General features: G+C 71.3%; 100 protein-coding genes, 1 tRNA gene and 1 pseudogene (2 of these 102 running past the window's edge). 64 read left to right on the top strand and 38 right to left on the bottom strand.

The genetic code is table 11. The annotated features are described in order from the left end of the window. Together ACQPWZ_RS09295 and ACQPWZ_RS09290 are read left to right on the top strand one after the other, a co-directional pair. A protein-coding gene (locus ACQPWZ_RS09295; protein WP_433571092.1) for an ABC transporter permease crosses the window boundary here: on the top strand, positions 1–525 show its 3' portion. It extends 306 nt beyond the left edge of the window; the window shows 525 of its 831 coding nt (coding positions 307–831); its start codon lies off the left edge, out of view; its stop codon occupies positions 523–525. Between the two features lie 34 nt (positions 526–559). Further along, positions 560–1,303, top strand: coding sequence for a hypothetical protein (locus ACQPWZ_RS09290; RefSeq protein WP_433571091.1), 744 nt, complete (start codon positions 560–562; stop codon positions 1,301–1,303). 280 nt (positions 1,304–1,583) lie between these two features. Here ACQPWZ_RS09290 and ybaK read toward each other — a convergent pair whose 3' ends face one another. From ybaK to ACQPWZ_RS09270, 4 genes are all read right to left on the bottom strand, one after another. Then, positions 1,584–2,078: a Cys-tRNA(Pro) deacylase gene (gene ybaK, locus ACQPWZ_RS09285; RefSeq protein WP_383245463.1), complete on the bottom strand. Its 495-nt coding sequence runs from the start codon at positions 2,076–2,078 to the stop codon at positions 1,584–1,586. Between the two features lie 16 nt (positions 2,079–2,094). Next, positions 2,095–2,835 (bottom strand): LON peptidase substrate-binding domain-containing protein, encoded by a 741-nt coding sequence (locus ACQPWZ_RS09280; RefSeq protein WP_433571090.1) that lies wholly within the window; start codon positions 2,833–2,835, stop codon positions 2,095–2,097. An 11-nt stretch (positions 2,836–2,846) separates the two neighbouring features. Continuing rightward, positions 2,847–3,869, bottom strand: a complete 1,023-nt coding sequence (locus tag ACQPWZ_RS09275; protein WP_340472583.1) for a hypothetical protein — start codon at positions 3,867–3,869, stop codon at positions 2,847–2,849. A gap of 102 nt (positions 3,870–3,971) precedes the next feature. Continuing rightward, entirely contained in the window at positions 3,972–5,573 is a 1,602-nt protein-coding gene (locus tag ACQPWZ_RS09270; protein ID WP_433571089.1) for an oxidoreductase, read from the bottom strand. A 149-nt stretch (positions 5,574–5,722) separates the two neighbouring features. Between ACQPWZ_RS09270 and hisD the strand changes: the two genes are divergently transcribed. From hisD to ACQPWZ_RS09215, 11 genes and pseudogenes are all read left to right on the top strand, one after another. Then, positions 5,723–7,072, top strand: a complete 1,350-nt coding sequence (gene hisD, locus ACQPWZ_RS09265) for a histidinol dehydrogenase (protein ID WP_356699239.1) — start codon at positions 5,723–5,725, stop codon at positions 7,070–7,072. After that, positions 7,069–8,190 carry a histidinol-phosphate transaminase gene (locus tag ACQPWZ_RS09260; protein WP_433571088.1) on the top strand — a complete coding sequence of 374 codons (1,122 nt, stop codon included), beginning with the start codon at positions 7,069–7,071 and terminating at the stop codon, positions 8,188–8,190. The genes hisD and ACQPWZ_RS09260 overlap by 4 nt, the downstream gene beginning before the upstream one ends. Beyond that, entirely contained in the window at positions 8,187–8,780 is a 594-nt protein-coding gene (gene hisB / locus ACQPWZ_RS09255; RefSeq protein WP_313946901.1) for an imidazoleglycerol-phosphate dehydratase HisB, read from the top strand. The genes ACQPWZ_RS09260 and hisB overlap by 4 nt, the downstream gene beginning before the upstream one ends. Further along, positions 8,777–8,944 carry a hypothetical protein gene (locus tag ACQPWZ_RS09250; RefSeq protein ID WP_340472579.1) on the top strand — a complete coding sequence of 56 codons (168 nt, stop codon included), beginning with the start codon at positions 8,777–8,779 and terminating at the stop codon, positions 8,942–8,944. Before hisB ends, ACQPWZ_RS09250 begins: the two co-directional genes overlap by 4 nt. Beyond that, positions 8,941–9,582 carry an imidazole glycerol phosphate synthase subunit HisH gene (gene hisH / locus ACQPWZ_RS09245; RefSeq protein WP_340472578.1) on the top strand — a complete coding sequence of 214 codons (642 nt, stop codon included), beginning with the start codon at positions 8,941–8,943 and terminating at the stop codon, positions 9,580–9,582. The genes ACQPWZ_RS09250 and hisH overlap by 4 nt, the downstream gene beginning before the upstream one ends. Then, on the top strand, positions 9,582–10,307 hold the full coding sequence (priA, locus tag ACQPWZ_RS09240) for a bifunctional 1-(5-phosphoribosyl)-5-((5-phosphoribosylamino)methylideneamino)imidazole-4-carboxamide isomerase/phosphoribosylanthranilate isomerase PriA (RefSeq protein WP_313946904.1): 726 nt from the start codon (positions 9,582–9,584) through the stop codon (positions 10,305–10,307). The genes hisH and priA overlap by 1 nt, the downstream gene beginning before the upstream one ends. Further along, positions 10,304–10,702 carry a RidA family protein gene (locus tag ACQPWZ_RS09235; RefSeq protein ID WP_340472577.1) on the top strand — a complete coding sequence of 133 codons (399 nt, stop codon included), beginning with the start codon at positions 10,304–10,306 and terminating at the stop codon, positions 10,700–10,702. The genes priA and ACQPWZ_RS09235 overlap by 4 nt, the downstream gene beginning before the upstream one ends. Beyond that, positions 10,699–11,454 carry an imidazole glycerol phosphate synthase subunit HisF gene (gene hisF, locus ACQPWZ_RS09230; RefSeq protein ID WP_340472576.1) on the top strand — a complete coding sequence of 252 codons (756 nt, stop codon included), beginning with the start codon at positions 10,699–10,701 and terminating at the stop codon, positions 11,452–11,454. Before ACQPWZ_RS09235 ends, hisF begins: the two co-directional genes overlap by 4 nt. 131 nt (positions 11,455–11,585) lie before the next feature. Further along, positions 11,586–12,791 (top strand): cytochrome P450 family protein, encoded by a 1,206-nt coding sequence (locus ACQPWZ_RS09225; protein WP_405568825.1) that lies wholly within the window; start codon positions 11,586–11,588, stop codon positions 12,789–12,791. Between the two features lie 93 nt (positions 12,792–12,884). Continuing rightward, the gene (locus tag ACQPWZ_RS09220; protein ID WP_405568823.1) at positions 12,885–13,472 is read left to right on the top strand and encodes a helix-turn-helix domain-containing protein; all 588 of its coding nucleotides are present in this window, start codon (positions 12,885–12,887) and stop codon (positions 13,470–13,472) included. A gap of 43 nt (positions 13,473–13,515) precedes the next feature. Then, positions 13,516–14,770 (top strand): annotated as a pseudogene (locus ACQPWZ_RS09215) (MFS transporter). 75 nt (positions 14,771–14,845) lie between these two features. On the opposite strand, the gene ACQPWZ_RS09210 reads toward ACQPWZ_RS09215, so the two are convergent. Further along, positions 14,846–15,481 carry a TIGR03085 family metal-binding protein gene (locus tag ACQPWZ_RS09210; RefSeq protein ID WP_340472574.1) on the bottom strand — a complete coding sequence of 212 codons (636 nt, stop codon included), beginning with the start codon at positions 15,479–15,481 and terminating at the stop codon, positions 14,846–14,848. An 84-nt stretch (positions 15,482–15,565) separates the two neighbouring features. Here ACQPWZ_RS09210 and hisI point away from each other — a divergent pair, with 84 nt between their 5' ends. The 11 genes from hisI (at position 15,566) to lgt (ending at position 24,616) form a co-directional block, all read left to right on the top strand. Next, entirely contained in the window at positions 15,566–15,931 is a 366-nt protein-coding gene (gene hisI / locus ACQPWZ_RS09205) for a phosphoribosyl-AMP cyclohydrolase (RefSeq protein ID WP_313946911.1), read from the top strand. A gap of 11 nt (positions 15,932–15,942) precedes the next feature. Further along, positions 15,943–17,469: an anthranilate synthase component I gene (locus tag ACQPWZ_RS09200; RefSeq protein WP_433571087.1), complete on the top strand. Its 1,527-nt coding sequence runs from the start codon at positions 15,943–15,945 to the stop codon at positions 17,467–17,469. A gap of 6 nt (positions 17,470–17,475) precedes the next feature. Then, a complete protein-coding gene (locus tag ACQPWZ_RS09195; protein WP_433571086.1) occupies positions 17,476–18,129 on the top strand; it encodes a TIGR02234 family membrane protein in 654 nt (217 codons plus the stop codon). 133 nt (positions 18,130–18,262) lie between these two features. Beyond that, a complete protein-coding gene (locus ACQPWZ_RS09190) occupies positions 18,263–18,538 on the top strand; it encodes an HGxxPAAW family protein (protein WP_340472571.1) in 276 nt (91 codons plus the stop codon). A 92-nt stretch (positions 18,539–18,630) separates the two neighbouring features. After that, positions 18,631–19,068 (top strand): DUF2752 domain-containing protein, encoded by a 438-nt coding sequence (locus tag ACQPWZ_RS09185; RefSeq protein ID WP_433571085.1) that lies wholly within the window; start codon positions 18,631–18,633, stop codon positions 19,066–19,068. A 145-nt stretch (positions 19,069–19,213) separates the two neighbouring features. Continuing rightward, positions 19,214–20,023, top strand: coding sequence for an indole-3-glycerol phosphate synthase TrpC (gene trpC, locus ACQPWZ_RS09180; protein WP_340472569.1), 810 nt, complete (start codon positions 19,214–19,216; stop codon positions 20,021–20,023). 8 nt (positions 20,024–20,031) lie between these two features. Next, complete coding sequence (trpM, locus tag ACQPWZ_RS09175) at positions 20,032–20,289, top strand: tryptophan biosynthesis modulator TrpM (RefSeq protein ID WP_405568813.1); 258 nt, start codon at positions 20,032–20,034, stop codon at positions 20,287–20,289. 214 nt (positions 20,290–20,503) lie between these two features. Next, positions 20,504–21,802, top strand: a complete 1,299-nt coding sequence (gene trpB / locus ACQPWZ_RS09170) for a tryptophan synthase subunit beta (protein ID WP_433571084.1) — start codon at positions 20,504–20,506, stop codon at positions 21,800–21,802. Further along, on the top strand, positions 21,799–22,623 hold the full coding sequence (gene trpA / locus ACQPWZ_RS09165; protein ID WP_433571083.1) for a tryptophan synthase subunit alpha: 825 nt from the start codon (positions 21,799–21,801) through the stop codon (positions 22,621–22,623). Before trpB ends, trpA begins: the two co-directional genes overlap by 4 nt. Positions 22,624–22,711: 88 nt before the next feature. Continuing rightward, the gene (locus ACQPWZ_RS09160; protein ID WP_340472566.1) at positions 22,712–23,545 is read left to right on the top strand and encodes a DsbA family protein; all 834 of its coding nucleotides are present in this window, start codon (positions 22,712–22,714) and stop codon (positions 23,543–23,545) included. A 99-nt stretch (positions 23,546–23,644) separates the two neighbouring features. Further along, positions 23,645–24,616, top strand: coding sequence for a prolipoprotein diacylglyceryl transferase (lgt, locus tag ACQPWZ_RS09155; RefSeq protein WP_340472565.1), 972 nt, complete (start codon positions 23,645–23,647; stop codon positions 24,614–24,616). Positions 24,617–24,711: 95 nt separating this feature from the next. Here the strand turns inward: lgt and ACQPWZ_RS09150 are convergent, their stop codons facing one another. The 7 genes from ACQPWZ_RS09150 to ACQPWZ_RS09120 are packed head-to-tail and all read right to left on the bottom strand — an operon-like array spanning position 24,712 to position 32,927. Continuing rightward, complete coding sequence (locus tag ACQPWZ_RS09150; protein WP_383244242.1) at positions 24,712–25,509, bottom strand: HpcH/HpaI aldolase/citrate lyase family protein; 798 nt, start codon at positions 25,507–25,509, stop codon at positions 24,712–24,714. Next, entirely contained in the window at positions 25,506–26,714 is a 1,209-nt protein-coding gene (locus ACQPWZ_RS09145; RefSeq protein WP_433571082.1) for a CaiB/BaiF CoA transferase family protein, read from the bottom strand. The genes ACQPWZ_RS09150 and ACQPWZ_RS09145 overlap by 4 nt, the downstream gene beginning before the upstream one ends. Next, positions 26,711–27,598: a ribokinase gene (gene rbsK, locus ACQPWZ_RS09140; protein ID WP_433571081.1), complete on the bottom strand. Its 888-nt coding sequence runs from the start codon at positions 27,596–27,598 to the stop codon at positions 26,711–26,713. Before rbsK ends, ACQPWZ_RS09145 begins: the two co-directional genes overlap by 4 nt. Further along, positions 27,595–29,109, bottom strand: coding sequence for an ADP-ribosylglycohydrolase family protein (locus tag ACQPWZ_RS09135; RefSeq protein WP_433571080.1), 1,515 nt, complete (start codon positions 29,107–29,109; stop codon positions 27,595–27,597). Before ACQPWZ_RS09135 ends, rbsK begins: the two co-directional genes overlap by 4 nt. After that, the gene (locus ACQPWZ_RS09130) at positions 29,106–30,269 is read right to left on the bottom strand and encodes an ADP-ribosylglycohydrolase family protein (protein WP_433571079.1); all 1,164 of its coding nucleotides are present in this window, start codon (positions 30,267–30,269) and stop codon (positions 29,106–29,108) included. The genes ACQPWZ_RS09135 and ACQPWZ_RS09130 overlap by 4 nt, the downstream gene beginning before the upstream one ends. Beyond that, positions 30,235–31,863 carry an ADP-ribosylglycohydrolase family protein gene (locus ACQPWZ_RS09125; RefSeq protein ID WP_433571078.1) on the bottom strand — a complete coding sequence of 543 codons (1,629 nt, stop codon included), beginning with the start codon at positions 31,861–31,863 and terminating at the stop codon, positions 30,235–30,237. The genes ACQPWZ_RS09130 and ACQPWZ_RS09125 overlap by 35 nt, the downstream gene beginning before the upstream one ends. Then, the gene (locus ACQPWZ_RS09120; RefSeq protein ID WP_405568807.1) at positions 31,863–32,927 is read right to left on the bottom strand and encodes an ADP-ribosylglycohydrolase family protein; all 1,065 of its coding nucleotides are present in this window, start codon (positions 32,925–32,927) and stop codon (positions 31,863–31,865) included. Before ACQPWZ_RS09120 ends, ACQPWZ_RS09125 begins: the two co-directional genes overlap by 1 nt. A 223-nt stretch (positions 32,928–33,150) precedes the next feature. Between ACQPWZ_RS09120 and ACQPWZ_RS09115 the strand changes: the two genes are divergently transcribed. From ACQPWZ_RS09115 to ACQPWZ_RS09090, 6 genes are all read left to right on the top strand, one after another. After that, positions 33,151–33,879, top strand: coding sequence for a VIT1/CCC1 transporter family protein (locus ACQPWZ_RS09115; protein ID WP_313946927.1), 729 nt, complete (start codon positions 33,151–33,153; stop codon positions 33,877–33,879). 595 nt (positions 33,880–34,474) lie between these two features. Further along, the gene (gene gltB / locus ACQPWZ_RS09110) at positions 34,475–39,049 is read left to right on the top strand and encodes a glutamate synthase large subunit (protein WP_356699270.1); all 4,575 of its coding nucleotides are present in this window, start codon (positions 34,475–34,477) and stop codon (positions 39,047–39,049) included. Beyond that, on the top strand, positions 39,042–40,502 hold the full coding sequence (locus tag ACQPWZ_RS09105; RefSeq protein WP_340472556.1) for a glutamate synthase subunit beta: 1,461 nt from the start codon (positions 39,042–39,044) through the stop codon (positions 40,500–40,502). The genes gltB and ACQPWZ_RS09105 overlap by 8 nt, the downstream gene beginning before the upstream one ends. Before the next feature lie 238 nt (positions 40,503–40,740). Then, positions 40,741–41,481 carry a vWA domain-containing protein gene (locus ACQPWZ_RS09100; protein ID WP_340472555.1) on the top strand — a complete coding sequence of 247 codons (741 nt, stop codon included), beginning with the start codon at positions 40,741–40,743 and terminating at the stop codon, positions 41,479–41,481. Then, positions 41,478–42,038, top strand: coding sequence for a HutD/Ves family protein (locus tag ACQPWZ_RS09095; RefSeq protein WP_383242244.1), 561 nt, complete (start codon positions 41,478–41,480; stop codon positions 42,036–42,038). Before ACQPWZ_RS09100 ends, ACQPWZ_RS09095 begins: the two co-directional genes overlap by 4 nt. Before the next feature lie 76 nt (positions 42,039–42,114). Next, the gene (locus tag ACQPWZ_RS09090; RefSeq protein ID WP_356699274.1) at positions 42,115–42,588 is read left to right on the top strand and encodes a pyridoxamine 5'-phosphate oxidase family protein; all 474 of its coding nucleotides are present in this window, start codon (positions 42,115–42,117) and stop codon (positions 42,586–42,588) included. A gap of 3 nt (positions 42,589–42,591) precedes the next feature. Here the strand turns inward: ACQPWZ_RS09090 and ACQPWZ_RS09085 are convergent, their stop codons facing one another. Beyond that, positions 42,592–43,599, bottom strand: coding sequence for an acyl-CoA dehydrogenase family protein (locus ACQPWZ_RS09085; protein ID WP_433571077.1), 1,008 nt, complete (start codon positions 43,597–43,599; stop codon positions 42,592–42,594). Then, positions 43,599–44,738 carry an acyl-CoA dehydrogenase family protein gene (locus ACQPWZ_RS09080; RefSeq protein WP_433571076.1) on the bottom strand — a complete coding sequence of 380 codons (1,140 nt, stop codon included), beginning with the start codon at positions 44,736–44,738 and terminating at the stop codon, positions 43,599–43,601. The genes ACQPWZ_RS09085 and ACQPWZ_RS09080 overlap by 1 nt, the downstream gene beginning before the upstream one ends. Before the next feature lie 46 nt (positions 44,739–44,784). Here ACQPWZ_RS09080 and ACQPWZ_RS09075 point away from each other — a divergent pair, with 46 nt between their 5' ends. From ACQPWZ_RS09075 to ACQPWZ_RS09050, 6 genes are all read left to right on the top strand, one after another. Next, positions 44,785–45,573 (top strand): SDR family oxidoreductase, encoded by a 789-nt coding sequence (locus ACQPWZ_RS09075; RefSeq protein WP_433571075.1) that lies wholly within the window; start codon positions 44,785–44,787, stop codon positions 45,571–45,573. Between the two features lie 28 nt (positions 45,574–45,601). After that, positions 45,602–46,213, top strand: a complete 612-nt coding sequence (locus tag ACQPWZ_RS09070; protein ID WP_327684788.1) for a TetR/AcrR family transcriptional regulator — start codon at positions 45,602–45,604, stop codon at positions 46,211–46,213. A 17-nt stretch (positions 46,214–46,230) separates the two neighbouring features. Beyond that, complete coding sequence (locus tag ACQPWZ_RS09065) at positions 46,231–47,388, top strand: acetyl-CoA C-acetyltransferase (RefSeq protein WP_405568794.1); 1,158 nt, start codon at positions 46,231–46,233, stop codon at positions 47,386–47,388. A gap of 178 nt (positions 47,389–47,566) precedes the next feature. After that, positions 47,567–48,064, top strand: a complete 498-nt coding sequence (locus tag ACQPWZ_RS09060; RefSeq protein ID WP_433571074.1) for a polyketide cyclase — start codon at positions 47,567–47,569, stop codon at positions 48,062–48,064. Between the two features lie 229 nt (positions 48,065–48,293). Then, positions 48,294–48,497 (top strand): cold-shock protein, encoded by a 204-nt coding sequence (locus ACQPWZ_RS09055; protein WP_037915390.1) that lies wholly within the window; start codon positions 48,294–48,296, stop codon positions 48,495–48,497. Between the two features lie 96 nt (positions 48,498–48,593). Continuing rightward, positions 48,594–50,258, top strand: coding sequence for a DEAD/DEAH box helicase (locus ACQPWZ_RS09050; protein ID WP_340472547.1), 1,665 nt, complete (start codon positions 48,594–48,596; stop codon positions 50,256–50,258). 10 nt (positions 50,259–50,268) lie between these two features. Here the strand turns inward: ACQPWZ_RS09050 and ACQPWZ_RS09045 are convergent, their stop codons facing one another. From ACQPWZ_RS09045 to ACQPWZ_RS09030, 4 genes are read right to left on the bottom strand one after another with little or no spacing between them, the layout of a single operon-like run. Further along, positions 50,269–51,324: an NAD(P)H-dependent flavin oxidoreductase gene (locus ACQPWZ_RS09045; protein WP_383242748.1), complete on the bottom strand. Its 1,056-nt coding sequence runs from the start codon at positions 51,322–51,324 to the stop codon at positions 50,269–50,271. Positions 51,325–51,335: 11 nt separating this feature from the next. Then, positions 51,336–52,079: a CoA-transferase subunit beta gene (locus tag ACQPWZ_RS09040; protein ID WP_340472546.1), complete on the bottom strand. Its 744-nt coding sequence runs from the start codon at positions 52,077–52,079 to the stop codon at positions 51,336–51,338. Next, positions 52,076–52,927 (bottom strand): CoA transferase subunit A, encoded by an 852-nt coding sequence (locus tag ACQPWZ_RS09035; RefSeq protein WP_340472545.1) that lies wholly within the window; start codon positions 52,925–52,927, stop codon positions 52,076–52,078. The genes ACQPWZ_RS09040 and ACQPWZ_RS09035 overlap by 4 nt, the downstream gene beginning before the upstream one ends. Then, on the bottom strand, positions 52,924–53,673 hold the full coding sequence (locus ACQPWZ_RS09030) for an enoyl-CoA hydratase family protein (RefSeq protein WP_433571073.1): 750 nt from the start codon (positions 53,671–53,673) through the stop codon (positions 52,924–52,926). The genes ACQPWZ_RS09035 and ACQPWZ_RS09030 overlap by 4 nt, the downstream gene beginning before the upstream one ends. A gap of 56 nt (positions 53,674–53,729) precedes the next feature. On the opposite strand from ACQPWZ_RS09030, the gene ACQPWZ_RS09025 reads away from it, so the two are divergent. The 4 genes from ACQPWZ_RS09025 to ACQPWZ_RS09010 all read left to right on the top strand — a co-directional run bounded on the left by ACQPWZ_RS09025 (position 53,730) and on the right by ACQPWZ_RS09010 (position 56,330). Beyond that, positions 53,730–54,512, top strand: coding sequence for an SDR family oxidoreductase (locus tag ACQPWZ_RS09025; protein WP_433571072.1), 783 nt, complete (start codon positions 53,730–53,732; stop codon positions 54,510–54,512). Beyond that, positions 54,509–55,390 (top strand): SDR family oxidoreductase, encoded by an 882-nt coding sequence (locus ACQPWZ_RS09020; RefSeq protein ID WP_433571071.1) that lies wholly within the window; start codon positions 54,509–54,511, stop codon positions 55,388–55,390. Before ACQPWZ_RS09025 ends, ACQPWZ_RS09020 begins: the two co-directional genes overlap by 4 nt. Positions 55,391–55,508: 118 nt before the next feature. Then, positions 55,509–55,925 carry a ribonuclease domain-containing protein gene (locus ACQPWZ_RS09015; protein ID WP_433571070.1) on the top strand — a complete coding sequence of 139 codons (417 nt, stop codon included), beginning with the start codon at positions 55,509–55,511 and terminating at the stop codon, positions 55,923–55,925. An 18-nt stretch (positions 55,926–55,943) separates the two neighbouring features. Next, positions 55,944–56,330, top strand: a complete 387-nt coding sequence (locus ACQPWZ_RS09010; RefSeq protein WP_340472540.1) for a barstar family protein — start codon at positions 55,944–55,946, stop codon at positions 56,328–56,330. 106 nt (positions 56,331–56,436) lie between these two features. Here ACQPWZ_RS09010 and ACQPWZ_RS09005 read toward each other — a convergent pair whose 3' ends face one another. From ACQPWZ_RS09005 to ACQPWZ_RS08995, 3 genes are read right to left on the bottom strand one after another with little or no spacing between them, the layout of a single operon-like run. After that, the gene (locus ACQPWZ_RS09005) at positions 56,437–57,429 is read right to left on the bottom strand and encodes a HEAT repeat domain-containing protein (protein ID WP_433571069.1); all 993 of its coding nucleotides are present in this window, start codon (positions 57,427–57,429) and stop codon (positions 56,437–56,439) included. Continuing rightward, complete coding sequence (locus ACQPWZ_RS09000; RefSeq protein ID WP_433571068.1) at positions 57,426–58,064, bottom strand: ankyrin repeat domain-containing protein; 639 nt, start codon at positions 58,062–58,064, stop codon at positions 57,426–57,428. Before ACQPWZ_RS09000 ends, ACQPWZ_RS09005 begins: the two co-directional genes overlap by 4 nt. Before the next feature lie 23 nt (positions 58,065–58,087). Next, positions 58,088–58,990 (bottom strand): hypothetical protein, encoded by a 903-nt coding sequence (locus tag ACQPWZ_RS08995; protein WP_433573792.1) that lies wholly within the window; start codon positions 58,988–58,990, stop codon positions 58,088–58,090. Positions 58,991–59,231: 241 nt separating this feature from the next. On the opposite strand from ACQPWZ_RS08995, the gene ACQPWZ_RS08990 reads away from it, so the two are divergent. The 3 genes from ACQPWZ_RS08990 (at position 59,232) to ACQPWZ_RS08980 (ending at position 68,060) form a co-directional block, all read left to right on the top strand. Further along, positions 59,232–59,984, top strand: coding sequence for a S1 family peptidase (locus ACQPWZ_RS08990; RefSeq protein WP_340472538.1), 753 nt, complete (start codon positions 59,232–59,234; stop codon positions 59,982–59,984). A 179-nt stretch (positions 59,985–60,163) separates the two neighbouring features. Continuing rightward, on the top strand, positions 60,164–63,286 hold the full coding sequence (locus tag ACQPWZ_RS08985; protein WP_433571067.1) for an endo-alpha-N-acetylgalactosaminidase family protein: 3,123 nt from the start codon (positions 60,164–60,166) through the stop codon (positions 63,284–63,286). 43 nt (positions 63,287–63,329) lie between these two features. Beyond that, on the top strand, positions 63,330–68,060 hold the full coding sequence (locus ACQPWZ_RS08980) for a HEAT repeat domain-containing protein (RefSeq protein ID WP_433571066.1): 4,731 nt from the start codon (positions 63,330–63,332) through the stop codon (positions 68,058–68,060). Here ACQPWZ_RS08980 and ACQPWZ_RS08975 read toward each other — a convergent pair. Further along, positions 68,047–69,795 (bottom strand): glycoside hydrolase family 35 protein, encoded by a 1,749-nt coding sequence (locus ACQPWZ_RS08975; protein ID WP_433571065.1) that lies wholly within the window; start codon positions 69,793–69,795, stop codon positions 68,047–68,049. The genes ACQPWZ_RS08980 and ACQPWZ_RS08975 overlap by 14 nt on opposite strands. A 133-nt stretch (positions 69,796–69,928) precedes the next feature. Between ACQPWZ_RS08975 and ACQPWZ_RS08970 the strand changes: the two genes are divergently transcribed. From ACQPWZ_RS08970 to ACQPWZ_RS08950, 5 genes are all read left to right on the top strand, one after another. Beyond that, positions 69,929–70,807: a helix-turn-helix domain-containing protein gene (locus ACQPWZ_RS08970; RefSeq protein WP_356699304.1), complete on the top strand. Its 879-nt coding sequence runs from the start codon at positions 69,929–69,931 to the stop codon at positions 70,805–70,807. A gap of 20 nt (positions 70,808–70,827) precedes the next feature. Further along, positions 70,828–71,154: a chorismate mutase gene (locus ACQPWZ_RS08965; RefSeq protein ID WP_313949049.1), complete on the top strand. Its 327-nt coding sequence runs from the start codon at positions 70,828–70,830 to the stop codon at positions 71,152–71,154. Positions 71,155–71,288: 134 nt separating this feature from the next. Continuing rightward, positions 71,289–73,778 carry an aminopeptidase N gene (pepN, locus tag ACQPWZ_RS08960; protein ID WP_433571064.1) on the top strand — a complete coding sequence of 830 codons (2,490 nt, stop codon included), beginning with the start codon at positions 71,289–71,291 and terminating at the stop codon, positions 73,776–73,778. A 963-nt stretch (positions 73,779–74,741) separates the two neighbouring features. Then, positions 74,742–76,115 (top strand): pyridoxal phosphate-dependent decarboxylase family protein, encoded by a 1,374-nt coding sequence (locus ACQPWZ_RS08955; RefSeq protein ID WP_433571063.1) that lies wholly within the window; start codon positions 74,742–74,744, stop codon positions 76,113–76,115. Further along, positions 76,112–77,554: a lysine N(6)-hydroxylase/L-ornithine N(5)-oxygenase family protein gene (locus ACQPWZ_RS08950; protein WP_340472531.1), complete on the top strand. Its 1,443-nt coding sequence runs from the start codon at positions 76,112–76,114 to the stop codon at positions 77,552–77,554. Before ACQPWZ_RS08955 ends, ACQPWZ_RS08950 begins: the two co-directional genes overlap by 4 nt. A gap of 22 nt (positions 77,555–77,576) precedes the next feature. Here the strand turns inward: ACQPWZ_RS08950 and ACQPWZ_RS08945 are convergent, their stop codons facing one another. Continuing rightward, positions 77,577–79,376 carry a bifunctional metallophosphatase/5'-nucleotidase gene (locus tag ACQPWZ_RS08945; RefSeq protein WP_433571062.1) on the bottom strand — a complete coding sequence of 600 codons (1,800 nt, stop codon included), beginning with the start codon at positions 79,374–79,376 and terminating at the stop codon, positions 77,577–77,579. A gap of 175 nt (positions 79,377–79,551) precedes the next feature. Here ACQPWZ_RS08945 and ACQPWZ_RS08940 point away from each other — a divergent pair, with 175 nt between their 5' ends. Beyond that, positions 79,552–80,265: an SIMPL domain-containing protein gene (locus ACQPWZ_RS08940; RefSeq protein WP_340477798.1), complete on the top strand. Its 714-nt coding sequence runs from the start codon at positions 79,552–79,554 to the stop codon at positions 80,263–80,265. 145 nt (positions 80,266–80,410) lie between these two features. Beyond that, positions 80,411–81,844 carry a pyruvate kinase gene (gene pyk / locus ACQPWZ_RS08935; protein WP_356699315.1) on the top strand — a complete coding sequence of 478 codons (1,434 nt, stop codon included), beginning with the start codon at positions 80,411–80,413 and terminating at the stop codon, positions 81,842–81,844. Positions 81,845–81,873: 29 nt separating this feature from the next. On the opposite strand, the gene ACQPWZ_RS08930 is transcribed toward pyk, so the two are convergent. Further along, positions 81,874–82,644 carry a transcriptional regulator gene (locus ACQPWZ_RS08930; protein WP_433571061.1) on the bottom strand — a complete coding sequence of 257 codons (771 nt, stop codon included), beginning with the start codon at positions 82,642–82,644 and terminating at the stop codon, positions 81,874–81,876. A gap of 110 nt (positions 82,645–82,754) precedes the next feature. After that, positions 82,755–82,827: transfer RNA gene (locus ACQPWZ_RS08925), tRNA-Leu, on the bottom strand. Between the two features lie 99 nt (positions 82,828–82,926). Here ACQPWZ_RS08925 and ACQPWZ_RS08920 point away from each other — a divergent pair. Next, the gene (locus ACQPWZ_RS08920) at positions 82,927–83,580 is read left to right on the top strand and encodes an ANTAR domain-containing response regulator (RefSeq protein WP_383241756.1); all 654 of its coding nucleotides are present in this window, start codon (positions 82,927–82,929) and stop codon (positions 83,578–83,580) included. A 104-nt stretch (positions 83,581–83,684) separates the two neighbouring features. Here ACQPWZ_RS08920 and ACQPWZ_RS08915 read toward each other — a convergent pair whose 3' ends face one another. From ACQPWZ_RS08915 to ACQPWZ_RS08890, 6 genes are all read right to left on the bottom strand, one after another. After that, positions 83,685–84,401 (bottom strand): ABC transporter ATP-binding protein, encoded by a 717-nt coding sequence (locus tag ACQPWZ_RS08915; protein ID WP_340472527.1) that lies wholly within the window; start codon positions 84,399–84,401, stop codon positions 83,685–83,687. Next, the gene (locus tag ACQPWZ_RS08910; RefSeq protein ID WP_356699643.1) at positions 84,398–85,288 is read right to left on the bottom strand and encodes an ABC transporter ATP-binding protein; all 891 of its coding nucleotides are present in this window, start codon (positions 85,286–85,288) and stop codon (positions 84,398–84,400) included. Before ACQPWZ_RS08910 ends, ACQPWZ_RS08915 begins: the two co-directional genes overlap by 4 nt. A 5-nt stretch (positions 85,289–85,293) precedes the next feature. Next, positions 85,294–87,030, bottom strand: a complete 1,737-nt coding sequence (locus ACQPWZ_RS08905) for a branched-chain amino acid ABC transporter permease (protein WP_433573791.1) — start codon at positions 87,028–87,030, stop codon at positions 85,294–85,296. 5 nt (positions 87,031–87,035) lie between these two features. After that, a complete protein-coding gene (locus ACQPWZ_RS08900) occupies positions 87,036–87,968 on the bottom strand; it encodes a branched-chain amino acid ABC transporter permease (protein WP_340472526.1) in 933 nt (310 codons plus the stop codon). A 101-nt stretch (positions 87,969–88,069) separates the two neighbouring features. After that, positions 88,070–89,299 carry a branched-chain amino acid ABC transporter substrate-binding protein gene (locus ACQPWZ_RS08895; protein ID WP_340472525.1) on the bottom strand — a complete coding sequence of 410 codons (1,230 nt, stop codon included), beginning with the start codon at positions 89,297–89,299 and terminating at the stop codon, positions 88,070–88,072. A gap of 869 nt (positions 89,300–90,168) precedes the next feature. Next, positions 90,169–90,567 (bottom strand): hypothetical protein, encoded by a 399-nt coding sequence (locus ACQPWZ_RS08890; RefSeq protein ID WP_433571060.1) that lies wholly within the window; start codon positions 90,565–90,567, stop codon positions 90,169–90,171. 186 nt (positions 90,568–90,753) lie between these two features. Between ACQPWZ_RS08890 and ACQPWZ_RS08885 the strand changes: the two genes are divergently transcribed. The 4 genes from ACQPWZ_RS08885 (at position 90,754) to ACQPWZ_RS08870 (ending at position 93,973) form a co-directional block, all read left to right on the top strand. Continuing rightward, entirely contained in the window at positions 90,754–90,948 is a 195-nt protein-coding gene (locus ACQPWZ_RS08885; RefSeq protein WP_340472523.1) for a hypothetical protein, read from the top strand. Between the two features lie 70 nt (positions 90,949–91,018). Next, positions 91,019–91,588, top strand: coding sequence for a MauE/DoxX family redox-associated membrane protein (locus ACQPWZ_RS08880; RefSeq protein ID WP_433571059.1), 570 nt, complete (start codon positions 91,019–91,021; stop codon positions 91,586–91,588). 10 nt (positions 91,589–91,598) lie between these two features. Then, the gene (locus ACQPWZ_RS08875) at positions 91,599–92,102 is read left to right on the top strand and encodes a hypothetical protein (RefSeq protein ID WP_433571058.1); all 504 of its coding nucleotides are present in this window, start codon (positions 91,599–91,601) and stop codon (positions 92,100–92,102) included. Between the two features lie 2 nt (positions 92,103–92,104). Beyond that, positions 92,105–93,973 (top strand): ABC transporter ATP-binding protein, encoded by a 1,869-nt coding sequence (locus ACQPWZ_RS08870; RefSeq protein ID WP_433571057.1) that lies wholly within the window; start codon positions 92,105–92,107, stop codon positions 93,971–93,973. 18 nt (positions 93,974–93,991) lie between these two features. On the opposite strand, the gene ACQPWZ_RS08865 is transcribed toward ACQPWZ_RS08870, so the two are convergent. The 4 genes from ACQPWZ_RS08865 to ACQPWZ_RS08850 all read right to left on the bottom strand — a co-directional run bounded on the left by ACQPWZ_RS08865 (position 93,992) and on the right by ACQPWZ_RS08850 (position 99,887). After that, on the bottom strand, positions 93,992–95,902 hold the full coding sequence (locus ACQPWZ_RS08865) for a BTAD domain-containing putative transcriptional regulator (RefSeq protein ID WP_433571056.1): 1,911 nt from the start codon (positions 95,900–95,902) through the stop codon (positions 93,992–93,994). Next, positions 95,899–96,354: a S26 family signal peptidase gene (locus tag ACQPWZ_RS08860; protein WP_433571055.1), complete on the bottom strand. Its 456-nt coding sequence runs from the start codon at positions 96,352–96,354 to the stop codon at positions 95,899–95,901. The genes ACQPWZ_RS08865 and ACQPWZ_RS08860 overlap by 4 nt, the downstream gene beginning before the upstream one ends. Before the next feature lie 673 nt (positions 96,355–97,027). After that, entirely contained in the window at positions 97,028–97,513 is a 486-nt protein-coding gene (locus ACQPWZ_RS08855; protein WP_340472517.1) for a PaaI family thioesterase, read from the bottom strand. Between the two features lie 100 nt (positions 97,514–97,613). Further along, positions 97,614–99,887: an FdhF/YdeP family oxidoreductase gene (locus ACQPWZ_RS08850; protein ID WP_433571054.1), complete on the bottom strand. Its 2,274-nt coding sequence runs from the start codon at positions 99,885–99,887 to the stop codon at positions 97,614–97,616. Positions 99,888–100,088: 201 nt separating this feature from the next. Here ACQPWZ_RS08850 and polA point away from each other — a divergent pair, with 201 nt between their 5' ends. Continuing rightward, positions 100,089–102,743, top strand: coding sequence for a DNA polymerase I (polA, locus tag ACQPWZ_RS08845; protein WP_433573790.1), 2,655 nt, complete (start codon positions 100,089–100,091; stop codon positions 102,741–102,743). Positions 102,744–102,858: 115 nt separating this feature from the next. Here the strand turns inward: polA and ACQPWZ_RS08840 are convergent, their stop codons facing one another. Then, entirely contained in the window at positions 102,859–103,677 is an 819-nt protein-coding gene (locus ACQPWZ_RS08840) for a DUF4184 family protein (protein ID WP_433571053.1), read from the bottom strand. Between the two features lie 199 nt (positions 103,678–103,876). Here ACQPWZ_RS08840 and ACQPWZ_RS08835 point away from each other — a divergent pair, with 199 nt between their 5' ends. The 3 genes from ACQPWZ_RS08835 (at position 103,877) to ACQPWZ_RS08825 (ending at position 106,906) form a co-directional block, all read left to right on the top strand. Continuing rightward, entirely contained in the window at positions 103,877–105,607 is a 1,731-nt protein-coding gene (locus tag ACQPWZ_RS08835) for a lytic transglycosylase domain-containing protein (RefSeq protein ID WP_433571052.1), read from the top strand. Positions 105,608–105,765: 158 nt separating this feature from the next. Continuing rightward, entirely contained in the window at positions 105,766–105,903 is a 138-nt protein-coding gene (locus tag ACQPWZ_RS08830) for an SPW_0924 family protein (RefSeq protein ID WP_313946971.1), read from the top strand. A 13-nt stretch (positions 105,904–105,916) separates the two neighbouring features. After that, complete coding sequence (locus tag ACQPWZ_RS08825; RefSeq protein WP_433571051.1) at positions 105,917–106,906, top strand: DUF3068 domain-containing protein; 990 nt, start codon at positions 105,917–105,919, stop codon at positions 106,904–106,906. Positions 106,907–106,912: 6 nt separating this feature from the next. Here ACQPWZ_RS08825 and hrpB read toward each other — a convergent pair whose 3' ends face one another. Both hrpB and ACQPWZ_RS08815 read right to left on the bottom strand, forming a co-directional pair. Then, positions 106,913–109,456, bottom strand: a complete 2,544-nt coding sequence (gene hrpB, locus ACQPWZ_RS08820; RefSeq protein ID WP_433571050.1) for an ATP-dependent helicase HrpB — start codon at positions 109,454–109,456, stop codon at positions 106,913–106,915. Next, complete coding sequence (locus tag ACQPWZ_RS08815; RefSeq protein ID WP_340472511.1) at positions 109,453–110,274, bottom strand: class I SAM-dependent methyltransferase; 822 nt, start codon at positions 110,272–110,274, stop codon at positions 109,453–109,455. The genes hrpB and ACQPWZ_RS08815 overlap by 4 nt, the downstream gene beginning before the upstream one ends. Before the next feature lie 362 nt (positions 110,275–110,636). Here ACQPWZ_RS08815 and rpsA point away from each other — a divergent pair, with 362 nt between their 5' ends. From rpsA to ACQPWZ_RS08790, 5 genes are all read left to right on the top strand, one after another. Beyond that, positions 110,637–112,142, top strand: a complete 1,506-nt coding sequence (rpsA, locus tag ACQPWZ_RS08810) for a 30S ribosomal protein S1 (protein ID WP_340472510.1) — start codon at positions 110,637–110,639, stop codon at positions 112,140–112,142. A gap of 271 nt (positions 112,143–112,413) precedes the next feature. After that, positions 112,414–113,352 carry a PAC2 family protein gene (locus tag ACQPWZ_RS08805; protein ID WP_340472509.1) on the top strand — a complete coding sequence of 313 codons (939 nt, stop codon included), beginning with the start codon at positions 112,414–112,416 and terminating at the stop codon, positions 113,350–113,352. A 106-nt stretch (positions 113,353–113,458) separates the two neighbouring features. Next, positions 113,459–114,067, top strand: a complete 609-nt coding sequence (gene coaE, locus ACQPWZ_RS08800; RefSeq protein ID WP_433571049.1) for a dephospho-CoA kinase — start codon at positions 113,459–113,461, stop codon at positions 114,065–114,067. A 134-nt stretch (positions 114,068–114,201) separates the two neighbouring features. Beyond that, a complete protein-coding gene (locus tag ACQPWZ_RS08795) occupies positions 114,202–114,573 on the top strand; it encodes a hypothetical protein (RefSeq protein WP_433571048.1) in 372 nt (123 codons plus the stop codon). 127 nt (positions 114,574–114,700) lie between these two features. After that, on the top strand, positions 114,701–114,750 hold the 5' end (the start) of the coding sequence (locus ACQPWZ_RS08790; RefSeq protein WP_327684823.1) for a tetratricopeptide repeat protein. The gene runs 319 nt beyond the window's last position; 50 of the gene's 369 nt are visible here — the first part of the coding sequence; its start codon is at positions 114,701–114,703; its stop codon lies beyond the right edge, outside the window.

The following is a 114,750-nucleotide window of genomic DNA, read 5'->3' as shown; positions in this document are numbered from 1 at the left end:
GCCCAGTACTTCGGGCAGCTGCGGGCCACCGGTGGTCTGGACCACTATGCGACCCTGCCGGTGCCGCCCGCGGCCGTGGTGCTCGGGGCGGCCGGCGCGTACGCCTCCTTCACCGTGCCCGGCACGATCGTCACCGCCGTCACCGGCAGCGTGCTGTTCCAGCTGCCCATGACGCATCTGTGGGTGCTCGTGGCGGTGATCCCGCTGAGCGGGGCCGCGCTCGCCGGGCTCGGCGCGGCGCTCGGCCTGCTCGCACCGCGCCAGGAATTCGCCACACTGCTCGGCCAGTTGGGCATGTCGGCCGCGCTGCTGCTGGGAGTGCTGCCGGCGGACCGGCTGCCGGGGCCGATCTCGTACGCGCGTGATCTGCTGCCGTCGACGTACGGCGTCGAGGCCCTTGCCAGGACCTTCGAGGCGAGCCCCGACTGGGCCGTCGTGGCGCTCGACCTCGCCGTCTGCGCGCTGGTGGGCGTCGTTTCGCTGACGGTCGCGACGTGGGCGTACCGGCGGGCGGCGGTCCGGTGAGGCGCCGGACGAACACGTTTGGCACGATGGCGGTGTGACTGCACCGCTGACACCGCCGCATCAGCCCTCCCCGAACGATCCGTGGCAGACGCCGCCGACCGGTCCCGTACCCGCGTACCCGCACCACGGGGCCGAGGGGCACGAGGGGGCGCACCCCGACGACCCGGACCTGAGGACGGATCTGCGGGACAGCGCCGTGGTGCTGGTCGCGGTGGCGGTCGCGGGCGTGGCGCTGGGGCTGCTGTGGCTGTGGCTGGCCCCCCGGGTGCCGCTGATCTCCGACGGCAAGGCGGTGTTCCTGCGGGACACCGAGGGCGAAGAGGCGATGGGAGCAGACGGAACGTTTGCCCTGCTCGCACTCGCCTTCGGCGCGGTGAGCGCGGCGGTGCTCTTCCTGCTGCGCAGGCGCGGCGGAATCGCGCTGGTGGTGTCGCTCGCGGTCGGCGGCCTGCTCGGCTCACTGCTGGCCTGGGGCATCGGTATGTGGTTCGGCCCCACGGACGACGTGGTCGCCCACGCCCGCGAGGTCGGCAAGGGGGTCGTGTTCGACGCGCCGCTGGAGCTGAACGCGTACGGGGCATTCCTGGCGTGGCCGGTGGCGGCGATGGTGGTCCACCTGGCACTGACGGCGCTGTTCGGCCCACGGGACGTGGAGCCGGAGTGGGATGCCTACGGTCCCCGGGACGGCTCGCAACACGGCCCGCAGGACGGTCCTCAGCACGGTCCGCAGGACGGTCCTCGGCACGGTCCGCAGTCCGGCCCGCGGCACGGCGCCTGACCCGGGCCGGTCACCCGGTCCCGGCCGGGGCTCCTGCCCCGGGACTCGATCTGCGGCTGCTCACCCGGTTGATGCCGCGGCGCACCCGCGCCGCGAGCGGACAGCCGTGAGGGCCACCCTCCGCGGCACGGGCGCGGCCGTCACGCCGGGCGGTGGCCGTGGTTGGACTTGCGGGTGCGCCACTTGCGCTTGCGGGTGCGTTTGGACATGAGGCTGTACCTCCACATCGGACTTCCGCGTACGGATGGTCCTAGTCGAGGCGGCCCCTGCCGTCGAGCCCCTACGCGCGGCCGATCGGTGCCAGCACCGCGGAGGTGAGGGCCGCCAGGTCCGACGGGGAGAGCTCGACCTCCAGGCCGCGGCGGCCCGCCGAGACACAGATCGTGGGGTGGCCGGCCGCCGACTCGTCCAGCACGGTGGGCAGGCGCTTGCGCTGGCCCAGCGGCGAGATCCCGCCACGGACGTAGCCCGTCGTGCGTTCCGCCGCCGCCGGGTCCGCCATCGTCGCGCGTTTGCCGCCGACCGCCGTGGCCAGGGCCTTGAGATCCAGCTTGCCCGCCACCGGCACCACCGCGACCGTCAGTTCGCCGTCGACGTCCGCGACGAGCGTCTTGAAGACCCGGTCGGGGGAGACACCGAGCGCCTCGGCCGCCTCCTCCCCGTACGACGCGGACGCCGGGTCATGGGCGTACTCGTGCACGGTGAACTCCGTGCCCGCCGCGGTCAGCGCGACCGTCGCGGGTGTGCCGCCCGGCTTCCTGGGCTTCTTCGCCACGTCGAGGGGCTCCTGTTCAGTTGGGGCTCGTCGGTGCCCGCGTCAGATCGACCGCGGGCAGCGACGGAAGATGCCGGATCACCGCGGTCTCCGCGCGCAGCAGCGTCAGTTCCTCGCGCAGCCGCGCCGCGGTGTCCTTCGCCTCCAGGAGCCGCTGCTTCGCGGGGGTGTCCAGCACGGCCGCCGCCGCGACCAGATAGGACACCACCGACGGCTCGTCGGGCAGATCCGCTCCCGTGGACAGCGAGCGCTCACGGGCACCCGCCAGCCGCTTCTGGTAGCTGCGGAAGGCCCGCAGCACACCCTCGGCGAGCGCTCCCGCGCCCTCCCCGGTCTCTTCCGGGAGCTCTTCCACCTCGGCCGTCAGAAACGGGCCGTTCGCGTCGACCGAGAGCAGCCGGATCCGGGTCGTACCGGTGGCGAGCACCTCGAAGCTGCCGTCGTCGCGCTCACGGATGGTGGCGGCGTCGGCGATGCAGCCCACGGGGTGGAAGGCCTGGACGGGATCGTCGCCGAAGCCCGCCGTGGGGCCACGCTCGGGCAGAGCGGTCTGGTCCGGCATCCCGGGCAGCGTCGGCGCGACCTCGCGGCCGTCGCGGATGGCGACCACGGCGAAGCGGCGCGGCTCGGACTCGTCCGTCTTCAGCAGTTCGCGCATGAGGGCGCGATAGCGCTCCTCGAACACGTTCAGGGGCAGGACGAGACCCGGGAACAGCACCGAGTTGAGCGGGAAGAGGGGGAGACGTGCGGTGGTCACAACGGTCAAGCCTAATGGTCCGCGGACCCGCTCCGTCCGGCCCTTGCCCGCAGAGGTCTCGCGGAAGCGATCTGCAGCCGTACCGCGTCCCGTGCGTCGAGGAACCGGCCGAGCGGATCGTCCGAGAGGTGGTTCCACGGGAAGGATGTGGCATACGGCCCGATGAGCCGGAACTGCTCCAGCGCGGGTTCCCAGCGCTGCCGCCCCGCCAGCACGTACGCCGTCAGGTTGCGGACCTCCGCGGGCCACGGGTCGCCGGGCTCGTAGTCCGCCGAGAGGGCGACCGCGAGATCGGCCGCCGCGTCGATCCGGTCGTCCTGGACGGAATTGGTGTCCCCGCTCAGCAGTTGCGCGAAGGCCGCCCGCACCGGCAGCGCCTGCACCAGGGAACCGGGCAGCGCGTCGGCCGCCGCCTGCTCGGCGAAGTCGAAGCACTCGCGGTGCGAGCCGTACCACTGGGCGGACAGGTACTGCAGGGCCGCGACGTGGCATCCGTAGTGGTGCGACGAGCGGCGGACGGCCTGCTCCCACAACGATTCGAAGGCCGTGTGCGTGGCATGCGTCCCGCGCGCGTGGTCCAGGGCGATCCGCCACGGCACCGGATCGTCCGGGTCTCCCTCCGCCGCCGCGTCCAGCAGCGGGCCGACCTCGCGCAGCCGCTCGGCGCGCGCCGGTGACTCCCAGGCCCGGCGGACGGCCAGCTCCGCCTTGAGGACCAGCGCGTCCGGGTCGCGGGGCGCGACGGCGAGCCAGGAGGTGAGCCATTCGTCCCGGTTCAGGGCGAAGGCGGCGAGCCGCAGAACGTAGCGGTCCCGGTCCTCCCAATCGGCTGATTCCCGTGTGGTCGCGAGCAGTTTGGCGGCCGGTTCCCACTCCCCGAACGCTGCCGCCACGAGGGCAGGACTGAGCCGTTCATCGGGCGCGTCGAGCAGAACCGCCTGGTCGGGCGGCAGTCCGTGGGCGATCCGCGGGGCGGTGCGGACCCTCCGTGCGGTGCGCATCAGGGCTCGAAGCAATGACATGGTGCGGACCATTGAAAACCGCAGGTGGGGGCGGCGCCAGAGGATTGCTGTGAAGCTTTGGTGGCGGCCGGATGGTTGTCCTGACGGAAGCCAAGAGAGCGTAAAGAAAGTGACTCAGCCGCGCCGCAGGAGACGGGACGCGCCGGCCGCGACCGTCGTCGCGAGAATCCACCCCAGCAGCACCAGCGCGGCCGCGGCCCATTGCCAGCGGCCGTCAAGCAGCCAGTAGCCGTCCTGGCCGAGATTGATCACTGGCACCAGCAGATCCAGCGCGTACAGCGGGGCGTTCCACTCGGGATGCTCCCCGGACTTGATCGGCGCCGGTTCCACCTGGGAGAAGGCGACCGTGCCGGCCGCCCACAGCACCGCCATCCACAGCGCGGCCCGGCCGGGCCGGTAGCCGTACGCCACCGTCCAGTCCTGGAGCAGGCCCCACAGCTTCCCGGCCAGCGGCAGCGTTTCGCGGCGCCGGCGCTGCTTGGCCAGCAGCACCTCCCGGGCGTCCTCGTCCTCGCCGCTGTTGCGCAGCACGGTCGCGAGGCGTTCGTACGGCTCGGGGGAGTACTCGGGGGTCGCCGAGGCCACCCATTCCAGCCGTCTGCTCAGCGGGAACTCCTCGTAGGGGACGAGGTTCTCGTAGACGAACCCGCCCATCGCGAGGCCTCCCGGGCCCGGCCAGCTGACCGCCATGTCGATCAGAGTGACGACCTTCGCGCCGTTCAGCACGACCCGGCCCTCCTCGGGGCGCTCGGCGCTGAACCGCAGCTCGGGTGTCACGATCCGGCGCAGTGACAGCTCCTCGCCCGCGTTCAGCACGAACCGCGCACGGTTCAGATCGACCGCGTCACCGAAGCGGCCGTCATCGAGACGCACCCCGCCCCGGCACTCGAACGGCTGAAGTCTCGTCCCGCGCCCCGTGGTGCTGCCCCGCGGGGTGCCGAACGGGGGAGTGGCGCCCTGGTTGCCGGTGGCCTCGCTGACCCACGCGCCCGTCATGTAGAGCGTCCGCTCCACGCTGAGCTGGGGTGCGTTCAGCGCCCGGCGCTCGCCCGCGGCCCGCAGTCTGCTGCCGCGCAGGCTGAGCGAGACGCCGACCTTCGCGCCGCGCAGGCTGAACTCTCCGTATGTCTCTATCAGTTCCGCCTGTAAGTCCTGCGCGACCGACATGCCGTCCGCGGTGATCGCCCGGCCTCTGCGGTCGGGCCGCACATGAATCTGGTTGATCAGCAGGTCGGTGCCGATCTGGGCGTCCGTGAGGCGGATGCCGTGCTCGATGCGGCAGCGCGGCAGATGCAGATCACCCTCGGTGCGCAGCCGGGCCGCCTCGATCCGCGGGATCGCGCAGCCGACCATGCGCACGGTGGTGAAGTGCGCCTCGGGCATGAGTAGTTCGTTCTCGAAGCGGCAGCCGTTCAGCTCGACGTACGGGGCGATGCTGCCGCCGGCGAGCTTGAGGGTGCCGGTGATCTGGATCCCGCGCAGCTTCAGCGCGGCCACCCGGCCGGGGCGGGCGGTCGGTCCGCTCAGCAGCAGCCGGGCGACGATGGACGCGCGGACACTGCGGTCGGGACCCCAGGGGCGTGGCGAGAAGGGGTCGTTCAACAGGGGATTGGGATCGCTCAGGTCGTATGTGCTTCCGTTCCGGAAGGCGTTCCACATGCGTTCCTCGGGCGGGCTCAGCCCGTCGGGAGGACCGTCGTCCAGCGGCTCGGTCACTGCCGCTCCTCCGCTTCCTTGGCTCGTACAGCTGTTCTTCCCGCTGAGTAACCAACTGAACGCATGTGGTCATGGTCAAAAAGAGTGGCGTGTATCAGCCATTGATACGGACGATCGGAGGCCGGACCAGGTCTGAGAGAATTGTCTGCGTGATCTCTCGAATCGATCTGCGCGGCGAGGCCCTCCCCGAGGGCGCTGCTCTGCGTGACCTGTTGCCCCGTGCCGAGTTCGACGTGGAAGCCGCCCTGGAGAAGGTGCGGCCCATCTGCGAGGACGTGCACCATCGGGGCACGGCGGCGCTGATCGAGTACGCGGAGAGGTTCGACGGCGTCACGCTGACGCAGGTGCGGGTGCCCCGCGCCGCGCTCACCGAGGCCCTGGAGCAGCTCGACCCCGAGGTCAGGGCCGCGCTGGAGGAGTCGATCCGGCGCGCCAGGATCGTGCACCGGGCGCAGCGCCGCGCCGAGCACATCACCCAGGTCGTCCCCGGCGGCACGGTCACCGAGAAGTGGGTGCCCGTCGAGCGCGTCGGGCTCTACGCCCCGGGCGGCCGTTCCGTCTACCCCTCCTCCGTGATCATGAACGTCGTGCCGGCGCAGGAGGCGGGCGTCGAGTCGATCGCGCTCGCCTCCCCGCCGCAGAAGCCCCGTTTCGACGGCGACCCGGCCGGCGGCCGGCCGCACCCGACGATCCTGGCCGCGTGCGCGCTGCTCGGCGTCGACGAGGTGTACGCGGCCGGCGGCGCCCAGGCCGTCGCGATGTTCGCGTACGGAACCTCCGGACCCGACGGGTGCGCCCCCGCCAACATGGTCACCGGTCCGGGCAACATCTGGGTCGCCGCCGCCAAGCGCTACTTCACCGGACGGATCGGCATCGACACCGAGGCCGGCCCGACCGAGATCGCGGTCCTCGCCGACGACACCGCCGACCCGGTGCACGTCGCCGCCGACCTGATCAGCCAGGCCGAGCACGACCCGATGGCCGCCGCGGTGCTGGTCACCGACTCCCCGGAGCTGGCCGACGCGGTCGAGAAGGAGCTGGAGCCGCAGGTCGCGGCCACCAAGCACGTGATCGACCGGATCCTGCCCGCGCTGGCGGGCAAGCAGTCCGCGATCGTCCTGGTCGACGACATCGAGGCGGGCCTGCGGGTCGTCAACGCCTACGGCGCCGAGCACCTGGAGGTCCAGACCACTGACGCCGCCGCGGTCGCCGCCCGCGTCCGCAACGCCGGAGCGATCTTCGTCGGCCCCTGGGCCCCCGTCTCCCTCGGCGACTACTGCGCGGGCTCCAACCACGTCCTGCCGACCGGCGGCTGCGCCTGCCACTCCTCGGGTCTGTCCGTCCAGTCGTTCCTGCGCGGCATCCACATCGTGGACTACAGCCGCGACGCCCTCGCCGAGGTCACCCACCACGTGGTCACTCTCGCCGAGGCCGAGGACCTGCCGGCGCACGGCGCCGCCATGAAGGCGCGTTTCGGCTGGAAGGTGCCGCAGAAGTGACCGGCATCGACGATCTCCCCATCAGGGACGAGCTGCGGGGCAAGTCCCCGTACGGCGCGCCCCAGCTGGACGTGCCCGTCCGGCTGAACACCAACGAGAACCCCTACCCGCTGCCCGAGGCGCTGGTCGACCGGATCACCGAGCGGGTCCGGGAGGCCGCCCGCGGCCTCAACCGCTACCCCGACCGCGACGCCGTCGAGCTGCGCACCGAGCTCGGCCGCTACCTCACCCGCACCACCGGGTACGAGGTGGCCGCCGCGGGCGTCTGGGCGGCGAACGGCTCCAACGAGGTCATCCAGCAACTGCTCCAGACCTTCGCCGGGCCGGGCCGTGTCGCCATCGGCTTCGAGCCCTCGTACTCGATGCACGGCCTGATCTCCCGGGGCACCGGCACCGCCTGGATCTCCGGGCCGCGCCACGCCGACTTCACCATCGACGTGGCGGCGGCCCGGGAGGCCGTCGCCGAGCACCGGCCGGACGTCGTCTTCATCACCTCGCCCAACAACCCCACGGGCACCGCGGTCGACGCCGAGACCGTCGTCGCGCTGTACGACGCGGCCCAGGCGGCCAAGCCGTCCCTGGTCGTGGTCGATGAGGCGTACGTGGAGTTCAGTCACCGCCCCTCGCTGCTGCCGCTGATCGAGGGCCGGCCGAACCTGGTGGTGTCGCGCACCATGTCCAAGGCCTTCGGCGCCGCCGGGCTGCGTCTGGGCTATCTCGCCGCCGATCCCGCCGTGGTCGACGCCGTCCAGCTGGTCCGCCTGCCGTACCACCTGTCGGCCGTCACCCAGGCCACCGCGCTCGCCGCCCTCGAACACACCGATACCCTGCTCGGGTACGTCGAGCAGCTGAAGACCGAGCGGGACCGCCTGGTCGCCGAGCTGCTCGCCATCGGGTACGAGGTCACCGAGTCCGATGCCAACTTCGTGCAGTTCGGACGGTTCCCCGACGCGCACGAGGCCTGGCGGCAGATCCTCGACCACGGCGTCCTGGTCCGTGACAACGGCGTACCCGGATGGCTGCGGGTCACCGCCGGCACCCCCGAAGAGAACGACGCGTTCCTCGATGCGGTTCGCGCTTTGATGAAGGAACGCAGCAAGAAGGAGCAGAGCGCATGAGCCGCGTAGGACGGGTCGAACGCACCACCAAGGAGACGTCCGTCGTCGTCGAGATCGACCTCGACGGCACCGGGAAGGTCGATGTCGCGACCGGGGTCGGCTTCTACGACCACATGCTCGACCAGCTGGGCCGGCACGGGCTGTTCGACCTCACCGTGAAGACCGAGGGCGACCTCCACATCGACTCGCACCACACCATCGAGGACACCGCACTCGCGCTCGGCAACGCTTTCAAGCAGGCGCTCGGCGACAAGGTCGGCATCTACCGCTTCGGCAACTGCACCGTGCCCCTGGACGAGTCCCTCGCCCAGGTCACCGTGGACCTGTCGGGACGTCCGTACCTCGTGCACACCGAGCCCGAGAACATGGCGCCGATGATCGGCGAGTACGACACGACGATGACCCGGCACATCCTGGAGTCGTTCGTCGCGCAGGCCCAGATCGCGCTGCACGTGCACGTGCCGTACGGCCGCAACGCGCACCACATCGTGGAGTGCCAGTTCAAGGCGCTGGCCCGCGCCCTGCGTTACGCGTCCGAGCGCGACCCGCGCGCGGCCGGCATCCTCCCGTCCACGAAGGGCGCCCTGTGACCGGCCTCTCCACCGTCCTCATCGTCGTCGGGCTCTTCCTCGCCGGCGGTGTGTACTCCTTCATCAAGCAGGACATGCCCCGGGGCCTCGTCGTGCTCCTCGGCATCGGGTCCGTGATGTGCCTGGTCGCCGGTGTCCTGCGGATCCAGGGGATCTGGGAATGAGCACTCCGAAGAAGGTCGTCGTCTTCGACTACGGGTTCGGCAACATCCGCTCCGCCGAGCGGGCGCTGGCCCGGGTCGGCGCGGACGTCGAGATCACCCGTGACTTCGACACGGCGATGAACGCCGACGGACTCCTCGTCCCGGGCGTCGGCGCGTTCTCGGCCTGTATGGACGGCCTCAAGCGGGCCCGCGGCGACTGGATCATCGGCCGCCGGCTCTCCGGCGGCCGCCCCGTCATGGGCATCTGCGTGGGCATGCAGATCCTGTTCGGCCGCGGCATCGAGCACGGCGTGGAGACCGAGGGCCTCGACGAGTGGCCCGGCACGGTCGGCCCGCTCAAGGCGCCCGTCGTCCCGCACATGGGCTGGAACACCGTCGAGGCGCCCGCCGGCAGCAAGCTGTTCGCCGGCACCGACGACGACACCCGGTTCTACTTCGTGCACTCCTACGCCGTGCACGAGTGGGAGCTGGAGGTCACCAACGCCGCCATCCGCGCCCCCCAGGTCACCTGGGCCACCCATGGCGAGCGCTTCGTGGCCGCCGTGGAGAACAACGCGCTGTGGGCGACCCAGTTCCACCCCGAGAAGTCCGGCGACGCCGGCGCCCAGCTGCTGACCAACTGGATCGAGACGCTGTAATGCCGAAGCTTGAACTCCTTCCCGCAGTCGACGTCCGCGACGGCCAGGCCGTCCGGCTGGTGCACGGCGAGTCCGGCACCGAGACGTCCTACGGCTCCCCCCTGGAAGCCGCCCTGGCCTGGCAGCGCTCGGGCGCGGAATGGCTGCATCTCGTTGACCTGGACGCCGCGTTCGGCACCGGTGACAACCGCGAGCTGATCGCCGAGGTCGCGCGCGCCATGGACATCAAGGTGGAGCTGTCCGGCGGCATCCGCGACGACGCCTCGCTCGCCGCGGCCCTCGCCACCGGCTGCACCCGGGTCAACCTGGGCACGGCCGCCCTGGAGACCCCGGAGTGGGTCGCCAAGGTCATCGCCGAGCACGGCGACAAGATCGCGGTCGGCCTGGACGTCCGGGGCACGACCCTGCGCGGCCGCGGCTGGACCCGCGACGGCGGCGACCTCTACGAGACGCTGGCCCGCCTCGACTCCGAGGGCTGCGCGCGGTACGTCGTCACCGACATCGCCAAGGACGGCACCCTCCAGGGCCCCAACCTGGAACTCCTGAAGAACGTCTGCGCCGCGACCGACAAGCCGGTCGTCGCCTCCGGCGGTGTCTCCTCGCTCGACGATCTGCGGGCCCTCTCCTCGCTGGTCCCCGCCGGTGTCGAGGGCGCGATCGTCGGAAAGGCGCTGTACGCCAAGGCGTTCACGCTGGAAGAGGCGCTCGCGGCGGTGTCGGCATGACCGATTCCGTACGCCGTCTCGCCTCGGAGAACCCGTGGGAGGAGTCCTTCGGCTACTCCCGCGCCGTCGAGCTGCCGACCGGCCTGGTCCTCGTCTCCGGCTGCACGTCGACCGTCGGCGGCCAGATCTCGGCGGGCGGCCCCTACGAGCAGGCGGTCACCGCGTTCGGTGTCGCCATCGACGCGCTGAAGGAGCTCGGCCTCGGCCGGGAGCACGTGGTGCGGACGCGGATGTACCTCACGCACGCCCGTGACGTGGACGACGTCGGCCGCGCGCACAAGGAGCTGTTCGGCGAGGTCCGCCCCGCCGCGTCCATGATCATCGTCTCCGGCTTCGTCGACCCCAGCCTGGTCGTCGAGGTGGAGGTCGAGGCGTACCGGGGAGGTGCCGGATGAGTCTGGCGGTCCGTGTCATCCCCTGTCTGGACGTGGACGACGGACGGGTCGTCAAGGGGATCAACTTCCAGAACCTGCGCGATGCGGGCGACCCCGTCGAGATGGCGAAGCTGTACGACGCCGAGGGGGCCGACGAGCTCACCTTCCTCGACATCACCGCCTCCTCGGGCAACCGGGAGACGACGTACGACGTGGTGCGGCGCACCGCCGAGCAGGTCTTCATCCCGCTCACCGTCGGCGGCGGTGTCCGCTCGGCGGAGGACGTCGACAAGCTGCTGCGGGCGGGTGCCGACAAGGTGGGCGTCAACACGGCGGCGATCGCCCGGCCCGAGCTGATCCGTGAGATCGCCGAGCGCTTCGGCCGGCAGGTGCTGGTGCTGTCGGTGGACGCCCGGCGTACCGCGTCCGGTTCGTTCGAGGTCACCACGCACGGCGGCCGCGAGAGGACCGGCATCGACGCCGTCGAATGGGCGCACCGGGCCGCCGAGTTGGGGGCGGGCGAGATCCTGCTCAACTCGATGGACGCCGACGGCACCAAGGACGGCTACGACACCGAGATGATCGCGGCGGTGCGCAGGCATGTCACCGTGCCCGTGATCGCCAGCGGCGGCGCGGGCCGGCTGGAGCACTTCGCGCCTGCGGTGGACTCCGGCGCGGACGCCGTCCTCGCGGCCTCCGTCTTCCACTTCGGCGATCTGCGGATCTCCGAGGTCAAGGAGACCCTGCGCGGATCCGGTCACCCCGTGCGCTGAGGCCGGGCGACGGTCCGGGACGCCGGGCGGACTGTCCGAGACGCAGGACAAACTGTCCGAAAACTGGCGTCCGTCCCTCCTGTGGGCCGGGTTAGCGTGCCGTTGGACCCATGATGAACAGGGGGAACAGCATGGTGACCCGGCCCATTGCCGATCTCGCGGAACTCAGTCCGCACTTCGTCAGCGACCCGTATCCCGTCTACGCCAGGCTCCGCGCGGAGGGGCCCGTCCATCACGTGCGCGCTCCCGACGGCGAGGAGCTGTGGCTCGTCGTCGGGTACGAGGCGTGCCGTACCGCCTTCACCGATCCCCGGCTGAGCCGGGACTGGATGAAGTCCGGTGACATCACCCAGATCGTGAACACGGACCAGGACCAGCCGGCGCTCGCGCACATGCTGATGTCCGACCCCCCGGACCACACCCGCCTGCGGCGGCTGGTGGCACGGGAGTTCACACCGCGCCGCATCGAGGCGCTCGCCCCGCGTGTCCAGCAGATCACCGACGAACTGCTGGACGCCATGACGTCGGCGGAGGAGCGGCGGGCCGACCTGGTGGCCTCGTTCGCCTTTCCGCTGCCCATGACCGTCATCTGTGAGTTGCTGGGCGTGCCCGGGATGGACCGCGACGCCTTCCGCGGCTGGTCCAACGAGATGGTGGCGCGCACCAGTGCGGAGGCGGAGGCGCAGGCCTACCAGGAGACGACGGCCTACCTCCGGGAGCTGATCGCCGCCAAGCGCCGGGACCCGGGTGAGGATCTGCTCAGCGCGATGATCCACGCCGTCGACGAGGGCGGCGACCGGCTCTCGCCGGACGAACTCATCGGCATGTCCGTGCTGTTGCTCATCGCGGGGCACGAGACGACGGTCAACCTCATCGGCAACGGCATGCGCGCGCTCTTCGCGCACCCGGACCAACTCGCCGCGCTGCGTGCGGACTTCTCGCTGCTCGACGGGGCGATCGAGGAGATGCTCCGCTACGACGGCCCGGTGGAGGCCTGCACGGACCGACTGGCCCTCGCGGACGTGGAGATGGAGGGCGTCACGATCCCGGCGGGCTCCACCGTCCTGATCGCGATGGCGGACGCCGACCGCGACCCGGGGCGCTTCAAGGACCCGGACCGGTTCGACATCCGCCGCGACGCGCGCGGCCACATCGCCTTCGGGCACGGTCTGCACTACTGCCTCGGCGCGCCGCTGGCCCGGCTCGAAGGCCGCATCGCGATCCGCGGACTGCTGGAGCGCTTCCCTGGAATGGCGCTCGACGCGGAGGTGGCGGACCTCCCCTGGATGCCGGGAATGCTGATCAGGGGCGTACGGAAGCTGCCGGTGCGCTGGTGACGCCCGCCCCCTGACCCGTCGGGACCTGCGATACGAAAGAGAAGTTGCGCAAATCTTATTGCGCAACTTCTCTTTCGTATCTACGGTCGGGTCATGGCGGACCACGAGACCCAGCGCATCACCGACGTCGAGGCCCTCAAGGTCTTCACCCACCCCCTGCGCATCAAGCTCTACCGCGCCCTCTACATGGCCCGCACCGCCACCGCCTCCCACCTCGCCGACCAGGTCGACGAGGCCGTCTCGCTGGTCAGTTACCACCTGCGCAAGATGGCCGAGCACGGGTTCATCGAAGAGGCGCCGGAGGCGGGCAAGGACGGCCGCGAGCGCTGGTGGCGCCTCTCCACCGAGCTGGGATTCACCTTCCGCACCTCGGACTTCGACGGCCCCGAGGGCGCGGCGGTCGCCGGCACCGTCATCCGCCGGCTCGTCGACACCCGCACCGAGCGGTACGCGGCCTACCTCGACCAGCAGGCCGCCTGGCCCGACGAGTGGACGGACGCCGCCTTCAGCTCCGAGTACGTGCCCCGTCTCACCTCCGCGGAGCTCCAGGAGATGGCCGACGAGATCGGTGAGCTGATGCGCCGCTGGACCGACCGGGGCCGCGCCGCCGAGGAGAGCGGTGACACGGCAGGGCGTGAGCACGTCGCGGTGCACATGTACGGATTCCCCTTCCGCCCCTGACGCCTTCTGCGACGCCTGCGTCCTCCTGCCCGAAGGAGCCCGAGTGACCGCGACCGAGACCGCGACCTCCAGCACCCGCATACCGGCCCGCGCCGCCCATCGCGACGGGAACGTCCTGCGGTGGCTCGGCGCCTACGCCGCCTCCCTCGTCGGCGACAGCATCTACTTCCTCGCGCTCGGCTGGGCCGCCGCCCAGATCGCCGGGCCCGCCCAGGTCGGCGTGGTGATGGCCGCCGGAGCCGTGCCCAGAGCACTGCTCATGCTCGGCGGCGGAGTGATCGCCGACCGCTTCGGCCCGCGCCGGGTCGTCATCGCCTCCGACGCCGTCCGCTGCGCCGTGATCCTGGCCGTCGCCGGCGCGCTCGCCCTCGCCACGCCCGGATTGTGGCTGCTGATCGCCGCGGCCCTCGTCTTCGGCGCGGTCGACGCCCTGTTCATGCCCGCGGTCGGGGCCCTGCCGCCCCGCATCACCGACGCCGGGCAGCTCGTACGCGTCCAGGGACTGCGCGCCCTCGTCCAGCGCGTCGGCACCACCACCGGCCCGCCCCTCGCCGGATTCGCGATGGGAACCGGTGGACCCGCGGCCGCCTTCGGTGTCGCCGGAGGCCTGTTCGCGCTCTCGCTGGTCCTGCTCGTCGCGGTGCGGATCGCACCGCTGCCCGGGGGCATCGGCCAGGACCGGGGCGAACCCCCCCTGGCAGCAGTTACGCGACGGACTGCGCCACATCCGCCGCCATCCGCTGATCGGCCCGCTCGTCCTCTCCGGAGCCCTCAGCGAACTCGGAGCCATCCCGCCGCTGAACGTCGGTCTCGTCCTCCTCGCCGACGAGCGCGGCTGGGGGCCGTCGGGCGTCGGCTGGATCCTCGGCGCCTTCGGGGTCGGCGCCGGAGCGAGCGCCCTGCTGCTCACCGCCGCCCGCCGCCTGCCGCGCGCCGGGGCGGTCCAGATCGCGGCCCTCCTCGTCGGCAGCGCCGCCATCGGCTCGCTGGCGCTGGCGCCCGCGCTCGTCACGGCCGTGGCCCTCGCAGGTGCCACGGGCCTGGTCGCGGGCGTGTGCGGGGGACTGGCGATCGCGCTGATCCAGAGCGCGACCGACCCGGCCTACCTCGGCCGGGTCAGCTCGGTCATGGCACTCACCAGCGTGGGCATCGCCCCGCTCGCGTACCCCCTCTTCGGGTTCGCGACCGACAGCTTCGGCACCGTGCCCGTCTTCCTCGCCTGCGGCGCGATCAGCATGACGGGTGCGGCCGTCGGGCTCCTCACCCCGGTTGTCCGCCGCGCCGAACTCGTGCGCTGACTGCCGAGGTCATATCCGCACAGTCTCGTCCGGTTCCCCGCGTCCGGGCGGACGACGACCCTGTGCGGACACTCCCTACATCCCGAGCTGGCCCATGTCCCGCAGCCGGGCCACCGCGTCCTTGTCGCCCTCCAGCTCCACCTGGGCCGCGTCCTGCCGGCCGAACGCGAAGACCGTCAGCTCACCGGGCTCACCGGTGACCGTGACCACCGGCGTGCCGCGATGACCGACCGCCGTCTGGCCGTCGGGCCGCCGCAGCACCAGGCCCACCGGCGCCTTGCGGCCCAGCAGCCGGGCCGCCTTCTCCAGCCGCGACCACAGCGCGTCCTCGAAGACCCGGTCCAGCGTGCGCGGGGTCCAGTCGGGCTGCGCCCGGCGCACATCCTCGGCATGCACGAAGAACTCGACCGTGTTCGCGGCCTCGTCCACCTGTTTGATCCCGTACGGCGACATCCGCGGCGGTCCCGTACGGATCAGCCGGATCAGCTCGTCGTACGGCCGGGCCGTGAACTCGGCCATCACCCGGTCGAGCCGGCTCCTGAGCAGCGGGATCATGATCCCGCCGGCCGCGTCGGCCCGCCGCTCACGCACCACCACATGGGCCGCGAGATCCCGGGTCGTCCAGCCGTCGCACAGGGTCGGGGCATCGGGGCCCGCCGCCTCCAACAGATCGGCGAGCAGAAGTCGTTCACGCTTCGCATGGGTCGACATGTCCGCCAGCCTACGGCGGCGGCACACGGTCCGCCCAGTGGACATACCGTCCACCGCGCGCCCGCAACACGGCACAATGGCCGTATGACCAGCAGTGTCCCCGCCAGCTCCCTCGATCCCGCCGTCGCCGAACGCCTCAAGCGCGACGCCGGCGGGCTCCTCCCGGCCATCGCCCAGCAGTACGACACCGGTGAGGTGCTGATGCTCGGCTGGATGGACGACGAGGCCCTCCACCGCACGCTGACCACCGGCCGGTGCACCTACTGGTCGCGCAGCCGCCAGGAGTACTGGGTCAAGGGCGACACGTCGGGTCACGTCCAGCACGTCAAGTCCGTCGCCCTGGACTGCGACGCCGACGCCATCCTCGTCAAGGTCGACCAGATCGGGGCCGCCTGCCACACCGGCGACCGCACCTGCTTCGACGCCGACGTGCTCCCGCTCGGCAAGTAGGCTCAGCCGCCATGGATCTCGACACCTTCCGGAAGCTGGCCGCCGACCGCCGCGTCATCCCCGTCAGCCGCAGGCTCCTGGTCGACGGCGACACTCCGGTCGGGCTCTACCGCAAGCTGGCCGCCGAACGTCCCGGCACCTTCCTGCTGGAGTCCGCCGAGAACGGGCGGTCCTGGTCCCGCTACTCCTTCGTCGGGGTCCGCAGCGCCGCCACCCTCACCGAACGTGACGGTCACACGCACTGGCTCGGCACCCCGCCCGTCGGCGTCCCCACGGACGGCGACCCGCTCGCCGCCCTGCGCGCCACCGTCGAGACCCTGCACACTCCCACGCCCGGCGACGTCGGTGGGACCCACACGAGCGACCCGGCGTCCGGCATGCCGCCCTTCACCGGCGGCATGGTCGGCTACCTCGGCTACGACATCGTCCGCAGGCTGGAGAAGATCGGTCCGGGCGAGCGCGACGACCTGAAGCTCCCCGAGCTGACGATGCTGCTCACCTCGGACCTCGCCGTGCTCGACCACTGGGACGGCACCGTCGTGCTGATCGCCAACGCGATCAACCACAACGACCTCGACACCGGTGTCGACGAGGCGTACACGGACGCCGTCGCCCGGCTCGACGCCATGGAGGCCGACCTCGCGCGGCCGCTGGCCTCCGCCCCCGCCGTTCTGCCGCCCTCCGAACTCCCCGACTTCACCGTCCCGTGGGGCGGGCCCGACTACCAGGCCGCCGTCGAGGACATCAAGGAGCGCATCCGGGCGGGCGAGGCGTTCCAGGTCGTCCCCTCGCAGCGGTTCGAGACCCCCTGCGCCGCCAGTGCTCTCGACGTCTACCGGGTGCTGCGGGCCACCAACCCGAGCCCGTACATGTACCTCTTCCGCTTCGACGGCTTCGATGTCGTCGGCTCCAGCCCCGAGGCCCTGGTCAAGGTCGAGGACGGGCACGCCATGGTCCACCCCATCGCGGGCACCCGGCCGCGCGGCGCGACCCCGCAGGAGGACCAGGCACTCGGCGACGAACTGCTCGCCGACCCCAAGGAGCGCGCCGAGCACCTGATGCTCGTCGACCTCGGCCGCAACGACCTCGGCCGGGTCTGCGAGCCGGGCAGCGTCGAGGTCGTCGACTTCATGTCGATCGAGCGCTACTCCCACGTCATGCACATCGTCTCGACCGTGACCGGCCGCGTCGCCGCGGGCAGCACCGCCTTCGACGTGCTCACCGCCTGCTTCCCCGCCGGAACCCTCTCCGGAGCGCCGAAGCCCCGCGCGATGCAGATCATCGACGAGCTCGAACCCTCCCGGCGCGGGCTCTACGGCGGATGTGTCGGTTATCTCGACTTCGCCGGCGACTCGGACACCGCGATCGCCATCCGTACCGCCGTGCTGCGCGAAGGAACCGCATTCGTGCAGGCCGGAGCGGGTGTCGTGGCCGACTCCGATCCGGTCGCCGAGGACACCGAGTGCCGCAACAAGGCGGCCGCGGTGCTCCGCGCCGTCCATACGGCCAACCGGCTGAACGGCCACACCGGGCGGTAAGGGATAGTGGGGGTCGTGAGTGCTGTACCTGTACCCCAGCCCCGCGCCGAATCGGCATCCGCCGCGTCCGCCGACAGCAGCCGCCGCAGCCTCGGCGCAGCACTTGTTCTCGGCGCCGCCGGCGCCACCGTCGTCCTGCTCGCCTCCGGTCAGATCTGGGCCGAGGGCACCGCGGCCGTCGGTGGCGGCAGCGTGCCGCTCGACGCCGACGGCAGCGACGTCACCGGAGTGCCCACCGCTCTCGCCATCGTCGGCCTGGCCGCGCTCGTCGCGGTCTTCGCCGTCCGCAGGGCCGGCCGGTTCCTGGTGGCCGCGCTGCTCGCCCTCAGCGGCGCCGGTGCGGCCGTCACCGCCTTCCTGGGCGCGTCCGACAGCGCGGCCCTGGACGAGAAGGCGGCGACGACCACCGGCGACACCGCCGCCACGGTCGGCGCACTCACCCACACCGCCTGGCCCTATGTGACCGCGGCCGGCGGTCTGCTGATCCTGCTCGCCGGACTGCTCGCGCTCCGCTACGGCAGGCAGTGGCCCGCCATGTCGGGCCGCTACGAGCGGGACGGCACCCCGAGGCCCCGCAAGGCGCCGGTCGTCGACCCCGACCGCCCCGAGGACCTCTGGAAGGCACTGGACCGCGGCGAGGACCCGACCCGCGAGACATGACCCCCCGGGGCCGAGACGTGACCGCCACCCCTGGCACAGGGCACGTCACGGCGTACGGGACAATGGCGGGTGAGCTACCGGCTCACCATCGAGCAACAGCTCACCACAGAGCAACGGCAACGAGGAGCAACTCATGGCGGGCAGCGCCCACGGACACACCCCGGCCGCCTGGACCGGTGTCATCATCGCTTTCATCGGCTTCTGCATCGCCGGAGTCTTCATGGTCGCGGCCAACCCGCTCGGCTTCTGGGCCGGCATGGGCGTCGTCGTCGCCGGCGGTCTGGTCGGCCTCGCGATGAGGGCCGCCGGTCTCGGTATGCCGAAGGCCGAGAAGGCCGCCCAGGAGCGGGCCCGTGCGCAGGCGGCCACCGCCCCCGCGCAGCCCGCCTCGGCGCAGACCTCCGCCTGACACCGCCAGGACCTCACGACGCAAGGGCGCAGACCGGCAGAGGCCGGGCTGCGCCCTTGCGTTCCGACGGAGACAATCACGGGGTGGACGCCATGCCTTCTTCCGCGACACCCGCTCGCGCCCCCGGGCCCGCCCCGCTCGCGCGACGTCTCGCCGCCCCCGTGGCCTCTCTCGCGGGAGTCGCCGCCGCCTTCGCCTACGTCGGCGCGGTCGACCCCAACGAACCAGGTCACTACCCGGTCTGTCCGCTCCTGCGGCTCACCGGGATCCTCTGCCCGGGCTGCGGTGGTCTGCGCAGCGCCCACGCCTTCGCCCACGGCGACCTGGCGGCGGCCCTCGGTGCCAACGCCGTGGCCGTCGTCGGCTACGGCGTCTTCGCCGTGGTGATGGCCCTGTGGCTGATTCGCGCCGTCCGCGGTGTGCCGATGCGGATCGCCGTCGCCCCCGTCTGGTGGTGGTCGCTGGGCGCCGTCCTGCTGGTCTTCAGTGTGGTGCGGAACCTGCCGTTCGGCTCTGCGCTGGCCCCGTGAGGGGCCGCCCGGCAGGTGCCGCAGGGGCGTCGAAGTCCCAGGTAGTGGGACAGGCGTCAACCGGATGCGAGGCCGAGGGCCTCCTGCGGATACCATCGACATGGCTGATCCTGAACCATCACCGTCCCGGAAGGGGGCCGCTCGCGTGAGTGTGCTCGACGAGATCATCGAAGGCGTACGCGCCGACCTCGCAGAGCGGCAGGCGCGCGTCAGCCTCGACGAGCTCAAGGAGCGCGCCGCCAAGGCTCCCGCCGCCAAGGACGGGGTCGCTGCACTGCGCGGCGAGGGCGTCCAGGTGATCTGCGAGGTGAAGCGCTCCAGCCCCTCCAAGGGCGCGCTCGCCGCGATCGCCGACCCCGCCGCGCTCGCCGCGGACTACGAGGCCGGGGGCGCCGCCCTCATCTCCGTCCTGACCGAGGAGCGCCGCTTCGGCGGCTCGCTCGCCGATCTGGAGGCCGTCCGCGCCCGGGTCGACGTACCCCTGCTGCGCAAGGACTTCATCGTCACGGCGTACCAGCTGTGGGAGGCCCGCGCGTACGGCGCCGACGTCATCCTGCTGATCGTCGCCGCTCTGGAGCAGGAGGCCCTGGTCTCCCTCATCGAGCGTGCCGAGTCGATCGGGCTCACGCCGCTGGTCGAGGTGCACGACGAGGACGAGGTCGAGCGTGCGGTGGACGCCGGCGCGAAGATCATCGGGGTCAACGCCCGCGATCTGAAGACGCTCAAGGTCGACCGGGGCACCTTCGAACGGATCGCCCCCGAGATTCCGTCCCACATCGTCACGGTCGCCGAGTCCGGTGTGCGCGGTCCGCACGACCTGATCGCCTACGCCAACGCGGGCGCCGACGCCGTACTGGTCGGAGAGTCCCTGGTCACCGGCCGGGACCCGAAGGCGGCCGTCGCCGACCTCGTCGCCGCGGGCGCCCACCCGGCGCTGCGGCACGGCAGGAGCTGACACCCGCCATGACCGCCGCCCGCACCACCGCCACGCCGCACCGGACGCCCACGCGTCCCGGGACGGCGACGGCGGCCGTGCGCGCGGCACGGGCGGCGCTCGCCGCGGCCCGTGATCCGTACGCCCGTCTGGCCCGGGGCTGCAAGCCCCGCGGCTGCCGCGCCCCCGCCCGCCGGGTGCACGGCCGGCGCGTGCGGTACGTCATCGGCTCGGAGCCGGGCCAGGTCAACGGGATGCGATGGCGCGGGGCCGGCGCGCGCGACTGACGCCGGGCGGTTCCGGATTCCAGGGGTGAAGCCCCCGGTACGGCCGTCGCGGTGTCCGTGATCGCCGGACGGGCCGATGTGTACGGACCTCGCACCGCCGGTTGCGGCGCGGTGGTCCGGTGCGGAACCCCGGTCACAGCGGCGCGCGCGCATAACGTGTCCCCTTGCACACCCAGACTTCCGGGGCGTCAGCCCCTTCTGAGGAGTACGTCGGATGTCTTCTGACTTCTTCATCCCGGACCCCGAGGGTCAGGTCCCCAGCGCCCAGGGCTACTTCGGTGCCTTCGGCGGCAAGTTCATCCCCGAGGCCCTCGTCGCCGCCGTCGACGAGGTCGCCGTCGAGTACGACAAGGCCAAGACGGACCCGGCCTTCGCGGCCGAGCTCAACGACCTCATGGTCAACTACACGGGCCGCCCCAGCGCGCTGACCGAAGTGTCACGGCTCGCCGAGCACGCCGGCGGTGCGCGGGTCTTCCTCAAGCGGGAGGACCTGAACCACACCGGCTCGCACAAGATCAACAACGTGCTGGGCCAGGCGCTGCTCACCAAGCGCATGGGCAAGACGCGCGTCATCGCCGAGACCGGCGCCGGCCAGCACGGCGTCGCGACCGCGACCGCGTGCGCCCTGTTCGGTCTCGAGTGCACCGTCTACATGGGCGAGATCGACACCGAGCGCCAGGCGCTCAACGTCGCCCGGATGCGGATGCTGGGCGCCGAGGTCATCCCGGTGAAGTCCGGCAGCAGGACCCTGAAGGACGCCATCAACGAGGCGTTCCGCGACTGGGTCGCCAACGTCGACCACACCCACTACCTCTTCGGCACGGTCGCGGGCCCCCATCCCTTCCCGGCCATGGTGCGCGACTTCCACCGGGTCATCGGTGTGGAGGCCAGGCGCCAGATCCTGGAGCGCGCCGGCCGTCTGCCGGACGCGGCCGTCGCCTGCGTCGGCGGCGGTTCCAACGCGATCGGGCTGTTCCACGCCTTCATCCCGGACGCCGGTGTGCGCCTCGTGGGCTGTGAGCCCGCCGGGCACGGCATCGAGTCCGGCGAGCACGCGGCCACCCTGACCGCGGGCGAGCCCGGCATCCTGCACGGCTCGCGCAGCTACGTCCTCCAGGACGAGGAGGGCCAGATCACCGAGCCGTACTCGATCTCGGCCGGACTGGACTACCCGGGCATCGGTCCCGAGCACGCGTACCTCAAGGACAGCGGGCGCGGGGAGTACCGCGCGGTCACCGACGACGCCGCGATGCAGGCCCTGCGGCTGCTGTCCCGCACCGAGGGCATCATTCCGGCGATCGAGTCGGCGCACGCGCTGGCCGGTGCGCTGGATCTCGGCCGGGAGCTCGGCAAGGACGGCCTGATCGTCGTCAATCTGTCCGGACGCGGCGACAAGGACATGGACACCGCCGCCCGCTACTTCGGGCTCTACGACCGTGAGGCGGACGCCGTGGTCGAGGCGGACACCGCCGCCGAGAACGGCGAGGGCGAGATCAAGGGGGACGCGAAGTGAGCGGCAACATCCAGCTGTTGAGCGACACCCTGGCGCGGGCCAAGGACGAGGGGCGTGCCGCGCTCATCGCCTACCTCCCGGCCGGCTTCCCGACCGTCGACGGCGGTATCGAGGCAGTGAAGGCCGTCCTGGACGGCGGCGCGGACATCGTCGAGGTGGGGCTGCCGCACAGCGATCCCGTCCTCGACGGACCGGTCATCCAGACCGCCGACGACATCGCCCTGCGCGGCGGCGTCAAGATCGCCGACGTGATGCGCACGGTCCGCGAGGCGCACGCGGCGACCGGCAAGCCGGTCCTGGTGATGACGTACTGGAACCCGATCGACCGCTACGGCGTCGAGCGCTTCACGGCCGAGCTCGCCGAGGCCGGCGGCGCGGGCTGCATCCTGCCCGACCTGCCGGTCGAGGAGTCCGGCCTGTGGCGCGAACACGCCGAGAAGCACTCTCTCGCCACCGTCTTCGTCGTCGCTCCGAGCAGCAAGGACGCCCGGATCGCGCGGATCACCGAAGCAGGGTCCGGCTTTGTGTACGCGGCCTCGCTGATGGGGGTCACCGGCACCCGCGCGTCGGTCGGCGCGCAGGCCCAGGACCTGGTGAGCCGCACCCGGGCCACCACCGAGTTGCCGGTCTGCGTGGGCCTCGGGGTCTCCGACGCACAGCAGGCCGCGGAGGTCGCCGCGTTCGCCGACGGGGTGATCGTCGGGTCCGCGTTCGTGAAGCGGATCCTCGACGCCCCCGACACCGCCGCCGGCCTCGCGGCCGTCCGTGCGCTGGCCGCGGAGCTGGCCAGGGGCGTGCGCAGGGACGGGCAGGCCGGGTAGCCGGGTCATCCCTCTCGTACGGCTCGCTCGTACGAGTGGATCTGGACCGGGGAGGCGCTCACGTGCCTCCCCGGTTCGTTTGCGGGATGTGAGTGAGAACCAGGACCGGAAGAGGACCGCGCGCGAGCGGCTCCAGCAGGAACGTGAGCAGCACAAGGCGCGTGAGAAGCGCCGCCGGGTGCTGATCGTGTCGGCGGCGGTGGTGGCCGTGCTGGGCCTCGCGGCCGTCGTCGGCGTGATCGCGGCCAACTCCGGCACGAAGAAGGACAGCGGCTCCCAGGCCGGCCCCCTCCTCGCGCCCGCCGGCGTGCAGGGCAAGGACCGGCTGGCGATCCCGGTGGGTGCGGACGACGCCCCCTCCACGCTCACGATCTGGGAGGACTTCCGCTGCCCGGTCTGCGCGCAGTTCGAGAACCTCTTCCGTGACACGATCCACGAGCTGGTCGCGGCCGGTCAGATCAAGGTCGAGTACCACCTCGCCACCATCATCGACGGCAACATGGGCGGCAGCGGATCCCTGCGTGCGGCCAATGCCGCGGCGTGCGCCCAGGACGTCGGCGACTTCGCCCCGTACCACGACGTGCTCTTCCAGAACCAGCCGCCGGAGCCGGACGACGCCTTCGGCAACAACGACCGGCTGATCGAGCTCGCGGGCAAGGTCGAGGGGCTCGACACCCCCGGATTCCGCAGCTGTGTGGAGGACGGCAAGCACGACAGCTGGGTCGCCAAGTCCAACACGGCCTTCCAGAACGGCGGCTTCCGCGGCACCCCCACCGTCCTGCTCAACGGCGAGTCGGTCTTCCCGGCCAAGGGCAGCGAGCAGATCTCCCCGGCCAACCTGAAGAAGTGGGTCACCGAGGCGAACAAGGGCAAGAAGCCGGGCACCCAGCAGTCCGCGCCGGCGCCGAGCCCGTCGTCCTGACCGCCCGGCGGAGCCGCGCCGCGGCACGCCGCTCGTTATCAGGACGTTGCCGGGTGGGTTGCCGTGTCTCCCACCCGGCAGGGTAGCGTCGGGTCTGCCATGGAACTTGCCTACATTCCCAGTCCGTCGACCGGAGTGATCCATCTCGGACCGCTCCCGCTGCGCGGCTACGCCTTCTGCATCATCATCGGTGTCTTCGTGGCCGTCTGGTACGGCAACAAGCGCTGGATCGCCCGAGGCGGCAAAGCCGGCACCGTGGCCGACATCGCCGTCTGGGCGGTGCCCTTCGGCCTGGTCGGCGGCCGGCTCTACCACGTGATCACCGACTACCAGCTGTACTTCAGCGACGGTGAGAACTGGGTCGACGCCTTCAAGATCTGGGAGGGCGGCCTCGGTATCTGGGGCGCGATCGCGCTGGGCGCGGTCGGCGCCTGGATCGGCTGCCGCCGTCGCGGGATCCCGCTGCCGGCCTGGGCGGACGCCCTCGCGCCGGCCATCGCCATCGCGCAGGCGATCGGCCGCTGGGGCAACTGGTTCAACCAGGAGCTGTACGGCAAGCCGACCGATCTGCCCTGGGCCCTCAAGATCACGGAGGGCGCGAACCGCGAGGCGGGTCTGTACCACCCGACGTTCCTGTACGAGTCCCTGTGGTGCATCGGTGTCGCGCTGCTGGTCATCTGGGCCGACCGGCGCTTCAAGCTCGGCCACGGGCGGGCGTTCGCGCTCTACGTCGCCGCGTACTGCGCGGGCCGCGCCTGGATCGAGTACATGCGCGTCGACGAGGCGCACCACGTCCTGGGCCTGCGGCTGAACGTGTGGACCGCGATCATCGTCTTCGTGCTGGCGGTGGCGTACATCGTGATCTCGTCGCGGGTGCGGCCGGGACGCGAGGAGATCGTCGAGCCGGACCGCTCGAAGCCGGGCACGGACGGCGCGGACGCGGTCGCCGAGAAGGCCGAGGAGAAGAAGGAGTCGGGCGACGAGACGACCCCGGAGGACTCGGCGGACGCCGGGGACACCGTCAGGGACGCCGACGCCGACGCGGATGCGGGGTCGGCCAAGAAGGGCTGACCGCAGCGACGTACGACGAGGCCGCCGGGACCGATCGGGTCCCGGCGGCCTCGTCGTGTGCGGAAGGTCCCTTGCCGGCGTCAGGGCACCGGACGTCAGAAGGTCTCCCGCCGGGCGATGGACAGCGTGCGCTCGGCGGCCGCCACGATCGCGGCGTCCACGAAACGGCCGTCCGGCAGGGCCAGTGCCCCCTCGTCCCCCGCGGCCGCCTTGACGACCTCCTCCGCCGCCTCGATCTCCTCGGGGGTGGGGAGGAAGGCCCGCTCGATGACGGGGAGCTGACGGGGATGGATGGCCGCCCGGCCGAGGAAGCCGAGCGCGCGGCCGTGTGTGCAGGAGGCGTAGAGCGCGTCCAGGTCCCTGATGTCCGGGAAGACGGACTGCGACGGGGGCGGGAGACCGGCCGCGCGGGCGGCGACCACGATGCGCGAGCGGGGCCAGTCGAGCGAGGCGCCGTCCCGTACGCCGAGGTCGGCGCGGAGGTCCGCCTCCCCGAGCGAGATGCCTCGGACGGCCGGATGGGCGGCGGCGATGTCGTAGGCGTGCTCGATCGCGACGGCGGACTCCAGCAGCGGGTGGAGGGGGACACCGGGTGCGCGGTCGGCGATCCGGCGGATGTCAGTGCCGTGTGCGACCTTGGGAACACGCAGAGCACAGAGGCCGGGGAGACCGGTCAGGGTCTCGATGTCCTGGGGGGAGTTGATGCGGACATGGACGGGCAGGGGCTGGGGGAGAGTCAGAAGTTCGGCCGTGGCGGCCAGGGCGTAGTTCTTGCGGTCGGAGGGGACCGCGTCCTCGAGGTCGATGATCACGACGTCGGCGCCGGAGCCGAGGGCTTTCAGTACGACGTCGGGGTGGTCGCCGGGGGCGTAGAGATAGGTGAGCGGGGTCATAGGGCGCCCTGGGTGCGGAGTGCGCTGATATCGGCCCCGGTCAGGCCGAGTTCGGTGAGGACCGTGTCCGTGTCGGCGCCGTGCGGGCGGCCGGCCCAGCGGATGGAGCCGGGAGTCTCGGAGAGGCGGAAGAGGACGTTCTGCATCCGGAGCGGACCGAGTTCTGGGTCGGGGACCTCGGTGATGCTGTCCAGCGCCTGGTACTGGGGGTCCTCCATGACATCGCGGATGTCGTAGATCGGCGCGATGGCGGCCTCGGCCTTTTCGAAGGCTTCCATGGTCTCGGTCCGGCTGCGCTCGGCGATCCAGCCGCCGACCGCGTCGTCGAGGATGTCGGCGTGCTCGGCGCGGCCGCTTCCGGTGGTGAACCACGGCTCGTCGATCAGGTCGGGGCGGCCGACCAGGGTCATGACGCGCTCGGCGATGGACTGGGCCGAGGTGGAGACGGCCACCCAGTGGCCGTCGGCGGTGCGATAGGTGTTCCGGGGCGCGTTGTTGCCGGAGCGGTTGCCGGTCCGCGTCTGGACGTAGCCGACCTGGTCGTACCAGAGCGGCTGCGGGCCGAGGACGGTCAGGATCGGCTCGATGATCGCCATGTCGACGACCTGGCCGCGGCCCGTGACCTGACGGGCGGTGAGCGCGGTCATCACGGCGTAGGACGTGGCCAGGGCGGCGATGGAATCGGCGAGACCGAACGGAGGGAGCGTGGGCGGGCCGTCGGCCTCACCGGTGATGGAGGCGAAGCCGCTCATCGCTTCGGCGAGGGTGCCGAAGCCGGGCCGGTGGGAGTAGGGGCCGAACTGGCCGAAGCCGGTGACGCGGGTGAGGACGAGACGGGGATTGACCGCGCTGAGTTCGTCCCAGCCGAGCTGCCACTTCTCCAGGGTGCCGGGGCGGAAGTTCTCGACGATCACATCCGCGGTGGCGGCCAGGCGCAGCAGGGTCTCGCGGCCGCCCCGGGTGGACAGGTCCAGGGTCATGGTGCGCTTGTTGCGGCCGAGCAGTTTCCACCACAGGCCGACGCCGTTCCTGGCGGCGCCGTGGCCGCGGGACGGGTCGGGCCGGGTGGGGTGCTCGACCTTGATCACCTCCGCGCCGAAGTCACCGAGCATGGTGGCGGCGAGCGGGCCGGCGAAGAGGGTGGCCAGATCGAGAACGCGCAGCCCCTGAAGGGGCATCGGGGCAGGTGCGGGCGTTGATGTCATGAGGCCTCGTCGATCTCGGAGCGGTACGGCATGGAGGTCGAGGCACCCGCGCGCTGGACGCACAGCGCCGCGGCGGCGGAAGCCCAGGTGAGGGCCTGCTCGACGGGCTTTCCCTCGCCGAGCGCGACGGCGAGGGCGCCGACGAAGGTGTCGCCTGCCGCCGTGGTGTCCAGGGCGATGACCTCGGGGGCGGGGACGATGAGCGGGGGCGAGTGCCGGCCGGCGTGGAGGCAGCCGGCCGAGCCGAGCGTGATCACCACCTCGGGGACCTGCCGCAGCAGCGCTTCTGCCGCGGCGTGCGGGTCGGCGACGCCCGTGAGGGTGGCCGCCTCGTGTTCGTTGGGCACCAGCAGGTCGGTGGCGGCGAGGAGTTCGGGAGGCAGCGGCTGGGCGGGGGCGGGAGTGAGCACGGTGCGTACGCCGTGCCGGCGTGCGGTCTCGGCGCCCTCCAGCACGGCGGTGAGCGGGAGTTCGAGCTGGAGAAGCAGGGCGTCGGCGGTGGCGATGAGGGCTTCGTCGCCGGGGGCGAGGGCGGTGAGCGTGCCGTTGGCGCCGGGGATGACGACGATGGCGTTGCCGCCTTCGTCGTCGACGACGATATGGGCCGTGCCCGAGGGGCCTTCGGAGGTGCGCAGCAGATCGACGTCGACGCCGGAGGCGACGAGCGTCTGCCGCAGGGCCGCGCCGAAGTCGTCCGAGCCGACCGCGCCGATCATCGCGACGTCGCCACCGGCGCGGGCGGCCGCGACGGCTTGGTTCGCGCCCTTGCCGCCGGGGATCGTCCGGAACTCCCGCCCGGTGACGGTCTCTCCGCGTTTGGGTGCGTGGGCGACATAGGCGACGAGGTCCATGTTGGTGCTGCCGAGCACCACGATGCCGGTCATGGGCGGAGTGCCTCCTGGTGCGTGAGGTGGGCGAGGGCGTCGAAGCCCGTGCCGTCGAAGCCGGCGACGGAGGTGGAGAGCCGGTTCTTGAGCGGGGCGGTCCACCGGTCGGGCAGTTCACCGGGCCGGCCGGCGAGCAGTCCGGCGACCGAACCGGCGGTGGCCCCGTTGGAGTCCGTGTCCCAACCTCCGGAGACAGCACGGCAGATGGAGCCGCCGAAGTCGCCGTCCGCATGGGTGAGCGCGGCGGCGAGCAGGGCGGCATTGGGCAGCACATGGACCCAGTGGTAGTGGCCGTAGGCGGTGTGGAGGCGGTCCACGACAGAAGCGAAGTCGGATTCGGCGCGGGCGGTGTCGATACCGAGGCGGACGGCGTGGGCCAGCCGGGAGGCGGGCGGTACGACGGTCAGCCCGGCGGCGAGCGCACGGTGCACATCACCGGCGCCGTCGGCTGCGGTCGCGACGGCCGCCGCGACGAACATCGCGCCGTGGACGCCGTTCGCGGTGTGGGTGAGCGCGGCGTCGCGATGTGCCCCTTCGGCGGCGGCCCCGGGGTCGCCGGGGTGCGTCCAGCCGTGCACATCGGCACGGATGGCGGCGCCGATCCATTCCCGGAAGGGGTTGTGGTGGCAGGCGGTGAGCGGGGGTTCGAGTCCGGAGAGGAGGTTGCGGTAGGCGATGCGTTCCGCGGTGAAGGTGCGGCCCGCGGGGAGTTCGTCGAGCCAGAGCCGGCCGACGTCCGCGGTGGTGAAGCGGCGGCCGTACCGCTGGAGCAGGAGCAGATTCAGCAGGGGGTAGTTGAGGTCGTCGTCCTCGGGCATGCCGTCGATGTTCTCGGCCAGTGAGGTGGTGGCGGAACGGCGGTTCCAGGGGTGGGCACGGGCGAGTTCCGCGGGCAGGCCCTTGGCGGTGAACCAGGTGTGGAGGGGCCAGTTGCCGGTGGCGCGGGCGATGGCACGGATCGCGTGGAGGGGGAGTTTCTCGACCGGCTTGCCCAGCAGGCAGCCGGCCGCACGGCCGAGCCATGCCGCGTGGAGACGGTCCGGGAGCCGCGGGTCGCGCAGGGCGGCGGGGGTGTGCGCGGAGGGCGTTGGGGCGCCGGGCTCGTCGCGCGTGGAGGAAGGGGTGTCGCCAGGTGGTGTCGTCGAGCGGGCGGGCTCTGACGTAGGGGACGGGGGCGCCGTTCCCGCCGTGGTGGGCAGCGGGTCGCCGGGGGACGTGGGCCAGTTGGGGCATGCCGCCCTGATGGCCGCAAGGCCGGTCGGCTCCTGTGCGGCCAGCGGACTGGGGATCGCGGACAGCTCGTCCAGCAGGCGGAGCGCCAGGGTGCGCAGCTCGGGAGGGGCCGGGACGGCGGAGGCACCGGCCGCGGGTGGTGCGGGGGAGCCGCCCGCCGCGCGCCAGGCGGCGGCGACCTCTCCCGCGTCACGGCCGTCCTCGGCCGCCTGGCGCAGCTCGTGGCCGAGCAGATCCTCCGGCTGCACCCAGGTGAGTCGGAGGGCGTCGCTCATCGCGCGTCCGTCAGGGCGGCGAACGCCGACTCGTGGGCCCGGCGGCGTTGCGTGTCGCGGGCGAAGACCTCCCGGGTGACCGCGGTCAGCTCCCGGGCGGGTGCGTGCAGATCGAGGCGGCTTGCCTCGGCCACCGTCTTGGCCCAGTCCCGGGGTACCGCCGCGGTACCGCCCAGGGCGCCCGCGAACGCGCCGGACATCGTGGCGATCGAGTCGCAGTCGCGGCCGTAGTTCACCGAGCCCAGCACCGTACGGCGGTAGTCGCCCTCGCCGACCAGCAGCATGCCCAGGGCGACGGGGAGTTCCTCGATGGAGTGCAGCCGGGAGGGACGGCGAGCGGCGAGGGAGGGTGCCCGGTAGTCCGGACCGACCGTGTCGAAGGGAGCGACCGCCGTACGCAGCGGTGTCAGCGCCGACTCGAAGTCCGTGTGCTGCGCGGCGACTTCGGCCACCGCCTCGATGGCCGAGCGGGTGCCGTCCTTCGCCAGTGTCAGGGCCGCATCGACGACGGACGTGGGGGTCGCACCGGGAAGACATGCGGCGGCGACCGCGGCCGCGAAGACGCCCGCCGCCTCCCGGCCGTACGAGGACTGGTGCGCCCCCGCGATGTCGAGCGCCTCGGCGTAGGCGGCAACGGGATGGGCCGCGTTGACCAGGCCCACCGGTGCCATGTACATCGCGGCACCGCAGTTGACGATGTTGCCGCTGCCCGCCTCGCGGGGGTCGTGGTGCCCGTAGTGGATACGGGCCACGAGCCACTTCTCGGCGAGGAAGATCCGTTGGAGCGGGAGCGCCTCCGCCTCCAGTTCGGGGATCCAGCGGGGGGTGGAGAGCAGGTCCGGCACCAGGTGGTCGGCCACGGCGTAGGCGTCGAGATGGTCGCGGACCGTGCCGTAGACCCGGATCAGGGCATGGGTCATGAGGGTGTCGTCGGTGACGTGGCCGTCGCCCTTGTGGTACGGCGCGATCGGGCGGGCGGTGCGCCAGTCGTCGCCGTTCCAGGGGCCGACGATGCCGTGGACACGGCCGCCGTGCCGTTCGGTGATCTGCTCGGGCGTGTAGCCCTCGACCGGGCCGCCGAGCGCGTCGCCCACGGCCGCGCCGATCAGGCTGCCGGTGATCCGGTCATCGAGTGTGAGCGTCGCGAGTGTCGTCGTCATGCCGGAATTGTCCACCCGGGGCCGTCAGTTCCGTGTTTGCGAGCAGCCCGGCGAGTTCCACGAGATCGGTGCCCGCGAGACGGGGGAGGGCGCAGCCCGCGAGCGTCCGGCAGGCGTCCCGCCAGCTGGCCGGCACGGCGTCGCCCCCGCCGAGCGCGCCGGTCAGCGCGCCGGCCAGCGCGGGGGCGGAGTCGGCCACCCGCGACAGGCAGGCCGCGGCGGGTACCGCCTCGGCGACCCGGCCGCGGGCCGCCGTCGCGACGGCGAGAGCGACGGGCACGGTCTCGGCCGCGGCGACTCCGTAGCTGTAGACGTGGTCCACGATCTGGTGCTCCAGCAGCGGTACGAGGTCGAAGGCGGCGTCCGCGTCGCGGGCGAGCTTGACCGCGTGGCGCGCGTTGCGGCCGATCTCGGTGGACTCGGGGAGTTCCGCGAGCGCGGCGTCCACACAGTCGTCGACCCCTCCGCCGCCCAGTGCGACGGCGACGGCCGCCGCCATGGCGCGGGCGCCGTGCACCCCGTCGCCGTCCTGGGTGTAGCGGGCGTCGAACTCGGCGAGCTCGGCGGCTGCTGCCGGATCGCCCGGGTGGACCACCGCGAGGACGGCGGCGCGTACACACGCGGCGTCGTCGAAGTAGTGCGGGTTGTCGTGACCGGTGGCGGGCGGGCGCAGCCCGGTGGCGAGGTTGCCGAGTCCCGCACGTACGGAGATCCGGGCGCGCAGGGGCAGCACGGCGGACTCCACCTCGGGGGCGCGGTCTGCGGCGGCCGCCACCTCACCGGCGAGGGAGTTCCAGGCGAGGTCCACGGCCGCGCGCATCCGGCGTCCGGGAGCGAGCCCGGCGAAGAGGTGCCCCGAACCGATGAGCACGGTCTCGGCGGCGAAGGCGGCCCACTCGGCGTCGTCGGACGGACCGAGACGAAGGGGCTCGGGAGGCTGGTTGAGGGCGATCGGCACGGGGAGCGTGGTGGTCGAGTTCTGCTCGGCGAAGGTGTCGAGCTCACGGGTGAGCCGCCGGGTCCACTCAGGCATCCGCGCCGCCCGGTGCCGCGCCGCGGGCCAGCCGGCCGCATCACCCGCGGCGAGCCCGAGGAGGAGCCCTTCGACGGGACGGACGGGGACGCGGCGGGTCCGGTGCGGTGCCGGGGTGCGCTCGCTGTCGGGGAGAGCGGGGCCGCGGTCGCCCGCCGTGGGGATGCCGCCGTCGCGCGATGTGGTGGTGTCGCCGTCGGTCGTGGTGGCGCCGGTCCACAGGCCCTGCGGGGGATGCGCGTCGGCCGGGCGGTCGAGTACGGCGGTGCCGCCGGACGACGTGGGTGCGGCCGGTACCGGTGCGTCCGCGAGGGCGAGCAGATACGGATCGGTGGCCGTGCCGGTGTCCGGCGCGGCCGGGTGTTCGAGCACGGCCATGCCGAAGGTCGTGGCCGCCGCCTCCGGTGCCGCGGCCTGTGCGGGCCGGAGCCCGTGCCCGCCGGCCGGATGGTGCAGCACGACCGTCCCGCCGGCCGGGTGCGGAGCCGGCCGGGTCGCCGGCGCAGCGGCCGGATCGGGGTCGGGGACCGACGCGTCGTTCGGGGGTGGAGTCAGTGTCATCACGCCGCCTGCGGGTCGTCGGGGGTGAGGAGGTCCGCGATCTCCAGTACGTGGTGGCCCTTCATCGACGGGAGACAGCTGCCTCGTACCGGGCCGATGGCCGAGGCCCAGGCAGCGGGGATGGCCGCCGCGCCCGAGACCGCTCCCGCCAGTGCTCCCGCCACCGCCGCCGTCGTGTCGGCGTCGCGGCCCATGTTGACGGCCGTCAGTACCGAGGTACGGAAGTCCCCGCGCGCCGCCGCGAACGCGCCGAACGCCAGGCCCACCGCCTCCGGGGCCAGGTCCGTCCACGGGTAGCCGCCGATCACCACCGCCGAGCGCACCGCGCGTTCCGTGGCCAGGGGGTCACCTTGGCTGCGTTGGGCCGTCACCACCGCCCGGCGCAGGGAGCGGGCCGTCCAGGAGTCCATCGGGATGACCGAGAGCGCTGCGCCGATCACCCCGGCGGGGCCCGCGCCGGTCATCGCCGCCGCGACCCCCGCGGCCACGGCCTGCCCGCCGTAGATGCCCTCGCCGTCGTGGCTGACCGAGCCGTCGATCGCCACGAGCCGTGCCGCTTCGGCCGGCAGTCCCGCGGCGAAGACCCCGAAGGGTGCCGCCCGCATCGCGAGACCGTCGCTCCAGGCGTGCCGGTGCTGGGCGGAGATCGGAGCGGCGAGCCCGCGCCGCAGGTTCTCCAGGGTGCCGCGCTCGCTGAAGCCCGCTCCCCGGAAGGGGCCTTCGTCCAGATCGGCGATCCAGTGGTGCCATGCCGTCTCGACATGGGTGACGGTCAGGGCCGAGCCGTGCCGGGCCAGCAGCAGCCCGGAGAAGATCGCGTACTCGGTGTCATCCGTGCCCGCGGGGTCGTCGTTCACGAAGCCCTCGATACGGCCCCACCGGGCGCGGATCTCCGAGGGGCGCATGTTCTCCGCAGGCGCGCCCAGCGCGTCGCCCACCGCCAGACCGAGCAGTGCGCCGCGGGCCCGCTCCCGCAGTACGGAGGCGGGGACGGCCGGCGCGGCGGGAGCCGTACCGGGCGCGCGCTCGGAGGGATCAGCGGGATCGCATGCAACCAACTCCACGGGGCGGGCCCCTTTCGCGTGCACCGGCGGTTCCTGCATCTGTGCCACACGCGGCCCGGGACGAGTCTGAGAAACGCCTCTGTCACCCGAACCGCCATCCCGCGCCCCGAAGTAAGTACGGCCTGCCTTGCTGGCGCGCCCCTTACATGCTGCGTATCTTCGACACTGTCGAGGGGGAGCGGACCCGCTGTTTCCGCTGCTGAGAGGGTTGAAGGGGAGAGTTGTGTCCATCATCGAAAACGCCGCGACGCTGCACGAGGCGCATCGCGACAACCACACCCACCGTGATGTCAACGGCGGCTGGTTGCGCCCCGCGGTCTTCGGTGCGATGGACGGACTGGTCTCGAACCTCGCGCTGATGACCGGTGTCGCGGGCGGTGCCGTCTCGCAGCAGACCATCGTCATCACCGGGCTGGCCGGGCTGGCGGCGGGAGCGTTCTCGATGGCCGCGGGGGAGTACACCTCCGTCGCCTCCCAGCGCGAGCTCGTCCAGGCCGAGCTGGACGTCGAGCGGCGCGAACTGCGCAAGCACCCGGTGGACGAGATGGAGGAGCTGGCGGCGCTCTATGTCGCCCGTGGCGTCCAGCCCGCGCTCGCCCGTGAGGTCGCGATGCAGCTGTCGAAGGACCCGGAGCAGGCGCTGGAGATCCATGCCCGCGAGGAGCTCGGCATCGACCCGGACGATCTGCCGTCGCCGACGGTGGCTGCCGTCTCGTCCTTCGGATCGTTCGCCCTGGGTGCCCTGCTGCCGGTGCTGCCCTATCTGCTCGGCGCGACGGCGCTGTGGCCGGCGGTCCTGCTCGCGCTGGTGGGTCTCTTCGCCTGCGGCGCGGTCGTCTCCCGCGTGACGGCCCGCGGCTGGTGGTTCAGCGGTCTGCGACAGCTGGCGCTCGGCGGGGCCGCTGCGGCACTCACCTATGGCCTGGGCTCGCTGTTCGGCGCCGCGGTCTAGCCCGCCTCCGGCGGGGTGGTGCCCCGGTCCGCGCTCCGAGCCCTCCCCGGCCCGCGCTCCGGGCCCTCCCCGGCACGCGCTCCGGGCCCTCCCCGCCCTGCGCCCCGGGCTCTCGCCGGCCGGCGGTCGGCCCTGAGCCGGGGCGCTCCCGGCCCGGCGGCCTGCCCGTAGCCTCGAATGACCCGTCGTGACCGATTTGTATCCTGTCGGTCCGGGTCGGGACGTGTCAGGCTGGGTATCCCACACCACCGGGAAGGCGCCTCGCTGTGACGCACATCCCCACCGCGGATTCCGCTTCCGGTGAGACACTATGCAAGGCGCTACATAAGTAGCCGTAACTCGGCGGTTTCGAGTCCTTAACCACCGGGCATGAGCCGAAAGCGCTGCGGGCAACGAAGCCTGCTCTGCGATGGTCCTGCGGATACCGATCTGTCCGACGGCGACCCACCTCGACCGCTACGCGCGGTGTCCGCATGTTGGAATGCGCTATCCACTTTTCGAGAACCATTCCATCATGTAACCTGCACGAAATTTCGCGGAGGGCCAACGTCGTCCCTCGGTACTTGCATATGCCACGACGACGACGGGAGAGCCGATGCGTTCCGACGCCTGGTCGCCCATGGACGGTCGCCCCGCCCCCCAGGGGATGTACGACCCCCGTAACGAACACGACGCGTGCGGCGTCGGGTTCGTGGCCACCCTCACCGGTGTGGCCAGCCATGAGCTGGTGGAGCAGGCGCTGACCGTACTGCGCAACCTCGAGCACCGCGGTGCCACCGGCTCCGAGCCCGACTCGGGTGACGGTGCGGGCATCCTGCTCCAGGTTCCCGATGCCTTCCTGCGTGAGGTCAGCGGTTTCGAACTCCCCGAAGCGGGTTCGTACGCCGTCGGCATCGCCTTCCTCCCGGCCGACGATGACGCCCAGGCCGTCTCACGTATCGAGACGATCGCCGCCGAAGAGGGTCTGAAGGTCCTCGGCTGGCGTGATGTCCCGGTCACCCCGGATCTGCTCGGCAACGGCGCCCGCGCCACGATGCCCGCCTTCCGGCAGCTCTTCGTCGCCGACGCGGCCGAGGGCGAGGGTGCCTGCACGGGCATCGCGCTGGACCGCAAGGCCTTCGTCCTGCGCAAGCGCGCCGAGCGCGAGGCCGGTGTCTACTTCCCGTCGCTCTCCGCGCGCACGATCGTCTACAAGGGCATGCTGACCACCGGCCAGCTGGAGCCCTTCTTCCCCGACCTGTCCGACCGGCGTCTCGCCACGGCCGTCGCGCTCGTCCACTCGCGGTTCTCGACGAACACCTTCCCGAGCTGGCCGCTCGCCCACCCGTACCGCTTCGTCGCGCACAACGGCGAGATCAACACGGTCAAGGGCAACCGCAACTGGATGCGTGCCCGTGAGTCCCAGCTGGCGAGCGACCTCTTCGGCGCCGAGCAGCTGGACCGGATCTTCCCCGTCTGCACCCCGGACGCCTCCGACTCCGCATCCTTCGACGAGGTGCTGGAGCTGCTCCACCTCGGCGGCCGGTCGCTGCCGCACTCCGTGCTGATGATGGTCCCCGAGGCGTGGGAGAACCACGACTCCATGGACCCCGCCCGGCGCGCGTTCTACCAGTACCACGCCACGATGATGGAGCCCTGGGACGGGCCCGCCTGTGTCACCTTCACCGACGGCACCCAGGTCGGCGCCGTGCTCGACCGCAACGGTCTGCGCCCCGGCCGCTACTGGGTGACCGACGACGGACTCGTCGTCCTCTCCTCCGAGGTCGGCGTCCTCGACATCGACCCGGCGAAGGTCGTCCGCAAGGGACGCCTCCAGCCCGGCCGGATGTTCCTCGTCGACACCGCCGAGCACCGCATCATCGAGGACGACGAGATCAAGGCCGGTCTCGCCGCCGAGCTCCCGTACCGGGAGTGGCTGGAGGCCGGTGAGATCGAGCTCGAGGACCTTCCCGAGCGCGAGCACATCGTCCACACCCACGCCTCGGTCACCCGCCGCCAGCAGACCTTCGGCTACACCGAGGAAGAGCTGCGCATCATCCTCGCGCCCATGGCCAGGACGGGCGGCGAGCCGCTCGGCTCCATGGGTACGGACTCGCCGATCGCGGCCCTGTCCGAGCGCCCCCGGCTGCTCTTCGACTACTTCACCCAGCTGTTCGCGCAGGTCACCAACCCGCCGCTGGACGCCATCCGCGAGGAGCTCGTCACCTCGCTGCTCTCCTCGCTGGGCCCGGCCGGCAACCTGCTGGAGCCGACCGCCGCGTCCTGTCGCAGCGTCACGCTGCCCTTCCCGGTGATCGACAACGACGAGCTGGCCAAGCTCATCCACATCAACGCCGACGGCGACATGCCCGGTATGAAGGCGGCCACGCTCTCCGGCCTCTACCGTGTCAGCGGCGGCGGCGACGCCCTCGCGGCCCGGATCGAGGAGATCTGCGCCGAGACCGACGCCGCCATCGAGGATGGCGCCCGTCTGATCGTCCTGTCCGACCGGCACTCGGACGCCGAGCACGCGCCCATCCCGTCGCTGCTGCTCACCTCCGCCGTGCACCACCACCTCATCCGTACCAAGCAGCGCACCCAGGTGGGTCTGCTGGTCGAGGCCGGTGACGTGCGCGAGGTGCACCACATCGCGCTGCTGATCGGCTACGGCGCGGCAGCCGTCAACCCCTACCTGGCGATGGAGTCGGTCGAGGACATCGTCCGGGCCGGCACCTTCATCGAGGGTCTGGAGCCCGAGCAGGCCATCCGCAACCTCATCTACGCCCTCGGCAAGGGCGTGCTCAAGGTGATGTCCAAGATGGGCATCTCGACCGTCGCCTCCTACCGCGGCGCCCAGGTCTTCGAGGCCGTCGGCCTGGACGAGGCCTTCGTCGAGAAGTACTTCAACGGCACCGCCACCAAGATCGGCGGAGCGGGTCTCGACATCGTCGCCAAGGAGGTGGCCGCCCGGCACGCCAAGGCGTACCCGGCCTCCGGCATCTCCGCCTCGCACCGCGCGCTGGACATAGGCGGTGAGTACCAGTGGCGCCGTGAGGGCGAGCCGCACCTCTTCGACCCGGAGACGGTGTTCCGGCTCCAGCACTCCACGCGCAACCGCCGCTACGACATCTTCAAGAAGTACACGGACCGGGTGAACGAGCAGTCCGAGCGGCTGATGACGCTGCGCGGCCTGTTCGGCTTCAAGTCCGACCGGCCGTCGATCTCCATCGACGAGGTCGAGCCGGTCAGCGAGATCGTGAAGCGGTTCTCCACCGGCGCGATGTCCTACGGCTCCATCTCGCGCGAGGCGCACGAGACCCTCGCCATCGCCATGAACCAGCTCGGCGGCAAGTCCAACACCGGTGAGGGCGGCGAGGACGCCGACCGGCTGTACGACCCCACGCGCCGGTCCGCCATCAAGCAGGTCGCCTCCGGCCGCTTCGGTGTCACCAGCGAGTACCTGGTCAACGCCGACGACATCCAGATCAAGATGGCGCAGGGCGCCAAGCCCGGTGAGGGCGGCCAGCTGCCCGGCCACAAGGTCTATCCCTGGGTCGCCAAGACCCGGCACTCGACCCCGGGCGTCGGTCTGATCTCCCCGCCGCCGCACCACGACATCTACTCGATCGAGGACCTGGCCCAGCTGATCCACGACCTGAAGAACGCGAACCCGCAGGCGCGGATTCACGTGAAGCTGGTCTCCGAGGTCGGCGTCGGCACGGTCGCCGCGGGTGTCTCCAAGGCCCACGCGGACGTCGTGCTCATCTCCGGCCACGACGGCGGCACCGGCGCCTCCCCGCTGACCTCGCTCAAGCACGCGGGCGGCCCCTGGGAGCTCGGTCTCGCCGAGACCCAGCAGACGCTGCTGCTCAACGGGCTGCGCGACCGTATCGTCGTGCAGACCGACGGCCAGCTGAAGACCGGCCGTGACGTCGTCATCGCCGCGCTGCTGGGCGCCGAGGAGTTCGGTTTCGCGACCGCACCGCTCGTCGTCTCCGGCTGCATCATGATGCGGGTCTGCCACCTCGACACCTGCCCGGTCGGTATCGCCACCCAGAACCCGGTGCTGCGGGAACGCTTCTCCGGCAAGGCCGAGTACGTCGTCAACTACTTCCAGTTCATCGCCGAAGAGGTGCGCGAGATCCTCGCGGAGATGGGCTTCCGCTCCGTCGAGGAGGCCGTCGGCCACGCCGAACTCCTCGACACCGAGCGCGCCGTGAACCACTGGAAGGCACAGGGCCTGGACCTCGCACCCCTGTTCCACGTGCCCGAGCTGCCGGACGGCGCGGTGCGCCACGCGCTGATCACCCAGGACCACGGTCTGGAGAAGGCGCTCGACAACGAGCTGATCAAGCTCGCCGCCGACGCGCTGAACGCCGAAACCGCCGAGGCCGCCCAGCCGGTCCGCGCACAGGTCGCCATCCGCAACATCAACCGGACCGTGGGCACGATGCTCGGCCACGAGGTGACGCGGAAGTTCGGCGGTGCGGGCCTGCCCGACGACACCATCGACATCACGTTCACCGGCTCCGCCGGCCAGTCCTTCGGCGCGTTCGTCCCGCGCGGCGTCACGCTGCGACTGGAGGGCGACGCCAACGACTACGTGGGCAAGGGCCTCTCCGGCGGCCGCGTCGTCGTCCGCCCGGACCGGGGCGCCGACCACCTGGCCGAGTACTCGACCATCGCGGGCAACACCATCGCGTACGGCGCGACCGGCGGCGAGCTGTTCCTGCGCGGCCGCACCGGCGAGCGGTTCTGCGTCCGCAACTCCGGCGCCACGGTTGTCTCGGAGGGCGTGGGCGACCACGGCTGCGAGTACATGACCGGCGGCCACGCGGTGGTGCTCGGCGAGACCGGGCGCAACTTCGCGGCCGGCATGTCGGGCGGTATCGCGTACGTGATCGACCTCGACCCGGACAACGTCAACTCCGGGAACCTCGAGGCGGTCGAGCCGCTGTCGGACACGGACAAGGAGTGGCTGCACGACGTCGTGCGCCGCCACCAGGAGGAGACGGCCTCCACCGTCGCCGAGAAGCTTCTCGCCGACTGGTCCGCGAACGTGGACCGGTTCAGCAAGATCATCCCGACCACCTACAAGGCAGTGCTCGCCGCCAAGGACGCCGCTGAGCTCGCCGGTCTCTCCGAGCAGGAGACCACCGAGAAGATGATGGAGGCGGCGATCAATGGCTGACCCCAAGGGCTTCCTGACCACCGGGCGCGAGGTCGCCGAGACCCGCCCCGTGGCCGAGCGCGTCAAGGACTGGAACGAGGTCTACGTCCCCGGCGCCCTGCTGCCGATCATCAGCAAGCAGGCCGGCCGTTGCATGGACTGCGGCATCCCGTTCTGCCACAACGGCTGTCCGCTCGGAAACCTCATCCCCGAGTGGAACGACTACGCGTACCGCGAGGACTGGTCGGCCGCCTCCGAGCGGCTGCACGCGACCAACAACTTCCCGGAGTTCACCGGACGGCTGTGCCCGGCACCCTGCGAGGCCGCCTGCGTCCTCGGCATCAACCAGCCCGCCGTCACCATCAAGAACGTCGAAGTCTCGATCATCGACAAGGCCTGGGACTCCGGCGACGTCACCCCGCAGCCGCCGGAGCGCCTGTCGGGCAAGACCGTCGCGGTCATCGGCTCGGGCCCGGCGGGCCTCGCCGCCGCCCAGCAGCTGACCCGGGCCGGCCACACGGTCGCCGTCTACGAGCGCGCGGACCGCATCGGGGGACTCCTCCGGTACGGCATCCCCGAGTTCAAGATGGAGAAGGTGCACATCAACCGCCGTATCGAGCAGATGCGCGCGGAGGGCACCAAGTTCCGCACCGAGATCGAGATCGGCCGGGACATCGACGCGGCGAAGCTGCGCCGGCGGTACGACGCCGTGGTCATCGCGGCCGGTGCCACCGTCTCCCGCGACCTGCCCGTGCCGGGCCGTGAGCTGAACGGCATCCACTTCGCCATGGAGTACCTGCCGCTCGCCAACAAGGTGCAGGAGGGCGACTTCGTCGCCCCGCCGATCACCGCCGAGGGCAAGCACGTCGTCGTCATCGGCGGCGGCGACACCGGTGCCGACTGCGTGGGCACCGCCCACCGCCAGGGCGCGGCCTCGGTCACCCAGTTGGAGATCATGCCCCGCCCGGGCGACGAGCGGACCGCCGGCCAGCCCTGGCCGACGTTCCCGATGCTCTACAAGGTCACCTCCGCGCACGAGGAGGGCGGCGAGCGGGTCTACTCCGTCTCCACCACCCACTTCGAGGGCGACGAGGACGGCAACGTCCAGTTCCTCCACCTCGCCGAGGTGGAGTTCAAGGACGGCAAGCTGGAGCAGAAGCCCGGCACCGAGCGGAAGATCCCGGCGCAGCTGGTCACCCTGGCCATGGGCTTCACCGGCACCGACCAGGAGAACGGTCTGGTCCAGCAGTTCGGGCTCGAACTGGACGAGCGCGGCAACGTCGCGCGCGACGCCGACTACGCCACCAACGTCAAGGGCGTGTACGTCGCCGGCGACGCGGGCCGCGGCCAGTCCCTGATCGTGTGGGCGATCGCCGAAGGCCGCTCGGCGGCCCGCGGTGTGGACCGCTTCCTGACAGGGGCGAGCGACCTGCACGCCCCGATCAAGCCGACGGACCGCTCGCTGATGGTCTGACCCACCGGCCGAAAGACGTCCCGTACAACGGCGTACGGAAACGAACACGGCGCCTGCTCTGTCCCCGACCGGACATGGAGCAGGCGCCGTGCTGCGTGCCAGGCCGTCAACGCCGTGAGGAACGAGGGGGGTTGGGGCCGCACAGTGCCGAGGCCGCGAGCGATGAGGTCGCCGGGGCCGCCGGGGAACCGGGAGATATCCTCGGCGGACGACGCTCATCCGACGAACGGAGCCGTGCATGGCCACCGCCAGCATCCCCGGACCGGCCATCAGTCTCCGTAAGGTCGAGGAGAAGGCGCCCGCGCTCGTCAGCCTCTACAAGTCCGCCGGGGTCTCGCTGCGCAAGCACGGCCTGGACGGGCAGCGAGCCGCCGTCTATCTGGTGCTCGACTACTCCGGCTCCATGAAGGACTACTACAAGGACGGCAGCGTGCAGGCGCTGGCCGACCGGGTGCTGGGCCTGTCGGCGAACCTCGACGACGACGGCCGTGTCCCCGTGGTCTTCTTCTCCACCGACATCGACGCCGTCACCGACATCGCGCTGGAGAACCACCACGGCCGGGTCGACGCGATCGTCGCGGGCCTCGGGCACATGGGCAAGACCAGCTACCACCTGGCCATGGACGCCGTCATCGACCACTACATCGACAGCGGCTCGACGGCCCCCGCGCTCGTCGTCTTCCAGACCGACGGCGGTCCGATCAGCAAGCACGCGGCCGAGCGCTATCTGTGCAAGGCGGCGAAGCTGCCGCTGTTCTGGCAGTTCATCGGCTTCGGCAACAAGCGCAGCTCACAGTTCGACTTCCTGCACAAGCTCGACGAACTCGCCGTGCCCGCCAAGCGGGCCGTGGACAACGCCGGCTTCTTCCACGCCGGCCTCGACCCGCGCACGGTCGCGGACTCCGAGCTGTACGACCGGCTGGTCGGCGAGTTCCCGCTGTGGCTGGCCGCCGCCCGCGCCCAGGGCATCGTGCAGTGACGCCGCGGCTGCTGCGGGCCGACAGCCGCCGGGCCGTGCCCTGGAAGAACGGCGGTGGGACCACCCGTGAGGTCGCGGTTGCGCCCGACGGCGCCGGGACGGACGACTTCGACTGGCGGATCTCGCTCGCCGACGTCGGCGTGGACGGCCCGTTCTCCGCGTTCCCCGGTGTGGAGCGCATCCTGACCGTGGCCGACGGTGCGGGGATGGAGCTCACGGTGGGCGGGGAGCGGACGGTCGCCGACCAGCGCTACCGGCCCTACGCCTTCCCCGGCGATGTGCCGACCGACGGCCGGCTGCTGGGCGGCCCGGTCGTCAACTTCAATGTGATGTACCGGCGGGACCGTACGGAATGCCGGACGTCGGTCGTACGGGGAGAGGCCGCGCCGGAGGTACCGCCGGGCTCCACGGTGGTGGTGGTCGCGCTGGACGGCACCACGGCCGTCGGCGACACGGGCCTGACGCTCGAACGGTACGACGCCGTCCTGCTCGACGGACCGCCCGGCCCGTTGCGCACGGAGGGACACGCGGCGGTCGTCGTCCTGCGGAGTCTGTGAGTCGTTCCGTCGCCCACGGGAGGTGCCGCCGGGAATCCCGACAGCGGATGTCCGGTTTCTGCGCTTCGATGGACGCATGACCTCATCCACATGGGCCGGCTTTCATGCGGCCGAGCCCGAGTTCGCCACTACCGTGCAGAGCCGTTTCGAGCGCTACAAGCACCATGTCCTCGCCACCCTGCGCAAGGACGGGTCCCCGCGCGTGACCGGACTGGAAGTGGCCTTCCGCAGCGGGGAGTTGTGGCTCGGCATGATGCCGGACTCCCGCAAGGCGCAGGACCTCGAGCGAGATCCGCGCTTCGCCGTGCACGCCAACCCGGGTCCCGACGACTCCATGGACGGCGGCGACGTACGGATCTCCGGACGGGCGCTGGAGGTGACCGACCCCGCGGAGATCGCCGCGTTCGTGGCCGAGGTCGGGCCGCCGGAGCCGTTCCACCTCTTCCGTGTCGAACTCGGCGAGGTGGTCCGGACCTCCGTCGAGGGCCAGGAGCTGGTCGTGCAGTCCTGGAATCCGGGCGGCTCCCTGCGGACCGTTCGGCGCCGCTGAGCACTACGAACGGCCGGCCAGCACCTCCGCCCGGCAGCGGGCCGGGGCGCCCCACGCGTCCCGCAGCGGCCGGGCCTTGCGCAGCCACAGCGCGAGGTCCAGCTCGTCCGTGTAACCGACGGCGCCGTGCAGTTGCAGCGCCGTCCCGGCCGCCGCGTACGCGGCCTCGCCCGCGGTGACCTTCGCGGCGCAGATGTCGGCGGGAGCCAGGGTGAGAGCGGCTCCGTGCAGCAGCGGCCTCGCGAACTCCAGCCCGATCAGCGTGTCCGCGAGCCGGTGCTTGACCGCCTGGAACGAGCCGACGGCGACGCCGAACTGGGTGCGCTGCTTGACGTGGGCCACGGCCTGGTCGAGGAGGGTGAGCCCCACGCCGAGTGCCTGTGCGGCGGTGAGCAGCCGCGCCAGCGCGGCCGCGTGATCGGCGGCGGCAGCCACATGCGGACCGCTCGCGAGAATCTCCCCGCCGGGCAGCGGGGCGGCGAGACGCCGCACGGGGTCGGCGGAGACCCGCACGGGCCCGTGGCCGGGCGCACACCGCAGCCGGGCCGCGCCGCCGGCCGCAGCCTCGGGTTCGACCACCAGCAGCACGTCCGCCGCGTCCGGGTCCAGGGCATACGTGCCGTGGCCCGCCACGGTCAGCGTCGCCGTCCCGTCACCCGCCACCAGCCCCGACAGCAGCCGCTTCGCCGGTGCCGCGTCGCCCAGTTCGGCCAGCTGCGTCAGCAGCACCGCCGCGCCGACCGTCTCCACGAGCGGACCCGGCACGGCCGCGCGGCCCAGCTCCGTGAAGGCGAGCGTCAGCTCCACCGGGAGCGGGCCCACCCCGTCGTACAACTCCGGCGCCGCGAGCGCGAAGAGGCCCGCGTCGGCGAGCCGGGACCACACCGCCCGGCCCGGCGCACGGTCGCCCGCGGCCCAGGCGCGGGCCGCCGACGGGACGTCCGCCGCGGTCAGCATCGCGTCCAGCGAGCGGACGAAACCGAGCTGTTCGGAGGTCGGCGTCAGATCCATCAGCGACGGCCCTTCGGAAGGCCGAGCAGCCGCTCGGCGATGATGTCGCGCTGGATCTCGTTGGTCCCCGCGTAGATCGGTCCCGCCAGCGAGAAGAGGTGGCCCTCCGCCCAGGCCGTGTCGGACAGTTCACCGTCCTCGCCCAGCAGGTCGAGCGCCGTCTCGTGCAGGGCGATGTCGTACTGCGACCAGAAGACCTTGTTGAGACTGGACTCCGCGCCGATGCTGCCGCCCTGTGCGAAGCGCGAAGCGCCCGCCCAGGTGAACAACTCGTAGGCCCGCGCGCCGATCACCGCGTCCGCGACCCGGTCCTGTACGCCCCGGTCCTCGCCCCCCTCCCGCCACTGCCGTACGAGACGGTCGGCCGAAGCCAGGAAGCGGCCGGGGGAGCGCAGCGTGAGGCCCCGTTCGTTGCCCGTCGTGGACATCGCGATCCGCCAGCCCCGGCCCGGTTCGCCGATCACGTCCTCGTCCGGCACGAAGACGTCGTCGAGGAAGAGTTCGGCGAAGGCGGGCTTCCCGTCGAGCCGGCCGACCGGCCGGACACTCACCCCCGGCGCCGACAGGTCGAACATCAGATACGTCAGGCCCTGGTGGGGCCGGTCCGCCCGGGGATCGCTGCGGAAGATGCCGAACGCGCGGTCCGCGAAGGCCGCCCGGGAAGACCAGGTCTTCTGGCCGTTCAGCAGCCAGCCCCCGTCCGTCGGGACGGCACGCGAACGCAGCGACGCGAGATCCGAACCGGCCTCGGGTTCGGACCAGGCCTGCGCCCAGACGACCTCTCCGCTCGCCATCGGGGGCAGCACCCGGGCCCGCTGCTCCGCGGTGCCGTGGTCGAAGAGGGTCGGCGCGAGGAGGTTGATGCCGTTCTGCGAGACCCGCCCCGGTGCACCGGCGGCGTAGTACTCCTGCTCGAAGAGCAGCCAGGCGAACAGGCCGGCGCCCCGGCCGCCGTACTCCCTCGGCCATGAGACGACCGACCAGCGGTCCGCGTGGAGCCGCGCCTCCCAGGCGCGGTGGGCCGCGAACCCCTCGCGTGTCTCCAGGGACGGCAGCGGGCGCTCCGGCACATGCGCGGCGAGCCAGTCGCGGGCCTCGGCCCGCAGGGCCTCGTCCTCGGGGGAGTGCTGCAGGTCCATACGCGCATCCTTCCCTAACAAGTGTTTGGTAGGTTAACGTGCCGGTGTGACGGACAACAGGGCTCAGTACGTACCGGGCCACGGCCTGCTGAAGGGCCGTACCGCCGTGCTCACCGCCGCGGCCGGCGCCGGGATCGGGGGAGCGACCGCCCGCAAGTTCCTGGAGGAGGGCGCGCGGATCCTGATCAGCGACGCCCACGGGCGCCGGCTGAAGGAGACGGAGGCCGCGCTCGCCGCGGAGTTCGGCGCCTCCGCCGTCTCCTCCCAGCCGTGCGACGTCACCGACGAAGCCCAGGTGCAGGCGCTGTTCGACCGCGCGGCCGAGGAGCACGGCGGGCTCGACATCGTCGTGAACAACGCCGGCCTCGGCGGTACGGTCGAACTCGTCGACATGACCGACGAGCAGTGGGACACGGTCCTCGACGTCACCCTCACCGGCACGTTCCGCTGCACCCGCGCCGCCCTGCGCGCCTTCCGGGCGGGCGGGAACGGCGGAGCGATCGTCAACAACGCGTCCGTGGTGGGCTGGCGGGCCCAGGCCGGCCAGGCGCACTACGCCGCCGCCAAGGCCGGGGTCATGGCGCTCACCCGCTGCGCCGCCGTCGAGGCCGCCGCCCACGGCGTACGGGTCAACGCGGTCGCCCCCAGCCTCGCCATGCACCCCCATCTGGTGAAGGTCACCTCCGCCGAGGTGCTGGCCGACCTGACCGCCAAGGAGGCGTTCGGCCGGCCCGCCGAGCCGTGGGAGATCGCCAACGCCATCGTCTTCCTGGCCAGCGGCTACGCCTCGTATCTCACCGGCGAGGTCGTCTCCGTCAGCAGCCGCCATCCGTAGCCCGCCGAGAGCCCCCGACAATGACCGTGTGCCGAACAAGAAGAAGAACCAGGTGACCCCCTCGCCCGAGCGCCGGCGTGAACTCCTCGCCCTCGCCGCCGAGGTGTTCGCCGCGCAGGGGTACAACGCCACCACCGTCCGCAGGATCGCGGACGAGGCGGGGATGCTCGCCGGCAGCCTCTACTACCACTTCGATTCCAAGGAATCGATGGTCGACGAGATCCTCTCCACGTTCCTGGACGAACTGTGGCAGGGCTACGACAGCGTCCTCGCGGCCGGCCTCGGCCCGAGGGAGACCATCGAGGCACTCGTCACCGAGTCGTTCCGGGAGATCGACCGGCACCGGGCCGCCGTCGCGATCTACCAGAAGGAGTCCCGGCACCTGGCCGCGCAGCCCCGCTTCCACTACCTCACCGACTCGCAGCAGAAGTTCGAGAAGGCCTGGCTCGGGACGCTGGAACGCGGCGTCGCCGACCGGGTCTTCCGCGCCGACCTGGACGTCCGGCTGACCTACCGGTTCGTGCGCGACACCGTGTGGGTCGCGGCGTCCTGGTACCGGCCCGGCGGACAGCACAGTCCCGAGGAGATCGCCCGCCAGTATCTGTCGATGGTGCTGGACGGAATCGCCGTACGTCAGTAACCGACCGAGGAGTTGTCATGGGCGAGGCCTACATCGTCGAAGCGGTACGGACCCCGGTGGGCCGGCGCAGGGGAGGCCTCGCGGGTGTCCACCCCGCCGACCTGGGCGCGCATGTGCTCACCGCCCTGATGGCCCGGTCCGGCGTCGACCCGTCGGCCGTCGAGGACGTCGTCTTCGGCTGTCTGGACACCGTGGGCCCGCAGGCCGGCGACATCGCACGGACCGCGTGGCTCGCGGCGGGGCTGCCCGAGGAGGTACCGGGGGTGACCGTCGACCGGCAGTGCGGCTCGTCCCAGCAGGCCGTGCACTTCGCGGCGCAGGCGGTGCTCTCCGGCACCCAGGACCTGGTGGTCGCGGGCGGCACGCAGAACATGTCGATGATCCCCATCGCGTTCGCCTCCCGGCAGGCGGCCGGTCCGCTCGGACTGACCGAGGGCCCCTTCGCGGGCAGCGAGGGCTGGCGGGCGCGGTACGGCGATCTGCCGGTCAACCAGTTCCACGGCGCCGAGCTGATCGCCGCGAAGTGGGGCATCACCCGCCGCGACCAGGAGGAGTACGCCCTGGGCTCCCACCGGCGGGCGGTCCGGGCGATCGACGAAGGGCGTTTCGCGCGCGAGACCGTGGCGTACGGCGACGTGACCGTGGACGAGGGCCCCCGCCGTGACACCACCGTGGAGAAGATGGCCGGCCTGGAGCCCGTCATGCCGGACGGCACCATCACCGCGGCGTGCTCCTCGCAGGTGTCGGACGGCGCCGCGGCGATGCTGGTGGCGAGCGAGCGGGCCGTGCGCGAGCACGGTCTGACACCGCGGGCCCGCATCCACCATCTGTCGGTGCGCGGCGAGGACCCCATCCGCATGCTCTCCGCCCCGATCCCGGCGACGGCCCACGCGCTCAAGAAGACGGGCATGTCGATCGACGAGATGGACCTGGTCGAGATCAACGAGGCCTTCGCCCCCGTCGTTCTGGCGTGGCTGAAGGAGACGGGCGCGGACCCGGCCCGGGTGAACGTCAACGGCGGCGCGATCGCGCTGGGCCATCCGCTCGGCGCGACGGGGGTGCGGCTCATGACGACGCTGCTCCACGAACTGGAACGCACGGGCGGCCGCTACGGCCTCCAGACGATGTGCGAGGGCGGCGGCCAGGCGAACGTGACCATCGTCGAACGGCTCTAGCCCGCGTCGGCAACGTCCCGTCCGCCACGTCCCGCCCGGTCCGCGTCGCCCGCACTGCCGCCGTGACCGGGCGGGCTGCGCGCGCACGACCGATGAGTTCCGCCTCGCCGCGTCGTCTCCATGGTGTGAGCGTCCCCTTCCGCGCCTGCGGGAGACCCGGGACGAGACGACGAGGAGCGTGGACACCGTGCCCGAGGAGAACGTGAGCGCCACCCTGACCGTCGCTGTGCCCTCATCGAGGGTGTACGCGGTGCTGGCGGACCCGACGACCCACGCTTCGATCGACGGCACCGGCTGGGTCCAGGAAGCCGTCGACCGGGTACCCCTGACCGAGGTGGGCCAGCTCTTCCGGATGGACATGTACCACCCCGGCCATCCGAACGGCGACTACCAGGTCTTCAACGAGGTCCAGGTGGCCGACCCGCCGCGCGCCATCGGCTGGCGGACGGGGTACGACCCCAAGGGCGACGGTCACCTGGAGTTCGGCGGCTGGTTCTGGCGGTACGACCTGACGCCGCTCGGTCCGTCCGGGACCGAGATCACGCTCACCTACGACTGGTCCGCAGTGCCGCAGTCCGTCCGCGAGTACCTCCGGTTCCCGCCGTTCGGCCCCGAGCACCTCGGCAACTCGCTCCGGCATCTGGCCGAGATCACCGGGCCGACGCCCCGCCCGTGATTCCGCCGCGCGATCAAGAAACGTCCGTGCCTGCGAGCCATTCAGGAAGGGGCATGCTACGGTTACTGTGTTGCAGTTTTGGTACCCATGAACTTTGTGTGCGCCTGACGGGATGCTTCCGCAGGCGCATATTTTGTTTGCCGGTCTTTTCCGGATGGGGGTCAATGCGGCGATGGGAAATCCACGAGGTGTGGATTTCCGGCTTGCCCCTCGTTTTAGGAGTAATGACATGGCTACTGGAACCGTGAAGTGGTTCAACGCGGAAAAGGGCTTCGGCTTCATTGAGCAGGACGGCGGCGGCGCCGACGTCTTCGCCCACTACTCGAACATCGCCACCCAGGGCTTCCGTGAGCTCCAGGAGGGCCAGAAGGTTTCCTTCGACGTCACGCAGGGCCAGAAGGGCCCGCAGGCGGAGAACATCGTCCCGGCCTGAACCGTCGGCGCGTGACTCCTAGCCGGGGCCCGCACCCTCAAGGGTGCGGGCCCCGGCTTGTGCGTGCTGTCCCGAGGCCCAGGAAGGCAATACCGCATGACTCGCTCCGATCGACCGGCCGGCCAGGACCGTCCGGCACGTCAGGACCGCCCGGCGCGCCCGGCCCGTCAGCGCACGGCTGAATCCCGTGGCTCCGGCTCCGGCAGGCCTGCAAAGACCGCGGGCAACGGCTCGCGAAAGAACCCCGGCAAGGGCCCCGCCCGCAAGGCGGCTCCCCCGCAGGAATTCGCGCTGCCGGAAACCGTAACCCCGGCGCTGCCCGCCGTTCACGCATTCGACGAGCTGGACATGCCGGCCGCATTGCTGAAGACCCTCGTGGCCCAGGGACTGACCGAACCTTTCCCCATCCAGGCGGCGACCCTGCCGAACTCGCTCGCAGGCCGTGACATCCTCGGCCGCGGACGCACCGGGTCGGGCAAGACCCTGGCCTTCGGGCTCGCGCTGCTCGCCCGGACCGCCGGCCGCCGTGCCGAACCCCGGGCGCCCCTCGCGCTCGTCCTCGTGCCGACCCGTGAACTCGCGCAGCAGGTCACCGACGCGCTGACCCCGTACGCGACGTCCGTGCAGCTGCGGCTCACCACCGTCGTCGGCGGGCTGTCGATCTCCAAGCAGGCGGGCTCGCTGCGCCGCGGCGCCGAGGTGCTCGTGGCCACGCCCGGCCGGCTCAAGGACCTGATCGAGCGTGGCGACTGCTCCCTGGACCGGGTGTCCATCACCGTCCTCGACGAGGCCGACCAGATGGCCGACATGGGGTTCATGCCCCAGGTCACGGCGCTGCTCAAGCAGGTCGAGCCGGACGGTCAGCGGATGCTCTTCTCGGCGACGCTGGACAAGAACATAGACCGGCTCGTCCGGATGTTCCTGACCGATCCCGTCGTGCACTCGGTCGACGCCTCCGTGGGAGCCGTCACCACCATGGAGCACCATGTGCTGCATGTCGCCGACGAGACCGACAAGAAGGCCGTGGCCACCCGTATCGCGGCCCGCGACGGCCGGGTGATCCTCTTCGTCGACACCAAGCGCGCCGCGGACCGCTTCGCGAAGCGGCTGCTGGCCAGCGGCGTCCGCGCGGCGGCACTGCACGGCGGCCGTTCGCAGCCGCAGCGCAACCGCACCCTGGACCAGTTCAAGAACGGGCAGGTCACCGCGCTGGTCGCGACCAATGTGGCCGCCCGTGGCATCCACGTCGACGATCTCGAACTCGTGGTCAACGTCGACCCGCCCGTCGACCACAAGGACTATCTGCACCGCGGCGGCCGTACCGCCCGTGCGGGGGAGTCCGGCAGCGTGGTCACGCTGGTGCTGCCCGAGCAGCGGCGTGAGATGACGCGGCTGATGGCGGATGCCGGCATCAGCCCGCAGACCGCCCGGATCAAGTCGAGCGACGAGGAACTGAGCCGGATCACCGGCGCTCGCGAGCCCTCGGGCGTGGCCATCACCATCGAGGTGCCGGAGCAGGCTGCCCAGCAGCAGCGACCCCGTCAGACCCAGGGCCGGGCGCGCAGCGCCGGCGGAGGCCGCCGGGGCGGGCAGGCCCGTGAGGGCGGCCGCACCGGTCAGGGCGGCCAGGCGCGCCAGAGCGGTCAGTCCCGTCAGGGCGCATCGGCCCGGCAGGGCGGCCAGGCGCGCCAGGGTCAGGCAGGCGGTCAGGCCGGCCGGCAGCGCGGGGCGGCTCAGAGCAGCCGCCGCAGGGCCGCCTGACCGGAGCTCTTCACGGACGGCCGTGGCCCGGCAGTGCATCGAGCACCTGCCGGGCCTCGGCCATCACGCGGTCGACGAGCTCCGCACACGTGGGCAGGTCGTCGATGACCCCCGCGACCTGACCCGACGCCATCACCCCCAGGTCGGTGCGGCCCTCCACCATGGAGGCCCGCAGCAGCATGGGTGTGTTGGCGGCGAGCAGCACCTGGCTCCACGACAATTCCCGGCCGTGCTTCATGGCCAGGCCGTCGCGGAGCATCCGTGACCAGGTCAGACCGGAGAGCTTCCGGAAGCCGGCCGCGTGGCGGACCGCCCGGGCCAGGGTGCGCGTACGGCCGTGGCGCTCCAGCGAGTCGACCAGCTCCGTCCGCAGCATCCGGTGCGGCAGTCCGTCGACGGCCGTCGTCACCGTCACGTCCTTCACGGACGCCGCCAGATACTTCGCCTTCACCGCGTCCGGCACCGTCGACTCGGCGGTGAGCAGGAACCGTGTGCCCATCGCGATGCCCGCCGCACCGTACGCGAGCGCCGCCACCAGCCCCCGTCCGTCGCGGAACCCGCCGGCCGCGATCACCGGGATGCCGACCGCGTCCACGACCTGCGGCAGCAGCACGGTGGTGGCGACATCGCCGGTGTGGCCGCCGCCCTCGCCGCCCTGCACGATCACCGCGTCCGCGCCCCAGGCGGCCACCTTCTCCGCGTGCCGTCGCGCCCCGACCGACGGGATCACGACCACTCCCGCGTCCTTGAGCTCGGCGATCAACTCCCGCGAGGGCGCCAGCGCGAAGGAGGCGACCCGTACGCCCTCCTCGACGATGATCCGCACCCGCTCGCGCGCATCTCCCGCGTCGGCGCGGAGGTTGACCCCGAACGGCGCGTCCGTGCGGGAGGAGACCTCGCGCACGGCATGGCGCAGTTCATCGGTGGTCATCGTCGCCGAGGCGAGAATGCCGAGTGCGCCCGCCTCCGCGGCCGCGGACACCAGCCGAGGGCCCGCCACCCAGCCCATCCCGGTCTGCACGATCGGATGGCGTACGCCCGTGAGCTCGGTGAGTGCCGTCCCCACGCGGCCCGTCATCAGGCCCGGACCTCGCGGTCCCGCAGTCCTTCCGGGTCGATCACCTCGCGGATCAGCCGCAGTTCGTCCTCGGTCGGCTCGCGTGTGTACGGGACGTCACCCGGGACCGTCAGCGCGAAGCCGGTGGCCTCCCGCACCCGGTCGAGCGTGACACCGGGGTGCAGGGAAGCGAGCCGCATCGAGCGGTCGGGGGTGGCGAAGTCGAAGACACCCAGGTCGGACACCACGCGCGGGATGCGGTGGAACCGGGTGGCACTGGGACCCGCGGCGGCGGCGTTGTCATGACCCACCCCGCACACCAGGTCGACCTTCGGGACGAAGACCCGGGCCGAGTGCTTGGGCACCCAGTAACTCACCGGGTTGTTCAGGGTGTTGACGGGCGCCCCGCGGACGCCGAGGAGCTGGCGCGTGGGCTGCCGCCAGTCCCCGATGCAGGAGATGTTCTGGTTGCCGAAGCGGTCGATCTGGCTCGCGCCCATCATGACGTGACGTCTGCCGCCGGTGACCATGGCGAGGTGCTGCCGGTAGGGCAGCCAGCCCTCCACCGTGCCGTCCGGGCCGACGAGCATCGCCTCGCCGTCGGTGAGCAGGAGGCCGGGCGAGAAGGTGCGCCGGGCCAGCCGGGCCCCGACCGAGGGGATCAGCCCCATCGGACTGGCCAGGATCTCGCCGTCGCCGCGCCATGCCTCGGCGCAGGCGACGACGCAGTACTCGGCCCGGGAGACTGTCCCTGTGGGGGTCACTGCTGCTCCTTGTGCCAGGCCTGTACGGCGCGTTGGTAGTCGCTTTCGCCGGCCCCGGCCAGGAAGCGTCCCGCGAACTCGTCCCAGGGCGTGCCGGCGTACATCCGCTGGAAGGCCTCGTCGCGCCCGTGGTCGGGGGCGCAGGAGGTGAAGTGCGCGCCGTTCGGGGCCTCCACCACCCCGGTGACCGAGTGCCGTGCGACCAGCAGGGTCTGCGGGGCCGCGTCCTTGGTGAGCTCGGCCGTCTCCACCAGTTGGTCGCAGGAGACGTACGCGGCGTCGGCGGACTGGCAGAAGAGATCGTCGAAGTAGGGGTCGGGGCCCAGGTACTGGCCGTTGCCCCGGCGGTCGGCCCGGTTGAGATGGACGAGCGCGGCGTCCATGCGCAGCGCCGGCACGGCGACGAACTCCTCGCCGTCGTCGTAGGGCGACGTGACGGTCCGCAGCTCGGGGTTGACCCGCATGACGTCGGAGCCGAGGCCCGCCCGCACCGGAAGGAAGGGCAGCCGGTTGGCGGCCGCGTGCAGGCCCCACATGAACATCGCCTCGTCGATCTCGGTGAGGGCGAAGTCGCCCCGCTGGCGGGCGGCGCGGTAGTGCGGTTCGAGCGGGATCGAGTCGAGGGTGACGAAGGCCGTGACCAGTCGGCGGATCCGGCGGGCGGCGGCGAGCATGCCGATGTCGGGGCCGCCGTAGGAGATGACGGTCAGATCGGTGATCTCGGAGCGGAGCAGGGCGCGTACCAGCGCCATCGGCTTGCGGCGCGAGCCCCAGCCGCCGATGCCGATGGTCATGCCGCTGCGCAGGCGCCCCACCACGTCCTCGGGCGTCATGGTCTTGTCGGTCACGGCTGCGGTTCCTTCCCGAAGGTGTCGCGGACGCGGTCGGCGACCCCGCTGAGACCCGCCTCGAAGGTGAAGCCCTGCTCGAACCGGTAGCTGCGGCGTACGTCGACGGGGTCGATGCCGTTGATCGCCGCCTTGGCCAGCCGGACGAGGGTGCCGTCCTTGCGCGCGATCTCCCGGGCCAACTCCATGGCCGCCTCCTGGAGTTCGCCGCGCGGGACGACTTTCCAGACGGAGCCGTGGTGGTGCAGTTCGGCTGCGGTCGCGGTGCGCGAGGTGTAGTACAGGGCGCGCATCAGATGCTGCGGCACCAGGCGAGCGAGATGAGTGGCGGCGCCGAGCGCGCCGCGGTCGAGCTCCGGCAGGCCGAACGTGGCGTCGTCCGAGGCGACGATCGCGTCCGCGTTGCCGACCAGTCCGATGCCGCCGCCGAGACAGTGGCCGTGCACCGCGGCGACGACGGGGACCTCGCACTCGTACACGGCGGCGAAGGCCTCGTAGCAGCCGCGGTTGGCGCCGATGAGGGTGTCGTGACCGGGGTCGCGCTGCATCTCCTTGATGTCGACGCCGGCGTTGAACCCGCTGCCGGCGGCGGTCAGCACCACACAGCGGGTCGCGGGGTCCCGGCCCGCCGCGCGGACGGCGTCCGCGAGGTCGTACCAGCCCTGCACGGGGAGGGCGTTGACGGGTGGGAAGTCGGCCGTGACGCGTGAGATGCCCTTCTCGGGGCTTGTGGTGGAGACACCCATGAGAGGATCAGCTACCTTTCCACCAAACATTTGTTAGGTGAGGAAGGTAGCAGCCGATGGAGCTGGACGGGAGGGTCGCCGTCGTCACCGGCGGCACGCGGGGCGTCGGCGCGGGCATCGCGCGGGCCTTCCTGCGGGCCGGTGCCCGGGTGGTGGTCTGCGCGCGCAGACCGCCCGAAGTTCCCCTGGACGGAGCCGAGTTCGTGACCGTGGACCTGCGAGAGGCCGAGGGCGTCGCCGGCTTCCTCGACGATGTCGCCGCCCGGTACGGCCGGCTCGACACCCTGGTCAACAACGCCGGAGGCACCCCCCACCGGCTGCTGGCGGACGGCGCCGCCGCACGTCACGCACGGGTCGTCGAGCTCAACCTCGTCACCCCGCTGACCGTGTCCCTCGCCGCCTACGACCACCTCAGGGCGGCCCGGGGCTCGATCGTCATGATCGGCAGTGTCAGCGGCGGCCGGCCCTCGCCGGGCTCCGCCGCGTACGGAGCGGCCAAGGCCGGACTGGAGAGCCTGGCCCGCTCGATGGCCGTGGAGTGGGCGCCGGACGTACGGGTGAACACGCTCGTCCTCGGCATGGTCCGCACCGAACTGTCCGGGCTGCACTACGGGGACGAGGAGGGGATCGCGGCGGTGGGCCGTACGGTCCCGCTCGGCCGTCTCGCGGAGCCGTCCGACGTCGGCGACGCGGCCGTCTTCCTCGCCTCGGAGCGCGCCGCCTACATCAGCGGAGCCTCACTGCTTCTGCACGGAGGCGGGGAGCGCCCCGCCTTCCTCGATGCCGCAACGGTCAACAAGAAGACGGTCAACGACGGTCGACAAGGAGACGTGGGATGACGGGAATCTGTGCGGAGCGCGTGGTCGTCGTCACCGGCGCCGGACGGGGGCTGGGGCGGGCGCACGCCCTCGCCTTCGCCGCCGAGGGCGCGCGGGTCGTCGTCAACGACCTGGGGGCGGGGCTCGACGGCGCCGGCGCCTCGGCGGGCCCGGCGCAGGAGGTCGTCGACGAGATACGGGCGGCCGGCGGCGAAGCGGTGGCGCACAGCGGGGACATCGCGACCGGCGAGGGCGCCGCCTCCCTCGTCGCCGCCGCTCTGGAGACCTGGGGCCGGCTCGACACCCTGGTCAACAACGCGGGCTTCCTGCGCGACCGCATGCTCGTCAACCTCGACGAGGACGACTGGGACGCCGTCATGCGGGTGCACGGCCGGGGGCACTTCCTGCCGCTCAAGCACGCCGCCGCGCACTGGCGCGCCGAGGCCAAGGCCGGCCGGCCGGTGGCGGCGCGCATCGTCAACACCACGTCCGGCGCGGGACTGTTGGGCAGCGTCGGGCAGGGCAACTACGCGGCGGCCAAGGCCGCGATCATCGGTCTGACGCTGGTCGCGGCGGCCGAGCTGGGCCGGTACGGGGTCCAGGTCAACGCCATCGCCCCGGCGGCCCGCACCAGGATGACCGAGGAGACGTTCGCCGGGCTCACCGCGCTGCCCGAGGACGTGTCACCCCTCGTCGTCTGGCTGGGTTCGGCCGCCGTCGAGGGTGTCACCGGCCGGGTCTTCGAGGCGGAAGCCGGAAGGATCACCGTCATGGAGGGCTGGCGGCCGGGTCCGACGGCCGACAAGGGGGGTCGCTGGAAGCCGTCGGAGGCGGGCGACGCGGTACGGAAACTGCTGGCGGACGCCGAGATACCGCAGCCCGTCCACGGCGCCCGATGACCGGTTCGCAGACGGTCCCCACACCTTCGTGTCCACGAATCCACCCAGGTTAATTCGCAGAAAACACCGAGGAGTTCGCCTTGACGCGTGCATGTCTACGCGCGTCATGATGGCCGACATGCGAATCCCCCCACGAATCGCCACGCTCGGCGCAGTCGCCGCTCTCGCCTCGACCCTCCTCATCGGCGGTCAGGCCACGGCCACGGCCACCACCTCCACCTTCACGGCTGCCCCCACAGCAGCCGCCGCGGTCGGTGACATCTGCTACTCCGACCTTCCGTCCCAGGCCCACGACACGCTCGAACTCATCGACGCGGGCGGGCCGTTCCCCTACCCGCAGGACGGCACGGTCTTCCAGAACCGGGAAGGCATCCTGCCGTCGCACTCGACCGGCTACTACCACGAGTACACCGTCAAGACGCCGGGCTCCTCCGACCGCGGTGCACGCCGCATCGTCACGGGCGAGGCGTCGCAGGAGGACTACTACACCGCCGACCACTACGCCTCGTTCGACCTCGTCGACCACGACTGCTGACCGGCTATCCTCCGCCCCGTGACCAAGACCTATGTGATCGACGGGGCGGAGGTCACCGGCCTGGACAGCTTCTGGCGGGTGATCGGCGAGGCCGTGAACGGGCCGGAGGGGTACTTCGGCCGCAACCTCGACGCCTTCGCCGACTGCCTGAGCGGCGGGATGGGCACGCCCGACGACGGCGACTACCTCATCGAATGGCGTGACCACGAGAGCTCCCGCCGGGCCCTCGGGCACCCGGAGACGGTGCGTCAGCTGGAGCTGCGGCTCGCCCGGAGCCATCCGTCGAACAAGGCGGCCGTCGCGGAGGACCTGGAGCGCGCCAGAGCCGGCGAGGGACCGACCGTCTTCGACGAACTGGTCGCCATCATCGAGGAACGGGCGCCGGGAGTGCTGCGGCTGCTCTGACCTCGCGCGTCAGCGCACGCGCGGGACCGTGCCGTGGGACTGGCGCGTCGGCGGTCGGTCTCCTGCGCAGGGGCCGGCATCCCACGTCAGCGGCCGGTCTTCCACGTCAGCGCACGCGCGGGACCGTGCCCTCCAGCCGCCGCCTGACCGTCTCGTCCTGGATCAGCTGCACCGCCTCCGCCGCGGCTTCGTGCGCGTAGCCGTCCGGGTCCCCGTCCGCCAGTATCCGTGCCAGTACCGGGATCGCCCGCGGGTCCTGACGCCTCGCCAGCCCCTGTGCGGCCTCCGCCGCGGTGTCCGGGTCGGGGTCCTCCAGCCGGGCCGCCAGCGCCTCGCGGATCTCGGCGGTGTCGCCGCCGAGGTGCGCCAGCGCGGTGGTCGCCCAGTCCCTGACCTGGTCGTCCGTGTCACGGCTGAGGGCGATCAGCGCCTCGGTGCCCTCCCGGTGACCGTCCGGCACCAGGCCGAACAGTGACAGCGCCACGTCGTGGCGCACGGCCGCGTCCGGATGTCCCGCGTGGCGCAGGATCTCCGGCAGGGCGGCCGGATCCCCGTGGTGGCCGAGCCCGAGGACGGCGGCCCGGATCAGCTCCTCGTCCCGTGCCTCGCGTGCCAGTTCGCGCAACAGCGGCAGGGCTCGCGCGGCGAACGGGCGGTGCGTCGCGGTACCGGCCGTGTCCGCGGCGTCCCGTCCCGCGTCCCGCGAGAGGTCCGCACCCGCACCCGCACCCGCACCGGCATCCGCAACCGCGCCGGCGTCCGGCAGCCGGCCCCCCGCGTCCGGCTCCGGACCCGCCGGGCCCAGCTGCGCCAGCACCTCCGCCGCGAACGCCTGCCGCATCGGGTCGTCGCTCGCGCACCACGCGGCCGCCGCCTGGAACGTCTCCTCGTCGCCGCGCCTCCACAGAGCCAGCACCGCCTCCACCCAGTCGTCCTGGTCCCGGTCCCCGCAGCGCAGCGCGCGCTCGGCCAGCGTCGCGTACGGCGTCTGGATTCCCAGCTCCTCCTCCAGGAGGGTCGCGATCGCCGCATGGCCGGTCTGCTGCTCGTTGCCCGCGACCGGCTTCCCCTCACGCAGCACCTCGACCACGACCGTCACCCCGCCGTCCTCCTCGACGCGGCGCGCGACCGTCTGCGACCCGTCGCCGTACGCCTCCAGCAGCCCGGCGCGCAGCTCCTTCTCGACATCACGCGCCAGCCAGGCGCGGGCCTCCTCGAGTGCCGCCTGCCGTGCGCGCGCGCCGTGCCGCAGCAGCGCCCTGACGGTACGGGGCGAGCCCCGGCGCGCGGCCAGGACCAGCGGGGGTTCGCCCCCGGGGCCGGCAGATCGGGATCGGCGCCGTGGTCGAGCAGCGCCTCGACCGTCGCCGCGTGACCCAGCTGCACGGCCCAGGTCAGGGCGGTGAAACCGAACGCCTCCGCGGTGTCCGGCCGGGCTCCGGCGGCGATCAGTGCCAGCACCACGTCCGTGTGCCCGCCGACCGCGGCTCCGCACAGCGGCAGGTCCCCGCCCTCGTGTCCGCTGAGCCGCTCGGGCTCGGCGCCAGCCGCCAGCAGCAGCCGTACGATGCCCAACTCGTCGCTCACGGCCGCCCGGTACAGCGGCGTCTGTCCGTCCTCGTCGGTCGCGTCGGCGGGAACTCCCGCCCGCAGCAGCCGTACGACGGCGTCCTCCGCGCCCTCCCACACGGCGTCGAAGAGCTGCTGGACGGGTGCTGCCGGCTCGTACGTCATCCCTCGAGCCTACGGAGAACCGCTCAGGTGTCGCATTCCAGAATCGTCCGGCACAGACCGCACCGGGCGCGCACCCGGCCGCGTACGGGGATCCGGATGCGCTGGTGGCAGGTGGGACACGCGAACGAGACGCGCAGGCCGTCGGGGCCGTGCTCGAAGGCGTACCCCGTCGCGCCGGACTCCGGGTGCGAGCTCGCTCCGGCGTGCTCCCGCGCGTACCGCCGGTCCCTGGCATAGCGGTGGCGGCCCGTCCATCCGGCGGTGGTCAGCGGCGGCTGCTGCGCGTCGCGCAGCGCCTGCGCCTTCCCCTTGGTATATGCCGTATAGCCCTGCGGGCTGGTGAACCACGGTGAGGGGTCCTCGTCGCAGACGAGTGACCGCTTGGCGAGGACATAGCCGAACTCCTCGGGCGTGAGGTACCCGAGTTTCTGACTGGAAACGCTGTCCTCGCGGAACGCGTCGAGCAGCAGCCAGCCCGCTCCGAGATAGGTGGTGGCGGTGTCGGTGAGGATCTCGTTGTCACGAGTGCCGGGGAAGGAGAGACCGAGCCGGTGGAGCAGGACATGCATGATCTCGTGGGCGAGGGCCGCGCCGATGTCCCGTCGATGCGTACGGAACCGGTCGTTGAGCTCGATGAAGTATTCGGGTCCGGCCGTCAGTTCGACGCTCGCCGCGTGGGTCATCTCGCGGAAGCTGACGATCATCCGGGCGTCCGGCAGCCGGAAGTGATGCACCAGGGCCCGGGCGACACGCTGGGCGCCCAGATGGAGGTCGTCCTGATCGGCGAAGGCCACATCGGCCGGCAGGACGCTCGGGGCGTAGGAGAGCACGCCCTCGGACGAGAGCCGTCGGTGCAGGGCGGTGATCGCCGCGCGCACGGTGTCCAGGTGCGGATAGCCGTGTACGACCTCGCTGTCCTTCGCCACCACGTCCCGTACCCCCCATGCACGATGGTCGGCCGGGATCAACTCTACGGGGAACGGGCGGTGAATCCGCGCTGGTGGCGTGGCTGAAAACTGCTCCTTGTGGCGCACCTGACACACTCCCCATAATCCGGATCACGTCTTGTCGGGCCCATGTCAGTTGCGTGCCGCGGCTGCCTGGATCCGGTGCCGGCGTAAGTCTGAACCCCCCACGAAAGGCAGTCCGTTGAAGCAGCTTCTCCGCATGGTCAAGAGATGCGCCGCCGCCGGCGCTGTCGTGCTGGCCGCTGTCAGCCTGCAGCCCTCCTCGGCCTCGGCCGCGCAGCCGCCCGTCGTCGGCGGTACCCGCGCCGCCCAGGGCGAGTTCCCCTTCATGGTCCGGCTCTCCATGGGCTGTGGCGGCGCTCTGTACACCCAGCAGATCGTCCTCACGGCCGCACACTGTGTCTCCGGCTCCGGCAACAACACCAGCATCACCGCCACCGCCGGCGTCGTGGATCTGCAGAGCGCCAGCGCCATCAAGGTCAAGTCCACCAAGGTCCTCCAGGCCCCCGGCTACAACGGCACGGGCAAGGACTGGGCGCTGATCAAGCTGGCCCAGCCGATCAATCTCCCCACACTGAAGATCGCCGACACGACGGCGTACAACAACGGCACCTTCACGGTCGCCGGCTGGGGTGCGGCCCGTGAGGGCGGCGCCCAGCAGCGCTACCTGCTCAAGGCGCAGGTGCCGTTCGTCTCGGACGCCTCCTGCAAGCAGTCCTACCCGAGCCTCGTCGCCGGTGAGGAGATCTGCGCCGGGCTCCCGCAGGGCGGCGTCGACACCTGCCAGGGCGACTCCGGTGGCCCGATGTTCCGCAAGGACAACAACAACGCCTGGATCCAGGTCGGCATCGTGAGCTGGGGCGAGGGCTGCGCACGGCCCAACTACCCCGGTGTCTACACCGAGGTGTCCACCTTCGCTGCCGCCATCAAGTCCGCGGCAGCCACGCTGTAGCAACCGAGTCGGTCCGGCCGGGTCCGCCACGGGCCCGGCCGGCCGCAGAAGTCCCGTGAAGCAGGGGCAGGTGCCGGACGCTTTAGTCCAACACCTGCCCCTCCTTTGTCCATGGGCGCGTTCCTCCCTCCCGGCGCAGATTGACGTGCACGCAGCACCCGTCACGAGGAGGAACGAGCGTGGACGCACAAGAGAGCGGGCCCAGCCGCAGAACCGTCGTGGCCGCCACCGCCCTGGCCGGCGTCGGAGCGGCCGTCGCGGGCCCGGGAACCGCGCTCGCCGCAGCCGACGGAACCGCCACCGCCCCCGAGACCGTTCTGCGCTCGCGCGACCTCGACGTCCTCGTCGACCGCGGCTTCCCGCGGATCGTGTCGTACACCGACCGCGGCACGGGCGCGACGCTGTACGGGCAGCAGCGGAGCGTCACCTCGCTGCTGATCGACTCCGTGGCCCGTACGCCGCAGGTCACCGCACGGGTCCGCCGCGACCGGATCGCCTACACCCTCTCCTTCGGCCCCACCGGCGGCGACCGGTCCGCCGAGAAGCACGCGGCCACCGAGATCGACGTCGAGATCCGGGTGGACGGACGCACGGTCGACTGGCGGGTCACCCGCATCGCCGACACCGAGGCGCTGCGCGTCGGCACCCTGGAGATCCCCGGCCTCGCGCTCCTCGCGGTACGCAGCGACCAGCCCGGCGCGACGCTGTACGCCGCCCGTATCGCGCTGGACAAGGCCGGCAGCGGCGACACACTGATCACCCTCACCCCGGACACGCCCGCGGAGGCGAGCCCCACGGGCTGCGCCTACGCCGTCGTCGCGCACGACCGGCTCGGCGGCGCCGTGGAGACCAACACCGTCTACGACAACCCCGCCGCCACCCCCGGCGCGACCTGGGACAACGGCCGGCTCTGGCGGCAGACGACCGTGACGGACGGCCTGGTCACGGCCCACCTCGTCCCCGGGCAGTGGACCCACCGCGCGGCCACCGCACCCGTCGACGCCGTCGAACCCCTCCCGTACGCCACCGTCGTGATCACCGGTGACCGCAACGGGGACGGCGTCGTCGACTGGCAGGACGCCGCCATCGCCTTCCGCGACATCATGATCGATCCGCTCGGCGCCGAGGAGCAGCATCTGCGGGTCGTCCCGCACATCCCCTTCAACTTCGCCTCGCAGGCCACCAATCCATTTCTGGCCACCCTCGACCACGTCAAGCGGATCTCCCTGGCGACGGACGGACTGCGCCAGTACACGCTGCTGAAGGGCTACCAGTCGGAAGGCCACGACTCGGCCCACCCCGACTACGCCGGCAACCACAACCGGCGCGCCGGCGGACTCGCCGACCTCAACACCCTGGTGCGTCAGGGCAGGAAGTGGAACAGCGACTTCGGCGTGCACGTCAACGCCACCGAGTCCTACCCCGTCGCGAACGCCTTCTCCGAGACCCTGGTCGACAAGGCGAACGAACAGTGGGACTGGCTCGACCAGTCGTACCGCATCGACCAGCGGCGGGATCTGGTCTCCGGCGACATTGTCCGCCGCTTCGCCGATCTGCGCGCCGAGACCGACCCCGCCCTCACCACGCTCTACATCGACGTCTTCCGCGAGTCCGGCTGGACCTCCGACCGGCTGCAGCGCGCACTGCGCGACCAGGGCTGGCTCGTGACCACCGAATGGGGCCACGGCCTGGAGCGCTCGGCGCTGTGGTCGCACTGGGCGACCGAGACCGACTATGGCCCCGACACCTCACGCGGCGTCAACTCACGGCTGATCCGCTTCATCCGCAACCACCAGAAGGACGTCTTCGCCGACAAGTGGCCCACCCTGCTGGGCATACCGCGCACCGGCAACTTCGAGGGCTGGGTGGGCAAGACGGACTGGAACGTCTTCTACGAGCTGATCTGGACCGAGTCCCTGCCCGCCAAGTACCTCCAGGCCCACCCGATCAAGCGCTGGACCGACCACGAGATCACCTTCTTCGGGCCGAGCACCGTCTCCGACGAGGGCGGCACGCGCCGCATCGTCACCGACGGCCGCGTGGTCTACGACGGCGGCACCTATCTGCTGCCGTGGGAGCCGCGCCGGGCCACCGATCCCGCGAAGCTCTACCACTACAACCCCCAGGGGGGCACCACCAGTTGGCAGCTGCCGCGCGGCTGGGCAGGCGCCGCGCGGGTCCAGCTCTACCGGCTCACCGACCAGGGCCGGGTCCACGCCGCCGAACTGCCCGTACGCTCCGGCCGCATCACCGTCGACGCCGACGCCGGACAGCCGTACGTCGTCCACCGCACCCGGGTCCGGGCCAACGGCGACCCGGGCTGGGGCGAGGCGACACCCGTGCACGACCCCGGCTTCCACGCCGGCACCCTCGACGGCTGGACGGTGGCGGGCCCCGCCTCCGTCGTGCTCAGCCCGCTCGGCGACCACGAACTGGTCATCGGTGCGGGTGCGGCCGGCTGGGCCGGGCAGCGGCTCGCGCGGCTCGCGCCCGGGACCTACGCCGCCTCGGTGCAGGTCGAGGTGGGCGAGCGGGCGGGGGAGCGGCGCAGGGCGAGCCTGGAGATCCGTACCGCCGACGGCGTCACCGCCGCCAACTGGACGGACATCTCGACCGCCGGCAACCATGTCGCCGCCGACCGCAAGCACGGCACCCGCTTCCAGCGGATGTTCACCCACTTCACCGTCCCCCAGGGCGGCGGGCCGGTCACCCTCACGCTGCGGGCCGAGGCGGGCGCACCGCGGGTCCGCTTCGACAACGTCCGCGTCGTCGCCGCACGCCGGACGGCGAAGCCGGACACCGTCGCCTACGAGGACTTCCAGCACGTGCCACAGGGCTGGGGCGTGTTCGTGAAGGGCGACGCCGGTGGCGCGACCGACCCGCGGACCCATATCGCCCAGCGGCACGCGCCGTTCACCCAGCGCGGCTGGAACGGCAAGGCGATCGACGACGTGGTGGACGGGACGGAGTCGCTCAAGTCCCGCGGCGAGAACGACGGCCTCGTCTACCGGACCGTGCAGCACACCGTCCGTTTCCGGCCGGGGACCCGCTACCGCGTCTCGTTCCGCTACGAGAACGAGAAGGCGGGCCAGTACGCCTGGGTCACGGGCGCCGACGACCGGGAACTCGCCCGTGTACCGCTGCCGGTGGCGACGGACCCGGCGTCCTACGCATACGAGTTCACCGCTCCCGACGACGCGGGAGAGACCTGGGTGGGCCTGCGGAAGGTCGGTGACGACGGCACGGCGGAGTTCGTGCTCGACACCTTCGAGGTGCGGGAGGTGGGACCGGGGGCGTGGTGAATCCCGTTGGTGGGGCGGCGACCGCCGCCCTTACGATCCGACGATGACGACTCCGGCCGACGAAGCGCCCCGGCAGGCCCCGAGCCGCGGCGAGAGCGAGGCGGCCCGCCACACCGACCCTCTGGTGTGCGCGCCGTCGGACCTCGCCCGGCTCATCGGGCACCCCGACCCGCACACCAGCCACCTGGGCCTGGTGCTGTTGCGGGAGCGGGTGACCTCGGCCCGGTGGGACGCGGCGTCGGAGGGAGCGGAACTCGCGGGGCTGCTGCCCGCATCCATGGCGGCCTCGCCGGAAGCGGCGCTCGTGCAGGCGCAGCTGTACGGACGCCTCGGGCAGCACGTCCCCGCGCGGAGGTGGCCCGCCCGGCGGAGGGCGGGACTGCCGATGCCGGTGCGGATCGCCTGGCTGCGGGCCGAGCTGCTGCACCATCCGGAGGCCGTACGCACGCAGCCGCGGGACGAGCTGCTGTACCAGGCCCTGCGGGACACGCGTGTCCTCGACGCCCAGCGGCCCGAGCGGCTGGTCACCGAACTGGCGGACACCGACAACCCGGTGGTGCAGGGGGAGGCGCTGCGTCTGCTCCGCGAAGGGCTGCACGCCGGACTGCTCAGGCCGTCGCTGGTGCGCGCCCGGCTGTCCGCCCTGCTCGGCGCGGCCGGCGCCGGCGTCGTGGCGGGCGCGCTGAGCGAACTCGCCGAGCCGTGGGCGGCGCTCGAACCGTTCCCGCTGCCCCGCCTCGCGCCGTTCCTCACCCCCGCGTCGACCGCGGCACGTCCCGAGGTGGCCGCCGCCGCGCTCGCCGCGGCGGCCCGGCACGGACACGCGGACCTGCTGCGGCAGGTCGCCGAGGACGCAGCGCTGTCGCCCGCACTGCGGCAACGGAGTGTGGAACTCCTCGGAGACCTGGCGGAACGCGACGACATCGGAGCGCTGACGGCGCTCGCCGGGACGGACCCCCTGCTCCTCGGGAGGCCGGTCCTGACCTGTCTGAGCGGACTGCACCGGCGCGGACACTTTGCGCAGGACAAGGACGTCCCCGCCGTCGTCGCTCTCGCGCTCGCCGACCACTCCCTTCCGGCGGACGAGGTCGCGACGGTCCTCTTCACCTGCCGACGGGCGGTGCTCCGGGAGCTGACGGAGGCAGCGCCCGACGACCGGAGCAGACGGCGGCTCGAACTGCTGGTGGCGCTGGCCGCCCAGGGGGCGGGGGACCTGCCGGTCGGTGAGGCCGTCACCCGCCTGCTCCCGCTCGCCGCGAGGCCGGAGCCGTTCCTCGACGCGATCCGTGCCTTGCGGCACACGGACGCGGAGGAGACGGTGCTCGGTCTCCTGCCCTCCGCGCCCGCGGCCGCCCTGCACACGCTGGAGGCCATCGGTGGCCGGCGGACGGTGGCGGTACTCGCCCATGGACTCGGCCTGAGGAAGGCGGAGTTGGCGTACGCGGGCCCGGAGGCCGGCCCGCGGGGAGACGGGGACGTGGGCGTCGTCGTGCCTCATCTCCGCGCCGTACGGCACCACGCACTGGAGGTGCTGTGGCTGCTCAACGAGGACCCGGAGCTGCGGCGCCGGATCCTCGGCCGGCTCGATCCCGCCGATCTGCCCGACCGCGTCGCGGCCGACCTCGGCGGCCCCGACGACCGCGAACTGGCGCTCCTCCGCTCGCATCTCGACCCCGGCCGGCCGGTGGCGGCCCTGTGCCGGCTGGCGGCCAACGGCGACGCCGCGATGCTGCCCGTCCTCGCTGACCTGCTGCTGCGCATCGTCGCGGAGGTGGCGGCGGCCGCGCGAGATCCGGACAGCCGGGACCCGGACGGCCGAGAGCCCGGCTCCCACGAGCCGGCCGCCGGGCCCTGGTCCGCCCGACCCCGGTCCGCCGGCACCCGGCACGAGGGCCGGCCGGGCGGCGAACCCGCCGTCCCCCAGGAGGCCTTGGACGCCCTGCACGCCCTCGGCGGCCGCCTGCACACCCGGGGCAGGATCCGCCCGGTGTGCCTGCTCGACGCGGCCGGTCCCCGGGAAGCCGGCGACGCGCTCGTCGCGACCCTGGCCCTGGAACTGCTGGAGCGTCCGGGGCAGTCCGACGGCGAGCGGACCGTCCTGCTCGACGTCCTCCTGCGGACGCCTCACGCCCACACCCGCCCCCACGTGCACCGCCTGCTGCGCCACCGCGACCGGCACATACGCAAGCACGTGGTCGCCCTGCTCGCCCGCGACACCTCCGGCACCGACGCCCGCGCCCTCTCGGCGACGCTGATCCCGCTGACGGCCGCCGAGGACATCCAGACCGTACGGCAGGCACTGCTGGCCCTCGGACAGGCCGGGGCACGCTGGGCGGCGGGTGCGATCGCCGCCTGTCTCGACCGTCCCACCATGAACATCAAGAAGACGGCCGCCGAGGTCCTGGTCCGCGCGGGCGGCCCCGAGGCGGTGCCGAAGCTGCTCTTCTGGCTGGGCCGTCACGACAACCCCGGCCTGCGCGCCTCCCTCACCGAAGCCCTGCGCGCCGTCCTCGGCGACGCGTACGCGGCCACGCTGATCGCCGCGGCCGAACGCGAGGACGACGGCCGCACCCGCGACCTGCTGCTGGCCGGCCTCGACGGTGTCCTGCCCGCGCGCTCGCTCCTCGCCCTGGACGCCCAGCAGTCACCGGCTGTCCCGGTGCTGCTCTCCCTGGCCGTGACCGGCCGCATCCGCCTCGCCTCCGGGACGCTCGCCGAGATCGCGGGAGCGGCCGCCCGTCACGGTGTCGTCGCCCCCGGCCGCCGGCCCGGACCGGAGGAGACGACGGACACCGAGGTCGCCTCCCTGCTGACCGAGGGCTGGGACCCCGCGATCGCCCTGCGGATCGCCGAACGCCAGGAGCCGCCGCCGCTGACCCGGTTGCGCGAGCTGCGGCCCCTGCTCGGCGACTGGCTGCGGCTCGCCGCGTCCGCGCCCGGCCCGGCGGTCCGCGGCCGGGTCCTGCGACTGACGCTGAGCCTGTGCCCCGCGCCGTGGACGCCCGCCGAACTGGCGGTCTTCGCCCGGTCCGCCGACATCGTCCTGGACCAGCTCACCCATGCGTCCGATGCCGACCGGGCCGGCCTTCTCGCCGTACTCGACGCCGTCGCCCCCGAACTGCACGCGGCCCAGCGGCCGGTGGTGGTCACCGCCGTACGCGCCCTGCCCCCGGCCCCCGGCGCCGGCCGCGCCACCCTCGCGCTGCTGCGCCGCTGCGGTGCGGTACTCGTCCGCTGCGACCTCGAATCGGCGCTGACCGCGGCCCGGCTCGGCGCCGACCCCTGGGAGGCCGAAACCGCCGTGCTGCGCGAGGCGTTCGCCGTCCCTCCGACCGCCGAGCAGGCCGCCGACCCGGCCTGGCGGGCCGCACTGGACGCCGCCGTACGGACACCGGACGCCCTGGAGGAGTTCAGCCGCTCCCCGCACGCCCCCGGCTCGCGGGAGCTGCTGGCCGCGTTGATCGACGCCCACGCCGGCGCGCTGCCCGAGGTCCGCGCCGCACTCGTCGACCGGATGACCGAACTCCAGCCCCTCGGTGCCCCGCCGTGGACCATCGCCGAATCCGCCGCGGCACCCGCGCCCGACGCGCGGACCGTACACGGCGACGATCTCGACCAGCCGCGTTCGGCGGCCCTGCGGCGACGCCTGCTGGCCCTGCTGGACGCGCCCGAGGCGGATCGCCGGGACGCCGCCGCCCGGGCACTGGTGGACTGGCCGGAGCCCGGCGTCCGGCTCGACGTCCTGCGGGCGTACCTCCGCGGCCGGGTGACCGTGCCGCCGGGCCACGGCGACCTGCGGGCCATCGACGAGGCCGAGTTGAGCGCGGAGGGCACCCTCCCCGACCGGGCGGTGGCCGTGGCCGGGGCCCTGTGGCTCGACCCGGACGATCTGACGGACCTGCTCCCACTGCTCCTGAGGTGGTGGGAGCACGGCCCGGCCGCGATCCGTCCCCAGGCCGCACGCGCCCTGCGCAGGGTCCCCGCCGACGTCCTCGCCGGACACCTCGACGAACGGCTCGCCGCCGGTGCCTGGGGATTCCTGGACCTGCTCGCGGGGCGCCCCCTGCTCCGCACACCCGCACTGACCCGCCTCGACGCCCGGCTGCGCGCGGAGGGACGCGCCGACCTCGCGGACGAACTCCGTCTGGTGGACGGCCCCCTGCGCGGCCCGGACGCCGCACGCCACGACGCCGCCACGCTCGCGGCGCTCCGCGAACGCCCCGCGACGGCGCGGCCCCGGCGGCCCGCCGCCCGCACCGAACTGCCCGCCCTGGCACGTACCGGTTCCCCGGACGGGATACGCCGGGCCCTCCTGCGGCTGATCGAGGAACACACCGGACCGGCCGCCGCGGAACACACCGGCCCGGCCGCCGAGAAGGACCGCGGAGTGCGGGAGGTGATCGGCGCACTGCTGGAGCACCCGCGGACCAAGGTCCGTCTCCAGGCCTACCGGACCTCGCGTGCGGTCTTCGACCGCGAGACCCACCTCGGCCATGTGTCGGTGCTGCTGCACGACCCGCAGCCGGACGTACGGCGCATGGCGGTCCGGGCGGTGTGCCATGCGCGCTGGACGCCCGCGATCCCGGCGGTGACCGGGCTCCTCGAACACCCGCACCCCGTCGTCCGCACGGCGGCCGCCGACGGGCTCACCCTGTGGGGCACACCCGCCGTCCCCGCCCTGCGGCACGCCCTGGACCACGCACGCCCCGACAAGCGCTCCGTCTACCGGGACGTCCTCGACCGCATCGCCGGCAGGGGCGTCACACCGGGCTGAACGTCCCGGCCGGCGCTCCCGCCCCCTCCAGCTCCAGCACCCACACCTCGTTCGTCCCCGCGCGCAGCACCGGCCCGGGGACGAAGAGCGACCGCTGCGGTCCCGCGGCCCAGTAGCGGCCGAGGCAGAAGCCGTTCACCCACACGAACCCCCGTGTCCAGCCCGGGAGTTCCAGGCGCGCGTCACCGGCGTGCTCGACGACGGCCGAGCCGCGGTACAGACCCGCGGCACCCGCCTCGGCCGCACGGAACGGCACCTTCGCGACCGCCGCGGCACCGAACGCGTCCAGCCGCAGCGCACCGGCGCGCACCCCGTGCAGATACTGGCGCTCGTGCAGCACCCCGCCGGTGATCCCCTTCGGCTCGCCCGTCCGCGGCCCGTAGTTGACCCGCCCCAGCGACTCCACCCACAGCTCCACGTCCGCGGGCCCCGCCACCGGCTCCGCCAGCGCGTCGTTCTCCCCGCCGAGCACCCCCGCCCGGGCCCCGTCGACGTACACGACGGCCCGGTCGCGCAGCCCGGCCACGCGCAGCGGATACGGCCGGCGGGGTCCCGGGATCCGTACGCGATAGCGGACCAGGCCGCGGTCCACGCCCAGTTCCTCGAAGGTGGGCGGCACCGGGCCCTCGGTCTCCTCGTCGCCGAGCACCTCCAGGACGTCACCGAGCGGCGCCCAGCCGTCGAACTTAGCCCCTGCCGGGGCGCCCAGCGCGGCGGGCTCCGGCGGCAGTTCGGGCAACGGCCCGTCCCGATACGGCTCCAGGACCTCGCGGAACCGCCAGAACTTCTCCGTGGGACGGCCCGCCTCGTCGATCGGGGCGTCGTAGTCGTAGGAGGTGACGGTCGGTTCGAGCGCCTGGTCCTGGAGTTCGCCGGCGCGGTTCGCCCCCGCCCAGCCGGCGAAGCTCGTACCGCCGTGCGCCATGTACACATTGACCGAGGCCCCCGCGTCCAGGATCTCCCGCAGCGAAGTGGCCGCATCCGCCGGATCGCGTACCGAGTGGTCCTTGCCCCAGTGGTCGAACCAGCCGCACCAGAACTCCATGCACATCAACGGTCCGCCGGGACGGTGACGGCGCAGGGTCGCGAAGGCCTCACGGGCCCCCGACCCGAAGTTGACCGTGGCGAGCACGCCCGGCACCGAGCCGCCGGTGAGCATATGGTCCTCGGGCCCGTCGGACGTGAACAGCGGCACGGTCACCCCGCAGCCCCCGAGCAGGTCCACGAGATGGCGCAGATAGCCGCGGTCGGTGCCGTAACTGCCGTACTCGTTCTCGGCCTGCACCATGATCACCGGGCCGCCGCGGTCCGCCTGCCGCGCCACGACCTGCGGGAGCAGCCGGGTGAACCAGCGCTCCACATGCCCCAGATACTCGGCGTCGTCGGTGCGCACCCGCCGGCCGAGGCGGCCCGTCAGCCAGTGCGGCAGCCCGCCGTTCTCCCACTCGGCGCAGATGTACGGCCCCGGCCGCACGATCGCCCACAGCCCCGCCCGGTGCGCCGCGTCCAGGAACCGCCCCAGCGCCTCCGGGTCGGCGTAGCGCCCCGGCGCCGGCTCGTGGAGGTTCCACGGGACGTACGTCTCCACACAGTTGAGGCCCATGGCCCGCAGCATCGCCAGCCGGTGGTCCCAGTGCCCCTCGTGCACCCGGAAGTAGTGCAGCGCACCCGACAGCAGCCGCACCGGCCGCCCGTCCAGCAGAAAATCCTCGTCACCGACCGTGAACTCCGTCACGTCCCACCCCTCGCCCATTTCCCCCCGCCTCGCTCACCATCGCCCCCTGGCGGCGGAGGAATCCATGGACAAAGATCGGCGCTGTTTGGACGCACGCGCAGGCTGATCGCGGCCAGGGAGAGGGCGAAAGCGGATGTACCACACCTGGATGCGCTATTTCACCCCCGGCCCCGTGCATCAGCAGCTCGGCCTGGTCTGCCTCGGCGTCGGACTCCAGCACGGCCTTCTGCCCACCGTCGGGCCCCGCACCCTGGACCACCATGTGGCCGTCGTGATCAGCGCGGGCAGCGGCTGGTTCCGCGAACCGGACGGACAGCGCACGGCCGTCACCGCGCCCGCCCTGCTCTGGCTCACACCCGGAGTGCCCCACCACTACGGCCCCGACCCGGCGGGCGGCTGGGACGAGAGCTTCGTCGACTTCGCCGGACCCGCCACCGCCACCTACACCGAACTCGGCTACATCGAGCCCCACCGGCCCGTCGTCCCGCTCTCCGACACCGCCGCCCCGCGCGCCGCCGTGGGGCGTATCGCCCGGGCCGCCCGCCGCGGCAATCCGCTCCTGGAGGTCGAGACCGGCGCCGCCGTGCACGAACTCCTCGTCGCCCTGCGCCGCGCCCGCGCCGACACCAACGCCGAGGGCGACCCCGTACTCGGCGCGCTCGCCCGCGACGCCTTCCAGCCGCTGTCGGTCGCCGAGCACGCGGCACGCCACGGCATGACCCCCGCGGAACTGCGCGCCGCCGTGCGCCGGGGCGCCGGGTGCAGCCCCAAGGACTACCTCCTCGGCATCCGGCTCGGCCGGGCCAAGGAACTGCTCGTCGCGACCGAGCTCCCCGTCGCCGCCGTCGCCCGCCGCGTCGGCTACGAGGACCCGGCCTACTTCTCCCGGCTGTTCACCCGTCGTGTCGGAACCGCGCCCGTCCGCTTCCGCGCCCAGCAGGGACGCGCCGTCCCGGGCGGCTGGAGCAACCGCATCCCGGACCCCGAACACCCCCCGACGATCTCCACGTGATCGTCGTAAGCTCGCTGACCATGACCACCAGGGACATCGACGAGAACGTACGGGCCGAGCTGAACCGCCTGCGCGAGAGCATCGACAACATCGACGCGGCCGTCGTCCACATGCTCGCCGAACGCTTCAAGTGCACCCAGCAGGTGGGCCGGCTCAAGGCCCAGCACCACCTGCCGCCCGCCGACCCGGACCGCGAGGCCCGCCAGATCGAGCGGCTGCGCCAGCTCGCGGAGAGCGCCAGACTGGACCCCGCGTTCGCCGAGAAGCTGCTGAACTTCATCATCGCCGAGGTGATCCGCCACCACGAGACGATCGCCGCCGACCCGGACGTCGCGCCGCGCAGATGACCTGAGGCGGGCGCCGCCGGCCCCGACGTCGCGCCGGCGGGACGACCTGGGGCGTGCGCACCGCGCGGGCGTGCGCTCTCAGCGCAACCGATACCCCGTGTGCGGGAGCGGGCCCATCAGGCAGCATGGCCCTCATGTCCGTCCTGACGCGCGACGAAGCGCAGACCCGTGCCCAGTTCCTCGACGTCCACCGGTACACGATCGACCTCGATCTGACCACCGGGGAGGAGACCTTCGACTCCCGTACCGTCATCCACTTCACCGCGCGGGCGGACGGGGACACCTTCGTCGAGATCAAGCCGGACATCCTGCGCTCCGTCACCCTGGACGGGCAGCCGGTCGACCCCGAGACGCTCACCGGGAACCGGCTGGCGCTGCGCGGGCTCAGTGCCGGCGAGCACGAGCTGAACATCGACGCGGGCATGCGGTACTCCCGCACCGGTGAGGGCATGCACCGCTTCACCGACCCCACCGACGGCGAGACCTACGTCTACACCCAGCTGTTCATGGAGGACGTCCAGCGCGTCTTCCCGGCCTTCGACCAGCCCGACCTCAAGGCCGTGTTCGAAGTCTCCGTCACCGCCCCCGCCGGCTGGAAGGTCCTCGGCAACTCCCTCGCCACCGACCTCGGCGACGGACGCTGGACCTGCGCCCCCACCCCGCCGCTGGCCACCTACTTCGTGGCCGTCGCCGCGGGCCCCTGGCACTCCGTCCTGACCGAGCACGCGGGACTGCCCTTCGGCATACACTGCCGGCGTTCGCTCGCCCCCTACCTGGACGCGGACGCCGACGAGATCTTCGAGATCACCCGCCAGTGCTACGACCGGTACCACGAGAAGTTCGAGGAGCCGTACCCCTTCGACTCCTACGACCAGGCCTTCGTGCCCGAGTTCAACGCCGGGGCGATGGAGAACCCGGGACTCGTCACCTTCCGCGACGAGTTCGTCTACCGCTCCGCCGTCACCGACACCGAGCGGCAGACCCGCGCCATGGTCATCGCCCATGAGATGGCGCACATGTGGTTCGGCGACCTGGTCACCCTGCGCTGGTGGGACGACATCTGGCTGAACGAGTCCTTCGCCGAGTACATGGGCTACCAGACCCTCACCGAGGCCACCCGCTTCACCGACACCTGGGTCGACTTCGGCATCGGCCGCAAGTCCTGGGGCTACGACGCCGACCAGCGGCCCTCCACGCACCCCGTCGCACCCGACCCGGACGCCGTCCCCGACACCGCGTCCGCGATGCTCAACTTCGACGGCATCTCCTACGCCAAGGGCGCGTCCGCGCTGCGACAGCTGGTGACCTGGATGGGCGAGAAGGACTTCCTCGCCGGCATCAACACCCACTTCACCCGCCACAAATTCGGCAACGCCACCCTCGCCGACTTCATCGACTCCCTCGCCCAGGCCACCGACCGCGACGTGCACGGCTGGGCGGAGTCCTGGCTGCGGACGACCGGCGTCGACACCCTCACCTCGACCGTGACCGAGTCGAACGGCACCTGGTCGCTCGCCGTCGCCCAGGACGGCAGCCGCCCGCACCGCATCGCCGTCGGCGCGTACGACGCCGACCCCGTGGACGCGTCCGCCCTCGTCCTGCGCGACCGCTTCGAACTGGACGTCCCGCACGGCGAGCACGGCCCCCGCCCCGGCCGGCGCCCGGCCCTCGTCGTCCTCAACGACGGCGACGCCAGCTACGCCAAGGTGCGTCTCGACCCGGCCTCCTGGGACACCGCCGTCCGCTTGCTGTCCGCCGTCCCGGACCCCCTGACCCGCACCGTCGTGTGGAACGCGGCCCGCGACATGGTCCGCGACGGCGACCTCGCCCCGGCCGCCTATCTGGATGCCGCCCGCGCCCATCTGCCGCGCGAGTCGGACCTCGCCGTGGTGCAGGGCGTGCTCGCCTTCGCCGCCACCCAGATCGCCGACCGCTTCTCTGGCGCGGACGAGCGCCCGGCGGCGCTCAGCGTGATCAGGAACATCTGCCGCGACCTGCTGCGCCGCACCGAGGACGGCAGCGACGCCGGACTGCGCCTGACAGCGGTACGCCACTTCATCGACGCGGCCGCCCAGCCCGAGACGATCCAGGAGTGGCTCGCCGACGGCAGCGTGCCCGGCGGACCGGAGCTCGACCCGGAGCTGCGCTGGCGCATCCTCTACCGCCTCGCCGTCCTCGGCGAGACGGACGAGAACGCGATCGCGGCCGAACTGGACCGCGATCCGAGCGCGACGGGCCAGGAAGGAGCGGCCCGCTGCCGCGCCGCGCTGCCCACACCGGAGGCGAAGGCGGCCGCGTGGGAGCGGCTGTTCACCTCTGACACGCTCTCCAACTACCTGTTCACCGCCACGGCACAGGGCTTCTGGCAGCCCGAACAGGCCGAACTGGTCCGGGAGTACGTAGCCCGGTACTTCGACGACGCGGTGGCCCTCGCAGCCCGCCGCGGCCCGGCCATAGCGGAGGCGGCGGGCCGGTACGCGTTCCCGCTGCACGCCGTCGACGCGCAGACGCTGGAACTGGGCGAACGGTGTCTGCGCGACGCGGACATGATCCCGGCCCTGCGCCGCAAACTGGCGGACCAACTGGACGACCTGCGCAGGGCGTTGTCGGTACAGGAGGGGTAAGGACGCAGGCGGGGGCGCGCGCTGCGGGGCGCCCCCGCGACCCGGCCGCGGATCGGTGCGCGGGGGCGCTGCCCGGTGACCCTCGTTCGCCGCCGGGTGCGCGGTACCTGCTGCGGGTGACCTGTGACGCCCCGGGCCGCGCGGGTTGTCGCGTGGGGGCGCTGCCCGGTGAACCCGCGGGTGTCGGTCGCAGCGTGCCGCGCCGGACCGCTGCCGGTGAACCCCCGTGCCCCGGGGGCGGGTGACACGGGCCGTCACCGGTCGGTGAATACCCCGCGACCTGGTCGCCGGTCGATACGCCCGGGCTGTTGAGCGCGTTACTGCGGCGTTGCTGCCGGGGCGAACCCGGCGGCTCGACCGCCGTCTCTCGCGTGGCGTCGCCGCCCGCAAGCGGACACCTCCACCGGGGGCGCCGGTTGTCGCGTGGGGCGGCCTTCCGCGAAGCCGCCGTGCTCGTGGCGAGTTGATGCGCAGAGCTGCTGCCGGGCGCCGCCCCACCGGCGCGCTGCCCGCAGGTAGACGCATGCCTGCCGCCCACGCTGCCCCGTAAGCCTCCAGTGCCCGCAGAGGCGCAAGCCACGATTCCCGTCCCTCGGATGCCGGCTGTCACGCGCGCCACCGCACCCTGCAGCCCTCCGCGTCCGGCGGCCGGTGAGCGTTGACGCACGGGAGTGCGCCCCGCTGCCCCGGAAGTCCCAGCGCCCGGGTCGCCCGCTGCCGCACGGAGGCGCACGCCACGAACCCCCGTGCCCCGACCGCCGGTTGAACCCCCCGCCCCCGCACCCCGGCGCGCAGGTAGGCCCGCCGAACACCACCGGCGGCCCGGGCGCGGGCCCCGCACACACCGCGCCCCCGCCCACCTTCCCCGCGCGCCAATACCCCTTGCCCTTCCGCGTCGTTGAGCATCGTGCGCACCCTCATCACCCCGGGGTGACCGGCCCGGCGACACCCGAAGGACCCTCCATGAGTACGCCGCCTCTCGCGGGAGGAACCACAGGTCCCGACGCCCTGCGGCCCCTGCTCGACATCGTGCTCGACGCGCTGCGGGACGGCGCGGCAGGCCGCGGAGGGCCCCTGCCCCCCGGAGGGCCCGGGCCCGTCGCCGCGCGGCTGAGTCAGGCCGCCGGGGCCGTTCTCCCCGAGCAGGGCACCGGTGCCGAAGAGGCGCTGCGCAGTCTCGTACGCGCCCTCACGCACGGCGCCGCCGACCCCGCGGACCCCCTGTGCGCGGCGCATCTGCACACCCCGCCCCTCGCGCTCGCCGTCGCCGCCGATCTCGCCGCCTCCGCGCTGAACCCCTCCATGGACTCCTGGGACCAGGCACCCGCCGCCTCGGAGCTGGAGACCGCCGTCGTCCGAGCACTCGCCCACGAGGTCTATCCCGCGGCGCCCGCACCCGACGCCCTGTTCACCACCGGCGGCACGGAGTCGAACAGGCTCGGGCTGCTCCTCGCCCGCGAGCGGCACGGCGCGGTCCAGGTGATCTGCGGCGCCGCCACCCACCACTCCGTGCACCGGGCCGCCTGGCTGCTCGGACTGCCCGAGCCGGTGGCCGTCCCCGCCGGACCCGGTGTGCTCGACCCCGCCGGTCTCGACGAGGCGCTCACGGACCTCCCGGGCCCCTGCCTCGTCGTCGCCACCGCCGGCACCACCGACACCGGGCGAATCGATCCTCTGCCCGAGATCGCCGACCTCTGCGCGCGCCACGGCGCCGAGCTCCACGTCGATGCCGCCTACGGCGGCCCGCTGCTGTTCAGCGACAAGCACCGCGGCCTGCTGGCCGGCCTGGAACGCGCCGACTCCGTCACCCTCGACCTCCACAAACTCGGCTGGCAGCCCATCGCCGCCGGGGTGTTCGCGGTGCCCGACCGGTCCCGCCTCGGCCCACTCGGCGTCCGGACCGAGTACCTCAACGCCGACGACGACACCGAGGCCGGACTGCCCGACCTGCTCGGCCGTTCGCTGAGCACGACACGGCGGCCCGACGTCCTCAAGGTCGCCGTCACGCTCCGAGCCCTCGGCCGCGCCGGACTCGGCGAGCTGGTCGACCGCGTCTGCGCCGCCGCCGGGCAGCTCGCGGACCTCGTCGACCAGCACCCCGGGCTGGAGCTCTACGACCGCCCCGCCCTGTCGACGGTGCTGTTCCGGCCCGTCGCGGCCGACGACGAGCAGACCGCGCGGATCCGCCGCGTCCTGCTCACCGAAGGCCGTGCCGTGCTCGGCCGCGCCCGCGCCGACGGCCGCCTCTGGCTCAAAGCCACGCTCCTGAACCCGCACGCCACAACCGGCGACCTGGAAAAACTGCTCGAACTCGTGGAAGGCAGCACCCACCGATGACCGGTACGCCCGCACCCGAACCGTCCCACGACCCCGAGGGAACCTGGGGGGCCACCCAGCCCCTCGACCTCGTCGGCATCGGCATCGGCCCGTTCAACCTCTCCCTCGCGGCCCTCGCCGACGGCGTCCACGGCGGGATCACCACCGCCTTCTACGAACAGCGGCCGGCCTTCAGTTGGCACCCCGGCCTGCTGATCGAGGGCGCCACCCTCCAGGTCCCCTTCCTCGCCGACCTGGTGACCCTCGCCGACCCGGCGAGCCCCTGGAGCTTCCTGAACTATCTGCGCGCCCGCGAGCGGCTGTTCCCCTTCTACTTCGCCGAGAAGTTCCACATCCAGCGTGCCGAGTACGACGCCTACTGCCGCTGGGTCGCCGACAACCTCCCCGGTCTGCACTTCGGCCACCAGATCGACGCCGTCCGCTGGAACCCCGAACGCGCCCTGTTCGAGGTCGACTTCACCCAGCTCGACGCCGACGGCGAGGCGGAGGCACTCGGCCGCAGCTACGCCCGCAGCATCGTCCTCGGCGTCGGCACCGAACCGTACGTCCCCGAACCGCTGCGCCCGCTCGCCGAGGCCCCCGCCGTCCCCGTGATCCACTCCGCCGACTACCTCGAGCACCGGGAACGGCTGCTGGAGGCCGAGCACATCACGATCATCGGCTCCGGACAGTCGGGCGCCGAGGTCTTCCTCGACCTGCTGCGGGCCCGCCCCGCCGGCGCGGAGAAGCTCCACTGGCTGGCCAGGACCGAGGCGTTCGCCCCCATGGAGTACTCCAAGCTCGGCCTGGAGCACTTCACCCCCGACTACACCCGCTACTTCCACGCCCTGCCCGAGCAGACCCGCGACCGGCTCGTCCCCCAGCAGTGGCAGCTCCACAAGGGCATCGCCGGCGACACCGTCGCCGCCATCCACGAGGAGCTCTACCGCCGGACCCTGCACGGCGGCTGGCCCGACGCCGTCCTCACACCCGGTGTCGGCGTCCGCACCGCGGGCCGCGTCGCCACCACCAAGGTCGAACTCCATCTGGAACACGCCCAGCAGGGCACCCGCTCCCGACTCACCACCGACGCCGTCATCCTGGCCACCGGCTACCGCGAGCGCTCCGTCGACCGCATGCTCGCCGGACTGGACCCGTACGTCTCCCGTGACGCCTCCGGGCGGCCGCGCGTCGACGGAGAGTTCAAGCTCGTCCTCGACGAGTCGGTGACCGGCGCGGTCTACGTGCAGAACGCGGAGAAGCACAGCCACGGCGTCGGCGCCCCCGACCTCGGCCTCGCCGCCTGGCGCAGCGCCGGCATCCTCAACTCCCTGACCGGCAAGGAGCCCTACCCCATGCCCCGGCGCACGGCCTTCACCAGCTTCGGCCTGGAACGCCGGGAGGCGCCCAGGGTCCCCGGGCAGGCGATGGAACTCACGCCCCTCGCCCAGGGAAACTGAACGCCTCCTGACACGCGGACGGTCAGAAGACCGGCGTGCCCTCACGCGTCAGCTTCCAGCCCACCGACGCGAACCGGGCCGGGTCCACCGTGCCCTTCGCCGTCACCCACGTGATGATCGTGTTGCGGATCTCCTCCGAGTTCGCCCACAGCTGCTGGGAGCCCGCCACATGCGGGAAGTTGCCGCCGCCGCTCGCCCGGTAGTTGTTCACGGCGAGCACGAACTGCGCCGCCGGATCGATCGGCTTGCCGTCGAAGGACAGCGCGGCGATCCGCGAGCCCGCCGGCTTCGCGATGTCGATCTCGTACGTCAGACCCGAGATCGCGTCGTAGTTGTAGTCCGGCGTGTTGTCGGCGTTCGTCAGCTTGGCCGTGTCCACCGGGCCGCCCGCCGGCGTCTGCACGTAGTACCGCGCCGAGAACTCCAGATAGTCCTTCAGCTGCGCGCCCGTGAGCAGCCGCGCCTCCAGCGTGTTCTCGAACGGATACAGCCCGGCGGCGTCCTTGATGGTCACGTTGCCGGCCGGGATCGCCGCGGTCCGCGAGAAACAGGACGCCTGCGAGAGCACCGGCAGCGCCGCGTACTGGCCGCCGGCCAGTGCCGCCTTCACCGTCTCCTGCTGGACGTGGTTGATCAGATCGATGATCGGCTCGTCCTTCCACGGCGCATCGGCCGTGGTCATCGCGGTGACGGAGGTGCCGATGACCTGGTTGACGTACGCGACGACCTTCTTGTGCTCATCACCGAGCAGCCGGGTGATCTTCGGGTCCTCCTCGACGGTGTTCGAGTTCAGCACCTGGGCGCCGACCTTCTCGACCGTCCAGCGTCCCTTGCTCCACACCAGGTCGAAGTCGAACAGGGTGAGCCGCTGGCCCCACTTCAGCGGCTCGGAGAGCACGACCTTCTCGCCGGTCTCCTTGTTGGTGACGAAGTACTCGGCGATCTCGGTGTGCGCGTGACCGACGAGGATCGCGTCGATCCCGGGCACCTGCTCGGCGACCAGACCGGCCGCGTTCTCGATGTGCGGCAGCTGGTCACCGTAGGACGAGGTACCGCTGGAGCCCGAGTGGGCGGAGACGATGACGACGTCGGCGCCCAGGGAACGCAGCTTCGGCACCCACTTGGCGGCCTGCTCCTCGAGACCCGGGAAGACCATCTTGCCCTGCACATTGGCCTTGTCCCAGATGGCGATGCCCGGGTTGGTGAGCCCGAGGACCGCGACCCTCACGTCCCGGCCGCACGGCGTGGACATCCGGTGCATGCTGTACGGCGCGAACGCCGGGCGCAGCGTCTTGGCATCCAGCGCGTTGGCACCGAGCAGCGGGAAGCGGCACTGCTCCTCGAACTTGCGCAGCACCGGGATGCCGTAGTTGAACTCGTGGTTGCCGAGCGCCGCGGCATCGTAGTCGATCGCGTTCATGGCCTGCGCCATGGGGTGCACCGGCCCGCGCTTGGCGGTGATCGGGTCGACCTTGGCGTAGTAGTACGACAGCTGGGTGCCCTGGATGGTGTCGCCGGCGTCGATGAGCAGCGTGTTGCGCCGCCCCTTCTCCTTGCGGATCCGGTTCACCAGCGTGGAGATCTTCGCCAGGCCCACATCGTTGTGCGCCTTGTCGTCGAACTCCTTGTCCGTGAAGTAGTCCCAGTTGAAGACGTTGCCGTGCAGATCGGTGGTGCCCATGACCGTGAACGAGTACCGCTTCGGCGGACGACCGGAGGCACGCTCGTCGGCCGCGGCGGGCACGGCAGCGCTGCCGGCGATGGCCACCCCGGCCCCGGCGGCGGCGGATCGCTCCAGGAACGTCCTACGATTCAGCGGCATTTCGTATCCCTCGTTCTCTCGGTTCACAGGCACAACGCGCGTAGATTCTGGCCCAGGGGCGGTGCCGGGCGACACCCCCCGCGGGTTTCGATCTGGTGTCTGCCGGTCGTACACCCGGGATGCGAGAGTGTCGGACACGTCCGCCGGCACGACCACGCCGTACGAGGGAGCCACCGTGACCACCGACGCACCCCCCACCGCCGCGCCGTACGGCACCCCCGAAACCCCGCGGGTCGCCGTCCGCGGCGAGGCCCGCCTGGAGTTCGACCCCGAGATCGCGCGGATCGGCGTCGCCGTCAGCGCACGCGGCACCGACCGGCGTACCGCACTCGAGGACCTCACCCACCGCAACACGGCGGTCCTGGACCTCATCAAGTCCTACGGCGACGCCGTGGAGAAACTGGAGACCGGCGCCTTCTCCATCACCCCCGAACTCACCCGGCACGGCCGCGCCGAGCGCATCCGCGCCTACCACGGCCGGGTGCACATCACCGCCGAACTCTCCGACTTCACCGCACTCGGCGAACTCACCACCCGCCTCGCCGATCTCGACCTCACCCGGGTCGACGGCCCCTGGTGGGCGCTGCGCCCCGACTCACCCGCCCATGGCGAAGCCCGCCGTCAGGCGGTGCTCGAAGCGGTCCAGCGCGCCCGGGAGTACGCGGAGGCCCTCGGCGCACGCCTCGCCGCGCTGGTGGAACTCGCCGACCTCGGAGCCGAGAACGCCGTCGGTTACGGAGTGCCACCGGCCCCCGGCTCCATGCGCATGGCCGCCTACGGAGCGGCCGACAGTGCCGAAATGGCCCCCGCACTCGACCTCGAACCACAGCGGCAGACGGTCTATGCGCAGGTCAACGCCCGCTTCACCATGACACCACCGGCACTGTGAAGCCCGGGCGCCCCGATCGGCGCAATTGCTCATCGGAGCGCCCCCGCGCACAATTCAACACTTGTCAATAAGCCTTCACGTAAAGGTTGTTGAGTAGTCATGCCCGGCCAATTCTCTACCCGTCGGTAAGCTCTAGGCTCGAAGCATGCGCCGAGCAAAAATCGTTTGTACTCTGGGGCCCGCCACCGACTCGTACGACCAGATCAAGGCACTGGTCGAGGCCGGAATGGACGTTGCCCGATTCAACCTCAGCCACGGCACCTACGCCGAGCACGAGGAGCGCTATCAGCGCGTACGCAAAGCGTCCGACGAAACGGGCCGCAGCGTCGGTGTCCTCGCCGACCTTCAAGGTCCGAAGATTCGCCTCGGACGCTTTCGTGAAGGTCCCGTACTGCTTGAACGCGGCGACGAATTCGTCATCACCGTCGAGCCGATGGAGGGCGACCGCCACATCTGCGGCACCACCTACGACGGACTCGCCGCCGATGTCACCACGGGTGAGCGCATCCTCGTCGACGACGGCAAGGTCGCCCTCGAAGTGACGGCGGTCGACGGACCCCGGGTCACGACCACCGTGATCGAGGGCGGCATGGTCTCCGACCACAAGGGCCTCAACCTCCCCGGTGTCGCCGTCTCCGTCCCCGCCCTGTCCGAGAAGGACATCGACGACCTCCGCTGGGCCCTGCGGATCGGCGCGGACATCATCGCTCTCTCCTTCGTCCGCAGCGGCAAGGACATCGAGGACGTCCACCGCATCATGAAGGAGGAGGGGCGCCGGCTCCCCGTCATCGCGAAGGTCGAGAAGCCGCAGGCCGTCGACAACATCGACGACATCGTGGCCGCGTTCGACGGCATCATGGTCGCCCGCGGCGACCTGGGCGTCGAGATGCCGCTGGAGCAGGTCCCGATCGTCCAGAAGCGCGCGATCAAACTCGCCAAGCGCAACGCGAAGCCGGTCATCGTGGCGACCCAGATGCTGGACTCGATGATCGAGAACTCCCGCCCCACCCGCGCCGAGGCCTCCGACGTGGCCAACGCGGTCATCGACGGCACCGACGCCGTGATGCTGTCGGGCGAGACGAGCGTCGGCAAGTACGCGGTCGAGACGGTCCGCACCATGGGCCGCATCGTCGAGGCGGCCGAGGAGGACGTACTCGCCAAGGGCCTTCCGCCGCTGACCGACCGCAACAAGCCCCGCACCCAGGGCGGCGCGGTGGCCCGCGCGGCAGCCGAGATGGGCGACTTCCTCGGCGCCAAGTTCCTGGTCGCGTTCACCCAGTCCGGCGACACGGTCAGGCGACTCTCCCGCTACCGCTCCCCGATCCCTCTGCTGGCCTTCACCCCCGACCCGGCGACCCGCTCCCAGCTCAACCTCACCTGGGGAGTGGAGACCTTCCTCGGCCCGCACGTCGGCTCCACCGACGCGATGGTGGCCCAGGTCGACGAGGAGCTGCTGAAGATCGGCCGCTGCCGGAAGGGCGACATCGTGGTGATCACGGCGGGCTCGCCGCCGGGTGTCGCGGGCTCCACGAATCTGGTGCGGGTGCACCACATCGGCGAGGACGACAGCCCGAAGTAGGCAGGGGTATGCGTGAGGGGCCGCGAGCGTCAGTACTTCGGCCCCACATGTATGTCCATGAGGGCGACGGAGGCGCGGCGGGCGACGGAGATGTTCTGCGCGCCGCGCGACCGGTTGGCGGACTTCCACTCGACGCCCACGGTGTCCAGGGCGCCCGTGAAGAGTCCGATGATGTCGGTCGATGTGTTGGTGAAGAAGTAGCGGGGGTATTCATATCGCTTCCGTTGCCCGTCGATGAGCCGCGTGGTCCAGTTGACGGTGCGGCAACCGTCGGAATGGATCAGCCCGCGAATGAAGTCCCAGGTGCGGGCATCCACGATCTCCTGCTGCCAGAGTTCGAGGACGATGGCGCGCTCGTGCTTCTTACCGCGTCCGTGCTGGGGGAACAGGCAGGGCCAGTGCTTGCTGTACGCCGTCACGTACTGGCAGCCCTCGCTCCGCACACGCATCACCTTGTTGTCGGGGCGGATCGCCCTCATGCTCGCGGCGCAGACCTCGATGAGGCCGGGCCAGGTGTCGGAGCAGGCGATACGGAGGGAGTGGACGCCGCCCCGAAGGAGGCTGATGCAGCCGTCGCCGAGATAGAGCCCCAGGAGATAGGCGTAGGCGGCTGCGTCGTCGGGCGGCCGGGGAACGGCACGGCAGCGCGGGCAGGGCATCGTCCGGTCGAGAGAATCGGGGCGCAGTTGCCAGGACCGGATGGCCGCGCGGGAGATGCCGGTCTGCCGGCTCACGGAGTTCAGGCTCTGACCATGGGCGACGAGTGCCAGCGCCTGCCGACGGGTTTCGGCGTCGTGCATATGGCCGAGCCTCGCGGACAGGCGTCGTTTCCGGTGACCCGCTGCCCAACAGTCACACGTCAGCGTGAAGAATTATTGATTCTCGCGTGACCTTGGAATGTGAGGGAAAGTACCCCGGGTGGGATTCGAACCCACGCTGGATGGTGTTTGAGACCATTGCCTCTACCGCTGGGCTACCGGGGCGCCCTTCGAAACAAAGGATGACGAAGACCCTTCGTGTCCCAACCATACAGGAGCTGGGTAGGCTCATGGGGAGCACCCTGCCTTGGAATGAGGAGTCCCGTGACCGCCCCCGACGCCCCCCAGCCCATCGCCGACGACGACACGTCGCACATCCCCCCGCTCACCACCCGCGTCGTGATCGCGGAGGACGAGGCCCTCATCCGTCTCGACCTCAAAGAGATGCTGGAGGAAGAGGGTTACGCGGTCGTCGGCGAAGCCGGCGACGGACAGCGCGCGGTCGAGCTCGCCCGGGAGCACCGGCCCGACCTGGTCATCCTCGATGTGAAGATGCCGGTCCTGGACGGCATCTCGGCGGCGGAGAAGATCGCCGAGGAGTCCATCGCGCCGGTGCTGATGCTGACCGCGTTCTCGCAGCGCGACCTCGTGGAGCGGGCCAGGGACGCGGGGGCGATGGCCTACCTCGTGAAGCCGTTCAGCAAGAGCGACGTGGTCCCCGCGATCGAGATGGCGGTGTCCCGCTTCACGGAGCTGAAGGCGCTGGAGAAGGAGGTCGCGGACCTCTCGCAGCGGCTGGAGACGCGCAAGCTGGTGGACCGCGCGAAGAGCATTCTGCAGACGCAGTACGGCTTGACGGAGCCGGCCGCGTTCCGCTGGATCCAGAAGACCTCGATGGACCGCAGGCTGTCGATGCAGCAGGTGGCGGAGGCGGTCATCGAGGACGCGGAGGAGAAGAAGGCGGCGAAGGGGCAGTAGATCCCGGCCTCTTGGCTGCCGTACGCCCCGCGCAGTACGTACGAGAAGGGCCCGCACCCCCTGATCCCGGGGTGCGGGCCCTTCTCTGTGCGGGTGCGGGTGGGTCAGTCCTCGCCGAGGTACGTCTTGCGGACGTTCTCGTCGTGCAGCAGGCTCTCGCCCGTGCCGGTGAGCTTGATCTCGCCGACCTCCATCACATGGCCGTAGTCGGCCAGCGAGAGAGCCGCCTGGGCGTTCTGCTCCACCAGAAGAATGGTGGTGCCCCGGGACTTCAGCTCGGAGATCGTCTCCATGATCTTCTGCATCATGATCGGGGAGAGACCCATGGAGGGCTCGTCCAGCATGAGCAGCTTCGGCTGCGACATCAGCGCGCGGCCCATCGCCAGCATCTGCTGCTCACCGCCCGAGAGGGTTCCGGCGGCCTGCTTCCTGCGCTCTCCCAGAATCGGGAACAGGTCGTAGGCGCGCTGGATGTCCTTCTCGATGCCCGCCTTGTCGGTGCGCAGAAACGCGCCGAGCTGGAGGTTCTCGGTGATCGACAGACGCGGGAAGATGTGCCGGCCCTCGGGGGAGTGGGCCAGCCCCAGCGCCACGATCTTGTGGGCGGGAACTCCCGCGAGCGGCTTGCCGTCGAAGACGATCCGCCCTCCGGCGGGCTTCAGCAGTCCGGACAGCGTCCGCAGTGTCGTGGTCTTGCCGGCGCCGTTGGTGCCGATGAGAGTCACGACCTGACCGGCCTCGACGCTGAAGGAGATGCCCTTGACGGCCTCGATCTTGCCGTAGGCGACCCTGAGGTCCTCGACCTCCAGAAGTGCGGTCACTTGGCGTCCCCTTCCGGGCTGGTGGTGCTGGTGGTGCTGGTGGTGCTCTGCGCCTCGGCGGCCGCGACCTCGGCCGCCTCCGCCGCGCCGGGCTCACCCTCGAAGGGCGTTCCCAGGTAGGCGGCCACGACGCGCTCGTCACCCTGGACGACCTGGGGTGTGCCCTCGACGAGCTTTTCGCCCTGGACGAGACAGGCGACGCGGTCGCACAGATTGAAGATGAAGCGCATGTCGTGCTCGATGACGAGTACGGCGATGCCCTGGTCCCGGATGGCGAAGATGAGCTCTTCGGCCGCCCGGGTCTCCTGCGGGTTCATGCCGGCCGTCGGCTCGTCGAGGAGCAGCAGACCGGGATCGCTCGCGAGTGCCCGGGCGATCTCCAGCTTGCGCTGTTCGCCGTAGGGCAGGTTGCGGGCGAGGTGGTCGGCCTTGTGGTCGAGCCCGATGAACTCCAGGAGTTCCATGGCCCGTGCGTGCGACGCGGCTTCGGCCTTCTTGAAGCCGGGGCCGCGCAGCAGGGCCGACCAGAGGCCTTCCTTGGTCCGGGTGTGCCGTCCGACGAGGACGTTCTCCAGAACCGTCATGTTGGCGAAGAGCCTGATGTTCTGGAACGTCCGGGCCACACCGGCCTTGGTGACGAGGTGCGGCTTGGGCGGCAGGACGGAGCCCTTGTATCTGACCTTGCCCTCGGTGGGGATGTACAGACCGGTGAGGCAGTTGAAGAAGGTGGTCTTTCCCGCACCGTTCGGGCCGATGAGGCCGACAATCTCGCCGGCCCTCACCGTGAGGTCGACCGAGCGCACGGCGGTCAGACCGCCGAAGCGCATGGTGACTCCGGTCGCTTCCAGCACGGCCTCGGCCGTGGTGGTCGTGGTGGTGGTCGTCATGTCGTTCACGCCCCAGCCTTGGCGATGCCGACGCCGGAGTCGGGCAGGCCCTTTTCCGGTACGTCGAGTTGATCGGTCTCGTGGTACTCGAGCTGGGCGCGGCGGTTGGCGATGAGGCCCTCCGGGCGGAACCGCATCAGCAGGATCAGCGCGATACCGAAGCCGAGGAGCTGGTAGTCCTGGAGGAACTGCAGCTTCGCCGGGATCATGTAGAGCAGTGTGGCGCCGAGGAGCGGTCCGCTGATGGTGCCCATACCGCCGAGGATGACGGCCGCCAGCAGGAAGGCGGAGTTGGGCGGGACCGGGCCGGCGAACTGGTACATCTCCGGGACGACGGTGTGCTGGACGTGTGCCTGCACGGTGCCGGCGAGGCCGGCGAGGGTCGCACCGAGGGCGAACGCGATGAGCTTGACCCGGAAGCCGTTGATGCCCATGGCGGTCGCGGCGGTCTCGTCCTCGCGGATGGCGACCCAGGCGCGGCCGATGCGGGAGCTGCCCGCCCGGCTGAAGACCAGGACGACCAGGACCATCGCGAGCAGCATCAGCAGGTAGTAGTTGGCGTAGCTGCCGAGTTCGATGCCCGCGATGGTGTGCGACTCCCCGAAGTTGTATCCGAAGAACTCGAGGTCCGGGATGTTCGGGATGCCGTTCGGGCCGTTGGTGATCTGCGGGCCCGAGACGCCGTCGAGGTTGCCCATGGCGATACGGAAGATCTCACCGAAGCCGAGGGTCACGATGGCGAGGTAGTCGCCGCGCAGCCGCAGGGTCGGTGCGCCGATGACGACACCGAAGATCAGTGAGACGGCCGCACCGGTGAGGACGGCGGCCCAGAACGGGAAGTGCACGTCGAACGCGGATGCCGTCGAACCGGAGACGAGGGCCGCGGTGTACGCGCCGACGCCGAGGAAGGCGACGTAGCCGAGGTCGAGCAGGCCCGCGAGGCCGACGACGATGTTCAGGCCCAGGGCGACGGTCGCGAAGATCAGGATGTTGACCGCGATGAGCGTGTACGTGTCGGTGTTCTGGGTGAAGGGGAATGCGGCCGCCGCGACGAAGGCGGCGATGAGGGTCACCTGGCGGTACTTCGTGGTGAGCCCCGACAGCCGCGCGACGAGCCCGGCCTTGAAGAGCGCCGCCACGCCGAAGCCGACGGCGATGAGGTAGCCGGTGAACAGCTCGGCGTACTCGGTGTCGATGCCGTAGGTGATCACATACATGCCGACGGCGAACGCGGCGACCACGATGAGGATCTCGGCCCAGGAGGGGAGTTCCTTGGGTCGCTGCGCCTTGCGGGTGTCGTCGGGGAGCATGAAGGCGGCGACGACGGGGATGGCCGAGGTCACGGCCGCGACATAGCCGCCCGGCTCGAGGTTGATCACACCGCCGAGTTCGACGGCGATGGCGATGACCGTGAACCAGGTGGTGCCGAAGGCGCCCAGGGCCAGCAGCTGCAGGGCCTTGGTGGTGCCTGTCGGGGCGAGCCAGCCGAGGCCCTTGATGCCCAGCGAGGCCAGCGAGAAGAGGACGATGACCAGGCCCGCCACGAGGGTGAGGACCTGAAGCCCGCCCGGGTATCCGTAGACCGTGAGGTCACCGGGGAACTCGGAGGTGTACGTCCAGGACATGAAGGTGCTGGCGATCGTGGCGACTCCGCCGACCGCGGCGAGCCAGCGCAGCGCGGTGACGCGCGAGGCGTTGTCCGACGCGGCGAGGTCGGTCGACTTGGTGATGTCGGTGGTCATCGTTCTCACGCCCGATCCGCGACGCGCTCACCCAACAAGCCCTGCGGCCTGACGAGAAGCACGACGATGAGAAGTACGAATGCCCAGACGTTGGACCAGGCGCCACCGCCGAGCTGCTGCATTCCGGGGATCTCTTCGATGTACGCGATCGACAGGGATTCCGCGAGACCCAGGACGACGCCGCCGACCATGGCTCCGTAGATGTTGCCGATGCCTCCCAGGACCGCGGCGGTGAACGCCTTGAGTCCGAGGATGAAGCCCATCTCGAAGTTGATCTGGCCCTTGTCCAGTCCGTACGCGACCGCGGCGACCGCGGCGAACGCGGCGCCGATGGCGAACGCCATCACGATGATGCGGTCGGTGTTGATACCCATCAGCTTCGCGGTGTCCGGGTCCTGCGCGGTGGCCTGCATGGCCCGGCCGCTGCGGCTCTTCGAGACGAAGACGCCGAGGCCGAGCATGCACAGCGGTGCGAGGACCAGGACGAAGGCGTCGGCGCGCTGGATGCTGAGGTTGTCCAGGATCTTGAAGGACTCGCCGGTGAACTCCGGGAAGCTCCGGGCCGCCTTGGCGTCGGGGTAGAAGCCCCAGATGAGTTGCTGGAGTGCGATGGACAGGCCGATCGCGGTGATCAGGGGCGCCAGCCTGGGGGCGCCTCGCAGCGGCCGGTAGGCAAAGCGTTCCGCGGCGGTGGCAACGGCGACGGAGGCTATGGCGCCGCCGATGATCATGAGGGGTATCGACACCAGAAGTGACGTTCCGCTGGGGAGCATCAAGTAGGTCGTGAGGGCGCCGAAGCCCCCGATCATGAAGATCTCGCCGTGGGCAAAGTTGATGAGCTGGACGATGCCGTAGACCATGGTGTACCCGATGGCGATGAGGCCATAAAGGGCACCGAGGGCAAGGCCGTTGGCCAGCTGTTGCGGCAGTTCGTTCACCGCAGGGCCTCCGATGAGCGTGTCGGATATGACACCGCGCGAGGGCGCTGTTTGCGCCCTCGCGCGGCCTGGTTCATGTGATGCAGGGGTAATGCGGTGGATCAGTCCTCGAACGTGGCGCTCTTGACGTCCTTCCAGTCAGCGCCCGTGACCTTGTAGACGGTCAGCTGCTTGTTCGTGGTGTCACCGAACTCGTCGAAGGCGACCTTGCCGGAGACGCCGTCGAACGACACCTTGGACATGGCCTCGACGACCTTGGCGCGGGCGTCGTCCGGCACCTTGCCGTCGTTGGCCGCGACGACTGCCTTGACCGCCTGGATGATGGCCCATCCGGCGTCGTAGGAGTAGCCGCCGTACGCCGCGTACGGGTCCTTGTAGCCACCGGCCTGGTAGTCGGCGATGAACTTCTTGGCGGTCGGGAGCTTCTCGACCGGGTAGCCGACCGAGGTCGCCAGGTCACCGTCGTTCGCGACACCGGAAGCCTTGATGAAGGCCGGGTCGTAGATGCCGTCGCCACCCATGGTGGGGATCTTGGCTCCGGCCTTCTTGACCTGGTCCGAGAGCAGACCGCCCTCGGGGTACTGGCCACCGAAGTAGACCGAGTCCGCGCCGGACGCCTTGACCTTGTCGGCGGTGGAGGAGAAGTCGGTCTCCTTCACGGTGACGTGGTCGGTGCCGGCGATGGTGCCGCCGAGGCGCTTGAACTCCGCGGAGAAGATCGCGGCGAGGCCGGCGCCGTAGGTCTGCTTGTCGTCGACGACGTAGACCTTCTTCTTCTTGGCGTCGTTGTACAGGTACTGGGCGGCGAACTTGCCCTGGATGACGTCCGTGGTGGCGGTACGGAAGTACGTCTTGAACGGACGCTTCTTCTCGCCCTTGCCCCAGTTGTCGCCCTGGGAGAGGGACGGGTTGGTGTTCGCGGGCGAGACCTGCGTGAGGTTGGCCGTGTTGAACACGCCCTGCATCGACTGGGAAACGCCGGAGTTCAGCGGGCCGACGACACCGAGAACATCCTTGTTGCCTACGAGTTTGGTGGCGTTGGCCTGACCCGAGGCAGGAATTGCCTGGTCGTCGTAGGATTCGACCTTGAATTCAACGCCGGGGACCTCGTTGTTCTTGTTCGCAGTCTTGGCCGCGAGGTCCACGGAGTTCTTGATTCCCTGGCCCAGGGCGGACAGCGAGCCCGTCAGCGGGGCGTCCACACCGATGACCACGGTGGTCTTGCCCCCGCTGTCTTTGCCCTTGTCGTCGTCGCGCGAGCCGCAGGCGGTGAGAGTGAGTGCTCCCGTGGTGACCACGGTGGTGAGAATGAGCAAGGAACGGTTGCGCACGATAAGTCCTTTCCCTGGCGCGGCCCCTCCCCTGAGGTGCCGTTTGGTCGCCGGGCCGTACTGGGGGGTACACGGCCGTGCTTGTGATGCGCCCGGCGGCGCGGTGACTGGCCGTGACTCTAAGCGGAGCCGGCGGGGTCAGGGAGCCGGGAAGTCAGGATGTGACGCTCTTGTTATGCCAAGGCCAAGACTTGGTGGGGGAGTGTGGACAGATCGGGCGCACATTTCACCGGCGTTTCAGCCCACATGGTGAGAACGTGCAGTTCCGCTAAGGGGCTTGGGGCGATCTTGGTACTGACATCGGCAAGATCGAGAAAAGGCCGCACGAAAGCCCATTCGTGACGAGGCGGTGAACTGCCCGGTTGGATTCGGCACTCCTGCTTCCATTACGGAGAGTGACGGTCGGAGCGGTTGTCGCGTCGCCGTGGCATGCCTTCGACGTTCGCTCGCGGCGGCGCGGTGGTCATGATCCAGGCGCGGAGCCGGCCCGGTCGGCGATCGTCGCCGGCGGCGGACCGGCGATGTCCGAACGAGGCGGCGGATCGTCCGACGAGCGCACGATAATCGGTGTTCCATGTACGACTGTCGTGGTCAGAGCCCGACTGAATGGCCGTACTGCGCTGCCTGGTTGACACCCGGACCGCCCGTTCGGTCCCTGTACGTCTCCGGTGTGCCCCGCGCGCAGGCGCACCGTCGGTGGATGCTCCGAAACCATTGAACCGCGGGGAGGGTGCAAGGTGCATCGCGACCCCCACGAGTACAGCGCGTCGCCAACGCGCCGGGATGCGGCGGGTCTTGGCGTCGTCCGCCGCCGCGGCAGCTCTGCGTAACCGCTGCGGCCCGAGGTGCTGAGACACCGCGCCGGTGCGTCATCGCGGTGGGCGCCAGTTCTCCGAGCTGCCGGTGGCCCCGTTCTGAGCGGCACAGCGTTCGCGGGCCTGCTGGTCGATCAACGCGAGGGCCTTGTCACGGCCTTGGCGCCGTTCCTCGGAGCGGCCTGCGGCCACGATCTCCTCGTGGATCGCGTACTGCTCGTTGGACAGGCCCTTCTGTTCCCAGTCGATTCCGGCTGCCTTGCTGCCCTTCAGGGTCTCTTTGGCCCAGTAGGACACGAGTGACGTGCAGATGTCGGCGGGTGAGGACTTCTGGGTCACCGGTGGCGATGCGGCGGGCGCCTCGGGCGAGGAGGAGTGCGTGCAGCCCGCAACAACCAGCGTGACCAGGAGAGCGGAAACGCCACCGGGTCGAGACGAGCGGCTGTGCCCCATGGGGGCACAGTAGGCCGTCACGATCCGTGACACAACACGTCGGTGGGTAGTCGGCACCTCGTCGGCGGCGCGGGCACATACAGCCGGGGCGGCCGCCCTCCGTGGTGTAGCTCAGCTATACGGGCCGGTCTATGCCCCCTCAGTAGCGTGCTGGCTTCTTGGTGACCTCATGGATGGGAGCAAACCTTGACCGGTTTCAGAAGACTCGGTGACCGCGTGCTGGAACGACTGGTGCCGAAGTCGGCAGCGAGCGCGGACACGACCTTCTACGAGTACTGCTACTGCACCCCCGACTGGCGCAGGATCTACCGGCTCTGCCATGTCGTCGGCGGCAGGACGAGCTGCGGCAAGTGCGAGAACGTCCGCGCCATCGGCTGCTAGGAGTGCGCGGGCGGGCCGCGGCCTCACGAGGAGCTGCCCGCCTCGCACCTCGGATCTTCAAGGACTCAGCGTGAGCTACCTGGTATTCGCATGCCGGATTCTGTTGTTCGGCGTCTTTTTCGTCGCGCTCTTCGGGAAGGTGCGCAGCAGGTCGGCGTTCCACGAGTTCGCCAGGTCGATCGTGGAGCTGCGGCTCTTCTCGCGAAGGATGTCGCGGCGGGCCGCGGGTGGAGTGGCTGTCACCGAGGTCGCGGTCCTCGTGCTGCTCGTGCCGACGCAGGCCGTGTGGGCCGGATTCGCTCTCGCGACTGCCCTGCTTCTCGCCTTCACCTCGGGAATATTGATCGCGCTCCATGGCGGCCGGCGCGGGACCTGCCGATGCTTCGGCGCCTCGGCCGCGCCTCTGTCCATGCTGCACGTTGTTCGCAACCTGATTCTGGCTGCCGTCGGTGTGAGCGGTTTCGTGGCGATGGCGGCGGCATCCCCGAATGCCGTGCCGAGCCATGCGGGCGGGGCTGTCGTCGTGTCGGCTGCCGCGCTCGTCACGGTGCTTGTCGTGGTGAGGCTCGACGACCTGGCTGCTCTCTTCACCACTCGCCCGGCAATCCCGGCCGCTCAGGCGCGCGCCGGCAACAAGTGAGGTGTTCTCCATGGCATTTCTGATGGCGGTCGTTGCTCTCGTGGGCGCTCTGTGTCTCTTCGACCTTCTGCTCACGTTCGCCGTACTGCGGAGGCTGCGCGAACACACGGCCGAACTCGAACGCTTGGGCGGGCGGCCGAGTTTTGTGGCCCCCGACGCTGGTGTGCTGATCGGTCGCAGGATCGCCGAAGCGGCATCCGCTCATGCGTCGAGGCTCGTGGCGTTCTTCGACGCCCAGTGCGAGACGTGCCATGAGCACGCTCCCGCGTTCGCGGCTCGCGCACAGGCTCACGGCGGGCTGGCAGTGGTCTCCGGCAAGGGTGACCTGGCCGACGAACTCATCGGCCATGTCGATGCGCACGCTGCCGTCATCCGTGGGGAAGAGGCGACGCGGCTGGTGAGCGCCATGGACATCCAGGCGTTCCCGACCTTCGTGCTGGTCGACGAAGAGGGTTACGTCGTATCGGCCGCCACCGAGTTGGCGGAGTTGGCTGAGCCGACGGCGGCGGTGTGAAGGTGCCTCGTGCCACTCTGGACCAGGGCGGCGAAACCCGCTCTCGGCTCCTGCTGCGGCATGTGGTGGCCGCCTGGTTGCTCTGCTGGCGTGCCGGTCGGCTCCCGGCTGCGGGGTATCTGCTGATCACCGTGGTGTCCGGGCTGCTGCCGGCAGCCACGACCTGGTTCACGAAGTTCGTCGTCGACGACCTCGCAGCGGCCCGGACGGACGGTGTCCTGACGTGGGCGGCGTGTCTGGCTGCGGTCGGTCTCATCGCCGGCGTGCTGCCTCATCTGGGCGCCTTCCTGCAGAACGAACTCGCCCGCAGGCTGGATCGGTTGATGCAGGACGGTCTGTACAGCACGATCAATCGATTCCAGGGATTGTCGCGCTTCGAGGACCCGGAGTTCCGGAACGACGTCAGCATGGCCCAGCAGGCGTCGGGCGGCGCGATGGGACCCGTCACCACGGGCTTGTTCGACACGGCGCGCAACGCCATCGCCCTGGTGAGCCTACTGGGGACGCTGTCCGTGCTCAGCCCTGTCATGGCCGGACTCGTGACGATGGCCGCCGTGCCTGCTCTGATCGCCCGGCTGTCTCTGTCGAGGCGAAGAGTGGGGATGCTCGCCGGGGTCTCCTCCGCCACGCGCCGCCAGGTCTTCTATTCCCTTCTGATGACCGATGTGCGGAGTGCGAAGGAAACCAGGCTGTTCGGGCTGGGCGACTTCCTGCGGGAGCGGATGCTCGGAGAACTTGCCGTCGTTCAGGCGGGTGAGCGCCGCCTGGACAGGCGAGAAGCCCGCACACAGTCACTGCTCGCGTTCCTCTCCACCCTGGTCGCCGGGGCGGGACTTCTGTGGGCGGTACGGGCGGCGGTGAACGGGACGCTGAGCGTCGGAGATGTGACGGCGTTCGTCGCAGCCGTGACCGGAACGCAGAGCGCCTTGGCAGGACTGGTGGACAACGTGGCGATGGCTCACCAGGCGCTGCTCGTCTTCGGGTACCACGACAAGGTGCTGTCACTGCCGGACGACCTGCCGTCCGCCCCGGGAACAGCAAGCGAGACGCTTCCGGCGTTGCGCCACGGAATCGAACTGCGGGACGTCTGGTTCCGCTACGACGACAGTCATCCCTGGGTCCTCAATGGGCTCGATCTGACGATTCCCAAGGGAAGTTCGGTCGCGGTCGTGGGCCTGAACGGCGCGGGCAAGAGCACGCTGATCAAGCTGCTCTGCCGCTTCTACGATCCGACCCGGGGAGTGATTCTCTGGGACGGCATCGACATCCGCGATGTGCCGCCCCAGGAGCTGAGGCGTCGGATGGGCGTGCTGTTCCAGGACTACATGTGCTACGACCTGACGGCGGCGGAGAACATCGGAGTGGGCGCGCTGGAGTCGATGGAGGACCGGCCGGGGCTCAAGGAGGCCGCACGCCGCGCTGACGTCGACACGACCGTCGAGGGCCTGCCCCGCGGCTACGACACACTGCTCAGCCGGATCTTCGCCGATCCGGCGGACGAGGATCCGCAGTCGGGCGTCGTGCTCTCCGGCGGCCAGTGGCAGCGGCTCGCGCTGGCTCGTACCCTGCTGCGCGACCAGCGCGACCTGTTGATCCTTGACGAGCCGAGTGCCGGACTTGACGCAGAGGCCGAGTACGAGATCCACCACAGACTGCGCAAGCACCGCGTCGACCGGACCAGCCTTCTCGTCTCCCACCGACTCGGCGCGGTCCGTGAGGCCCAGATGATCGTGGTGCTGGAAGGCGGCAGGATCGTGGAGCAGGGCACGCACGACGAGCTCATGGTCGCCGGCCGGGGCTACGCCCGTCTGTTCGCGATTCAGGCCGAGGGATACCGCGGCACGGACGAGTCGGCGGTGGCATCGGCCTGAGACGCCATGAGCCTGCCATCAGCGGCGGGGCCGGGTGAGGACCAGTCTCGTCGAGGCATGAGGCGGCAGCCGTTCATGGTCGGCAAGCTCCCTGGCATAGAGCCGGACGAGATCAGGCATGCGGTACACATCCTGACCTACGGGGTCCAAGAGGCCGACGGCGACGAGTTCGTCGAGTATCCGCTCGGAGGTTGTCGGATTCGATCCGATCGTCTCTGCGGCGAGGGCTGCGGTGAAAGGAGAGCTCAGGAAGCTGAGCCGACGAAAGGCCTCGGCGGCCGCTTCGTGCTCCGGGTCCCTCCGTAACAGCTCTTCGTAGCTGGTGGCGTAACACGAACGCATGGCCAGGTCGGCGACCTGTAGTTCGTCCAGTCGCCGCTCGGACTTGCGCAGGCGGCCCGTCAGGCCTGAGAGATGCCAGCCGGGCCGGCTGATACATCGCGCACCGACGATGGTGAGGGCGAGTGGATTGCCCTGACAGAGGCGGGAGATCTCCGAGGCCATGTCCGGCTCTGCGGCAACCCGCCGCTCGCCGATCAACTGGGCCAGCATATGGACGGAGTCCATGCTGTTCAGAGGGGCAACCGGAATGCGGACGGCGTCCAAGGCGGGAAGGGTGCTCCGGCTCGTGACGAGCACCGCGCAGTTGCCTTCGGCGGGCAGAAGCGGAGCCACCTGATTTCGGTGAAGCACATTGTCCAGGACGATCAGGGTGCGTCGTCCTGCCAGCATGGACTGATAGCGGGCGGCGGCCTCGGCCGGATCGGTGGGCACGTCGTCACGGGGCACGCCGAGGGCACGCAGAAAGCGGCCCAGTACCTCGACCGGAAGAGGTGCTCGCGCACCGAATCCGGTGTCCTGCAGATCGGCATAGAGCTGGCCGTCGACGTACGACTCCGCCATGGCATGCGCGATGCGCAGGGCGAGCGCGGACTTGCCTCGCCCACCGGGACCGTGCAGCAGCATCACCGGCGCGCTCGCTCTTTCCCCGGATGGCGAATTCAGGACCTGCCTCGCATCGGCCAACTCCTGCTCCCGCCCGACGAAGACCGTGGATTTTCTCGGTAACTGTCGAGGTGCTTCAGGTACGGGCCGGGCGGCGGACCTCGCCAGGTTGGCGGTGATGCGGGCAGGCATCAACTCGGGATCTCTGCGCAGTATTGCCTGATGCGTGTTGCTGAGTTCCTGCCCGGGGTCCATGCCGAGTTCGTCCCGCAGCGTTGCCCGGACATCCGTGAAGGCTCCCAGGGCACTCGCCACGTCACCGCTCTGATAGAGGGCGACCATCAGTTGCCGGTGAAGTCGCTCACGGAGCGGATGCTTTCGCACGACCCTGCGCAACGGCTCGACCACCGCGGCGCCCTGGCCGAGAGCGAGTTCCGTGTCCGCGTAGCCTTCGACCGCGTTCAGATACTGCTCGATGAGACTCGCCGTGGCTTCTCGCAGAGTCGGCCCCGCCATGACGTCCTCGAACGGATCGCCCCGCCACAGAGCCAAGGCGCTCCTGAACGACTGTGCGGAGCCGGTCATGTCCCGTCGCACGGAGGCTCGGCGTCCCTGCTCTGTGAGCGCGAGGAATCGCGGGATGTCGAACTCGTCGTCCGTCAGGCGGAGTGCGTAGCCGGACCGGGAGGTGATGAGCCTCGGGGGGCCCGAAGCCTCGACCGGCTGAAGGAGCCGGCGCAGTTGCATGACGTAGGTGCGCAGATTGGGTACTGCCGACTGAGGTGGCTCGCCGCCCCAGACCTCGTCGAGCAGTGCCGATACAGGAACGGCGTTGCCCCGGTGGGTGATGAGCATCGCCACAACCGTGCGCTGCTTCTCGGCTGCTATGGGAATCGGGCGACCGTCCGTCAGAATACTGAGTGGCCCAAGAGTGCGAAATTGTACACTCCTGGACTTCCCGTAGTCGACGCTTTTCCGACTCACAATTCTCGACCCCCCAGTCGGCGAATTACCACTCCCAGGACGTGTTCGGTCGGGAAGAATCCACGATGCCGAGAATCGATGCTGTCGTGGTTGTCCCCGAAAACGACCATGGATTCCTGAGGTACCTGAGCGAGTTCTTGGGCACCCGGTATTCCGTCGGGTACCGGGTCTCCTGGAAGGGCGGCAACCCGCTTGATGTTCCATTGCTTCTCGTCGAGCGATTCGTATCGTCCATCGTGAATCTTCGGCGGCTGAATGACCACGATATCTCGGCGTCGTATCTCGCTGATTCTGCGACGCTTGACCACGACCTGATCCCCGGGTGAAAGCGTCGGTGTCATACTGGTGCCCTCGACGGTCACAATGACGAAGCTGCTGCGCGCCCGCCGTACGGCGAGGAGGACTCCGCCGGTGATGGATAAGAGTCCTCCAGCGATCCACAGAACATACATGGCCGTGCCTCCGTCATTCCCCCGGTTGGAATGATCGTGCACAGCGTCGGATGCGCCTGTCAACGGCGTTTTTTATGACGCCGAAGGCCTGCTGGTGGCATAGCGTGACCGACCGTGAACGCCATAAGCAATGAACCGCTGCACTATGGATATATCGGGCAATTCGTCGATCCGACGCGCCCCAGCCGGGTGCGCAAGTCATTTCGTCCGGACTGTACCCGGAATATATCGATCGCAATATCTCAGACGGTTACCTTTGCGTTGTTCCTTGCTGGACACACATAGGCCGTTGAAAGGGAGACCGTGATCGGATTCATCGAAACAGCCGGCGACAAGCTGCTGAGTATCTTCGTGCCGAAGGTGGTGGCCAAGGCGGACACCACCTTCGAAACGATCTGCTACTGCTTGCCCAACGGCTTCTACATGCGCAAGGTGTGCCACGTAGTCGGTGGGCACACCGCGTGCGGAAAGTGCTACATAAGCTCGCCGTGTCGATAAATCGGAGCGGCTCTTCATGCCCCCCGGGGCTGTGAGGAATCGCTGTGGGCCGATGAGCTGCCATCGGCCCGACCGGCGGCCCTGACCGCCGTTCGCGGTCGGGGTTCACGATCCGGTCGCGTTCGCGAGTCCGCGGCCGCGATCGTGGGCAGCCGCTTCACGCGGGCAAGGCCCGTCAGGTGGTCTGCCCGCCAGTGGCGGGCGCTCCGCCCGCGTCCCGCAGCAGACACGTCAGCCGCGCCGTGCACACCCTCTTGCCCTGCTCGTCCGTGATCACGATCTCGTACGTCGCCGTCGAGCGGCCCCGGTGCACCGGCGTCGCCACCCCGGTCACCGTGCCCGAACGCACGCCCCGGTGGTGCGTGCAGTTGAGGTCCACCCCGACCGCGATCTTGCTCGTGCCGCCGTGCAGCATCGAGCCCACGGAGCCGAGCGTCTCGGCGAGGACGGCCGAGGCGCCGCCGTGCAGCAGTCCGTACGGCTGGGTGTTGCCCTCGACGGGCATCGTCCCGACCACCCGCTCCGCCGAGGCGTCGGTGATCTCCACGCCCATGCGGTCGCCCAGGGTCCCGGCCGAGAAGAGCGCGGGCAGGTCGACCCCGAGCTCCGCGTACTCGTCGATGACCTCTTGCGGGAAGTTGACGGTCTTCTGCTCGCCCATGGGGCCCTGCTCCGATCTGCTGCCTTGCGTGCTGTGTGCACCGTCTTACCAGATGCCTGAGCGAACGCTTAGCCCGGGCGGGATCATTCCCGCCCCGCCGTCATCCGGCCTGCTCGAACCGCACCACCACGGACTTGCTCGCCGGTGTGTTGCTGGTGTCCGCGGTCGAGTCCAGCGGCACCAGCACATTGGTCTCCGGGTAGTACGCCGCCGCGCAGCCCCGGGCGGTCGGGTAGTGGACCACCCGGAAACCGGGGGCCCGCCGCTCCACGCCGTCCTTCCACTCGCTGACCAGATCGGTGTACGAGCCGTCGCCGAGGCCCAGCTCGGCCGCGTCGTCCGGATTCACCAGGACCACCCGGCGGCCGCCCTTGATCCCGCGGTAGCGGTCGTCGAGGCCGTAGATCGTGGTGTTGTACTGATCGTGCGAACGCAGGGTCTGCAGCAGCAGCCGGCCCTCGGGCACCTTCGGGTACTCGATGGGCGCGGCCGTGAAGTTGGCCCTGCCGGTGGCCGTCGGGAAGCGCCGTTCGTCGCGCGGGGCGTGCGGCAGCGTGAACCCGCCGGGCCGGGCGATCTTCGTGTTGAAGTCCTCGAAGCCCGGCACCACGCGCGCGATGCGGTCCCGGATCGTTCCGTAGTCCTTCTCGAACTCCTCCCAGGGCGTCAGCGACTCCGGTCCCAGTACCGCCCGCGCCAGCCGTGCGACGATCGCCGGCTCGGAGAGCAGATGGGGGCTCGCCGGGGTGAGGTTGCCGCGCGAGGCGTGCACCATGCCCATCGAGTCCTCGACGGTCACCACCTGGCGTCCGCCGGCCTGGACGTCCTTGTCAGTGCGCCCCAGCGTGGGAAGGATCAGGGCCCGCGCACCCGTGACGGCGTGCGAGCGGTTCAGCTTGGTCGAGACATGGACCGTGAGCCGGGCCCGGCGCACGGCCGCCTCGGTGACCTCGGTATCGGGTGTGGCGCCCACGAAGTTGCCGCCCATGGCGAAGAAGACCTTCGCCTCGCCGTCCCGGAGCGCCCGGATCGACCGTACGACGTCGAATCCGTGGTGGCGCGGCGGCGCGAAGCCGAACTCCCGCTCCAGAGCGTCCAGGAACGCCGGGGCGGGCCGCTCGAAGATGCCCATGGTGCGGTCGCCCTGGACGTTGGAGTGTCCGCGCACCGGACACACACCGGCGCCCGGACGGCCGATGTTGCCGCGCAGCAGCAGGAAGTTGACCACTTCGCGGATCGTCGCCACGGAGTGCTTGTGCTGGGTCAGGCCCATCGCCCAGCACACGACGGTCCGCTCCGACTCGAGCACCATCGCCAGCGCCCGCTCGATGGCGGCCCGGTCCAGGCCGGTGGCGGCCAGCGTCTCGTCCCAGTCGGCGTCCCGGGCCGCGGCGGCGAACTCCTCGTACCCGTGGGTGTGTTCGCGGACGAACTCCTCGTCGACGGCCCCCTCCGCCTCCAGGACCAGCTTGTTCAGCAGCCGGAACAGGGCCTGGTCACCGCCTATGCGGATCTGCAGGAACAGATCGTTGAGGGCGACGCCCTTGATCATGCCGAGCGGGGTCTGCGGATTCTTGAACCGCTCCATCCCCGCCTCGGGCAGCGGGTTCACCGACATGATCCGCGCGCCCGCCGCCTTGGCCTTCTCCAGGGCGGAGAGCATCCGGGGGTGGTTGGTGCCGGGGTTCTGGCCCGCCACGATGATCAGGTCCGCCTGGTGGAGATCCTCCAGCGAGACACTGCCCTTGCCTATGCCGATCGTCTCGGTCAGCGCCGAGCCGGAGGACTCATGGCACATGTTCGAGCAGTCGGGCAGGTTGTTGGTGCCGAACTCGCGGGCGAAGAGCTGGAGCAGGAACGCCGTTTCGTTGCTCGTGCGGCCCGAGGTGTAGAACAGCGCCTCGTCGGGGGAGGAGAGCGCGGTCAGCTCCTCGGCGATGATCTCGAAGGCCCGCTCCCAGGCGACCGCCTCGTACCGGTCGGCGCCCTCGGGCAGATACATGGGCTGGGTGATCCGGCCCTGCTGACCGAGCCAGTACCCACTGCGCGAGGCCAGGTCCGCGAGCGGGTGTGCGGCGAAGAAGTCGGGGGTGACCCGCCGCAGCGTCGCCTCCTCGGCGACCGCCTTCGCGCCGTTCTCGCAGAACTCCGCCGTGTGCCGGTGATCACCCTCCGGCCAGGCGCACCCGGGGCAGTCGAAGCCGTCCTCCTGGTTGACCTTGAGGAGGGTCTGCGCGGTTCGCCGCAGGCCCATCTGCTGCTGGGCGATCTTGAGTGTGTACCCGACGGCGGGCAGGCCGGCCGCCGCGTGCTGCGGCTCGGCGACCTGCGGAGCGTCCTGGACCGGATCACCTGCGGGCGGCTTGCTGGCCATCGTGCTCCCCCTCGGGCGCGTTCCTGTGTCGTATGCATCCAATCCTGTCACGGGCGCCGCCGGTCCCGTCACCCGTCGCTCAGGAGTGCTCGGCAGGGGCCGGTGTGAGCGGCAATGTCAGTGGTCCGTGGCAGGATCGTGTCCGTGGCTGAGACAGCATCGAAGAAGACCCCAGACGACAACCGTCCGCGCCTGCTCCTCATGGACGGGCACTCCCTGGCGTACCGGGCGTTCTTCGCGCTGCCCGCGGAGAACTTCACGACCGCGAGCGGCCAGACGACCAATGCCATCTACGGCTTCGCGTCGATGCTGGCGAACACGCTGCGCGACGAGGCGCCCACGCATTTCGCCGTGGCCTTCGACGTGTCCCGCAAGACCTGGCGATCCCAGGACTTCCCCGAGTACAAAGCCAACCGCTCCAAGACGCCCGACGAGTTCAAGGGCCAGGTCGAGCTGATCGGTGAGCTGCTGGACACGATGAACGCCGTGCGGTTCGCCGTGGACGGCTTCGAGGCGGACGACGTCATCGCCACGCTCGCCACCCAGGCCGAGGCCGCGGGCTTCGACGTGCTGATCGTCACCGGCGACCGCGACTCCTTCCAGCTCGTGAGCGATCACACCACCGTGCTGTACCCCACCAAGGGCGTCTCGGAGCTGACCCGCTTCACCCCGGCCAAGGTCCAGGAGAAGTACGGACTGAGCCCGCAGCAGTACCCCGACTTCGCCGCCCTGCGCGGCGACCCGTCGGACAACCTGCCGGGCATCCCGGGCGTCGGCGAGAAGACGGCCACCAAGTGGATCGCCCAGTACGGCTCGTTCGCCGAGCTGGTCGAGCGCGCCGACGAGGTCAAGGGCAAGGTCGGTCAGGCCCTGCGCGACCACCTGGATTCCGTCAAGCTCAACCGCCATCTCACCGAGCTGGTGAGGGACGTCGAGCTGTCGAAGGGCGTCACCGAGCTGGAGCGCGCGCCGTACGACCGGACCGCGCTGAAGGGCTTCCTGGAAGTCCTCGAGATCCGCAATCCGAGCCTGCGCGAGCGGCTGCTCGCCGTGGACCCGGGCGCCGAGGAGGACGAGGCCCCCGCCCCGGACGCCGGCGTCGAGCTGGACGGCAGTGTCCTGGGCGCCGGCGAGCTGGCCCCCTGGCTGGAGGAGCACGGCACCCAGCTGCTCGGCGTGGCCACCGTCACCGCCTGGGGACTCGGCGTCGGCAGCGTCAGCGAGGTCGCGCTGGCCGCGGCCGGTGGAGCGGCTGCCTGGTTCGACACCACGCAGCTGGACGAGTCCGACGAGCGCGCCTTCGCCGCCTGGATCGCCGACCCGGCCAGGCCCAAGGTCATGCACAGCGCCAAGGAAGCGCTGCGGGTCTTCCCGGAGCACGGCTGGGACATCGCCGGCGTCACCATGGACACCGCCCTCGCCGCCTATCTGGTCAAGCCCGGGCGCCGTTCCTTCGCGCTGGACGCGCTGTCCGTCGAGTACCTCCACCGCGAGCTCGCCCCGGCCACCGCCGACGGCCAGCTGGCGTTCGGCACCGACGAGAGCGCCGAGGCCGACGCCCTGATGGCGCAGGCCCGCGCGGTCCTCGACCTCGGTGAGGCGTTCGGCGAGAAGCTCAAGGAGGTCGGCGCCGCCGAGCTGCTGCACGACGTGGAGCTGCCCACCTCGCTGCTGCTCGCCCGGATGGAGCGGCACGGCATCGCGGCCGACCGCGCCCATCTGGAGGCGATGGAGGTGCAGTTCGCGGGGGCCGTGCAGCAGGCGGTGAAGGAGGCGCACGCCGCGGTGGGCCACGAGTTCAACCTCGGTTCGCCCAAGCAGCTCCAGGAAGTCTTCTTCGGCGAGCTGAACCTCCCCAAGACCAAGAAGACCAAGACCGGTTACACCACGGACGCGGACGCGCTGGCCTGGCTGGCGGCCCAGACCGAGCACGAACTGCCGGTCATCATGCTGCGCCACCGTGAGCAGGCCCGCCTGCGGTCCACGGTCGAGGGGCTCATCAAGACGATCGCGGCCGACGGCCGGGTCCACACCACCTTCAGCCAGACCGTCGCGGCCACCGGCCGGCTGTCCTCGACCGACCCGAACCTGCAGAACGTGCCGGTGCGCACCGACGAGGGGCGCGCCATCCGCCGCGGCTTCGTCGTCGGCGAGGGCTTCGAGTCGCTGATGACCGCCGACTACAGCCAGATCGAGCTGCGGGTCATGGCCCATCTCTCCGAGGACGAGGGGCTGCTGGAGGCCTTCGCCTCCGGTGAGGACCTGCACAACACCGTCGCCTCCCAGGTGTTCGAGGTCGCGTCGTCCGCGGTCGACGCGGAGATGCGCCGCAAGATCAAGGCCATGTCGTACGGCCTGGCCTACGGGCTCTCGGCGTTCGGGCTCTCCCAGCAGCTGAACATCGAGGCGGGTGAGGCGCGGGCGCTGATGGACACCTACTTCGAGCGGTTCGGCGGCGTGCGCGACTATCTGCGCAATGTCGTGGACGAGGCGCGGGCGACGGGATACACCGCGACGATGCTCGGCCGTCGCCGCTATCTCCCCGACCTCAACAGCGACAACCGGCAGCGCCGTGAGGCGGCCGAGCGGATGGCGCTGAACGCCCCGATCCAGGGCACCGCCGCGGACATCGTCAAGGTCGCCATGCTCCGGGTGGACCGGGCGCTGCGCGAGGCGGAGCTCACCTCGCGGCTGCTGCTCCAGGTCCATGACGAAATCGTGCTGGAGATCGCCCCGGGCGAGCGCGAGCAGGTGGAGACGATTGTCCGCCGGGAGATGTCGGCGGCCACGTCGCTGCGCGCGCCGCTGGACGTCTCGGTGGGCGTGGGCACGGACTGGGAGTCCGCGGCCCACTGAGCCTGCTTGCCCCGTCAGGAAGAGCGGCCCCGCTCCGGCCCCTGTCCGCCGGGGGGCGGATTCGCTCGGGCCCCTGTCCGTCCCCCGCCCGGAAGCGGTGGGGGAGGGGCGGGGGTCAGACGCGTTCAACCGCCCGTCCGCGCAGGCGCATTCCCGCCCCGTACACCACCATGCCCACCGCGAGCCCCGTACCCGCGCCGAAGCAGGCCGTCGGGATGATGTCGAGGGGCGAGCTGATGTGCCCGTAGTACGCGTACCAGCGAGCACACCGCTGGACGACTCCGAGGAGGACGCAGCCTCCCAGCAGGGCCACGGCGAGCCGCCGCCCCCGGCTGTCGAGCACCGGCACGGACGCCGGCGGTGCGACCGCGGGCTGCCGCCGCACCGCGGACATCAGGAACCAGCCGAGGACCACCAGCGCGAGTGCCGAACTGCCGTACTGCGCGTACTGGAAGAGCCCGAGACCGGCCACCGTCTCGTTGAGCACCGGCAGTACCCGGGTGCCCCAGCGGTCGTGATGGGTGAAGGCGTCCCACACCACATGCGTGAGCGCGCCGAGCACGGCCGAGACATAGAAGCGGAACCCGAAGGCCAGGTCCCGCCGGCCGCTCCCGCTCCCGCCCTCGCCCAGGACGCAGGCGTGGACGCGCCCCTGCCATCGGGTGGGCAGCAGGGCCAGCAGCGGGTCGCGCACCATCAGCCACACCGCCACCAGCGCGGCCGCGACGGCCACATCGACGGTCAGCACACCGGCCGGCGCATGCGTGAACTCCCCGAACTCCATGGCCCCGGGCACCGCCGTCGCGGCGAAATACGTCATGTCCGGCGCGAGCGAGCCCGTCACGAGCGCCGAGGCGAGCAGTGGTCCGCGCGCCCGTCCGTCCCGGCGGATGCCGGGCAGCACCGCGGCGGCGTGGCTCAGCGTGAACGGCATGCGTGATGTCCCCCTGGAACCGATCCGGATCTCCGACGGTCAGTATGCGTGATGGTCCGGTGCCAGAATCCGGCGGATCCGGAGATGGCGAAGTGGTGAAAACCGGTCAGGTAACGGTGTCCTGAGGCACATAGGTGCCGTAGGGTCGCCTGAGTCATCGCGCTGGGGAGCGCGCGGCACCTCGGGAGGGAACAGACGTATGGCAGCGCAATTCGGCCGCCGGCTGCGCAGGGGAGCGACCACGACCGCAGTGGCCGCGGCTGCTGTGGCCGCACTCTCCGCCTCACAGGCGCCCGGCATCACGCATGCCACCACGGGTGACAGCCAGGGAGCGTCCGACGTCACGCCGCCGCCGGGCACCCCGGTCACCGGCAACTCCCCGTACTACACCGACCTGCCGCCGCTCAACACCCCCGGCAAGCCCGGCACCTCGGTCGACCTGCCGGCAACGGGAACGGCGGAAGCGGGCATACCCGCGACCGTCCTCGCCGCCTACAAGCAGGCCGAGCAGACCATCGCGGCCTCGGACCCCGGCTGCCATGTGCCGTGGCAACTGCTCGCCGCCATCGGCAAGGTGGAGTCCGGCCAGGCGCGCGGCGGCAAGGTCGACGCCGACGGCACCACCTTCTCGCCGATCCTCGGCCCCGTGCTCAACGGCGTCGGCTTCGCGAACATCTCGGACACCGACAATGGTGCCTTCGACGGCGACTCGACGCACGACCGCGCGGTCGGCCCGATGCAGTTCATCCCCTCGACCTGGGCGACGTGGGGCCAGGACGCCAACGGCGACGGCCGCAAGGACCCGAACAACATCTACGACGCTGCGCTGGCCGCGGGCCGTTACCTCTGCGCGGGCGACCGGGATCTCGGGGTCACGTCGCACCTCAACCGCGCGATCCTCGGCTACAACCACTCCCAGGAGTACCTGCGGACGGTGCTGTCCTGGTTCGAGTACTACAAGCGCGGTACGCACGAGGTCCCGGACGGTGCCGGCGTTCTGCCCGACACGAGCGGGCCCGACTCCTTCCCCGCCGGCGCCGAGACGCTGCCGTCGCCCTCCCCGACCCCGCCGGGCACTCCCGGTACGACGCCCCCGCCGGCCAAGCCCGGTGGCGGCACCAAGCCGACGACGCCTCCGACGACGCCGCCGACCACACCCCCGCCGACCACGACGCCGCCGTCGCCGATCGCCCGGATCGAGCGCGCCGGTGCGGCCGAGCTGACCGCCATGGCGGGGCGCGACTTCGCCGAGAAGGCCACCGTCCGCGTGAAGAACGCCGCGGGCCGCACGGTCGCCAAGCAGCCCGTTCGCTTCGAGATCGTCGGGGACACCGACGCCCGCTTCGCCGGCGGCAAGACGAGCACCGTCGCCGCCACCGGCGCCGACGGCACCGTGGCCGCGCCCGTCATCAAGGCCGGTGAGAAGACCGGCACGTTCACCGTGCGGGCCTCGGTCGTGGGACGCACGCTTCCTCCGGTCAGTTTCACCGGAACCGTCGTCCCGCGTGCCGCGGACGCGATCCGCCGGACCAGCCACGAGGTGCTGACGGCCGCGCCCGGCGCGGAGTTCGCGCAGGCGGTCGAGCTCAAGGCCACGTACAAGGGCTCCGCGGCCGAAGGTGTCCCGGTCACCGCCACCCTCATCAAGAGCGCGGAGGACCCGACGGCGAACGACAAGGGTCCGTACTTCAAGGACGCCGAGGACGAGCCGGTCCGCACGCTCACGGACCTCACGACCCGGGCCGACGGTCTGCTGACCCTCCCGAAGATCTTCGCGGACGGCCAGACCGGCACCTTCCTCCTGCGGCTCACCACCGCCGGAGGCGGCACGGTGACCATCGAGCTGAAGGTGGTCGCACCGGAGACCCCGACGACCCCGCCCGCGACGCCGCCCGCCACCCCGAGTACTCCGGCGTCCCCGGCCGCCTGACCCGCGGCACGACCCAGACGGCACCGCCCCTTTGCCACCGCTCGGCAGAGGGGCGGTGCTACGTGTTCTCATCTCGCGGCCGGATTGCTACGGTGCCCCCGTTCTGACGCTGTATCAGATACTGGGTGGGTGGGTTCTGACGCCCCGGGAGGCAGAGCATGCGCGCACTTGTCGCCGCCGCCATCGGGCTGGCCGCCGCCCTCGCCCTCGTCCTCACGGTCACCGCGATGGGGTCGCCCCCGGGCGAGACCTCCCCGAAGCCGCTGCTGACCACCGTCCCCGGCCCCAAGAAGTAGGGAGGGCCGGCCCATGCGCCGCCGCGCCAGTCTCGTACTCCTCGCCCTCGCCGTCTTCTTCGCCGCGCTCTCACCTCTGCTGCGCTGGTACGCCTTTCCGCGCCTCGCCAAGGTCCCGCCGGGGCAGTACCAGGAGATGGTGCTGGAGGCGAAGCCCGCGACCCTCCTCGACTACGGCACCCTCCAGGCGAAGGAGGTCGAGAAGGTCACCATCGTGCAGACGCTCAAGGGCAATGTGGAGGAGTCGGAGCGGATCGAGCGCAGCGCCGGCCGCGATGTCGTCGTGTGGGACTCGCTCTCCTACGTCCAGGGCCCCGACGGCGCGATGGTCTCCGTGATCCCCGAGCGGTACATCTTCGACGCCCACAGCCAGGCACCCGTCCACGCGACCGGCGAGGCGGTCGACGGTCAGGCGGTGCGGCGCGAGGGCATCGAGTTCAAGTGGCCCTTCCTCACCGAGAAGCGGGACTACGAGTACTTCGACGCGCAGACGAGGACGTCCGCGCCCATCCACTACAAGGGGACCAAGACCTTCCGGGGCCTGGACGTCTACTACTTCGAGCAGACGATCCCGTGGACGAAGGTGCCGTACCCGAAGAAGATGCCCATCCCCGGCGTCGACGCGAGCACCCTGGAGAAGCAGACCGGAACTTCGCGCTGGTACACCACCAAACGCATGTTCTGGGTCGACCCGGTCACCGGTGCACCCGTCAACGGTGAGGAGATCCACCAGGAGGAGCTGCGCGGCGGCACACTGCTGGGCGGCCGGGAGAAGGTGACCGCCTTCTCCGGTCATGTGAAGATGCGCCCCGACTACGTCGACCACACGGTCGCCCTCGTCACCTCCCAGCGACGGCTGGTGCTCCTCATGACCGCGTATCTGCCGTGGGGCTTCCTGGTCCTGGGCGGCGGACTCCTCGCCCTCGCCCTGGTGCTGGAGGCCCGCAGCCGCCGGCCGCGGGAGCCCTCGGCGGACCGGGAGCCGGAGCCCGTCGGGGCCTGAGACCCGTCAGCCCCGGCTCTCCCGGCCCTGACGCGCCTTCGTGTGCCGGGTCGGCTCCGCGGCCGAAGGGTCCTGCGGCCAGGGATGCTTGGGGTAGCGGCCACGCAGTTCGGCCCGTACGGCCGCGTATCCGTCCTTCCAGAACGACGCCAGGTCGGCGGTGACGGCGGCGGGGCGGCCCGCGGGCGAGAGCAGATGGACGAGAACGGGTACGCCCGCGACGCGCGGTGTCTCGCGCAGCCCGAACAGTTCCTGGAGCTTCACCGCGAGGACGGGCTGCGCACCCCCGTACGCGACACGGATCCGCGAGCCGCTCGGTACCTCGATACGCTCCGGCGCGAGCTCGTCGAGCCGGGAAGCCGCACCGCTCGCCCAGGGCAGCAGCCGCTGCAACGCCTGACCCGCCGGGACGCGCCCGAGATCGGATCGCCGCCGTGCGCGTGACAGCTCGGGTTCCAGCCACTCTCCGGCGCGGTCCAGGAGGGCCGTGTCCGACACGTCCGGCCAGGGGTCGCCGAGCTCGCGGTGCAAAAAGACGAGGCGTTCGCGCAGCCCCTCCGCGTCCCGCGTCCAGTGCAGCAGACCGAGCCCCTCACGGTGCAGCCCGTCGAGGAGGGCGGCACGGACGAGAGCGGGGTCCGGGTTTCTGAGTGCGCGGGCGGACAGCTCGATCGCCCCGAGCCGCCGGACGTCCCGGGCGACGACGTCCCCGTTCTCCCAGTGGACCTCCTCGCCGTCGGCGAGGAGATGGGAAGCGGCCCTGCGGGCGGTGTCCTCGCCGACGACGGCGGCGAGGCGTACGCGGGCCGAGGCGGCGGCGGACGGGCGGTCGGCCACCGCGACCGCCAGCCAGCCGGACGTCCGCAGACGGGATCCCGCCGCGAGCTCCGCCCCGGTCCCGGAAGCCATCAGAAGGGCTCCCTCGCCGCGAGCCCTGGCGATGCGCTCGGGAAACGCGAGGGCCGTCACGAGCCCCGCGACGGCGTCCTCTCCCTGACCGGCCCCGCCCTGGCACCCCTTCCCCGGGCCATGGCCGCCTGCTCCCGCCAGTGACGACTCCAGTCGGCGGGCCTGAGAGGTCCACCGGCCGGCATACGCGTCGCCACCGCGCCGCGCCGTGCGCCAGGCCGCCGCCAGATCGTCCCCGTACTCCCGCGGCGGCTCCTCGCTCAGCAACGCCACCACCTCCGCCGCGCGGCGCGCGCCCACCTCCGGCGCGCCGTCCAGCAGAGCCCGCGCCAGCCGGGGGTGGACACCGATGCGGGACAGCGTGGTGCCCCGCTGCGTCGCCCGGCCCTCCGCGTCCACCGCACCGATCGCGGACAGCACCGAGCGCGCCGCCGACATCGCACCGGCCGGCGGCTGGTCCAGCAGGGCGAGCCCGGTGGCGGACGGGTCGCCCCAGCACGCGGTCTGCAACGCGAAGGCCGTCAGATCGGCGACCTTGATCTCGGGGGAGGGGAAGCGGACCAGCCGGCCGTCCTCCGCCTCGGACCAGCAGCGGTACACCGTGCCCGGGGCCTCGCGGCCGGCGCGGCCCGCCCGCTGGCGGGCTGCCGCCTGCGAGACGCGGACCGTGGTGAGAGCGCTCAGTCCTCGTGCGTGGTCCATGCGGGGCTCGCGCGCGAGCCCCGCGTCCACCACGGTCCGGACGCCCGGCACCGTCAGGCTCGATTCGGCCACCGAGGTGGCCAGCACCACCCGCCGGACGCCCGCCGAGCCCGCCAGCACCGCGTCCTGCACCGCCGCCGGAGCGCGCCCGTGGACCTGGAGCACCTCCGCGTCCACGCCGCCCAGCTGTCCGGCGACCCTGCCGATCTCCCCGACTCCGGGCAGAAAGCACAGGACATCCCCGCTCTGCTCGGCCAGGGCCCGCCGGATCACCGACGCCACATGCGTCAGCAGCGCGGGATCCACGCGCATGCCGTGCGGCGGCCGCACCGGCCGCACCGGAGGGGCCCACACCACCTGCACCGGATGCGTGGTGCCCTGCGCCTCGACCACCGGGGCGTTGCCGAGCAGTCGCGCCCAGCCCTCGGCATCGGTGGTCGCCGACGCCGCCACCAGCTTCAGTTCCGGCCGCAGCGCGGCCCGTACGTCCAGGAGGAACGCGGCCACCGTGTCCGCGTCGAGATGCCGCTCGTGGCACTCGTCGAGGATCACCACATCGATTCCGGCCAGCTCCTGGTCACGCTGGAGCCGCTGGAGCAGCACACCGGTGGTGACCACCTCGACGACCGTGTCGGCCGAGACCACCCGCTCACCGCGGACGGTGAAGCCGACCCTCTGCCCCACCCGCTCGCCCAGCAGCCAGGCCATGCGCCGCGCCGCCGCCCGGGCCGCGATCCGCCGCGGCTCGGCGACGACCACCCGCGCGCCACGCCCGGCGAGCACGAGCGGTACGAGAGTTGTCTTGCCCGTCCCGGGCGGCGCGCACAGCACCGCGCAGCCGTGCGTGTCGAGAGCCTGCTCCAGCGCCGGCAGCGTCGAACGCACCGGCAGCCGCTCCGCCTGCCCCTTCCGTATACCGAGCCCGTCCTCCCCGCTCACGCCCGCTCGCAGACGAAGATGGCCGTCCCCGGGATCAGGTTCCCGCGCAGCGGGGACCAGCCGCCCCACTCCTGGCTGTTCCAGGCCGGCCACTCCGGTTCGACCAGGTCCACCAGGCGGAAGCCGCCCGCGACCACGTCCCGCACCCGGTCGCCGAGCGTCCGGTGGTGCTCGACGTAGACCGCGCGGCCCGTGTCGTCCTGCTCGACGTACGGCGTGCGGTCGAAGTACGACGCGGCCACGCTCAGGCCCTCGGGGCCCGGCTCGTCCGGGAACGCCCAGCGCACGGGGTGCGTAACCGAGAAGACCCAGCGCCCGCCGGGCCGCAGCACCCGGTGGACCTCGGTGAACACCTGCACCGGATCGGCCACGAACGGCACCGCCCCGTAGGCGGAACAGGCCAGATCGAAGGAGGCGTCGGCGAAGGGCAGCGCCGTCGCGTCCGCCTCCACCAGGGGAATGCCGCCGCCGATCCGCAGCGCGTGCTGGAGCTGGCGGTGCGAGAGGTCGAGCGCCACCGGGCGCGCGCCCTGCGCCTTCAGCCAGCGCGAGCACTGCGCCGCGCCCGCGCCGATCTCGAGAATGTCCAGGCCCTCCAGCAAGGAGACGGGGCCGAGCAGTCCGGCCTCCGCCTCGTCGAGCCCTTCCGGTCCCCAGACGAAATGGTCGTCACCGAGGAAGGCGCCGTGCTCGCTCTGGTACTCGTCGGCGTGGCGGTCCCACCACCCGCGACTGGCCCGGCTGCTCTCCGTGGTCCCGGTGTCACGCCGGGTGGCTTCCGGTTCTGGATCCTGGAGGTGGCTCAGGTCTTGGATCATTTCCACCGTCGTTGTAGTTTGCGTTCAGCGCGGCACAGGGCGGCCGTTGTGGCCTCCGCAAACATTAGTTGTGCCGGGATTGGGGCGATCCGCCCCGGGTGGGCGCCTTCGCGCATTGACCGCCTCCGGCTGCCCCCGTATGCTACAAGTTGCGCTGCGGGCCTGCGCGCCTCAGACGGAGCAGGTCGCGCTCGCATCTGTATGTATGTCCCCTCGGTTCACGAGGCGCCCCCGAGGCGTGTTCTTCGGAACGGCCACCCGGGTCGGCGCTTCCTAGGCTGTCCGGCTTCTACAGCTGCGATACGGGTTCTCGGCGTAGCAGTACCTACGACTTCAATGTCCGCACCGGAGCCTTTTCCCACATGACGAGCAGCACCGAGACCACCGCAACCACCCCGCAGGTAGCGGTCAACGACATCGGTAACGAGGAAGCCTTCCTCGCCGCGATCGACGAAACGATCAAGTACTTCAACGACGGCGACATCGTCGACGGCGTCATCGTGAAGGTCGACCGGGACGAGGTCCTGCTCGACATCGGTTACAAGACCGAAGGTGTCATCCCGAGCCGCGAGCTCTCGATCAAGCACGACGTCGACCCCAACGAGGTCGTCAAGGTCGGCGACGAGATCGAGGCCCTTGTTCTCCAGAAGGAGGACAAGGAAGGCCGCCTGATCCTCTCGAAGAAGCGCGCCCAGTACGAGCGGGCGTGGGGCACCATCGAGAAGATCAAGGAAGAGGACGGCATCGTCACCGGTACCGTCATCGAGGTCGTCAAGGGTGGTCTCATCCTCGACATCGGCCTCCGCGGCTTCCTCCCGGCCTCCCTGGTCGAGATGCGCCGTGTTCGCGACCTCCAGCCCTACGTGGGCAAGGAGCTCGAGGCCAAGATCATCGAGCTGGACAAGAACCGCAACAACGTGGTCCTGTCCCGCCGTGCCTGGCTGGAGCAGACTCAGTCCGAGGTTCGCCAGACCTTCCTCACGACCCTCCAGAAGGGTCAGGTCCGTTCCGGCGTCGTCTCCTCGATCGTCAACTTCGGTGCCTTCGTGGACCTGGGTGGCGTCGACGGTCTGGTTCACGTCTCCGAGCTCTCCTGGAAGCACATCGACCACCCCTCCGAGGTTGTCGAGGTCGGCCAGGAAGTCACCGTCGAGGTTCTCGACGTCGACATGGACCGCGAGCGCGTCTCCCTGTCGCTCAAGGCGACGCAGGAAGACCCGTGGCAGCAGTTCGCCCGTACGCACCAGATCGGGCAGGTTGTTCCCGGTAAGGTCACCAAGCTCGTTCCCTTCGGTGCGTTCGTGCGCGTCGACGAGGGCATCGAGGGTCTGGTCCACATCTCCGAGCTGGCCGAGCGCCACGTGGAGATCCCGGAGCAGGTCGTCCAGGTCAACGACGAGATCTTCGTCAAGGTCATCGACATCGACCTCGAGCGCCGCCGCATCAGCCTCTCGCTGAAGCAGGCCAACGAGTCCTTCGGTGCCGACCCGGCCTCGGTCGAGTTCGACCCGACCCTGTACGGCATGGCCGCGTCCTACGACGACCAGGGCAACTACATCTACCCCGAGGGCTTCGACCCCGAGACCAACGACTGGCTCGAGGGCTTCGAGACCCAGCGCGAGGCGTGGGAGGGCCAGTACGCCGAGGCGCAGCAGCGCTTCGAGCAGCACCAGGCCCAGGTCATCAAGTCCCGCGAGGCCGACGAGGCCGCCGCTGCCGAGGGTGGCACCGCCGCTCCGGCCGCTGCGCCCGCCGGTGGCAGTGGTGGCGGTTCGTACTCCTCGGAGTCGGACGACAACTCCGGCGCCCTGGCGTCGGACGAGGCGCTTGCCGCCCTCCGCGAGAAGCTGGCCGGCGGCCAGAGCTGACGCTCTGCCGGCTGACTGACAGCTGACAGCAAGGCCCGCTCCCTTCGGGGGGCGGGCCTTGCTCGTTGTGTGTGGGGGTTTGTCGGGCGGAGCGGAGTCGGGTGCTGTTCCAGGGGTGCTGCCGGGCCGGCGGCATGTCAAGGTCCGGACCTGGAACGATCATGGGATGCCCCGAACTGGGGCCCGGTCCGGCGGTGTTCGTTCTGTGCCGGGGGAATGCCCGAGAGTCACGCCGTGTTCTTGAAAGAGAACACGAGGAGGAGCGGTAATCGTGGTTGATCCGCAGGGTTTGTACGAATGGGAGCCGAAGGGCCTCGCGGTCGTCGACATGGCGCTCGCGCAGGAGTCCGCAGGCCTGGTCATGCTGTACCACTTCGACGGATACATCGACGCGGGTGAGACCGGCGACCAGATCGTCGAGACCCTGCTCGAAACGCTGCCCCACCAGGTGGTGGCGCGGTTTGACCACGACAGGCTGGTGGACTACCGGGCCCGGCGCCCGCTGCTGACGTTCAAGCGCGACCGCTGGTCCGGCTACGAGACGCCCAGCATCGAGGTGCGGCTCGTCCAGGACGCCACCGGCGCACCCTTCCTCCTGCTCTCGGGCCCCGAGCCCGACGTCGAGTGGGAACGCTTCGCGGCCGCCGTGGAGCAGATCGTCGAGCGTCTCGGCGTGCGTCTCGCGGTCAACTTCCACGGCATCCCGATGGGCGTCCCGCACACCCGTCCCGTCGGTCTGACCCCGCACGGCAACCGCACGGACCTCATGCCGGGCCACCGCAGCCCCTTCGACGAGGCGCAGGTCCCCGGCAGCGCGGAGGCGCTGGTCGAGTACCGGCTGATGGAAGCCGGTCACGACGTCCTCGGCGTCGCCGCACACGTCCCGCACTACGTGGCGCGCTCGTCCTACCCGGATGCCGCGCTCACCGCGCTGGAAGCCATCACGGCCGCCACCGGTCTGGTGCTGCCCGGCATCGCGCACACGCTGCGCACCGAGGCCCACCGCACGCAGAACGAGATCGAGCGCCAGATCGGCGAGGGCGACGAGGAACTGGTCACCCTGGTCCAGGGGCTTGAGCACCAGTTCGACGCCATGGCGGGCGCGGAGACGCGGGGCAGCCTGGTCGCGGAGACGGTGGATCTGCCGTCCGCCGACGAGATCGGCCTCGAGTTCGAGCGCTTCCTCGCGGAGCGCGAGGGCGACGCGTAGACGGACATGGGGAGTCGTACCGGCACCGGGGCGGCGCGGACGAGGCGCCGCCCGAGGACAGAGGTGCCGACGTGGTGCGTACGAGGCGGGGTCTAAGCTGCGGCTCATGCTGAAGGTGGGCCTGACCGGCGGAATCGGCGCCGGCAAGAGCGAAGTCTCCCGTCTCCTCGCCTCGTACGGCGCGGTCCTCATCGACGCCGACAAGATCGCCCGCGAGGTCGTCGAACCCGGCACGCCCGGGCTGGCAGCCGTCGTGGAGGCCTTCGGCCCCGGGATCCTGATCGCCGACGGAACACTGGACCGGCCCGCGCTCGGGTCCATCGTCTTCGCCGACCCCGAGCGGCTGGCGACGCTCAACGCGATCGTGCACCCCCTGGTCGGAGCGCGCTCCCAGGAGCTGGAGAAGGCGGCCGGAGCGGACGCGGTGGTCATCCACGACGTACCGCTGCTCACCGAGAACGAACTCGCCCCGCTCTACGACCTGGTGATCGTCGTGGACGCGGCACCCGAGACGCAGCTGGACCGGCTGGTCAGGCTGCGCGGGATGGCCGAGTCCGAGGCGCGGGCGCGGATGTCGGCACAGGCCACCCGTGAGCAGCGCCGCGCCATCGCCGATCTGGTCGTCGACAACGACGGGCCGCTGGAGAATCTGGAACCGCAGGTCCGTGAGGTCTGGACGGAACTGACCCGCCGGGCCGCGGCGGACACCAGGTAGGCGCCGGCAGCCGGGGAGTCCTCCATCCCTCTGTGCTCTGCCGGGGAGGCCCTGACGGGGCCCGCACGCACGCACCCGTCAGGCATGCGTCAATGCCGCACCGGATGTGCGGCGCCGCCAGTAGCATCGAGGCGGTGCACATCGTTTTCGCCACGGTCACCGTGCTGGGCGGGCTGGTTGCCGCCCTCGCCGGCGGTCACGGCCTGCGGCAGACCCGCCGGATCACCGGCGACGGCCACCTCGTCATGGCACTGGTGAAGCCGCCGCCCCGGGGTGCAGAACGGCCGGCCCTGGAGTTCGAGACCCAGGACGGCCGGGTGATGGAGATCGTCTCGCCCGTGGCCGAACTGACCGTGGGGACATCCGTCGGAGTCTCCTACGACGCCCGTGATCCGCGCGATGTGGTGGTCGACGGACATCGGCGGACGGGTGTCGACAAGGGGTTCGTGATCGCGGGCCTGTTGCTCATGGTGATCGGGCTGGTGCTCGCGGTCTCCGGTCTCTGAGTGCTGCGGTCCGCGCGGTCCGCCGCGGCCGTTCGCGGCCGGGAGCGCGCCGCCTCCCGGGCATCCGATCGGAATACGGCTACCGGGTCCCGTGTTGGAACCATGCAGCGAGGGGAAGGATGCGACCGTGCCCGAAAGCAACCCGGAGACGCACGTCATCGACTACCGGGCGGCTGA

This window comes from Streptomyces sp. CA-251247, assembly GCF_050952975.1.
In the GTDB taxonomy this organism is placed as follows: domain Bacteria; phylum Actinomycetota; class Actinomycetes; order Streptomycetales; family Streptomycetaceae; genus Streptomyces; species Streptomyces achmelvichensis.
The sequence above is the reverse complement of the archived record's forward strand: the minus strand, read 5'-3'. Positions and strand labels throughout refer to the sequence as shown.

What these genes read in the sequence shown, in the direction of transcription:
- ACQPWZ_RS09275 (WP_340472583.1), bottom strand. Translation starts at nt 3,869, where the DNA reads ATGGTCCGCACCATGTCATTGCTTCGAGCCCTGATGCGCACCGCACGG.
- hisB (WP_313946901.1), top strand. Translation starts at nt 8,187, where the DNA reads ATGAGCCGCGTAGGACGGGTCGAACGCACCACCAAGGAGACGTCCGTC.
- hisH (WP_340472578.1), top strand. Translation starts at nt 8,941, where the DNA reads ATGAGCACTCCGAAGAAGGTCGTCGTCTTCGACTACGGGTTCGGCAAC.
- priA (WP_313946904.1), top strand. Translation starts at nt 9,582, where the DNA reads ATGCCGAAGCTTGAACTCCTTCCCGCAGTCGACGTCCGCGACGGCCAG.
- ACQPWZ_RS09235 (WP_340472577.1), top strand. Translation starts at nt 10,304, where the DNA reads ATGACCGATTCCGTACGCCGTCTCGCCTCGGAGAACCCGTGGGAGGAG.
- hisF (WP_340472576.1), top strand. Translation starts at nt 10,699, where the DNA reads ATGAGTCTGGCGGTCCGTGTCATCCCCTGTCTGGACGTGGACGACGGA.
- ACQPWZ_RS09225 (WP_405568825.1), top strand. Translation starts at nt 11,586, where the DNA reads ATGGTGACCCGGCCCATTGCCGATCTCGCGGAACTCAGTCCGCACTTC.
- ACQPWZ_RS09220 (WP_405568823.1), top strand. Translation starts at nt 12,885, where the DNA reads ATGGCGGACCACGAGACCCAGCGCATCACCGACGTCGAGGCCCTCAAG.
- ACQPWZ_RS09210 (WP_340472574.1), bottom strand. Translation starts at nt 15,481, where the DNA reads ATGTCGACCCATGCGAAGCGTGAACGACTTCTGCTCGCCGATCTGTTG.
- hisI (WP_313946911.1), top strand. Translation starts at nt 15,566, where the DNA reads ATGACCAGCAGTGTCCCCGCCAGCTCCCTCGATCCCGCCGTCGCCGAA.
- ACQPWZ_RS09200 (WP_433571087.1), top strand. Translation starts at nt 15,943, where the DNA reads ATGGATCTCGACACCTTCCGGAAGCTGGCCGCCGACCGCCGCGTCATC.
- ACQPWZ_RS09190 (WP_340472571.1), top strand. Translation starts at nt 18,263, where the DNA reads ATGGCGGGCAGCGCCCACGGACACACCCCGGCCGCCTGGACCGGTGTC.
- ACQPWZ_RS09185 (WP_433571085.1), top strand. Translation starts at nt 18,631, where the DNA reads ATGCCTTCTTCCGCGACACCCGCTCGCGCCCCCGGGCCCGCCCCGCTC.
- trpM (WP_405568813.1), top strand. Translation starts at nt 20,032, where the DNA reads ATGACCGCCGCCCGCACCACCGCCACGCCGCACCGGACGCCCACGCGT.
- trpB (WP_433571084.1), top strand. Translation starts at nt 20,504, where the DNA reads ATGTCTTCTGACTTCTTCATCCCGGACCCCGAGGGTCAGGTCCCCAGC.
- lgt (WP_340472565.1), top strand. Translation starts at nt 23,645, where the DNA reads ATGGAACTTGCCTACATTCCCAGTCCGTCGACCGGAGTGATCCATCTC.
- ACQPWZ_RS09150 (WP_383244242.1), bottom strand. Translation starts at nt 25,509, where the DNA reads ATGACCCCGCTCACCTATCTCTACGCCCCCGGCGACCACCCCGACGTC.
- ACQPWZ_RS09145 (WP_433571082.1), bottom strand. Translation starts at nt 26,714, where the DNA reads ATGACATCAACGCCCGCACCTGCCCCGATGCCCCTTCAGGGGCTGCGC.
- rbsK (WP_433571081.1), bottom strand. Translation starts at nt 27,598, where the DNA reads ATGACCGGCATCGTGGTGCTCGGCAGCACCAACATGGACCTCGTCGCC.
- ACQPWZ_RS09135 (WP_433571080.1), bottom strand. Translation starts at nt 29,109, where the DNA reads ATGAGCGACGCCCTCCGACTCACCTGGGTGCAGCCGGAGGATCTGCTC.
- ACQPWZ_RS09130 (WP_433571079.1), bottom strand. Translation starts at nt 30,269, where the DNA reads ATGACGACGACACTCGCGACGCTCACACTCGATGACCGGATCACCGGC.
- ACQPWZ_RS09125 (WP_433571078.1), bottom strand. Translation starts at nt 31,863, where the DNA reads ATGACACTGACTCCACCCCCGAACGACGCGTCGGTCCCCGACCCCGAT.
- gltB (WP_356699270.1), top strand. Translation starts at nt 34,475, where the DNA reads ATGCGTTCCGACGCCTGGTCGCCCATGGACGGTCGCCCCGCCCCCCAG.
- ACQPWZ_RS09105 (WP_340472556.1), top strand. Translation starts at nt 39,042, where the DNA reads ATGGCTGACCCCAAGGGCTTCCTGACCACCGGGCGCGAGGTCGCCGAG.
- ACQPWZ_RS09100 (WP_340472555.1), top strand. Translation starts at nt 40,741, where the DNA reads ATGGCCACCGCCAGCATCCCCGGACCGGCCATCAGTCTCCGTAAGGTC.
- ACQPWZ_RS09090 (WP_356699274.1), top strand. Translation starts at nt 42,115, where the DNA reads ATGACCTCATCCACATGGGCCGGCTTTCATGCGGCCGAGCCCGAGTTC.
- ACQPWZ_RS09085 (WP_433571077.1), bottom strand. Translation starts at nt 43,599, where the DNA reads ATGGATCTGACGCCGACCTCCGAACAGCTCGGTTTCGTCCGCTCGCTG.
- ACQPWZ_RS09080 (WP_433571076.1), bottom strand. Translation starts at nt 44,738, where the DNA reads ATGGACCTGCAGCACTCCCCCGAGGACGAGGCCCTGCGGGCCGAGGCC.
- ACQPWZ_RS09065 (WP_405568794.1), top strand. Translation starts at nt 46,231, where the DNA reads ATGGGCGAGGCCTACATCGTCGAAGCGGTACGGACCCCGGTGGGCCGG.
- ACQPWZ_RS09055 (WP_037915390.1), top strand. Translation starts at nt 48,294, where the DNA reads ATGGCTACTGGAACCGTGAAGTGGTTCAACGCGGAAAAGGGCTTCGGC.
- ACQPWZ_RS09050 (WP_340472547.1), top strand. Translation starts at nt 48,594, where the DNA reads ATGACTCGCTCCGATCGACCGGCCGGCCAGGACCGTCCGGCACGTCAG.
- ACQPWZ_RS09030 (WP_433571073.1), bottom strand. Translation starts at nt 53,673, where the DNA reads ATGGGTGTCTCCACCACAAGCCCCGAGAAGGGCATCTCACGCGTCACG.
- ACQPWZ_RS09025 (WP_433571072.1), top strand. Translation starts at nt 53,730, where the DNA reads ATGGAGCTGGACGGGAGGGTCGCCGTCGTCACCGGCGGCACGCGGGGC.
- ACQPWZ_RS09020 (WP_433571071.1), top strand. Translation starts at nt 54,509, where the DNA reads ATGACGGGAATCTGTGCGGAGCGCGTGGTCGTCGTCACCGGCGCCGGA.
- ACQPWZ_RS09015 (WP_433571070.1), top strand. Translation starts at nt 55,509, where the DNA reads ATGCGAATCCCCCCACGAATCGCCACGCTCGGCGCAGTCGCCGCTCTC.
- ACQPWZ_RS09000 (WP_433571068.1), bottom strand. Translation starts at nt 58,064, where the DNA reads ATGACGTACGAGCCGGCAGCACCCGTCCAGCAGCTCTTCGACGCCGTG.
- ACQPWZ_RS08990 (WP_340472538.1), top strand. Translation starts at nt 59,232, where the DNA reads ATGGTCAAGAGATGCGCCGCCGCCGGCGCTGTCGTGCTGGCCGCTGTC.
- ACQPWZ_RS08980 (WP_433571066.1), top strand. Translation starts at nt 63,330, where the DNA reads ATGACGACTCCGGCCGACGAAGCGCCCCGGCAGGCCCCGAGCCGCGGC.
- ACQPWZ_RS08970 (WP_356699304.1), top strand. Translation starts at nt 69,929, where the DNA reads ATGTACCACACCTGGATGCGCTATTTCACCCCCGGCCCCGTGCATCAG.
- ACQPWZ_RS08965 (WP_313949049.1), top strand. Translation starts at nt 70,828, where the DNA reads ATGACCACCAGGGACATCGACGAGAACGTACGGGCCGAGCTGAACCGC.
- pepN (WP_433571064.1), top strand. Translation starts at nt 71,289, where the DNA reads ATGTCCGTCCTGACGCGCGACGAAGCGCAGACCCGTGCCCAGTTCCTC.
- ACQPWZ_RS08955 (WP_433571063.1), top strand. Translation starts at nt 74,742, where the DNA reads ATGAGTACGCCGCCTCTCGCGGGAGGAACCACAGGTCCCGACGCCCTG.
- ACQPWZ_RS08950 (WP_340472531.1), top strand. Translation starts at nt 76,112, where the DNA reads ATGACCGGTACGCCCGCACCCGAACCGTCCCACGACCCCGAGGGAACC.
- ACQPWZ_RS08945 (WP_433571062.1), bottom strand. Translation starts at nt 79,376, where the DNA reads ATGCCGCTGAATCGTAGGACGTTCCTGGAGCGATCCGCCGCCGCCGGG.
- pyk (WP_356699315.1), top strand. Translation starts at nt 80,411, where the DNA reads ATGCGCCGAGCAAAAATCGTTTGTACTCTGGGGCCCGCCACCGACTCG.
- ACQPWZ_RS08930 (WP_433571061.1), bottom strand. Translation starts at nt 82,644, where the DNA reads ATGCACGACGCCGAAACCCGTCGGCAGGCGCTGGCACTCGTCGCCCAT.
- ACQPWZ_RS08910 (WP_356699643.1), bottom strand. Translation starts at nt 85,288, where the DNA reads ATGACGACCACCACCACGACCACCACGGCCGAGGCCGTGCTGGAAGCG.
- ACQPWZ_RS08905 (WP_433573791.1), bottom strand. Translation starts at nt 87,030, where the DNA reads ATGACCACCGACATCACCAAGTCGACCGACCTCGCCGCGTCGGACAAC.
- ACQPWZ_RS08890 (WP_433571060.1), bottom strand. Translation starts at nt 90,567, where the DNA reads ATGGGGCACAGCCGCTCGTCTCGACCCGGTGGCGTTTCCGCTCTCCTG.
- ACQPWZ_RS08875 (WP_433571058.1), top strand. Translation starts at nt 91,599, where the DNA reads ATGGCATTTCTGATGGCGGTCGTTGCTCTCGTGGGCGCTCTGTGTCTC.
- ACQPWZ_RS08860 (WP_433571055.1), bottom strand. Translation starts at nt 96,354, where the DNA reads ATGTATGTTCTGTGGATCGCTGGAGGACTCTTATCCATCACCGGCGGA.
- ACQPWZ_RS08855 (WP_340472517.1), bottom strand. Translation starts at nt 97,513, where the DNA reads ATGGGCGAGCAGAAGACCGTCAACTTCCCGCAAGAGGTCATCGACGAG.
- ACQPWZ_RS08850 (WP_433571054.1), bottom strand. Translation starts at nt 99,887, where the DNA reads ATGGCCAGCAAGCCGCCCGCAGGTGATCCGGTCCAGGACGCTCCGCAG.
- polA (WP_433573790.1), top strand. Translation starts at nt 100,089, where the DNA reads ATGGACGGGCACTCCCTGGCGTACCGGGCGTTCTTCGCGCTGCCCGCG.
- ACQPWZ_RS08840 (WP_433571053.1), bottom strand. Translation starts at nt 103,677, where the DNA reads ATGCCGTTCACGCTGAGCCACGCCGCCGCGGTGCTGCCCGGCATCCGC.
- ACQPWZ_RS08835 (WP_433571052.1), top strand. Translation starts at nt 103,877, where the DNA reads ATGGCAGCGCAATTCGGCCGCCGGCTGCGCAGGGGAGCGACCACGACC.
- ACQPWZ_RS08830 (WP_313946971.1), top strand. Translation starts at nt 105,766, where the DNA reads ATGCGCGCACTTGTCGCCGCCGCCATCGGGCTGGCCGCCGCCCTCGCC.
- ACQPWZ_RS08825 (WP_433571051.1), top strand. Translation starts at nt 105,917, where the DNA reads ATGCGCCGCCGCGCCAGTCTCGTACTCCTCGCCCTCGCCGTCTTCTTC.
- ACQPWZ_RS08815 (WP_340472511.1), bottom strand. Translation starts at nt 110,274, where the DNA reads ATGATCCAAGACCTGAGCCACCTCCAGGATCCAGAACCGGAAGCCACC.
- rpsA (WP_340472510.1), top strand. Translation starts at nt 110,637, where the DNA reads ATGACGAGCAGCACCGAGACCACCGCAACCACCCCGCAGGTAGCGGTC.
- coaE (WP_433571049.1), top strand. Translation starts at nt 113,459, where the DNA reads ATGCTGAAGGTGGGCCTGACCGGCGGAATCGGCGCCGGCAAGAGCGAA.